This window comes from Devosia sp. 919 (assembly GCF_013185965.1).
GTDB lineage: Bacteria > Pseudomonadota > Alphaproteobacteria > Rhizobiales > Devosiaceae > Devosia.
The window spans coordinates 2,475,072-2,587,458 of the sequence record NZ_JABAOL010000001.1 but is presented as its reverse complement, the minus strand read 5'-3'; the positions used below and the strand labels follow the sequence as shown (position 1 = coordinate 2,587,458).

General features: G+C 62.6%; 104 protein-coding genes, 1 pseudogene and 1 other annotated feature (2 of these 106 only partly in view). Of the genes and pseudogenes, 50 read left to right on the top strand and 55 right to left on the bottom strand.

Translation table 11 applies throughout. The features are described 5' to 3' along the window. From HRQ64_RS12595 to HRQ64_RS12585, 3 genes are all read left to right on the top strand, one after another. Window positions 1–309: the end of a CHAD domain-containing protein gene (locus tag HRQ64_RS12595; RefSeq protein WP_172123544.1), read on the top strand. It extends 564 nt beyond the left edge of the window; only the last 309 of its 873 coding nucleotides appear in the window; its start codon lies off the left edge, out of view; the stop codon is at window positions 307–309. 1 nt (window position 310) lies between these two features. Next, a complete protein-coding gene (locus HRQ64_RS12590; protein ID WP_172123543.1) occupies window positions 311–763 on the top strand; it encodes a CYTH domain-containing protein in 453 nt (150 codons plus the stop codon). 105 nt (window positions 764–868) lie between these two features. Continuing rightward, window positions 869–924, top strand: a sequence feature (sul1 is cis-regulatory element that is thought to sense ions involved in sulfur or methionine metabolism; They are found in Alphaproteobacteria). A 59-nt stretch (window positions 925–983) separates the two neighbouring features. After that, window positions 984–2,468: a SulP family inorganic anion transporter gene (locus HRQ64_RS12585; protein WP_172123542.1), complete on the top strand. Its 1,485-nt coding sequence runs from the start codon at window positions 984–986 to the stop codon at window positions 2,466–2,468. Window positions 2,469–2,519: 51 nt separating this feature from the next. Here the strand turns inward: HRQ64_RS12585 and HRQ64_RS12580 are convergent, their stop codons facing one another. Next, window positions 2,520–3,080: a gluconokinase gene (locus HRQ64_RS12580; protein ID WP_172123541.1), complete on the bottom strand. Its 561-nt coding sequence runs from the start codon at window positions 3,078–3,080 to the stop codon at window positions 2,520–2,522. Further along, a complete protein-coding gene (locus HRQ64_RS12575; protein ID WP_349236701.1) occupies window positions 3,049–3,819 on the bottom strand; it encodes an SDR family oxidoreductase in 771 nt (256 codons plus the stop codon). Before HRQ64_RS12575 ends, HRQ64_RS12580 begins: the two co-directional genes overlap by 32 nt. Window positions 3,820–4,021: 202 nt before the next feature. Between HRQ64_RS12575 and gndA the strand changes: the two genes are divergently transcribed. Next, window positions 4,022–5,467 carry an NADP-dependent phosphogluconate dehydrogenase gene (gene gndA / locus HRQ64_RS12570; RefSeq protein ID WP_172123539.1) on the top strand — a complete coding sequence of 482 codons (1,446 nt, stop codon included), beginning with the start codon at window positions 4,022–4,024 and terminating at the stop codon, window positions 5,465–5,467. A 57-nt stretch (window positions 5,468–5,524) separates the two neighbouring features. Here the strand turns inward: gndA and HRQ64_RS12565 are convergent, their stop codons facing one another. The 4 genes from HRQ64_RS12565 to HRQ64_RS12550 all read right to left on the bottom strand — a co-directional run bounded on the left by HRQ64_RS12565 (window position 5,525) and on the right by HRQ64_RS12550 (window position 8,907). Continuing rightward, window positions 5,525–6,007 carry a GNAT family N-acetyltransferase gene (locus HRQ64_RS12565; protein ID WP_172123538.1) on the bottom strand — a complete coding sequence of 161 codons (483 nt, stop codon included), beginning with the start codon at window positions 6,005–6,007 and terminating at the stop codon, window positions 5,525–5,527. A 3-nt stretch (window positions 6,008–6,010) separates the two neighbouring features. Beyond that, complete coding sequence (locus HRQ64_RS12560) at window positions 6,011–7,321, bottom strand: TCR/Tet family MFS transporter (RefSeq protein ID WP_127753401.1); 1,311 nt, start codon at window positions 7,319–7,321, stop codon at window positions 6,011–6,013. A gap of 125 nt (window positions 7,322–7,446) precedes the next feature. Next, window positions 7,447–8,640 carry an FAD-dependent monooxygenase gene (locus tag HRQ64_RS12555; RefSeq protein ID WP_172123537.1) on the bottom strand — a complete coding sequence of 398 codons (1,194 nt, stop codon included), beginning with the start codon at window positions 8,638–8,640 and terminating at the stop codon, window positions 7,447–7,449. A 21-nt stretch (window positions 8,641–8,661) separates the two neighbouring features. Beyond that, window positions 8,662–8,907, bottom strand: a complete 246-nt coding sequence (locus tag HRQ64_RS12550; RefSeq protein WP_172123536.1) for a zinc-finger domain-containing protein — start codon at window positions 8,905–8,907, stop codon at window positions 8,662–8,664. 143 nt (window positions 8,908–9,050) lie between these two features. Between HRQ64_RS12550 and HRQ64_RS12545 the strand changes: the two genes are divergently transcribed. From HRQ64_RS12545 to HRQ64_RS12535, 3 genes are all read left to right on the top strand, one after another. Continuing rightward, window positions 9,051–9,821, top strand: a complete 771-nt coding sequence (locus HRQ64_RS12545; RefSeq protein ID WP_172123535.1) for an alpha/beta hydrolase — start codon at window positions 9,051–9,053, stop codon at window positions 9,819–9,821. Window positions 9,822–9,900: 79 nt separating this feature from the next. Next, on the top strand, window positions 9,901–10,728 hold the full coding sequence (gene cysE, locus HRQ64_RS12540) for a serine O-acetyltransferase (RefSeq protein ID WP_248305088.1): 828 nt from the start codon (window positions 9,901–9,903) through the stop codon (window positions 10,726–10,728). A 98-nt stretch (window positions 10,729–10,826) separates the two neighbouring features. Further along, window positions 10,827–11,045, top strand: coding sequence for a DUF3126 family protein (locus HRQ64_RS12535; protein WP_127753396.1), 219 nt, complete (start codon window positions 10,827–10,829; stop codon window positions 11,043–11,045). A 5-nt stretch (window positions 11,046–11,050) separates the two neighbouring features. Here the strand turns inward: HRQ64_RS12535 and HRQ64_RS12530 are convergent, their stop codons facing one another. Further along, on the bottom strand, window positions 11,051–11,734 hold the full coding sequence (locus HRQ64_RS12530; RefSeq protein ID WP_172123534.1) for a hypothetical protein: 684 nt from the start codon (window positions 11,732–11,734) through the stop codon (window positions 11,051–11,053). A 114-nt stretch (window positions 11,735–11,848) separates the two neighbouring features. On the opposite strand from HRQ64_RS12530, the gene HRQ64_RS12525 reads away from it, so the two are divergent. Further along, window positions 11,849–12,166, top strand: coding sequence for a hypothetical protein (locus tag HRQ64_RS12525; RefSeq protein ID WP_127753394.1), 318 nt, complete (start codon window positions 11,849–11,851; stop codon window positions 12,164–12,166). 45 nt (window positions 12,167–12,211) lie between these two features. Here the strand turns inward: HRQ64_RS12525 and HRQ64_RS12520 are convergent, their stop codons facing one another. Then, window positions 12,212–12,832, bottom strand: a complete 621-nt coding sequence (locus HRQ64_RS12520) for a transglutaminase-like cysteine peptidase (RefSeq protein ID WP_248307051.1) — start codon at window positions 12,830–12,832, stop codon at window positions 12,212–12,214. A 106-nt stretch (window positions 12,833–12,938) separates the two neighbouring features. Then, window positions 12,939–13,475, bottom strand: coding sequence for a hypothetical protein (locus HRQ64_RS12515; RefSeq protein ID WP_127753393.1), 537 nt, complete (start codon window positions 13,473–13,475; stop codon window positions 12,939–12,941). 130 nt (window positions 13,476–13,605) lie between these two features. Between HRQ64_RS12515 and HRQ64_RS12510 the strand changes: the two genes are divergently transcribed. The 3 genes from HRQ64_RS12510 to HRQ64_RS12500 all read left to right on the top strand — a co-directional run bounded on the left by HRQ64_RS12510 (window position 13,606) and on the right by HRQ64_RS12500 (window position 15,780). Continuing rightward, window positions 13,606–14,346 carry a glycosyltransferase family 2 protein gene (locus tag HRQ64_RS12510; protein ID WP_127753392.1) on the top strand — a complete coding sequence of 247 codons (741 nt, stop codon included), beginning with the start codon at window positions 13,606–13,608 and terminating at the stop codon, window positions 14,344–14,346. A 100-nt stretch (window positions 14,347–14,446) separates the two neighbouring features. After that, the gene (locus tag HRQ64_RS12505) at window positions 14,447–15,112 is read left to right on the top strand and encodes an exopolysaccharide biosynthesis protein (protein ID WP_172125020.1); all 666 of its coding nucleotides are present in this window, start codon (window positions 14,447–14,449) and stop codon (window positions 15,110–15,112) included. Between the two features lie 80 nt (window positions 15,113–15,192). Then, a complete protein-coding gene (locus tag HRQ64_RS12500) occupies window positions 15,193–15,780 on the top strand; it encodes a DUF2076 domain-containing protein (protein ID WP_172123533.1) in 588 nt (195 codons plus the stop codon). Window positions 15,781–15,789: 9 nt separating this feature from the next. On the opposite strand, the pseudogene HRQ64_RS12495 reads toward HRQ64_RS12500, so the two are convergent. Both HRQ64_RS12495 and HRQ64_RS12490 read right to left on the bottom strand, forming a co-directional pair. Next, window positions 15,790–16,143 (bottom strand): annotated as a pseudogene (locus tag HRQ64_RS12495) (cell wall hydrolase); the annotation flags it as partial. 212 nt (window positions 16,144–16,355) lie between these two features. Beyond that, window positions 16,356–16,667 (bottom strand): hypothetical protein, encoded by a 312-nt coding sequence (locus tag HRQ64_RS12490; RefSeq protein ID WP_127753388.1) that lies wholly within the window; start codon window positions 16,665–16,667, stop codon window positions 16,356–16,358. Between the two features lie 162 nt (window positions 16,668–16,829). Between HRQ64_RS12490 and HRQ64_RS12485 the strand changes: the two genes are divergently transcribed. Continuing rightward, complete coding sequence (locus HRQ64_RS12485) at window positions 16,830–17,174, top strand: hypothetical protein (RefSeq protein WP_127753387.1); 345 nt, start codon at window positions 16,830–16,832, stop codon at window positions 17,172–17,174. A gap of 88 nt (window positions 17,175–17,262) precedes the next feature. Continuing rightward, window positions 17,263–17,559 (top strand): hypothetical protein, encoded by a 297-nt coding sequence (locus HRQ64_RS12480; RefSeq protein ID WP_172123532.1) that lies wholly within the window; start codon window positions 17,263–17,265, stop codon window positions 17,557–17,559. A gap of 17 nt (window positions 17,560–17,576) precedes the next feature. Here HRQ64_RS12480 and uvsE read toward each other — a convergent pair whose 3' ends face one another. Then, a complete protein-coding gene (gene uvsE / locus HRQ64_RS12475; protein WP_172123531.1) occupies window positions 17,577–18,614 on the bottom strand; it encodes a UV DNA damage repair endonuclease UvsE in 1,038 nt (345 codons plus the stop codon). 153 nt (window positions 18,615–18,767) lie between these two features. On the opposite strand from uvsE, the gene HRQ64_RS12470 reads away from it, so the two are divergent. The 3 genes from HRQ64_RS12470 to HRQ64_RS12460 all read left to right on the top strand — a co-directional run bounded on the left by HRQ64_RS12470 (window position 18,768) and on the right by HRQ64_RS12460 (window position 21,183). Continuing rightward, a complete protein-coding gene (locus HRQ64_RS12470) occupies window positions 18,768–20,021 on the top strand; it encodes a mechanosensitive ion channel domain-containing protein (protein WP_248307050.1) in 1,254 nt (417 codons plus the stop codon). A 3-nt stretch (window positions 20,022–20,024) separates the two neighbouring features. After that, on the top strand, window positions 20,025–20,534 hold the full coding sequence (locus HRQ64_RS12465; protein ID WP_172123529.1) for a transcriptional regulator: 510 nt from the start codon (window positions 20,025–20,027) through the stop codon (window positions 20,532–20,534). Between the two features lie 85 nt (window positions 20,535–20,619). Beyond that, the gene (locus HRQ64_RS12460; protein ID WP_172123528.1) at window positions 20,620–21,183 is read left to right on the top strand and encodes an NAD(P)H-dependent oxidoreductase; all 564 of its coding nucleotides are present in this window, start codon (window positions 20,620–20,622) and stop codon (window positions 21,181–21,183) included. Between the two features lie 5 nt (window positions 21,184–21,188). Here the strand turns inward: HRQ64_RS12460 and HRQ64_RS12455 are convergent, their stop codons facing one another. Both HRQ64_RS12455 and HRQ64_RS12450 read right to left on the bottom strand, forming a co-directional pair. Then, window positions 21,189–22,406: an MFS transporter gene (locus HRQ64_RS12455; RefSeq protein ID WP_172123527.1), complete on the bottom strand. Its 1,218-nt coding sequence runs from the start codon at window positions 22,404–22,406 to the stop codon at window positions 21,189–21,191. Between the two features lie 484 nt (window positions 22,407–22,890). After that, window positions 22,891–23,196, bottom strand: a complete 306-nt coding sequence (locus HRQ64_RS12450; RefSeq protein WP_172123526.1) for a hypothetical protein — start codon at window positions 23,194–23,196, stop codon at window positions 22,891–22,893. 132 nt (window positions 23,197–23,328) lie between these two features. Here HRQ64_RS12450 and HRQ64_RS12445 point away from each other — a divergent pair, with 132 nt between their 5' ends. After that, window positions 23,329–23,916: an SOS response-associated peptidase gene (locus tag HRQ64_RS12445; protein WP_172123525.1), complete on the top strand. Its 588-nt coding sequence runs from the start codon at window positions 23,329–23,331 to the stop codon at window positions 23,914–23,916. A gap of 8 nt (window positions 23,917–23,924) precedes the next feature. Here HRQ64_RS12445 and HRQ64_RS12440 read toward each other — a convergent pair whose 3' ends face one another. Beyond that, window positions 23,925–24,521, bottom strand: a complete 597-nt coding sequence (locus HRQ64_RS12440; RefSeq protein WP_172123524.1) for an NAD(P)-binding domain-containing protein — start codon at window positions 24,519–24,521, stop codon at window positions 23,925–23,927. A 222-nt stretch (window positions 24,522–24,743) separates the two neighbouring features. On the opposite strand from HRQ64_RS12440, the gene lhgO reads away from it, so the two are divergent. Continuing rightward, window positions 24,744–25,940 (top strand): L-2-hydroxyglutarate oxidase, encoded by a 1,197-nt coding sequence (gene lhgO, locus HRQ64_RS12435; protein WP_172123523.1) that lies wholly within the window; start codon window positions 24,744–24,746, stop codon window positions 25,938–25,940. On the opposite strand, the gene HRQ64_RS20500 is transcribed toward lhgO, so the two are convergent. After that, on the bottom strand, window positions 25,937–26,545 hold the full coding sequence (locus HRQ64_RS20500) for a BTAD domain-containing putative transcriptional regulator (RefSeq protein ID WP_164854832.1): 609 nt from the start codon (window positions 26,543–26,545) through the stop codon (window positions 25,937–25,939). The genes lhgO and HRQ64_RS20500 overlap by 4 nt on opposite strands. A gap of 359 nt (window positions 26,546–26,904) precedes the next feature. After that, window positions 26,905–27,699, bottom strand: coding sequence for a response regulator transcription factor (locus HRQ64_RS12425; protein WP_127753376.1), 795 nt, complete (start codon window positions 27,697–27,699; stop codon window positions 26,905–26,907). Between the two features lie 897 nt (window positions 27,700–28,596). Here HRQ64_RS12425 and HRQ64_RS12420 point away from each other — a divergent pair. Next, window positions 28,597–30,150, top strand: a complete 1,554-nt coding sequence (locus HRQ64_RS12420) for an O-antigen translocase (protein WP_172123522.1) — start codon at window positions 28,597–28,599, stop codon at window positions 30,148–30,150. Here the strand turns inward: HRQ64_RS12420 and HRQ64_RS12415 are convergent. The 8 genes from HRQ64_RS12415 to HRQ64_RS12380 all read right to left on the bottom strand — a co-directional run bounded on the left by HRQ64_RS12415 (window position 30,147) and on the right by HRQ64_RS12380 (window position 38,415). Beyond that, on the bottom strand, window positions 30,147–31,331 hold the full coding sequence (locus HRQ64_RS12415; protein WP_172123521.1) for a DegT/DnrJ/EryC1/StrS family aminotransferase: 1,185 nt from the start codon (window positions 31,329–31,331) through the stop codon (window positions 30,147–30,149). The genes HRQ64_RS12420 and HRQ64_RS12415 overlap by 4 nt on opposite strands. Then, a complete protein-coding gene (locus HRQ64_RS12410) occupies window positions 31,328–32,302 on the bottom strand; it encodes an NAD-dependent epimerase/dehydratase family protein (protein ID WP_172123520.1) in 975 nt (324 codons plus the stop codon). Before HRQ64_RS12410 ends, HRQ64_RS12415 begins: the two co-directional genes overlap by 4 nt. Continuing rightward, complete coding sequence (locus HRQ64_RS12405) at window positions 32,302–33,018, bottom strand: acyltransferase (protein WP_172123519.1); 717 nt, start codon at window positions 33,016–33,018, stop codon at window positions 32,302–32,304. Before HRQ64_RS12405 ends, HRQ64_RS12410 begins: the two co-directional genes overlap by 1 nt. Beyond that, window positions 33,008–34,111: a DegT/DnrJ/EryC1/StrS family aminotransferase gene (locus HRQ64_RS12400; RefSeq protein ID WP_172123518.1), complete on the bottom strand. Its 1,104-nt coding sequence runs from the start codon at window positions 34,109–34,111 to the stop codon at window positions 33,008–33,010. Before HRQ64_RS12400 ends, HRQ64_RS12405 begins: the two co-directional genes overlap by 11 nt. Then, window positions 34,108–35,145, bottom strand: coding sequence for a Gfo/Idh/MocA family oxidoreductase (locus HRQ64_RS12395; RefSeq protein ID WP_127753371.1), 1,038 nt, complete (start codon window positions 35,143–35,145; stop codon window positions 34,108–34,110). The genes HRQ64_RS12400 and HRQ64_RS12395 overlap by 4 nt, the downstream gene beginning before the upstream one ends. Beyond that, window positions 35,142–35,642 carry an acyltransferase gene (locus HRQ64_RS12390; protein WP_172123517.1) on the bottom strand — a complete coding sequence of 167 codons (501 nt, stop codon included), beginning with the start codon at window positions 35,640–35,642 and terminating at the stop codon, window positions 35,142–35,144. The genes HRQ64_RS12395 and HRQ64_RS12390 overlap by 4 nt, the downstream gene beginning before the upstream one ends. Window positions 35,643–36,028: 386 nt before the next feature. After that, window positions 36,029–36,805 (bottom strand): CpsD/CapB family tyrosine-protein kinase, encoded by a 777-nt coding sequence (locus HRQ64_RS12385; protein ID WP_172123516.1) that lies wholly within the window; start codon window positions 36,803–36,805, stop codon window positions 36,029–36,031. Then, on the bottom strand, window positions 36,802–38,415 hold the full coding sequence (locus HRQ64_RS12380; protein ID WP_172123515.1) for a Wzz/FepE/Etk N-terminal domain-containing protein: 1,614 nt from the start codon (window positions 38,413–38,415) through the stop codon (window positions 36,802–36,804). The genes HRQ64_RS12385 and HRQ64_RS12380 overlap by 4 nt, the downstream gene beginning before the upstream one ends. A 130-nt stretch (window positions 38,416–38,545) precedes the next feature. On the opposite strand from HRQ64_RS12380, the gene HRQ64_RS12375 reads away from it, so the two are divergent. Beyond that, window positions 38,546–39,856, top strand: coding sequence for an SLBB domain-containing protein (locus HRQ64_RS12375; protein WP_172123514.1), 1,311 nt, complete (start codon window positions 38,546–38,548; stop codon window positions 39,854–39,856). Between the two features lie 13 nt (window positions 39,857–39,869). On the opposite strand, the gene HRQ64_RS12370 is transcribed toward HRQ64_RS12375, so the two are convergent. Continuing rightward, window positions 39,870–40,556, bottom strand: a complete 687-nt coding sequence (locus HRQ64_RS12370; RefSeq protein ID WP_248308207.1) for a sugar transferase — start codon at window positions 40,554–40,556, stop codon at window positions 39,870–39,872. Window positions 40,557–41,013: 457 nt separating this feature from the next. Between HRQ64_RS12370 and wecB the strand changes: the two genes are divergently transcribed. Next, entirely contained in the window at window positions 41,014–42,192 is a 1,179-nt protein-coding gene (gene wecB, locus HRQ64_RS12365; RefSeq protein ID WP_172123512.1) for a UDP-N-acetylglucosamine 2-epimerase (non-hydrolyzing), read from the top strand. Here wecB and wecC read toward each other — a convergent pair. From wecC to HRQ64_RS12345, 4 genes are all read right to left on the bottom strand, one after another. Further along, window positions 42,165–43,424, bottom strand: a complete 1,260-nt coding sequence (gene wecC / locus HRQ64_RS12360; RefSeq protein ID WP_172123511.1) for a UDP-N-acetyl-D-mannosamine dehydrogenase — start codon at window positions 43,422–43,424, stop codon at window positions 42,165–42,167. The two genes, wecB and wecC, sit on opposite strands and share 28 nt — an antisense overlap. Window positions 43,425–43,450: 26 nt before the next feature. Then, window positions 43,451–44,302, bottom strand: a complete 852-nt coding sequence (locus tag HRQ64_RS12355; RefSeq protein ID WP_172123510.1) for a WecB/TagA/CpsF family glycosyltransferase — start codon at window positions 44,300–44,302, stop codon at window positions 43,451–43,453. A 267-nt stretch (window positions 44,303–44,569) separates the two neighbouring features. Then, on the bottom strand, window positions 44,570–46,399 hold the full coding sequence (locus tag HRQ64_RS20380) for a M10 family metallopeptidase C-terminal domain-containing protein (RefSeq protein ID WP_172123509.1): 1,830 nt from the start codon (window positions 46,397–46,399) through the stop codon (window positions 44,570–44,572). Window positions 46,400–46,759: 360 nt separating this feature from the next. Then, a complete protein-coding gene (locus HRQ64_RS12345) occupies window positions 46,760–47,737 on the bottom strand; it encodes an FkbM family methyltransferase (RefSeq protein ID WP_172123508.1) in 978 nt (325 codons plus the stop codon). A 313-nt stretch (window positions 47,738–48,050) separates the two neighbouring features. Here HRQ64_RS12345 and HRQ64_RS12340 point away from each other — a divergent pair, with 313 nt between their 5' ends. Next, a complete protein-coding gene (locus HRQ64_RS12340; RefSeq protein WP_172123507.1) occupies window positions 48,051–49,394 on the top strand; it encodes an O-antigen ligase family protein in 1,344 nt (447 codons plus the stop codon). Beyond that, the gene (locus tag HRQ64_RS12335; protein WP_172123506.1) at window positions 49,394–50,632 is read left to right on the top strand and encodes a glycosyltransferase family 4 protein; all 1,239 of its coding nucleotides are present in this window, start codon (window positions 49,394–49,396) and stop codon (window positions 50,630–50,632) included. The genes HRQ64_RS12340 and HRQ64_RS12335 overlap by 1 nt, the downstream gene beginning before the upstream one ends. Here the strand turns inward: HRQ64_RS12335 and HRQ64_RS12330 are convergent. After that, a complete protein-coding gene (locus tag HRQ64_RS12330) occupies window positions 50,629–51,519 on the bottom strand; it encodes a glycosyltransferase family 2 protein (RefSeq protein ID WP_172123505.1) in 891 nt (296 codons plus the stop codon). The two genes, HRQ64_RS12335 and HRQ64_RS12330, sit on opposite strands and share 4 nt — an antisense overlap. A 286-nt stretch (window positions 51,520–51,805) precedes the next feature. Between HRQ64_RS12330 and HRQ64_RS12325 the strand changes: the two genes are divergently transcribed. Further along, window positions 51,806–52,738 (top strand): glycosyltransferase family A protein, encoded by a 933-nt coding sequence (locus HRQ64_RS12325; RefSeq protein ID WP_172123504.1) that lies wholly within the window; start codon window positions 51,806–51,808, stop codon window positions 52,736–52,738. Here the strand turns inward: HRQ64_RS12325 and HRQ64_RS12320 are convergent. Continuing rightward, the gene (locus tag HRQ64_RS12320) at window positions 52,695–54,002 is read right to left on the bottom strand and encodes a glycosyltransferase (protein ID WP_172123503.1); all 1,308 of its coding nucleotides are present in this window, start codon (window positions 54,000–54,002) and stop codon (window positions 52,695–52,697) included. The genes HRQ64_RS12325 and HRQ64_RS12320 overlap by 44 nt on opposite strands. Before the next feature lie 618 nt (window positions 54,003–54,620). Between HRQ64_RS12320 and HRQ64_RS12315 the strand changes: the two genes are divergently transcribed. From HRQ64_RS12315 to HRQ64_RS12300, 4 genes are read left to right on the top strand one after another with little or no spacing between them, the layout of a single operon-like run. Further along, on the top strand, window positions 54,621–59,966 hold the full coding sequence (locus tag HRQ64_RS12315) for a DUF4082 domain-containing protein (RefSeq protein WP_172123502.1): 5,346 nt from the start codon (window positions 54,621–54,623) through the stop codon (window positions 59,964–59,966). A 27-nt stretch (window positions 59,967–59,993) separates the two neighbouring features. Continuing rightward, window positions 59,994–60,305, top strand: a complete 312-nt coding sequence (locus HRQ64_RS12310) for a hypothetical protein (protein WP_206524720.1) — start codon at window positions 59,994–59,996, stop codon at window positions 60,303–60,305. A 15-nt stretch (window positions 60,306–60,320) separates the two neighbouring features. After that, on the top strand, window positions 60,321–62,471 hold the full coding sequence (locus HRQ64_RS12305; protein ID WP_172123501.1) for a peptidase domain-containing ABC transporter: 2,151 nt from the start codon (window positions 60,321–60,323) through the stop codon (window positions 62,469–62,471). Next, complete coding sequence (locus HRQ64_RS12300) at window positions 62,468–63,862, top strand: HlyD family type I secretion periplasmic adaptor subunit (protein WP_172123500.1); 1,395 nt, start codon at window positions 62,468–62,470, stop codon at window positions 63,860–63,862. The genes HRQ64_RS12305 and HRQ64_RS12300 overlap by 4 nt, the downstream gene beginning before the upstream one ends. Window positions 63,863–63,879: 17 nt before the next feature. Here the strand turns inward: HRQ64_RS12300 and HRQ64_RS12295 are convergent, their stop codons facing one another. Both HRQ64_RS12295 and HRQ64_RS12290 read right to left on the bottom strand, forming a co-directional pair. Then, the gene (locus HRQ64_RS12295; protein ID WP_172123499.1) at window positions 63,880–65,118 is read right to left on the bottom strand and encodes a hypothetical protein; all 1,239 of its coding nucleotides are present in this window, start codon (window positions 65,116–65,118) and stop codon (window positions 63,880–63,882) included. 126 nt (window positions 65,119–65,244) lie between these two features. Beyond that, on the bottom strand, window positions 65,245–66,153 hold the full coding sequence (locus tag HRQ64_RS12290) for a glycosyltransferase (protein WP_172123498.1): 909 nt from the start codon (window positions 66,151–66,153) through the stop codon (window positions 65,245–65,247). Between the two features lie 218 nt (window positions 66,154–66,371). Here HRQ64_RS12290 and HRQ64_RS12285 point away from each other — a divergent pair, with 218 nt between their 5' ends. Continuing rightward, window positions 66,372–67,958 (top strand): GMC family oxidoreductase, encoded by a 1,587-nt coding sequence (locus HRQ64_RS12285; protein ID WP_172123497.1) that lies wholly within the window; start codon window positions 66,372–66,374, stop codon window positions 67,956–67,958. A gap of 94 nt (window positions 67,959–68,052) precedes the next feature. Here the strand turns inward: HRQ64_RS12285 and HRQ64_RS12280 are convergent, their stop codons facing one another. From HRQ64_RS12280 to HRQ64_RS12240, 9 genes are all read right to left on the bottom strand, one after another. Then, window positions 68,053–68,868, bottom strand: a complete 816-nt coding sequence (locus HRQ64_RS12280) for an inositol monophosphatase family protein (RefSeq protein ID WP_172123496.1) — start codon at window positions 68,866–68,868, stop codon at window positions 68,053–68,055. Then, window positions 68,865–69,701, bottom strand: coding sequence for a glycerophosphodiester phosphodiesterase family protein (locus HRQ64_RS12275; RefSeq protein WP_172123495.1), 837 nt, complete (start codon window positions 69,699–69,701; stop codon window positions 68,865–68,867). Before HRQ64_RS12275 ends, HRQ64_RS12280 begins: the two co-directional genes overlap by 4 nt. A gap of 1 nt (window position 69,702) precedes the next feature. Continuing rightward, the gene (locus HRQ64_RS12270) at window positions 69,703–70,737 is read right to left on the bottom strand and encodes an ABC transporter ATP-binding protein (protein WP_172123494.1); all 1,035 of its coding nucleotides are present in this window, start codon (window positions 70,735–70,737) and stop codon (window positions 69,703–69,705) included. Between the two features lie 9 nt (window positions 70,738–70,746). After that, window positions 70,747–71,565 (bottom strand): ABC transporter permease subunit, encoded by an 819-nt coding sequence (locus HRQ64_RS12265; RefSeq protein ID WP_127753347.1) that lies wholly within the window; start codon window positions 71,563–71,565, stop codon window positions 70,747–70,749. 1 nt (window position 71,566) lies between these two features. Further along, window positions 71,567–72,415 (bottom strand): ABC transporter permease subunit, encoded by an 849-nt coding sequence (locus tag HRQ64_RS12260; RefSeq protein ID WP_172125018.1) that lies wholly within the window; start codon window positions 72,413–72,415, stop codon window positions 71,567–71,569. Between the two features lie 26 nt (window positions 72,416–72,441). Then, window positions 72,442–73,593, bottom strand: a complete 1,152-nt coding sequence (locus HRQ64_RS12255) for an extracellular solute-binding protein (RefSeq protein ID WP_172123493.1) — start codon at window positions 73,591–73,593, stop codon at window positions 72,442–72,444. Window positions 73,594–73,922: 329 nt separating this feature from the next. Next, the gene (locus HRQ64_RS12250; RefSeq protein WP_172123492.1) at window positions 73,923–74,933 is read right to left on the bottom strand and encodes a substrate-binding domain-containing protein; all 1,011 of its coding nucleotides are present in this window, start codon (window positions 74,931–74,933) and stop codon (window positions 73,923–73,925) included. Between the two features lie 102 nt (window positions 74,934–75,035). Further along, entirely contained in the window at window positions 75,036–76,958 is a 1,923-nt protein-coding gene (locus HRQ64_RS12245; protein WP_172123491.1) for a DUF5054 domain-containing protein, read from the bottom strand. 5 nt (window positions 76,959–76,963) lie between these two features. Continuing rightward, window positions 76,964–78,004 (bottom strand): LacI family DNA-binding transcriptional regulator, encoded by a 1,041-nt coding sequence (locus HRQ64_RS12240; protein ID WP_248307049.1) that lies wholly within the window; start codon window positions 78,002–78,004, stop codon window positions 76,964–76,966. Window positions 78,005–78,318: 314 nt separating this feature from the next. Between HRQ64_RS12240 and HRQ64_RS12235 the strand changes: the two genes are divergently transcribed. The 12 genes from HRQ64_RS12235 (at window position 78,319) to iolG (ending at window position 92,223) form a co-directional block, all read left to right on the top strand. Then, window positions 78,319–79,668 carry an extracellular solute-binding protein gene (locus HRQ64_RS12235; RefSeq protein ID WP_172123490.1) on the top strand — a complete coding sequence of 450 codons (1,350 nt, stop codon included), beginning with the start codon at window positions 78,319–78,321 and terminating at the stop codon, window positions 79,666–79,668. Between the two features lie 178 nt (window positions 79,669–79,846). Beyond that, window positions 79,847–80,788, top strand: coding sequence for a sugar ABC transporter permease (locus HRQ64_RS12230; RefSeq protein WP_172123489.1), 942 nt, complete (start codon window positions 79,847–79,849; stop codon window positions 80,786–80,788). 2 nt (window positions 80,789–80,790) lie between these two features. Next, complete coding sequence (locus HRQ64_RS12225; RefSeq protein ID WP_172123488.1) at window positions 80,791–81,621, top strand: carbohydrate ABC transporter permease; 831 nt, start codon at window positions 80,791–80,793, stop codon at window positions 81,619–81,621. A gap of 5 nt (window positions 81,622–81,626) precedes the next feature. Beyond that, entirely contained in the window at window positions 81,627–82,739 is a 1,113-nt protein-coding gene (locus HRQ64_RS12220; RefSeq protein WP_172123487.1) for an ABC transporter ATP-binding protein, read from the top strand. Further along, complete coding sequence (locus HRQ64_RS12215; protein WP_349236700.1) at window positions 82,736–84,142, top strand: CehA/McbA family metallohydrolase; 1,407 nt, start codon at window positions 82,736–82,738, stop codon at window positions 84,140–84,142. Before HRQ64_RS12220 ends, HRQ64_RS12215 begins: the two co-directional genes overlap by 4 nt. 5 nt (window positions 84,143–84,147) lie before the next feature. Continuing rightward, window positions 84,148–85,002 (top strand): sugar phosphate isomerase/epimerase, encoded by an 855-nt coding sequence (locus HRQ64_RS12210; protein WP_172123486.1) that lies wholly within the window; start codon window positions 84,148–84,150, stop codon window positions 85,000–85,002. Further along, window positions 84,999–86,069 carry a Gfo/Idh/MocA family oxidoreductase gene (locus HRQ64_RS12205; protein WP_172123485.1) on the top strand — a complete coding sequence of 357 codons (1,071 nt, stop codon included), beginning with the start codon at window positions 84,999–85,001 and terminating at the stop codon, window positions 86,067–86,069. Before HRQ64_RS12210 ends, HRQ64_RS12205 begins: the two co-directional genes overlap by 4 nt. Window positions 86,070–86,460: 391 nt before the next feature. After that, complete coding sequence (locus tag HRQ64_RS12200; protein WP_127753337.1) at window positions 86,461–87,414, top strand: sugar ABC transporter substrate-binding protein; 954 nt, start codon at window positions 86,461–86,463, stop codon at window positions 87,412–87,414. Between the two features lie 57 nt (window positions 87,415–87,471). Further along, entirely contained in the window at window positions 87,472–88,410 is a 939-nt protein-coding gene (locus HRQ64_RS12195; protein WP_127755237.1) for a sugar ABC transporter substrate-binding protein, read from the top strand. Window positions 88,411–88,461: 51 nt separating this feature from the next. Continuing rightward, window positions 88,462–90,000 carry a sugar ABC transporter ATP-binding protein gene (locus tag HRQ64_RS12190; protein ID WP_248307048.1) on the top strand — a complete coding sequence of 513 codons (1,539 nt, stop codon included), beginning with the start codon at window positions 88,462–88,464 and terminating at the stop codon, window positions 89,998–90,000. A 38-nt stretch (window positions 90,001–90,038) separates the two neighbouring features. Continuing rightward, complete coding sequence (locus HRQ64_RS12185; RefSeq protein WP_172123484.1) at window positions 90,039–91,055, top strand: ABC transporter permease; 1,017 nt, start codon at window positions 90,039–90,041, stop codon at window positions 91,053–91,055. Window positions 91,056–91,218: 163 nt separating this feature from the next. Beyond that, entirely contained in the window at window positions 91,219–92,223 is a 1,005-nt protein-coding gene (iolG, locus tag HRQ64_RS12180) for an inositol 2-dehydrogenase (RefSeq protein ID WP_172123483.1), read from the top strand. Window positions 92,224–92,226: 3 nt separating this feature from the next. Here iolG and iolB read toward each other — a convergent pair whose 3' ends face one another. The 6 genes from iolB to HRQ64_RS12150 form a co-directional block, all read right to left on the bottom strand. After that, window positions 92,227–93,027 carry a 5-deoxy-glucuronate isomerase gene (gene iolB / locus HRQ64_RS12175; RefSeq protein ID WP_172123482.1) on the bottom strand — a complete coding sequence of 267 codons (801 nt, stop codon included), beginning with the start codon at window positions 93,025–93,027 and terminating at the stop codon, window positions 92,227–92,229. After that, window positions 92,972–93,223 (bottom strand): hypothetical protein, encoded by a 252-nt coding sequence (locus HRQ64_RS12170; protein ID WP_172123481.1) that lies wholly within the window; start codon window positions 93,221–93,223, stop codon window positions 92,972–92,974. The genes iolB and HRQ64_RS12170 overlap by 56 nt, the downstream gene beginning before the upstream one ends. A 35-nt stretch (window positions 93,224–93,258) precedes the next feature. Further along, window positions 93,259–94,188, bottom strand: a complete 930-nt coding sequence (iolE, locus tag HRQ64_RS12165; protein WP_172123480.1) for a myo-inosose-2 dehydratase — start codon at window positions 94,186–94,188, stop codon at window positions 93,259–93,261. 128 nt (window positions 94,189–94,316) lie between these two features. Then, entirely contained in the window at window positions 94,317–96,164 is a 1,848-nt protein-coding gene (gene iolD / locus HRQ64_RS12160; RefSeq protein WP_172123479.1) for a 3D-(3,5/4)-trihydroxycyclohexane-1,2-dione acylhydrolase (decyclizing), read from the bottom strand. A 68-nt stretch (window positions 96,165–96,232) separates the two neighbouring features. Continuing rightward, window positions 96,233–98,182 carry a 5-dehydro-2-deoxygluconokinase gene (gene iolC / locus HRQ64_RS12155; protein WP_172123478.1) on the bottom strand — a complete coding sequence of 650 codons (1,950 nt, stop codon included), beginning with the start codon at window positions 98,180–98,182 and terminating at the stop codon, window positions 96,233–96,235. A gap of 150 nt (window positions 98,183–98,332) precedes the next feature. Then, window positions 98,333–99,175, bottom strand: coding sequence for a MurR/RpiR family transcriptional regulator (locus HRQ64_RS12150; protein WP_172123477.1), 843 nt, complete (start codon window positions 99,173–99,175; stop codon window positions 98,333–98,335). Between the two features lie 116 nt (window positions 99,176–99,291). Between HRQ64_RS12150 and HRQ64_RS12145 the strand changes: the two genes are divergently transcribed. Next, window positions 99,292–100,410: a Gfo/Idh/MocA family oxidoreductase gene (locus HRQ64_RS12145; protein ID WP_172123476.1), complete on the top strand. Its 1,119-nt coding sequence runs from the start codon at window positions 99,292–99,294 to the stop codon at window positions 100,408–100,410. Window positions 100,411–100,655: 245 nt separating this feature from the next. Here HRQ64_RS12145 and HRQ64_RS12140 read toward each other — a convergent pair whose 3' ends face one another. Both HRQ64_RS12140 and HRQ64_RS12135 read right to left on the bottom strand, forming a co-directional pair. Next, window positions 100,656–101,018 (bottom strand): hypothetical protein, encoded by a 363-nt coding sequence (locus HRQ64_RS12140; protein ID WP_172123475.1) that lies wholly within the window; start codon window positions 101,016–101,018, stop codon window positions 100,656–100,658. Window positions 101,019–101,149: 131 nt separating this feature from the next. Beyond that, window positions 101,150–102,091, bottom strand: coding sequence for a LysR family transcriptional regulator (locus HRQ64_RS12135; RefSeq protein WP_172123474.1), 942 nt, complete (start codon window positions 102,089–102,091; stop codon window positions 101,150–101,152). Window positions 102,092–102,370: 279 nt separating this feature from the next. Between HRQ64_RS12135 and greA the strand changes: the two genes are divergently transcribed. Further along, window positions 102,371–102,853 carry a transcription elongation factor GreA gene (gene greA, locus HRQ64_RS12130; RefSeq protein ID WP_172123473.1) on the top strand — a complete coding sequence of 161 codons (483 nt, stop codon included), beginning with the start codon at window positions 102,371–102,373 and terminating at the stop codon, window positions 102,851–102,853. Between the two features lie 615 nt (window positions 102,854–103,468). Continuing rightward, a complete protein-coding gene (locus HRQ64_RS12125) occupies window positions 103,469–103,960 on the top strand; it encodes a hypothetical protein (protein ID WP_172123472.1) in 492 nt (163 codons plus the stop codon). Window positions 103,961–103,972: 12 nt separating this feature from the next. On the opposite strand, the gene HRQ64_RS12120 is transcribed toward HRQ64_RS12125, so the two are convergent. Further along, window positions 103,973–104,323: a hypothetical protein gene (locus tag HRQ64_RS12120; RefSeq protein ID WP_172123471.1), complete on the bottom strand. Its 351-nt coding sequence runs from the start codon at window positions 104,321–104,323 to the stop codon at window positions 103,973–103,975. 184 nt (window positions 104,324–104,507) lie between these two features. After that, complete coding sequence (locus HRQ64_RS12115; protein ID WP_172123470.1) at window positions 104,508–104,897, bottom strand: hypothetical protein; 390 nt, start codon at window positions 104,895–104,897, stop codon at window positions 104,508–104,510. A gap of 129 nt (window positions 104,898–105,026) precedes the next feature. Between HRQ64_RS12115 and HRQ64_RS12110 the strand changes: the two genes are divergently transcribed. After that, window positions 105,027–105,821, top strand: coding sequence for a helix-turn-helix transcriptional regulator (locus HRQ64_RS12110; RefSeq protein WP_172123469.1), 795 nt, complete (start codon window positions 105,027–105,029; stop codon window positions 105,819–105,821). Between the two features lie 580 nt (window positions 105,822–106,401). Here the strand turns inward: HRQ64_RS12110 and HRQ64_RS12105 are convergent. Further along, window positions 106,402–107,772, bottom strand: coding sequence for an alpha-glucosidase/alpha-galactosidase (locus tag HRQ64_RS12105; protein ID WP_172123468.1), 1,371 nt, complete (start codon window positions 107,770–107,772; stop codon window positions 106,402–106,404). A gap of 22 nt (window positions 107,773–107,794) precedes the next feature. Here HRQ64_RS12105 and HRQ64_RS12100 point away from each other — a divergent pair, with 22 nt between their 5' ends. Then, window positions 107,795–108,106 carry a helix-turn-helix transcriptional regulator gene (locus tag HRQ64_RS12100; protein ID WP_172123467.1) on the top strand — a complete coding sequence of 104 codons (312 nt, stop codon included), beginning with the start codon at window positions 107,795–107,797 and terminating at the stop codon, window positions 108,104–108,106. A gap of 39 nt (window positions 108,107–108,145) precedes the next feature. On the opposite strand, the gene HRQ64_RS12095 is transcribed toward HRQ64_RS12100, so the two are convergent. Next, a complete protein-coding gene (locus HRQ64_RS12095) occupies window positions 108,146–108,571 on the bottom strand; it encodes a heme-binding protein (protein ID WP_172123466.1) in 426 nt (141 codons plus the stop codon). A 405-nt stretch (window positions 108,572–108,976) separates the two neighbouring features. Here HRQ64_RS12095 and HRQ64_RS12090 point away from each other — a divergent pair, with 405 nt between their 5' ends. The 4 genes from HRQ64_RS12090 to HRQ64_RS12075 form a co-directional block, all read left to right on the top strand. After that, window positions 108,977–110,446 carry an alanine/glycine:cation symporter family protein gene (locus tag HRQ64_RS12090; protein ID WP_172123465.1) on the top strand — a complete coding sequence of 490 codons (1,470 nt, stop codon included), beginning with the start codon at window positions 108,977–108,979 and terminating at the stop codon, window positions 110,444–110,446. Window positions 110,447–110,652: 206 nt separating this feature from the next. Then, a complete protein-coding gene (locus tag HRQ64_RS12085; RefSeq protein ID WP_127753304.1) occupies window positions 110,653–111,171 on the top strand; it encodes a hypothetical protein in 519 nt (172 codons plus the stop codon). Window positions 111,172–111,271: 100 nt separating this feature from the next. Next, a complete protein-coding gene (locus tag HRQ64_RS12080) occupies window positions 111,272–112,003 on the top strand; it encodes an ABC transporter ATP-binding protein (protein ID WP_248307047.1) in 732 nt (243 codons plus the stop codon). Then, window positions 112,000–112,387, top strand: partial view of an FtsX-like permease family protein gene (locus tag HRQ64_RS12075; protein ID WP_172123464.1) — the start only. The gene runs 2,156 nt beyond the window's last position; only the first 388 of its 2,544 coding nucleotides appear in the window; its start codon is at window positions 112,000–112,002; its stop codon lies beyond the right edge, outside the window. The genes HRQ64_RS12080 and HRQ64_RS12075 overlap by 4 nt, the downstream gene beginning before the upstream one ends.

The following is a 112,387-nucleotide window of genomic DNA, read 5'->3' as shown; positions in this document are numbered from 1 at the left end:
GCCAAGTATTTCTGGCATCATCTGAGCTTGCTCAGTGCCTGTGCTCCGGCCATAACCAAGCCCTATCGCGCCGCTGTTGCAGAGCTCGAAACGACCCTGGGCAACCACCACGACCTGACGGTTCTGGATGAGTTTGTCGGCGGTCTGTCCGACCCCAGCGTCCCTTCGATCCAGATCACCATCCGCCAGAAGCGCGATCACCTCGGGCAGCAGGCTATTGGCTTGGGACGGCAGCTGAGTGCGGAAAAGCCCGACGCGCTGGTCGGCCGGTTGGGCCAGTATTGGGCACTGGCCAAGAAGGGGCATTGAGGTGGGACAAGAGATCGAACGCAAGTTCCTCGTGCGATCAGACGAGTGGCGTGGCTCTGCTGACGGTGGCCGGCTGATCCGCCAGGGTTATCTCTCGGCCAATGCCAAGGCGACGGTGCGGGTGCGCAGCTTTGATGATCGGGAGGCCGTGATTACGCTCAAAGGCAAGGTCGCCGGTATTGTTCGCCCGGAATACGAGTACCCTATCCCGATCGAGGACGCGCGTGAGCTGTTGCTGATGGCGCAGCCACAAGTGCTGGAGAAACGGCGCTACCATGTGCCCCATGACGGGTTGACCTGGGAAGTGGATGTGTTCGAGGGCCGGCACCATGGATTGGTGCTGGCCGAGATCGAGCTCGATAGCGACGACCAGCAGGTGGACCTGCCGAGCTGGGTTGGCAAAGAAGTCAGCGATGACGAGCGCTACTATAACGCAACTCTGGCGCGCAGCTAGCGCGCCGCATCCCTTGCTGTTGTTGACCCACGCGGGCTTGATCCTGGACGCGGAGCTCCCGGTGGGTTGATTTTTGCTGTGAGCTTCTGCACAAGCGCAGCATTCGTCGGACCCGGTGCAAATCCGGGTGGCTCTTCTGGCCGCCGATCCGCCAGACAATCCAGCAAGAACTGCTTTGCCTTGTTCGCCTTGCGGCAGGGTCAGCGCAGCCTGGACCACCATGACTTTTACCCAAACTCTGCGCCGTGACTGGCTTTCCAACATCCGTGGCGATGTGCTTGCGGGCATTGTTGTCGCGCTTGCCCTTATTCCCGAGGCGATTGGCTTTTCGATCATCGCGGGGGTAGACCCCAAGGTTGGGCTTTATGCCTCCGTGGTGATCGCCATCGTCATCTCTTTTGCCGGGGGGCGACCGGCAATGATCTCCGCCGCTACGGCTGCAACAGCCGTGCTGATGGGAACGCTGGTCCGCGAGCACGGGCTGGACTATCTGCTGGCAGCCACGCTGCTGGCCGGCGTGCTCCAGATCCTCGCGGGCTACGCCCGGGTCGGGTATCTGATGAAGTTCGTGTCGCGCTCGGTGATGACGGGCTTCGTCAATGCGCTGGCAATCCTGATCTTCATGGCACAGCTACCCGAGCTGTTCGGGGTGTCGTGGCAGACCTATGCGATGATTGCGGCGGGGCTGGCGATCATTTACCTGTTTCCGCGGGTGACCAAAGCCATTCCATCGCCGCTGGTGTGCATCCTCGTGCTGACGGCGGTGTCGCTGGCGCTGGGGGTTGATGTACGCACCGTCGCCAATCTTGGCGAGTTGCCGTCCGCACTGCCCAGCCTGTTGCTGCCCAATGTGCCGCTGACGCTCGAGACCTTGTGGATCATCCTGCCGTACTCGGCCGGGGTAGCTGCTGTGGGGCTGCTGGAAAGCCTGCTGACGGCCTCCATCGTTGATGGGATGACCGACACCACCAGCGACAAGAACCGCGAGTCGGTGGGGCAGGGCCTCGCCAATATTGCTTCGGGCCTATTTGGCGGCATGGCGGGTTGCGCGATGATCGGGCAGTCAGTGATCAATGTCCGCTCGGGTGGACGCGGGCGGCTGTCGACCTTCGTGGCCGGTGCGTTCCTGCTGTTCTTGCTGCTGGTGCTGGGCGATGTGGTGGGGCTCATCCCCATGCCGGCGCTCGTGGCCATCATGATCATGGTTTCGGTCGGCACGTTCAGCTGGGCCTCGCTCAACAATCTGCGCTCCCATCCGCGGCGGTCGAGCATCGTGATGCTGGCGACGGTGATAACGGTGCTCTGGACTCACAACCTAGCCTTCGGGGTGGGGGTGGGCGTGCTGCTGTCGGGGATCTTTTTCGCCTGGAAGGTCGCGCAATTTTTCCGGGTGAGCTCGACCCTGTCGCCTGACGGGCAGGAACGCCGCTATCTCGTTGAGGGGCAGCTCTTCTTTGCGTCAGCTGACGATTTCCTCGCCGCGTTCGACTTCAAGGAGAAGCTCGCGCGGGCGCGAATCGATGTCAGCCGCGCTCATATCTGGGACCTGACCGGAGTTGGGGCGATCGACATGGCGGTGCTGAAGCTGCGCCGGAATGGAGCAGAAGTCGAACTGGTCGGCATGAATGAGGCGAGCGCCACGATCATGGACAAGTTCGCCGAGCATGACCAGCCCGGTGCGATGGAACGCATGCTGGGCCATTGACGGTTCGGTGCCCCGCCTTGCAGCGGGGCATTCCTTTTAGCCGAACGCGGCTTATTGCCAGCGCTTGAAGGTCTTGAGGTGTTCGAGCGTCTTGGTCACCGTGGTGGTGATCTTTTCCACACTGTCGGTAACAGGCACGACGAGCACGTTCTCGGTGGCGGGATCGGGCTCTTCCAGGGTGGCGAACTGGCTGTCGAGCAGGCTGGCCGGCATGTATTCGTGCTGGCGCCGCGCCATGCGTTCGCCGATCACCTGTCGGTCGCCCTGGAGGTAGACGAACAGGATCGGCTCGCCCGCCTGCTCGAGCAGGTAGTCGCGATAGGCCCGCTTGAGCGAGGAGCAGGCGCCGACTGCTGCACCCTTCTTGTCCGCGGCCTCGTGCAGGGCTTGAGCGAGCCGCTGAAGCCAGGGCCAGCGATCCTCATCGACAAGCGGAATGCCGGCGCGCATTTTTTCCACATTGGCGGGCGGATGATAGCCGTCGCCATCGAGGAATGGCGTATGGAGGCGCCGGGCGATGGACTGGCCCGTGGTGGACTTGCCCGAGGAACTGACCCCCATAACGATGATGATGCGGGCGTTAGACCGTGGCTGAGAAGGCGCCGTCGACATAGAGAATGTGTCCATTGATGAAGCTGGCTGCGTCGGAAGCGAGAAATACCGCGGGCGGTCCAAGTTCGGCAACTTCGCCCCAACGGCCCATGGGGGTGCGGGTTTCGACCCAGCGATTGAACTGAGGATCGGCTATCAGCGCCTCATTGAGCTCGGTCTTGAAGTAGCCCGGGGCAATGGCGTTGATGTTGAGACCATGGCGAGCCCAGTCGGCCGCCATGCCGCGGGTCAAATTGGCAATGGCAGCCTTGGCTGCGCCATAAGGGGCAACATTGGGCCGGGCGACATTGGTCAGGATCGAGCAGATATTGATGATCTTGCCTTGGCGGCGGGCAATCATGTTCTTGGCCACGGTCTTGCTGACCGCGAAGGTGGCCGTGACATGGGTCGCCAGCATGGTTTCGAACTTGTCGAGCGGGAAGTCCTCGAGGGGACCCCGAATCTGGATGCCGGCATTGTTGATGAGGATGTCGATGGACCCGAGCTCGGCTTCGCAGTAGGCGACCGCCTCCTCGATGCTATCGATGCTGGTGACGTCGAAGGCCACTGCATTGACGGTGGCGCCGGTGGTGGCGAGTTCGGCCGCTGCCCGGCCCAGCGCGGTGGCATCACGGGCATTGAGGATCACGGCGGCGCCCGCTTGGGCTAGGGCAGTTGCCATGGCGAGCCCAAGGCCGCGACTTGAGCCAGTGACAAGAGCCCGCTTTCCCGCAAGGCTGAACAGAGACGAAGATGGCACGGTGATCCCCTAAACTTGCGCAAACCTACGGGCGCGAACGGCGCGAGGCAATGGCGCCTTCCATACATGAGGCTTTTAGGCGTAAAATATGCCTCGGCAGGGCCTTCCGTCGATGGTCCGTTTGTGGTCAGGTTCGCCGCCGCGCGGGGCAAGCATGTCTCGCGCATGAATGGCGACGCATTTTCTCAGAAGGACTGTTTGCATGTCGACAGCGGATATCGGCCTTATCGGGCTGGCAGTGATGGGCTCGAACCTGGCGCTCAACATCGCCGAAAAAGGCTATACCGTTGCCGTTCACAATCGTACAGCGTCTCGAATCGATGACTTTGTTGCAATGGCAACCGAGCAGGGTCTGGTCGGCAATGTAATCGCGAAGGCTGACCTGGCTGAGTTCATTCAGTCGATCAAGCGTCCCCGCTCGATCATCATCATGGTCAAGGCCGGCGCGCCGGTTGACGAGATGATCGAGCACCTGCTGCCTTATCTGGAAGAAGGCGACGCGATCATCGAGTGCGGCAATTCGCTGTTCACCGATACCCAGCGCCGATTCGATTACCTCAAGCCCAAGAATATCGGCTACCTCGGCGTCGGCGTTTCGGGCGGCGAAGAAGGCGCTCGCCATGGTCCCTCGATCATGGTGGGTGGTTCCGAGCAGCAGTGGCACAATGCCGAGGCGGTGCTGACCGCGATTGCGGCCCAGTTCAATGGTGAAAGCTGCTGCGCTTATCTGGGTGAAGGTGGCGCGGGCCACTTCGTAAAGACCATCCACAACGGCATCGAGTATGGCGACATGCAGATGATCGCCGAAGTTTATGGCGTGATGCGCGACGGGTTGGGCATGAGCCCGGGTGAATGCGCCGATGTGTTCAAGGAATGGAACAAGGGTCCGCTTAATTCCTACCTAATCGAGATCACCGGCCATGTGCTGGCCGCCATCGACGAGCAGACCGGGCAGCCGCTGGTCGAGTTGATTCTCGACAAGGCGGGGCAGAAGGGCACCGGCGTTTGGTCGGCCATTGCCGCCCAGCAGATGGGCGTGCCGGCAACCGCCATCGAGGGCGCCGTAGCAGCCCGCTCGATTTCGGCGCGCAAGGATGAGCGCGTAGCGGCCGAAGCGATCTATGGCAAGCCGAACCGGACCAAGACCGAGGTGACGCTGGCCGAACTGGAACAGGCACTGCTCGCCGGCAAGATCGTGTCCTATGCGCAGGGCTTTGCGGTAATCGCCAAGGCCTCCGAGGAAAATGGCTGGGCCTTGCCGCTGGCAACCATCGCCAAGATCTGGCGCGCTGGCTGCATCATTCGTTCTCGCTTCCTCGACCAGATGTCGGCGGCCTATGCCAAAGGGGGCAACACCAATCTGCTGGTGGTGCCAGACTTTGTCGCTCTGATGAAAGAAGCCCATCCGTCGCTGCGCAAGGTGGTGGCGGCGGGCGCTGTGGGAGAATTCCCGCTGGTCTGCCTTTCGGCGGCGCTGAGCTATTTCGACAGCTATCGCCAGGCTCAGGGCACGGCCAATCTGATCCAGGGGCAGCGTGATTTCTTTGGTGCGCATGGGTTCGAGATCGAGGGACGTGGCTCGAACCTGCATGCCAAGTGGCCGTCAACCCTCGAGATCGCAGCGCTCAAGCCGGTGATCGGCGGCTGAGACTCAAAGACACAGCAAGCACAGGGGCTCCGCTGAGGCGGGGCCCTTTTCCGTTGCCTAGAGCGTCCTGAACATTACGTAGCTGTCCACAAAGCCGTGGACGGGATGGTCGAACGCTTTCGGCAGGGTTCCGACTATGGCGAAGCCGAGCGACTGCCACAGGGCCACAGCGCGCTGGTTGGTGGAGACCACATGATTGAACTGGATGGCCCGAAAGCCGCAGGCGCCGGCCTGCTCAATCGAGTGCGTGCCCATTGCCCTCGCAACGCCGCGCCCTTGGGCGGCAGCGGCGGTCATGTAACCGCAATTGGCGACATGGGCGCCGGGGCCGAGCTGGTTGGGTTTAAGGTAATAGGTACCCAGCACGCCGTTGTCATCTTCAGCCACGAAGACCTGATGGGCGGGGCTAAACCAATATGCCAGCACCTGCTCGTCATCGAGGTCGCGAGGCATGGCGTAGGTTTCGCCGGCCCGGAGGACTGGCGCAACGATGGCGAGGACCGCCGAACGGTCACCCTCAAAGGCCGGGCGAATCTGCATTGGTTATTTCTCGTCCAGAGGCGGGGTGCGCAGCTGGCCGGGCGGCGCCATTTCGGGAACAACGGGGTGGTTAGCCACGCTCGGGCGATGGCTGAGTTCGAAACGCCACGCGGCAACGCCAAAGAGCACCAAGGCTACGAGCACGGCGATGCCGCTGGCGACGAACGGAGCGCCGGGGAAGTAGTGTCCGGATTCCGGTGCGCTCGTGTAGTAGGAAAATATCTGTGTGGCGGCCAGCGGACCGATGATCGTGGCGAGGGAGCTGGCGGCATTGACCGCACCTTGTAGTTCACCCTGGGAGTTATCTGGCACCTGCCGCGACAGCACGCCGTTGATGGCAGGTGGGGCGAGCCCGCTGATCGTTCCGACGGCGATGAACAGATAGAGCTGGTAGACATCCGCTGAAAAGGCGATGCCGGCAAAGGCCGTTGCTGCTGCCAATAGCCCGATAATACCGACCGCAGGTTCACCGATGCGTTTCGACAAAGGCGCTGCCAGGACAGCCTGGCTGATAGCGAAACCGACCCCGAATGCGCCCAGCGTGCGGCCGATAGAGGACGATGTGAAGTTGAACATATCCACAGCGTAATAGGGGAACACATTGGGCAGCGCCTGAGTGGTCAGCTGCAAGAAGAAGAGCACGGCGAGTAGCCAGAGTACGGCCGGGTATTTACGAAGGGCGGCAACCGCGCCGAAGGGGTTGGCGCGGCGGATGTCGAACTTGCGGCGCGATGCCTTAGGCAGGCTTTCGGGGAGGACCAGCAGGCCGAACAGGAAATTGGCAAAGGCCAGGCCGGCTGCAGCATAGAAAGGAACGCGCGGCCCGATTTCACCCAATTCGCCGCCAATCACCGGGCCGATAATAAAGCCGAGGCCGAATGCCGCACCGATCAAGCCGAAGCGCTGGGTGCGTTTATGGGGCGGAGTGATGTCGGCCATATAGGCGGTTGCCGTGGCAAGCGCCGCTCCAGCGATGCCGGCAATGATCCGGCCGATAAACAAATACCAGACGAAGGGCGCGATGCTCATCATCAGGTAATCGAAGGTAAGGCCGAGCAGGGAACACAGCAAGACTGGTCGGCGCCCGTAGCGGTCGGACAGATTGCCGAGCACGGGCGAAAACACGAACTGCATAAACGCATAAGCGAACACAAGATAGCCGCCGATGACCGCCGCCTGCGCGACACCGCCGCCTGTCAGTTCCTCAAGCAGCTCGGGCAGCACGGGCACGATGATGCCGACGCCGATCATATCTAGAAGGATAGTTACGAGGATGCAGGTAAGGGTCAGGCGGGAGCGGATCGCGGTTTGCATGAGCGGGCGCTCCCATTGAAATTACTGTCGAAACGGCTTGCAGTTGACACAGGCAGGCTCCCCAACGCAAGGGCATGAGGGCAGATCAGAAGCGAACATCCCGCCTCTTGATCCGCAATAGAGCGTTATCTGGGGCGAGGCTGTGGCGCATCGGTGTCGAAACCATAAAGCCAGGCCAAGCGCCTGAGGTGGCCGCGGCGACCCTGCAGGGTGATGCCGAGGTTGCGGGCGCTGGAGAATGGCCAGGGCAGGTGAAAGATGCGGCCGTTTTTGCGTGACAGCTTGGCTACCCTTTTTACCCGGGGCTGGCGGAGTGCCGCGTAACGCATGAAAGCTTCGGCCGGATCATTGGTCTCTATGAGCAGAGGCGCCAGCGAGGCAGCGTCTTCAATCGCCATGGCTGCGCCCTGCGCCTGGAACGGCACCATGGCGTGCGCGGCATCACCCAACAGCGCGATTGGCCCCCGGTGCCAAGTGTCGGTCGAGACGGTGTAAAGGGGCCACGCAGTCCATTGATCACCCGCCAAATCCAAGATCGCTCGCAGCCGCGGGCTACGAGATGGCTTGAAGGCCAATGTTGGATGCTGCGCAGTTTTGTCGTCCCTGTGTTCGGTGAAGAGCGCCAGGTTGACGAGGTTTCGATGAGGCAGGGGATAGCACACCAGGTGCAGGTGGGGACCGAACAGCACAGACACCCGATCAAGCGCTATCTGCCCGTGCAGCGCATCGAGCGGGAGCAGCGTGCGCCAAGCAATCCGACCCGAATATGTCGCGGCGGGACCGCCCAGCAATTGGGTGCGGGTGCGGGAGTGTACGCCGTCCGCGCCAATCAGCGCGGCGCCGCGCAAGGTGCGGTTTTGGCCGTCCGCTTCCTCGATCGTGAGGGAGACGCCGGCCTTGGTGGTCTGGGCGTTCCAATTGCCCACGCCAAACATCACGTCGATATTGGCGAAGCGCCGCGAGGCCTCATAGAGCGTTTCGGCGAGATCGGCGCGGTGCATCACCGTATAGGCCGCACCAAATCGCTCGAGCATCAAGGGCGCAAGTTCCATCGTTACGAGCGGGTCGGGACGGCCGAACGGATAAACGTCAATACCGGCCGGCTCGAAGCCGCGAGCGTTGATCAGCTCGCCGACACCGAGCCGGTCGAGCACACGTCGGGCATTGGGGCTGATTTGGAGCCCAGCGCCGAACTCAGACAGCCGAGGGCTCCGCTCCAGTATAACGACGTGAGCGCCGAACTTAGCGAGCGCGAGAGCCAGGGTCAGGCCGCCGATGCCGGCACCGGCGATGAAGAATGTGCGGCCAGAAGCTGGCATGTTCCGTAACGTGCCGATGCCTCAGATCACATCGGCCCGGTAAACAGCAGTGGGAGGGATGGCAGTGCCGGCGGGCAGAGTCGGGCTGAACACATAATGGGTAGAGCAATAGGGGCAGACAACGTCATCGTCCTTGCCCATATCCAGGTAGATGTGGGGGTGGTCAAAGGGAGGCAACGCGCCGATGCACTGGAACTCCTTGGCACCTATCTCAATCTGGGCGAGGCCATCAGTGTTGTGGAAGTGAGGCGTGGTGCCGTGTGCCATGGTCAGACCCGGAGTGATTGGAGTGGCCGGACCATAGTGCAAGGCAAGCAACAAGAAAAGGGCGACGGCGGCCCGCCTTTGGGCTTGCTTTAACGCGCCGATGCCGCAAAACCGGACGGCAATCAGCTCAAGAGGATGCGAACTTGCCACGCTTTGAATCGGATGGCCTGAGCCTTGCCTTTGCCAGCTATGGAGAAGGTCCCCCCATATTGTGCATCCATGGCTTTGCCTCGAGCGGCAAGGTGAACTGGGTGGACACCGGCTGGGTCGAGACCCTGACCGGAGCCGGATACCAGGCCATCACCATCGATAATCGCGGGCATGGCGAGTCGGACCGGCCGCATGATCCGGAGGCTTACTATCCCACCGCGATGGTGCGCGATGCTGTGGCGCTGCTGGACCATCTCGGCATCGGACAGGCGGCGGTGCTGGGCTACTCGATGGGTGCGCGGGTGGCAGCGTTCATGGCGTTTGAGCATGAAGAGCGGGTGGCTGCGCTAGTGCTCGGGGGCATTGGAATGAACCTCATCAATGGGCTGACCGATAGCAGTGACATCATCGCGGGCCTGACAGCGCCGAGCCTTACCGGGCTGACGCATCCGACTGCGCGCCAGTTCCGCATCTTTGCCGACCACACCAAGTCCGATCGCGAGGCATTGGCCGCCTGCATGGAAACCTCGCGGCAACCGATGGCGCGTGCCGATGTGCGACGCATCACTGTTCCCGTGCTGGTTGCGGTTGGTGAGGCGGACGAAATGGCCGGCTCCCCCGAGGATCTGGCGGGGCTGCTGCCGCAAGGGGAAGCTTTCGTGATTCCCCGACGCGACCATATGCGAGCGACGGGTGACACCAAGTTCAAGGCCGTTGCGCTAGAATTTCTGGGGAGGACTTTCCCGGCTCAGCAAGGTTCGTGAACCAAAAGCGCGGCTGGGGCTTTGTCTTGTAGAATGAAATGGCCTATATCGGCACTTCCCGATGAACGGAGCTGCGGCCGTGACCAGCAACGCCAAGAAGTCTGCTGACCTGCAAATCGTCGATCCCGTTTGGGAAGCGGTGCGCGCCGGTGCCCGGCAGATTGCAGCCAATGAACCCTCGCTGGCAAACCTGGCGCTCTCCGCTGTGCTCAACCACGATAGCTTCGAGCAGGCGCTGGCGCATCGGCTGGCGGCGCGGCTCGACCATGATGATGTTTCGGCCGACCTGATCCGGCAGGCCTTTGGCGAAGTTCTGGCTGACCATCCTGAAATAGGACAAGCGGCGCGCGTGGACCTTGCCGCCACGCTCGAGCGCGATCCAGCCTGCCATCGGGCGGTGGAGCCCCTATTGTTCTTCAAGGGCTACCAGGCGATTCAGACCCATCGCTTTGCCCATGCGATGTTCGAATCCGGGCGGCGCGATTTCGCGCTTTATCTGCAGAGCCGGGCGAGCCAGGTGTTCCAGGTGGACATCAACCCAGCCGTGGTGATCGGGCAGGGAATCATGCTCGACCACGGCACGGGGCTGGTGATCGGGGAGACTGCGGTCATCGGCGACAATGTCTCCATGCTGCAGAACGTGACGCTGGGCGGCACGGGCAAGTCGGACCAAGACCGACACCCCAAGATTGGCAATGGTGTGCTGATTGGCGCCGGCGCCAAGGTCTTGGGCAATATCAAGATCGGCGATTGCTCGCGAATCGGCGCCGGATCGGTGGTGCTCAAGGAAGTGCCGCCGCGCGTCACCGTGGCCGGAGTGCCGGCAAAGATCATTGGAGAAGCGGGGTGCGCTCAGCCGGCGCTGGTGATGGATCAGGTGGTGCTGGTCCACGACCTCAACGCCTGAGTGGCGATTGTTACCGCTAAAATGCCACCAGGCGGGGTTGTGCGCGTTTGTCTCCTGACTAGATTGCGGCCAACACCAATCAGCAGGACACCACGCCCGTGAACCATCCCGAGATCATCAAGCTGCAGAAGTTCCTGCAAACCAAGTTCGGCAACAAGAATATCGACGTGCGCCCGCGTCCCAAGCTCAACGACTCCGTTGAGGTGTTTATCGGCGATGAGTCGATCGGGCTGATCCATGCCGACGACGAAGACGGCGACAAATCCTATATCTTCAACATGTCGATCCTCGATATCGACCTGGATGAAGTGAACTAGGTTTTCTAGCCGTTCTGCCAGGCGCCGATCGGCTCAAGCCAGCGCCGCATTTCCGCATCGAACAGGCGCCACGATCCAAGGATCGTGGCGTCAAATGCATAGACGGCAGCGATGCCGGACCCGAGATAAACCGTGCGCAGGCAACGGGGCGGTGTACCCGCTTCGACCGGCTCCGCGCATTTGGCGACAAATGGGTTGGGTGAGAGCGCGTCATACCAGACGCTTTCCCCCATATAGCCCTGACCCATCCCCAGGGGCTTGCCGACAAGACCCGGAACCCCTGCTAGTGTATCATCCCCGAACTGGTGCAGATAGACTGCGTCCAGCAAGGTGCTGCTGGTGCGAGCGCGACTGCGGGGCACCAGAGAAATGTCAACGGGCAAGGCTTTGCCCGCGCCTTGGGGCGCAAACATCACCCGCAGATCGATCTGGTCGGTAAAGCCACCGTGAACTGGCTCCCCGTAACGGAACCATGACGCCGGTATGGTGAGTTCACGTCCTGAAATGGTCTGACGAATCGTATTCCCGTCAGCATGGTTCGGCTGGGCAGGTGCAGAAGCCTTGGTGAAGCCGTCGAGCAGATAGGCCGCGCCTACCGCCAGCAACAAGACCAGAACCGCGATCCCGGCAAGATTATAGGCCACCGAGGGGGCCTGGGACATGGCGGTCGAGGCTGAGCGTGTTTGCATGTGGACAGCATTAACCAGGTGTTAAGGGTCGGGGTGACAGCGCATTGGACGCGCAATATGCTTAATGGAAGGTTAATGGCCGGGGCTTGGCCCGGTCCGGGTGGGACACGAAACATGTCGAGTGAATTGCTGCTGGCAGGATTCATAATTGGGGTGGGGCTGTGCGTGGCGGGCGCCGGTACCCACCTTTATCAATGGCTGGCGCGGGAGCAGGCGCTGCTTCGCGTCGATGGCCCAACATTGCCGGTGTCGCTGGGACATTTGGTGATGAGCTTTGTGTGCGGCCCCTATATCATGTTGCAGATGGGCCTTGAGCGCGACAGCGGCCATATCTCTGTCGGCTCGGCGCTGGTAGGGGCGATGGTTGCCTTTGGTTGGGCGTTCGTGACGGGGTTGTTGTTCATGAGCATCTACGTCGCCGTCCGGTTCTGACGGGACAAGCAGAGTGAATTACCTTTTTGTTGGCTGTTGCCGGGGCTAGTTGACGGCGGCGATGATCATCTCGCGGCTGTCGATCATGTCCACCCACTGACCCGGATTGTCCTGCGCCTGACGCTTGATGAACTGATAGGGCGTTTCGCTCCACAGCCGCACATCGCCGTCCTGATTGTCCAGCACAAGGTCACCGCGATCGGTGCGGACGATGAGAACGGCATGGCCGTTGCCGTTGGCTTCCCGAACCACAGTGATCAGCAGCGTGCTGGCGGGCCAGCCGGCCTTGATCAGGTCGCGGCGCTTGGCGAGGGCGAAGTCTTCGCAGTCACCATAGCCATTGGGGTAGGTCCAGAATTCGCTGACTTGGTAGAGGATCTCGTCGGTGACCGGAACGATCGTGGTGTTGATGTTGGTGTTCACATCGAGCAGCTGCTGCCAGCGCGCCGGGGTCAACGGCATGGCAGCGACCACTTCGGTGTTGGGCCGGCACTCCGCCGGGCGTGAGGCACAGAACTCGGCATGGCCGACCGGGATGCTCGTTGGAGCGGTGGCGGTTTGCACATAAGCGACATTGGTGAGATCGAGCGCCTGGGAGGGCACCGCTCCCAGGCCTAAGGCCAGGGTGAGCAAGGCTGAAACTAAAGCCATCTTGGTGCGGTGCATTGCGTGATCTCCTCGATGGAGACCAAACTAGAAGGCGCCGCTTGCACCGGTCCGAACACTGCCGAGTAGTTTTTATGCGAGTTTTATCGATTGGAGCAGGGGCTGGTTAACCATGAGGGCCTGGTGCTTCGGCCAGGCGGGCCAGCACGGTGGCATAAGCATCGTCGTCCTGCCCCGCCCCGTCGCGGCATTGCTTGGAGCCGATCTGGATGCTGGTGGCCGTCGGCAGACGCGGGCTGGCATAGGTGAAATCGGCTGCGCGGCTTTGTCCACCGTGTATCAGCCAGTTCTGGTGATGCACAGCCAGGTTGTGGCCTTCGGCGTCGACCACCACGGCGGTGACGCAGACATAGTCGGTGTCGCGCCGGTCATTGTCGCTCAGCTGCTGGCGCAGATGCAGGGTTTGGCGGTCCCGATCAAGCGTGATGGTGATATCGACCCATTGGTCGCGTTTCCAATCCCACTTTTCGTGAAAGTGCGGGCAGGCGAGAGTGCCGGTGGGCTGCGGAACGCAGTCGGCCACCTTGATGCTCTGCCACGCATAGCCGTGCCAATCACCCCGGCCATCGGCAAGGGCGCCGGAGATCAGGATCGTGCTGCCGGTAACAAGCAGGAGGGCAATGGCGGGGGCGAAGCGGGTCATGAGGTCAACATAGCCGCTTTTGGTGGGCAAACCAGCAGCGAGCATTGCTGCGGCAGCGGTGCTTGTTGCTCTGGCGCACGGCAGCGGCTAATCCAAGGCCCGGCGCCAGTGCGCAAAAAGGGGCATGTCCATGAAGTTGGCCTTTGTTATTCCGGCCTATAACGAAGAAGCGCTGATCGGAAAGTGCCTGGAATCGGTGGTGGCGGAGATTGCCCGGTCCGGTGCCGATGCCGAAATCATCGTGGTCAATAATGCCTCGACCGACCGCACCGGCGAGATCGCGCGCAGCTTCCCCACGGTGCGCGTGGTGGATGAGCCCAAGAAGGGTCTTGTCAATGCGCGCGATGCTGGCTTCAACGCCACGAACGCCGAACTGATTGCCAATATCGACAGCGATACGATGGTGCCCGAGGGCTGGATCGATACGGTGCTGCGCGAATTCGGCAAAGACCCCAAGCTTGTCTGCCTCAGCGGGCCCTATATCTATTATGACATGAGCTGGTTCAACCGCGCACTCGTGAATGCCTTTTATGGGCTGACCTACCTCATCTACATCGTTAATCGCTTCATCCTGCGCGTCGGATCGGTGGTGCAGGGCGGCAACTTCGTGTTCAAGCGGGCCGCCTGGGCCCAGGTCGGCGGTTATGACCGATCGATCCAGTTCTTTGGCGAGGATACCGACGTGGCGGTGCGCTTGTCCAAGGTCGGTGGCGTGAAATGGACCTTCGCGCTCAAGATGAAGACATCGGGCCGGCGGCTGGAAAAGGAAGGCGTGTTCCGCACCGCGGGCACCTATACGCTGAACTTTTTCTGGGTGACCTTCCGGGGCAAGCCGGTGACCAAGGACTACAACGACATTCGCCGCAATTAACTGCCACCGAAGCAGAAATCGGCCTACGGCTGACAAGCCACTGGCGTTTTGATTTTGGGCGGGACAGTATGGGTTCGGACCCAAGCGAAAGGCGAATGCCATAACCCAGGATCGGACCATCGAAATAGCTGCAGATCCCGCGCCCGACGCGCCGGAACCATTATCTGCAATCCTGCTTGGCATCGCCCAGAATGTGGAACGTGAGCGGATCTCCATCGGGGATCTGCTGCAAGCTCTGCAGCATCGGGCGAGCGGGGCACTGATGTTCCTGTTCGCGGTTCCCAATGCCATCCCGGTGCCTCCCGGTGTCTCCGCGGTGCTCGGGGCTCCGCTGATTTTCCTGGCGTTCCAACTCATGCTCGGGCAGCGGCCATGGCTGCCCAAGGTGATCACCAACCGCTCCTTGTCCCGCACTGAGTTCGAGAAGGTGGCCAATCTGGCGGCGCCGTGGCTCGGCAAGGCGGAACGCCTGATGCGACCACGGCTGCAGATGCTGGCCCGACCACCGGCGGAATATGTGGTTGGTGCTGTGTGCCTATTGTTGTCCATCATCCTCTTCTTGCCCATCCCACTGGGAAATATGCTGCCGGCTTTCACCATTTGTGTGTTGTCGCTGGGCGTGTTGCAACGGGATGGGGTGTGGATCCTTATCGGCATGTTCTGCGCCGTGGCGGCGGTGGTGATTGTTTGGGGCGTTACGCTGGCATTGCTGTGGAGCGCCTTGTTCGTGCTCGGCCATGTGTTCGGGTTCAGCTTCGGCGCCTGAGGCATCGCTTTGTCGCATGGTTGCAACGCTTGCCCGGCGTGACCATTTCCTCCCTGTTGATCCAGAAAGGGAGAGTCAGCATGAACTCCGAAGACCGCTACGCGATTGACGGCTTGTTCGAGCGCATCGAGCAGGTGGCGCGCAACAGCCCGCCACGGGACCGGGAAGCCGAGATGCTGATCCGGCAGCGGCTGACCGAAGCGCCGGCCTCGCCCTACTACATGGCGCAAACCATCATCGTGCAGGAGCGCGCCCTGGAAGGCGCCCAGGAGCGCATCGAGCAACTGGAAGCTGAATTGGCACAGGCGCAGCGCGGTTCGGGCGGCGGCTTTCTCGGCGGCGTGTTTGGCGACGCAAACCGACCTAGTGGGCAGCAAAAGAATCGGCAGGGGCCTTGGGGCCGACGCGACAGTGGTGACTACCAGGAGCGCCGCAGCCCGGGGATGGGCGGGGGCGGCGGCTTTCTGGCCGGCGCCGCGCAATCGGCGCTGGGCATAACCGGTGGCGTATTGCTGGGCAGTGCGATTGCCGGGATGTTTTCGGGAGATGCGCATGCCGGAGAGCTTAACGCCGATGAGCCGGGCGGGGATAACGGCAGCGAGCAAGATGCTGAGCAGGATTTTGGAGGCGGCGACGACTCCGACTTCGATATTGGCGGCGAATTCTAGGAGTCAGTACTTCTCGTAGAACTCGTTGCCGCCCGCTTCGAGCACATAGTGCATGTTGTTGTAGGGGAAGCGCAGCCCGGCGGTGTGGAAGTGCTTGGCGCCCCGCACCCCGGGGTGGCGGGCTCCCCGCATGACCTGGTCGGCCGTTTGGGCGGCCAGGATCGCGCCGGAGTCCGTCATCTTCCGGCTGAGCACGCCCTGGGCGAATTGCTTGGGTTGGCCGACGACGCCACAGACCGACTTGGGATAGCGGGGGTCATTGACCCGGTTCATTACCACGGTACCAACCGCCAGCATGCCTTCAGAGCTCGAGCGGTTGGACTCGAAATACATCGCGCGCATCAGGCATTCTTTTTCGCTGAGCCGGGCAGTGCCGAAGCTCATGCCCAAAAAACTGCAGCCGCCCAGAGTTGAGGCGGCTACGGTTACGGCGACGAGGCGCAGAATGGTTCTGGTGGCAGCGCGCATCGGCGGACTCCGGTGTGTGGCACAAAAGCATGCCAGACCGAAAATGCCGGAACATATTTAAGGAAAGTCTGCCAAACGCGGTTAAGTGCCGGTTAACCGTGCCCTCCTCAGCGGCGACGCCGCGCAAAGAGGGACGACAGCAGCACGAAGGTGCCAAGCGCCACCACCAGTGGTACAGGGTCATTCTTGATCGCTTTGCCGGCGTGGCGGGCCTGGCGGCCAAGCAGATGGGCGGCTGCAGAACCATACTCACCCAGATCCTGCGCCAGTTCGGCCGCCTGATGCTGCGCATCGTGCAAAGCATGCGAGCCCGCCTTGCGGGCAGGGGCGACACGACCGGAAAGCTCCTTGCGCAGATGCGCCAGTTGGCGGGTAAGGTCTTCGATGCGGGACAGGGCATGCTCGGTTACATTGGCCATGGGGTGACGCTCCGCCGTGGTTTTAACTGATTGCACAACACCGGGGAAAGATTGGGGTTCCGCCAGCGCTTTTTGCAGACCCTGAGGAGGGAACCGCAGGGGCTGCCCTTGGATTGCGTGAGCGGCGTCACGATATGGCGTTTACATCAGAGGAACGCCCCAATGTCCGGCAAGAGCAAGGCTCGCCTGTTTCGCCAGTTCGACAAGTTGGAGCGGCGCGTGCCCAATTTTGCCGCAAGGGCTCTGGAATGGCTTCGACGGCCCGGAGCGCGACTGGTGCGGATCCCCCTTGGGGTGTTGTTGATCCTTGGCGGCGTCTTCAGCTTTCTGCCGGTGCTGGGGGCCTGGATGCTGCCGCTGGGCTTGCTGCTGCTGGCGATCGATCTGCCGTTTTTGCGGGGGCCGGTGAACGCCGTGATTGTGACTGGCACGCGTAAATGGACGACTTGGCGGCGCAAGCGGCGCGACCGCAAGGCGGCGCAGAACCACGAGACCCCCCCTCAATAGTTACCGCCCAGCGTTTGCAGATTTGTAACCTTCGCATCGCAATCTACGGGACGGGCAGCACTGGAACGCTGCCAGACTGAAGGTCGTGATGCGCAATTCGGAAGCAGTGTTCGAAGCAGCCTGGACAAGACCTGCGAAGGCCCGGCGGCCGGTGGCAAGCGATGCGGTGTTTGCCGAGGATGTCGAGGCAGAAGCCGAGCGCCGCTTGCGCCTGTTGCGGATCGATGAATGGCGACGGCGGGCATTTGTGACCGGACGGCAGATGCCACCCGAGATCCGGCAGATGGAAGACCAGATCAACCTGGCCACGGCAGCGATCTGCCGGCTGGCGCCGATCCCGGCCGATTATCGGGATGACGTGTATTGGCCCCAGCACTGGCGCTGAAGCCTTCGAGTCCCTTGTTAGGCTGGATCGAGTTCGAGCAGGCTTGACTGCTCGCTGTCGAGTTGCGCCTGGAGGGCTTGGACGAGACCGAAGCGTTCGGCCACATCGGGCGCGTAGCGGATCAAGTCCGGGCGGAGGCGGATCAGCGCTAGGTCCTTGACCTTGGCTTCCAGCATCACGTCAAAGTCGAGCCCGGCCGCCGTGCGCATAAAGGTGGCGAACTCGAACGGGTTGACGAAATCGGCGTGACCCGTCCAGACCGGCGCGGCATTGACCATTGTGGCTTTCCCCGTTTTCTTGTCCTTGCGCGGCAATTGTCGCATCTCGGTGCGGGGGGAGGAGAAGTGCACCTTTGGGCGCACGCCATCTGGCCAGGTGCGCAGAATGGCGGTGAGCGTTTCGCGCAGGCCGGCATGTTCGGGATTGAGGCACCAGAAGTGCTGGTGGTCAAAGATCAGCCGGACGCCGGTGTGCTGGTGGATCCATAAGACGTCGGCCGCCGAGAAACGCAGGTCGTCGTGTTCGAGCACGAGGCGGCGCTGCACCGGCTCGGGCAGGCTCTTCCAGGTTTCCACCCAGCGGGTGCGGGCGGCCTCCTTGTCGTCGTAGACGCCGCCGACATGGATCACCAGCACGGCCTCGGGGCCAAGCTCCATGGCGTCGAGCATTTCGGCCTGGGAGGTCAGGTCCCAGACGCTTTTGCGCACGAGCTCCGGATCGGGGCTGTTGAGGACCACGAACTGACTGGGATGGAAGGACAGGCGCAGCCCCAGCTGGCGGGCCTTGGCGCCGGTGGCGGCAAGCTCTGCACGGCTGTCCGCCACCATGGAATGAAAGAGCGGCATGTCGGGGTGGGTGGCATAGGGGGCCAGGTCCGAACTCATGCGGTACATGTGGATGCCGTGACCCACCAGATAATCGAAGATGGCGTCGAGGTACCCCAGCGAGACTTTGAGATGCGGGGCGTTCTGGGCGCGCCGGGCATCGTTGCTCTTAAGATCGGGCTTGCCCATGATCTTGACGGGTACGCCCAAGCGCATCGGGAAATTGTCCATCCGGTACCTCCGGAGAAGGGAATGCCGCGCCCGGCGGCGCGTTCCCTTGACGGATGACAACCATTCACCGGCTGCCTCGTTAAGCTGGCAGGCGAGGGACCAGGCACGATGCCGCAGCAATGGGCGCAGTGGGGAAACGCAGTTGAGCGCTGGATGCGCGATTTCCTTGGGCTCTACTGGAACGAGTGGACGCTGCTGCAGGCGGTGCTCATCGCCCTGGCTTGGGTGATCGCGAGGTTTGCCGGCAAGGCGCTGGAGCGGCGGCTGGAGCGCTGGGGCCGGAGCATAAAGGGCAACCCCGACCTGCTGCGACTGGTGATTGCCACGATCCGGCGCTCGCGCTGGGTGGTGTTCGTGGTCGTCCTCTTCGTAATGCGGCTCACCATGATCGCGGCCGATGTTCCAGATGCGCTGCTGGCGAGCGTGCTGCTGCTGTCGGCGGCCTGGCTGGTGCTTTCGGTGCTCACGCGGCTGATCCGCAATCGGAGCCTGGCCCAGGTGGTGGCGGCGATCGGCTGGATCTATGTGGCCGTGCTGGTGCTAGGGATCGGCACGCCCGTGGCTCAAGCGCTCGATCATCTGGCGTTCAGCATCGGCGAGGTGCGCATTTCGGCGCTGCTGGTGATCCGCGCGGCACTGGTGGTCACCGGGGTCGTGTGGCTGGCGCTGTTTATCAGCCATGTGATCGAGGGCCGGATTGCGCGCGCCGATGATATGTCGGCTTCGGGCAAGGTGCTGTTGTCCAAGCTGATCCGCATTGTGCTGGTGATCGGGGCGGGCGCATTTGCGCTCACAGCGACCGGGGTGGATCTGACGGCCCTGACGGTGATTTCGGGCGCTGTTGGTGTTGGCATCGGCTTTGGCCTGCAAAAGGTCGTGTCCAACTTCATCTCTGGCATCCTGATCCTCCTTGATCGCTCGGTGAAGCCGGGGGACACGATCGAGGTGGGCGAGACCTTTGGCTGGATCACCGAATTGCGGGCGCGCTTTGTTTCGGTGGTGACGCGGGATGGGCGCAAATATTTGATCCCGAACGAGGATTTCATTACCCAGCAGGTGATCAACTGGAGCTATTCGGACCAGAATGTGCGCATCGATGTGGAGTTCGGCGTCAGTTACGAATCCGATCCCCATCATGTCACGGCCGTCGCCATTGCCGCTGCCCGGGGGGTCGAGCGGGTGAGCGCCTTCAAGGAGCCGGTGTGCTGGATGACCGCGTTCGGAGCATCGTCGCTGGACTTCAAATTGCGGTTCTGGATCAACGATCCGCAAAACGGGCTGACCAATGTGCGCGGGCAAGTGCTGCTGGCGCTGTGGGACGCGTTCAAAGTGGAAGGGATCGAGATCCCGTTCCCGCAGCAGGATGTGCGGTTCAAAACCCCGTTGCGTCTCGAAAAGGAAGTGTAGCTCGTGCTCGTATTTCTCGACTTCGAGGCATCATCGCTGGAAAAACAGAGCTATCCGATCGAAGTGGGCTGGGTGCGGGAAGACGGCAGCGGCGAAAGTCTCCTGATCAAACCGGCACCGAGATGGACCGATTGGGATCCGGGTGCCGAAGCTATTCACCATATCACGCGGGAAGAGCTGGTGGATAAGGGTGTTGAGGCGACGGAAGCCTGCGAGCGGGTGCTGCAGCTTTGGGATGGCAACCGCGTGTTTGCCAGCGCCCCATCCTGGGATGGGCATTGGCTAAGCATGTTGCTGCGAGCGGCAGGGCATCCACGGCATCTGGTGCGGCTGGAAGCAACGGACCTGGCCTTTGCTGAGGCCGCGGCAAGTCGAGGACTGGGGCCCGATGAGGCACAGGCGGTGATCGAAGCGGCGCGGGCGGAAGCGGACAGTCAGCCAGTGGCCCACCGGGCGCAGGAGGATGCCCGGCGCGAATGGCAGATATGGCGCAAGGTGCTGGGCGAGGCCTGAGCGGTTGCGCGAGGGAGTTGGCTGATCAACACTGGCAGCAGACGGCCCGGCAGGATCGGGCAATGCCAAAAATCGGAGGGCCGCCATGCGCATCTATCTTGTTCTCGGACACCCCGATGCGGAGAGTTTCAATGGTGCGCTGGCCGATGCCTACCAGGCGGCGGCAGAGGCCAAGGGGCATGAGGTACGCCGGCACAATCTAGGGGAGCTCAAGTTCGATCCCATTTTGTGGCACGGCTATGAGGTGATCCAGGAGCTCGAGCCTGACCTCAAGGCCGCGCAGGAGAATATCGAATGGTGCGAACGGATCGTGCTGTTTTATCCGGTGTGGTGGGGATCGGTGCCGGCGCTGCTCAAGGGCTTTTTCGACCGGGCGATCCTGCCGGGCCAGGCCTTCAGCTACCACGAGAATGACCCGTTCTGGGACAAGCTCTTGAAGGGGCGCGACGCGCAACTGTTCACCACTTCGGACGGGCCCTCGATCTATCTGCTGCTGGCTTATCGCAACAGCGATGTGGCGACGGTCAAGAATGCGGTGCTGCAGTTTTGCGGGATCAGGCCGGTCAAGGTCACCCGGTTCGGGGGGATCAAGACGTCGAGCGCGGCGCAGCGGGAGAAATATCTCGAGCAGGTGCGCCGCGCCGTTTAGCTCCCTCAGGCCGGCACCGGCTCGAGCCCCCCGGAGGGTTGGCTCGGGCGTGGGAAGGCGAGGGCGACGGCTGCCGCTGCAAGCCCGATCAGGGCGGAGGCGATATAGAGCCAGTGGTAATCGCCGAAGGTGTCGAAGATCCAGCCACCGCCAATGGGGCCGAAGGCCATGCCGATGCTGGAGGTCATGGTGATGCCGCCCAGAACCGTGCCCATGACATGGGCGGGGAAGTAGTCGCGGGCCAGCACGGCATAGAGGGGCATGACCCCGCCATAGGCGAGGCCGAGCACGGCGGCCAGCATGTAAAAGTCGGTGATCTGCGTCACATAGATATAGGTGTAGATGCCGGCTGCCTGGAGCAGGAGCCCGCCGATGATGATGCGCTTGACGCCCAGCCGGTCGGCGAGGAGGCCAAAGATCAGGCGCCCGAAGAGACCGGCCAGGCCCTCGACGCTATAGATGCTGGCGGCAGCGAGGGAGGAGGCGCCGCAGAGCATGGCGTAGGAGACGGTGTGGAAGATGGGGCCGGAATGGGCGGCACAGCAGAGAAAGAAGGTGCCAGCGAGGACGACGAATTGCGGGGTGCGCAGCACGGTGCCGATCGAGCCCTTGGGCGCTGTGCTGGTAGCGTTTTGAGTTGGCTCGGAAGCGGGGGCTTCGGCCGGGGCGCGGCGGATCAGCAGGGCTGTGGGCAGGAGAATGGCCCAGGCAACAATGGCGGTGAGCAGCATGGCCGAGCGCCAGCCATAGGCGGTGATGAGCACGCTGGCGAGCGGGGTGACGACCATGGGCGCCACGCCGCCGCCGATCGACACCAGCGCGACGGCAAGGCCGCGGTTCTGATTAAACCAGCCGATCGTCGTGGCCATGATGGGCGCGAAGAAGGCGCCGATCGAGGCGCCCATGACCCCGCCATAGGCCAGCTGGAAGACCAGGAGATTGGGGGCGCGGCTGGCGACGAGGAGCCCGAAGCCCAGGATGCAGGAGGCGAGCAGCACAACCGGACGGGCCCCGATGCGGTCGGTGACCGTGCCCCAGGCAAAGCCGGCTACACCCATGACGAGAAAGCCCATGGTCATGGCCAGCGAGATGCCGGCGCGGCTCCAGCCGGTGTCATCGGCAATGGGCTGCAGATAAACGGGCAGGGCAAACATCGAGCCCGCCGCCACACAGGTGATCACGGCGCCGGCGCCGACGATCACCCAACCATAACCACGCTCCATCGCCTGCTCCTCCAAGCTTGTGCCTGATCATAGACGATTGGGGCCGCGGGGGCGCGACAATGGCGATCAATTTATTTGCGGGGCGGGAATGCGGACGTGCCAAATCTCCGCTCGGCCAAGGGCCAGCGGCTGCGACATGGGGCAAGGATCGCCTCGGTGCCGGTCGTCCGGCAAAAGGTATAGGTGAAGCGAGCCTTGCCCCATGCTATCCCGGAGACTCTATGGAAAGGACCGTCCTCGGCTTAAGCCCGTGCCGAAAGACAAACCCGGGGGCTCAAATCGGGTCACAGATCATCCTTTAAACCACAGGACATGGAGCGACCCCCATGCCATCCGGCGTCCCCATGCCGACCGTTCGTCGCGACCGCGCAGTTGCGCATGAAGATGGGGCAACAATAACCGAGCTTTTGGCACCGGGGATAAGTTGAGCGGGCGGCCCCGCTTGCCGGGAGCCCACGGGCCTAGCCCAGATCGAGCGAACGGGTCAGCTTGCTTGGAGCAGGCGCTGGGGTTCGGCGTGATCGCGGCGGGCCGGGCGCAGGCGCAGTTCACCCTGGAGGGCGTGGCCGAGCTGGCGGGCATGGTAACGCACCACGGCTGGATTGACCTCGAGCAGTTCGGCCAGATCGGCGGTGGTCATGCCCTGCTTGAGGCCCTCGGCGACAATGGCGCGGCCGGCATTGGTGAGGTGACCACCTTCCGTCTTGAACAGGCGCCGGACCTGCTTGAGCCTGGCTGACAAGGCCAAGGTTTCTTCGGCATGGCGCCGAAACGTGGTTTCGTTAAACATCCTTTTAGCTCCGGTTTTCAGCCACTTATATGGTGATGGAGGGCCCGGTTTTGAAGGGTTTCAGCCCTTGAGGGGCAGCACGGCCTCGCAGAAAAGTTGAACCCGTTGAGGCGGCGTGGTTTGCTCCCGGCTATGTGCAACGACTATGAACAACATGTCAGCCAGGCGGACTATGCGCGGGCGATTGCGGCGCTGGAGGTGGGCGTAGCGGGGGAGCCCGAAGCGGCGCTGATCCGGGCCGATGATATCCGCATCGGCGATGAGGGGCCGGTGCTGCGCGCCGCAGGCAACGGGGTGGAACTGGTGCTGATGCGCTTTGGCTTTCCGCCGCCGCGGCCCAAGGCGGGGCCCGTGTTCAACTTCAAATCCGATGGGCGGCATTTTGCCGATTCCCGGCGCTGCGTCGTGGTGCTGTCCGGGTTCTTTGAATTCACCGGCAGCAAATATCCCAAGACCAAGTACCGCTTTACGCTGCACGACTCGCCTGTGATGGGAATTGCCGGGTTGTGGAGCGAGGCGGAAGACGGGGCCCTGAGCTTTACCATGCTTACCACAGAGCCTGGCCCCGACATAGCACCGATCCATGACCGGCAAATTTGCGTGTTGCGGCCCAAGGACTGGGCAGCCTGGCTGTTCCTGACACGGCCGGAAGCGGAACTGCTGGCGCCGTTGCCCGCAGGCTCGCTCCAGGTAGAGGTGGTGCGAAAAGGGGCGGAGTAGCGCCCCGTTCAGACGGGATCGCGGACTATGGCGATGTTGAAATAAACATGGCCAAGGGTCTCGTAGAGCCGGATCCACATGGACGCGAGGCTTTCCATGGCCCGGCAGGCCGTCAAGTCGCCCAGATTAAGAATGTCGCGCCAGCCGAAATCCTGCAGCAGTTCGATGACTGCGGCGCGGGCTCCTGCGTCATTGGCCGCAATAAACATAGTGTGGGGCGCCGACAGGCGTTCGGGGGCCCCCATCAGTTGGGCGCTGACGAAGTTGAGCGTCTTGACCACACGGGTGTCGGGCAGCGCGTTCTGCAAGCTTTCGCCCAGCGTATGGGTGAGGGGACCCGTGATGACGGATTGGAAGTTGCCGATATCGATCAGGAGCTTGCCGGCAAGGGGCAGGGGCGGCAGGATCGCCATGGCGTCATCGCCGTGAAGGGCATTGACTAGCCATTCGCCATGCTCGGCCGCCTCCGAATGGCTGAGGACGGGGATGCCATCCTGATCAGGGCGGGGATGGCGCGAGCCGAACACGACGTCATGGCCGAGAGATTTGAGCTTGCCGGCAACGGCCGAACCGACCTCACCAGTTCCAAATACGGCGATACGCATGGGCAACCTCCAGGGGGTATGAGCCGGATAGCACCGACAATGGGATCGGCGTGAGCGGTCGGCAAGGGCGATAAACGCGGAGGCGGCGCAATGGGTTCATCGCGGCGCCGGCTCGGGATTAACCGGGCAATCACTATGATTGGCTTGGCGGGCAAGCGAGGATGAGCGTAGTGGTGAGCATCCCTCCCTCGAGCGATCGCGCGCCAAAGCGGACCGAGCAGCATGCATTACGATTTCTGTGTGATCGGGGGCGGCATTGTCGGCCTGGCGACGGCCAAGGCGCTGTTGGCCAAGCGGCCAGGCGCTACGCTGGTGCTGCTGGAAAAGGAAGCCAGCCTCGGACAGCACCAGACAGGTCGCAATTCGGGGGTGATCCATTCGGGCATTTATTATGCGCCGGGGAGCCTCAAGGCCCGGCTGTGCAAGGAGGGAATGGCGCGGACCAAGCAATATTGCCGCGAGCAGGGCATTGCCTTTGAGGAACGCGGAAAGCTGATCGTGGCGACCAATGCACTTGAGGAGGAGCGTCTGGCCAAGCTGCACCAGCGGGCGCAGGAAAACGGGATTGCGGTGGAGTTGCTCGACCGCGCTGGTATTGAGGCGATGGAGCCCAATATCACCGGCCTGAGCGCCCTGCTGGTCAGGAGTTCGGCCATTGTCGACTACAAGCAGATCCTTGCGGCGCTGGCGGCCGAGTTGGCCGAAGCGGGGGCCGAGATCCGGTTATCCACCACGGCGGACTATATTCAGGCGCGCGGCCGCTGGGTGGAGTTGTCAGCGGGAGGCGTGCCGTTCACGGCAGGGCAGTTGGTCGCCTGCGCCGGGCTGCAATCGGACCGGGTGGCGCGCCTCGCCGGCCTTGAGGTAGACTTTGCCATCGTGCCGTTTCGCGGGGAATACTACCGGCTCGCCAGCCAGCGCGACCAGGTGGTCAAGGCCATGATCTATCCAGTGCCCGACCCCGATTTGCCGTTTCTGGGCATTCACCTGACGCCGATGATCGGCGGTGGGGTGAGCGTAGGGCCCAATGCGGTGCTGGGCCTGGCGCGCGAGGGCTACAACAAGGGCGCGGTCTCCCTGCCCGACATCGCGGCAGCGGTGGGGTTTCCGGGGTTCTGGCGCACGATGGGCCGCCATTTTCGGGCGGGCGCCGAGGAAATGGCCAATAGCCTGTTCCGGCGGCGCTATCTGGAGGCGTGCCGCAAGTACTGCCCGTCGCTGACCCTTCAAGACCTGACCCCGATGCCGGCGGGCATCAGGGCGCAGGCGGTGCGGCGCGACGGGACCATGGTGCAGGATTTCCTGCTGCTGCGGGGGGAGCGCATGCTGCATGTGTGCAATGCACCGTCTCCCGCAGCAACATCGGCCCTGCCGATCGGCGAGCACATCGCGCGCGAAGTGCTCGAAGCGGCGAACTAGGCGGTAGGGCTTCTGCTGATCAGTTCGCGGTAAAGCCGTACTGTTTCGTCATCGGGCCCGACACCCAGCTCCTCCCGCAGCCGCTTGCTGCAATCATTGAAGAGTTGCTTGACGAACGAGAACTGGCCCTTGGCAGCCGCGTCATACATCAAGGCGCGGTGGGCGCCCTCATGATATGGGTCGATCTGCAGCAAGCGGGTGGCACAGGCATGGCGCTCCTGAGCCGTTAGATCGGTGTCGAGCTCGATGGCCTGGGAGACCGCACTGATGAATTCGTAACGCAGGGCAGTTCGCTGAAAGGCCAGCCACTCCTCGAACCCTTCGCCCGCCGAGCGCAGGGATTCCAGCAGTTCCCCCCGATAGATCTCGCACATCCGCACGCAGCCCTTGGAGGTGGGATTGGCGGCGATATCCAAGAATTCGGCCAAGTCGATATAGATGTTCTGGTCCAGATTAAGCCAGGCCATCTGTTGATCGGCAGAAAACAACTCGAAGTTGTTGTCGTCCTGGAACTTGCGGATACGCGCCACCGTTTGGCGGATATCGGCATTGGCCTGTTCGGAGCCATTGTCCGACCAGATCAGATCGCCGATACGCCGTCGCACAACCGGTTTTCCGTGTCCTTCAAGCAGGATGTAGACCAAAATTCGCAGCAAGTTGAACGGTGGATTGATCAACCTGCCCGAAGATTGCACATGGCAATTTCCGAAGGTAAAAATCGACACCTGTGCCGTTCGGCCGTCTATCACATACATGATATCCCCCCCGGGTTCCGGCTTACGATCTGTAGTTTAGCAATTATGACACGCCTAACTCGTCGGCCCTCCTTACGACGGTGATCGTAGCGGATGGGTCGCGGCAACAGTCAGTCTATTATTGTAGTGGTTTGCGCGGATTGACTGGTGTTGCTGTCCGTGGCCGCCTGGACTTCAATTTACTCACGCTAGGGGTTTTTAACGCCCCTTCATAGCGTCCGTACGATAGCGGGCATGGTGCCTGCTGGTGGGGTGTCATAGCCCGGTCGTCGATCAAACGAGCGAAACACAGCCGCTGCCTGGGTGCGGTTATGCACCTTTAGCTTACGGATGATGTTGTGCACGTGCACTTTCACCGTGTGCTCGGACAGCTCCATCTTGGCCGCGATGATCTTGTTCTGATAGCCGTCGGACATCAGCTCAAGCACTTCGGCTTCCCGGTTGGACAGTACCCCAACGGTGTCGCTGCCCGTGGCTCCTTCCGGGCCACTCGAGGGACTGCGGCGGGTCAGAAAGCCGCGCGCGGCTGAGCGAGGGGAGGCGACGCTCGGAAAATACTCGCCACCATTAAGCAGGAGCCAGATTGCAGCTAGCCAGACATTGATCTGGAGGTTGAAGGGCACAAGGCCCTGGATCGCGCGTTCGGCCACAACAGCACGCAGCGCCGGATCCTCGCTCCAGCCATTCTCGACCAAAAGCGCGATGGGCGAGTCCGGGTAGCGCTCGCGGCATTGCGAGATCATGCCCGGTATATTGCGAAAGGCGAGAGCGTCCAGCAGGATCAGCCGCGGCTTGTATGGAACCGTGGCGTCCTCAGGCAGCTGACTCGATAGGGTTACCCCGACGCGCAAGAAGCACTGCTGAGCGGCCTTGAGCAGACTCTGGAATGTCACGCCAGTGTTCGCCAGGATGAGAATTCCGTCTCGGCCCTCTGCATCGCGCGACGGGGTCGTGTGCCAGAAGGCATAGATGCCTTCTTCCTTGTGGTTGATGACTTCCAACATGATTGCCCCAACTGATGATTTTTTAGTCCTATTTAACTTAGGACGCTCCCAAGGAACATACCCGTCGTGACACAGCCGTGACAAACTCGCGGCTCAAGCCAGACGAGCGCAAGTATCTTGGCAATTGATTATTTTGGGTGCGGTAAGGCTAGTAGGCCAAAATAGTAGCCGAAAAACGCTCCGGGGGGTTGCTTTGGGTTCCGCCGGGAGTTCTTCGAAGCGGGTCAAACTGGGTGAGATTTTCTTGTGCACGGGGTGGGGCCGAACTGGCGTTCTTGAGAAATCAGTTGCATTTTCAGATAATTAAGCTGGTTTCGTGAACCGGAGTAGTTTGTTCGGGCGGCCGAGTTCCGGCAACTCCCCAGTGGGCCCTTATCTTGGTAAGCGAGGAGCCATAGGGTTTATGGCTTGTTGCAACCTCCTATCGGGCGGGCGCTTTTCGGCCCGTTTCCCCGTCGCGGTCGGCGAGATTGCGCGCAAGATGCGGCTGAATTGCCACAGGAAAGATACTGGCGACAAGAATCATCATATCTCTGTTGTCCTTGTAAGTTGCTTGCTTTCGCTGATTTGTGCGATCAATGAGCAAGTAAATTATGGATTGAACTCTCAATAAAGGTCAGGATAACTGACGGACCGCTGCTTCGCATGTGGCGGGAGTGTCTCAGTTTGGGACGGCATGTGGCGGCCGGCGGCGCGGCCACTGACAATTGATGCGACGCAGTGTTCGCTCGCGGGTGGTGTGGCAGCAGGCCCGCTAGTCCACATGTTTTAGCAGACCGGGGCACGGCCGATCCTCTGGACTAGCGATTGCCGCGACACCACAAGTTCGGGCGATTGCCCATTGGCCTTGGCGGCTGCAATCCTGATGGGACAAGGCAGCATATTTCAGGAACCGTGGTGAGCGATACAAGTGAGGATGATCGGGCGCAAACCCGATATGGAGCGATTCTGAAATCAACCTCCCTCATTGGAGGGTCATCGGTCATCAATATCCTCATGTCCGTAGTGCGTCTCAAAGTGCTTGCTGTGCTTCTGGGCCCTGCAGGCGTGGGGCTGTTCGGGCTGTTCAACGTGATCATTGACCTCGGCTCGAGCATTGCCGGGTTGGGCATCCAGGCCAGCGGGGTGCGGCAGGTGGCACTCGCCAGCGGGACCGGGGACGCACTCAAGGTTGCACGCGTGGCCAAAGTGCTGGCGCGCGCTTCGTTGCTGCTGGGTGTACTGGGGATGGTTTTGCTGATCGGTTTTGCGGTTCCGATCGCCACCTTGTCCTTTGGAACGGCGGCGCATGCGGGCGCGGTGATGCTGGTGAGTGTAGCGGTGCTGCTGCGGATTCTCGCGGGCGCACCGATGGCGATCATCCAAGGCAGTCGCCGCATCGGGGATCTAGCGAGGATGACGGTGGTGGGTGCGGTGCTCAACACGGTGGTGGCGGTTCCCCTGGTATATTGGCTCGGGGAGGCCGGCATTGTGCCGTCGCTGATTGCGGTGGCGGCGACCACCTGGATTGCTGCGCTATGGTATTGCCGCAAAATCACGCTGCCTGAGGTCAGCCTTTCGCTGCCTGAGTTTAGTGCCGAGGCCAAGGGGCTGTTGATGCTGGGCTTTGCCTTCATGGCTAGCGGGTTGCTGATGGCCGGATCGGCCTTTCTTATCCGGATCCTCGTGGTGCAGGAACTGGGCGTGGATGCCGCCGGCAACTACCAGGCGGCCTGGGCGCTGGGGGGCATTTATGTCGGCTTTATCCTCCAGGCGATGGGCACCGACTTTTACCCGCGCCTTTCGGCGGTTGCCGATGACCAGGTCGCCAGCACACGCATGGTCAACGAGCAGGCGCGGGTTAGTCTCCTCCTCGCGGGACCTGGACTGCTGGCCACGCTGGCGCTGGCTCCGCTGGTGATGGCGGTGTTTTACTCAGCAGAGTTTGCAGGCGCGGTGCCGTTGCTACGCTGGTTTTGTCTCGGGATGCTGTTGCGCGTGGTGGCCTGGCCGATGGGGTTCATCATCCTAGCCAAGGGCAAGCAGCAGATCTTCTTCTGGACGGAGCTCGCGGCGGCAACGGTGCAGGTCGGGTTGACCTGGTTGCTGCTCGATCTTGTTGGCCTGGCCGGCGCAGGCATCGCCTTTGTGGGGCTTTATCTCTGGCACGGCATGCTGATCTATGGGCTGGTGCGGAGCCTTGATGGCTTTCGCTGGTCGCGCGAGAACCTGGTGCTGGGATCGGGGTTTGTTACCCTGAGCGCCGCGGTGCTGGCGGCAGTGGAACTGCTGCCATTCTGGCCCGGCTTTGCGGTTGCGGCGATCGCGACGGCCGGAGCGAGCTGGTATGCACTCAGCCAGTTAATTGCGCTGTTGCCGCAGCGCTGGATACCCGCTTGGTTGCCCACGGTGGTACGGGTGGGGCTCGGGATGAAGCCGACGCGGACGGCGTCAGCTGTTGATGGGGTTTAGGACGCGAGTTCGGGAACCTGCTCGAGAATCTGGGCCAGTTCCGCAACAACGAAGCGCACATCGTCTTCACTCATCTGCGCAAAGAGCGGCAGCATGATCCCGGTGCGCTGGGCGTGCTCGGAGTGCTCGAGCGAGCCGGCCTGCCGATGGAGGTTCTTGCGGGCATAGGCGGGCTCGAGATGGGAGTTCATCACGGCGCGCCGGGCAGAGATGCCGCGATCGAGCAGGGCCTGCATAACAGCCAACTGATCGGCATGGGTGGGCAGGGTGACGCAATAGCTCTGCCAGTTGCTGCGCGCCCAGGCTGGCTCAGCCGGTGGTTGCAGACCGGGAATGGCCGAGAGCAAGCTTGTGTAGAGAGCCGCAAGACGCCGGCGATCAGCGATGATGCCGGGGAGACGCTCGAGCTGGACGCGGCCAATGGCGGCCTGCAGGTCCGTCATGCGGTAGTTGTAACCGACCTCGGTATAGCTCTCGAAGATCACCTGGCGGGCGCCGTGGCGGACGGTGTCGGGCACCGACATGGCATGTTGGCGCAAATGGCGGAAGGCCCGGTCGAAGTCAGGGCTGGCTGTAGTCAACATGCCGCCGTCGCCGGTGGTGACGACTTTGCGGGGGTGGAAGGAAAAGCAGGCGACGTCGCCATGCGGGCGGCCGATGCGCTCCCAAGATCCGTTCCAGAGGATTTCGCTGCCGGTGGCGCAGGCGGCGTCTTCCACCACTTTCAGATCATGTTCGCGGGCAATGGCGAGGATCGCAGCGAGATCGCAAGGCATGCCGAGCTGGTGCACGACGAGGATGGCGCGGGTGCGCGGCGTGATGGCGGCGGCGATGCGATCGGAATCGATATTGAAGGTGCCGGGCGCAATGTCGACAAAGACCGGAGTGGCGCCGCAATAGCGCACGGCGTTGGCGGTGGCGATGAAGGAATGGCTGACGGTGATCACCTCGTCGCCGGCGGCGACGCCCACGGCCATCAGCGCCAAGTGCAGCGCCGTGGTGCAGTTGGAGAGGGCACAGGCATGGGGGGCGCCGACATAGGCGGCGAATTCCTGCTCGAACTGGGCGACTTCGGGGCCCTGGGTGACCCAGCCGGAAAGGATGACGCGGCGGGCGGCTTCGACCTCGCGTTCATCGAGCACGGGCTTGGCGACGGGAAGCTGGGGGCGGATGGCGGTCATGCTACATCGCTCCTGACAAGGCCGCGGCTCGCCTGCCACCAGGCGACGAGATCGCGCAGGCCTTCCTTCATCGAGATTTCGGCGGTGAAGCCCAGCTCGCGCGTCGCTTTTTCGGTTGAAGCGAGGCGGCGGGCGACGGGGTTGACCTTGCGGGCCGGCTCGTGGATCGGCGCCAAGGACGAGCCCATGACATCGAGGAGGGTGCGGGCCAGCTCGGCGAGGCTCGTTTCAGTGCCGCTCGCCACATTGTAGACGGTGTCGCTGGCGGGCGCTGCGGCGGCCAGCACATTGGCGCGGGCGATATCGCGCACATGCACGAAATCCATGGTCTGGGTGCCATCGCCCATGATGATGGGGGGCAGGCCATTGGCGATGCGCTCCATCCAGCGGATCAGCACCTCGGTATAGGCACCGTAGACATCCATGCGCGGGCCGTAGACGTTGAAATAGCGCAAGGCGACATAGGGCAGGCCATACATCTCGTTGAAACTGCGCAGCAGCGCTTCGTTGTAGGTCTTGGCGGCGCCATAGATGGTGCGGTTGTTGTAGGGGTGGTGCAGCTCGGTGGTGGGGAACTGATCGGCGGCGCCGAGCACCGAGGCGGAAGAGGCGGCAACGACCTTGCCGACGCCGGCTTTCACCGCGGCTTCGAGCACGTTGAAGGTACCGGTCGCCAGCACATCATGGGCGAGGCGCGGGTCTTCGGCGCACTGAGTGATGCGGATGGCGGCCTGGTGAAAGAGCGTGTCGATCCCCGCCATGCTGGCATGGACCAGGGCGATGTCGCGGACATCACCCTCGATGATCCGGATCGGCGCCTTGGCTTGCGCTGCGGCCAGGTTGTCCATGCGGCCGCGCACGAAATTGTCGAGGATGACGATTTCGGCTGGAGATTGGTCGGCGACCAGATCGGCAATATGGGAGCCGATAAGGCCGGCTCCACCCGTGATCAGAACCCGTTTGCCTTGCATCAGGACGCTCCTTGATTGGGGTTTTGGACGATGTCGTCGTCCTTGCGCCAGCGCAGCACGCGGGCGGGGACACCCGCGGCGACGGCGTAGGCGGGAATATCGGTGGTCACCACGGCACCGGCGCCGATGATGGCGCCTTCCCCGATGGTGACGCCGGGCAGAATGGTGGCATTGGTGCCGATATCGGCGCCGGCGCCGATACGCACGGGGCGGATGTCGAGATCGGTGGCGATGATGGGCTCGGAGACGGGCAGGCCGGTGTGCTGGGAGCCCAGCAACTTGGCGCCGGGGCCCCAGCCGACATAATCGCCGATGACGAGATTGCGGGCGTCGAAATAGGCCTGGGGGCCGATCCAGACCTTGTCGCCGATGATACAGGTGCCATCGAACCGGCCCTGGATGTAGGCGCCAGCGCCGATGAAGACATTGGCGCCGATCTCGAAGGTTTCGATGTGCTTGAAGCCAGCCTGGCTGCCGACCTGCAGCCCCGGCCCGCAGCGCCGGGCGGCGCTGCGCCAGACGAACTGGCGCATCAAGGCGTCGAGGTCGCCATCGCCAACGGCGAAGCGGCCATAAAGGTCGCGTACGGCTGAGGCCGGGTAGTGCTGGCGCAGCCAGCCGACCATGCCGTCTTCAAAGGTGGGACCGGGATCAATCTCGCGGCGGCCATGCACCGAGCGGGCGATGCGCGGGGTATCCACCATTTCAATGGACATAGGCATCCTGACGCACCAGATCGGAGATGATCTCGACTTCCTGGGTGCTGAGTTCGGGGTAGATGGGCAAGGACAGGACGGTGGCGGCGGCCGCCTCGGCCTGGGGGAAGTCGCCGGGCGCGTGGCCCAGATCGACATAGCTGGGCTGCAGATGCACCGGGACGGGGTAGTGGAGCCCGGTCTCGACGCCATCGCGGGCGAGCATTTCGCGCAGGCCATCGCGGTCGCGGGTGCGGATGGCGAAGATGTGCCAGACATGGCGGCGGCCCGGCGCTTCGTAGGGGAGCTCCACCGGGCCGCCGGCCAGCAGCTGCTTGTATTCGCCGGCGCAGGCCCGGCGCGCTTCGGTCCAGTTCTCCAGCTCGCGCAGCTTGACGCGCAGCACCGCGCCCTGGATGGCATCCATGCGGAAGTTGTAGCCTTCGAGCACGTGGTGATAGCGCCGGTCCTGGCCCCAGTCGCGCAGCATGCGGATGAGACGGGCCTGCTGGTCATTGCTGGTGACAACGATGCCGCCTTCGCCGCAGGCGCCCAGGTTCTTGCCGGGATAGAAGCTGAAGCAGCCGGAAAGGCCAAAGCTGCCGGCGCGTTGTCCCTCGGTGGTCGCGCCGTGGGCCTGACAAGCGTCCTCTATGACCGCAAGGCCATGCTTGGCGGCGACCATGCCGATGGCGTCCATATCGGCCATCTGGCCGTAGAGATGGACCGGCATGATCGCGCGGGTGCGGGGCGTAATCGCCCGCTCGATGAGATTGGGATCGATGCAGAAGGTGCGTGGATCGATATCCACAAAGACCGGGCGGGCGCCGATATAGCGGATGGCGGCGGCGGTGGCCACGAAGGTGAACGGCGTGGTGATCACCTCGTCGCCGGCCTTGATGCCGGCGGCCAGCAGCGCCAACTGCAGAGCGCTGGTGCCGGTATTGACCGCGATGGCGTGGCGCGTGCCGCAATAGGCGGCGAACTCTTCCTCGAACGCCTCCACCTCGGCGCCCAGCACATATTGGGTGGAGCGCAGGACGCCAAGAGCGGCGGCTTCGATCTGGGGCTGAATGGCGGCGTATTGTGCGCGCAGGTTGAGAAAGGGGATCATGCCAGCACTCGTTGAGGGGCAAGTTCGATCACAGTCCCGCCTTGCGCCATGGAGCGGGTTGCAGCTTCAAGAATGCGGACGACGCGCAGGCCCGCTACGCCATCGGCAGTAGGGCTGGTGCCGCGCTGTACGCAGGCGATGAATTCGGCGAGTTCGGAGCCCAGCGCCTCGGTGATGTCGAGCTTGGGGGCGAACATGTCGCCCGCGCGGTAGCCGATGCGCATCTGCTGCTTTTGCTCGCCGGCGCGAGGGGCCATGGGGTCGAGCGTGATGCCGCTGTCATAGACCTTGATCTTCTCGCTGGGCTCGAGATCGTCGTAGACCACCATCTTGTTGCTGCCGCCCACCAGGGTTCGGCGCACCTTGACCGGGGCCAGCCAGTTAACGTGGATATGGGCCATCAGCGTCGTGTCGAAATGCAGGTTGAGATAGGCCATGTTTTCGGGTGAGCCGGCGATATGGGCGATGCCAGTGGCCGAAACAGCGCGCGGCTGTACGCCCAGCACGTAATCCATGATCGAGAGATCGTGGACCGCGAGGTCCCAGACCACGCTGACATCGTGCTGGAAGAGCCCAAGATTCACGCGGACGGAGTCGTAGTAGTAGACTTGGCCCAGGTCCTTCTGGATGACCTCGCGAAGCTTCTTGACGGCGCCGGTGTGGATGAAGGTGTGATCGACCGCGACGACGAGGCCGCGCCGGTCGGCTTCCTCGATGAGGCGCTCCGCCTGTTCGGCGGTGGCGGTGATCGGCTTTTCGACAAAGACGCTCTTGCCGGCGCGCAGGGCACGCATGGCCAGATCGAAATGGGTGGAAACGGGGGTGGCGATGGCTACGGCATCCACCTTGGGATCGGAGAGCACATCGTTGAGATCTTCCGTGATGCTGACCGCCGGATAGCGCAGGCGCAGCCGGGCCAGCCGCTCGGTCTGCAGGTCACATACCCAGCGCAGATCGACACTGGGGATATCCGAGAAGTTGCGAACGAGGTTGGGACCCCAATAGCCATAGCCAATAACGCCGACGCCGATCATTGTTGCAGCCTTCCGGTATCCAGTTGGGCGGGTTGGGCGGAGGCGGCGAGGGGGCGCGCGGGCACGCCCGCCACCACCGCTCCGGCGGGCACGTCGCGGGTCACCACGGCGCCGGCGCCGATCATGGCGCCTTCCCCAATGGTGATGCCGGCGAGAATGGTGGCATTGCTGCCGATCGAGGCGTTGCGGCGCACGAAAGTGGGCACCACCGTCCAGTCATCGCCTTCCTGCGGCTCTCCGGTGGCGGTGGTGGCCCGGGGGAAGAGATCATTGGTGAACATCACGCCGTGGCCGATGAACACGCCGTCGTCGATGGTGACGCCTTCGCAGAGGAAGCTGTGGCTCGAGATCTTGCAGTTGCGGCCCACGACCGCGTTTTTCTGAATCTCGACAAAAGCGCCGATGCGGGTGCCGGCACCGATGCAGCAGTCGTAAAGATTGACCAGATCGGGTTGTCGGATAATCACCCCGTCTTCGAGCTGGACGCGCGTCAGCATGTGGTTACCCCTGAGATGGCGAGCGGGTGAAGGCAGTGATTGCTGCGCGCAGTGCTCGACTTCCGGCAAAGCTAGCGATCCCTGGGCGATGGGCAATTTGCTAATCGAGCTAGCGAGTTAGCTGCCTTTCCGGGCAGCGAGCTAAAATCGCTGCCGGGGCTATTGGTCGGCGCGTGCCCCGTAAGCTTAAGGATTTATTGCCGAGGTCCGCACCCGTCCTTTGAGCGGGGCACTCCCGTCGGGATAGTTATGGGTCGCCGTGGAACTCTGCGGTGGACGTGGCAAGCCGCACCTTGTTCGAGATGTGGATGGGAAACGATGGGGAGGTCGCGTCAAACGAGCCGTGGCGGGGCGCGGGGCCGCGGTCCGGCAGGGCCGGGACTGCGCTAAAGCTGGAAGTTCACGTTCTGGTCGAAGGCGTAGCGGCACTTGTTGAGCACGACGCCGAGCATGCGGGTTTGGGCGCGCAACTCCCGCTCGCATACATCAATGTCATCGACGGTACTGTGGTCGGCGCCAACCACCAGCAGTGCGGCTTCCACTTGGGGCAAGAGCCCCAGGCAGTCATCGCTTTCCAGCATGGAAGGCAGGTTAAAGATGAGCATGTCGGCGCCCAGTCCCTGGCGCAAGCGTTCGAGCATTTGGGCTGCACCGGGGCCGTGCAGCAGTTCGGCTGGGTAACCGGTTGAGTCGGAACTGGCGCCAATTGCCAGATTGTCGCCGACGCGGACCAGGAAGTCTTCGGGCAGGCATTCGCCGCGCAGGAATTCCTCGGTGCTGTAGCGGCTCTTATGGGCAAAGATCTGGGCGATGCCTGGCCGGCGCAGGTCGATATCCACAAGGGCGACGCGGACCTGCTCGTGCTTGGTCAGGCTGATCGCCAGGTTGGCCGCAATGGTCGCCTTGCCGCAGCCAGCATCGGGCGAGGTGATGCCCAGCGTTTTCCAGCCCTGCTCGCGGGCGGCCTTGAGCAGTTTGGTGCGCAAGATGTCAAAGGCGAGAGCAGCCTTGTGCCGGCGCTGGAAGGAAACGATCTTCTGCTTGGTGAGCCAGCGCGGGTCCACTGGCAGGTCGGTCAGTTGCGACCAGGCAAGGGAACCGGCGCCCGTGGGCTTTAGCGGGAAAGTCGTCGCGGCGGCGTGGCGTTCGGCTTCGATGGTCATGGCTGAACTCCCGGCAAGGGTGAGGCAGTCGCGGCCTGGGTCTGGCCAATGATGTTCTTGTGCGGAGAAAGATAGATGCCGGCGACCAGCAGCACCACGGGAATGGTGAGAGTCGCCGCGACGCTCATTGCGAGGCGCCGATGATCAAAAATGCGGCGTTCGATATAGGGAACAGTGATATAGGGGACGATCTGCAAGCGAGATGTGAGCTCGGCTGGACGGCGAATGCGACGGTTGAAGAACTCCGGCACGACCACGGCGACAAGACCGGCCAGCACGCCGACAATGAGGCTGGCGAACAGCAGCATGCGGGTGCCAAATCCTTGGAAGTTACGCGGCGGGACCGCGCTTTCGATCAGGGAAAGCCGTTCGCCCTTTAGCAGCAGTTCGATCTGCTTGCCCGTGGATGCTTCGGCGAGGCGCGCTACAGCCAGGTCGTATTGCGCCTGCAGGTTATGATGATCGCGCAGGAGCGAATTGAGCCGGGTTTCATTGCTCGGGGTGCGGGCGATGGACGCGCTGAGATCGGCGATCTTGCGCTGGACCTGCTCGCGCTCCTGAGCGATGGCGGCGAGCCGGTCGGTGATGTCAGCGATCTGGAACTGGCGCGCGTTGGTGGGGCGGTCGGAGCCGGGTTGAGAGCTGGCTCCGGCAAGATCGCCCTCGATAGCGGCGATACGGCCACGCAGTCCCTTGATGGTCGGGCTGTCTTCGGCAAACAGCGCCTGCTGCTGAACCAGCGATTGGCGCAGCGCCTGGAGGTTCTGCTCTACCGGGGAAGTCGGTAGTACGCCAAGTTCCAGCGGGCGGGATTCGAGGTCTGTGCGCTGCTTGCGCAGCATTGATTCTTCCTGCGCCAAAACCAAAAGGCGTCGCTGCTCAACGGTTTGCTGCTCGCGGCGGAAGTCGAGGCTGTCGGGCAGTGCGTCGATGTGCTCGTTCTTGAAGGCAAGAATCCTGCTGTCCGCTTCGCGCAGGGCTTGATCGAGCCGCGCCGCTTCGCCATCGAAAAAGGTGACGGTGTCGGTGGCGCGACCGGTGCGCAGCTGGATGTCCTTGTCGAGGATCTGGGTCACGAGTGTATTGACGAAGTTCGCGGCGCTATCAGGGTCGCCCGCCTTGAAGGCTATCCGGAATACGGTGGCAACAGCTCCGGTGCCGCTTTCAATATGGGTGGGCGCGATTTCGAGGCGCCGGATCAGATCGTCATAGGTTTCGGCGCGCGACATTGGTGGGCGGCCCTGATAGAGCGCCAGTCGGTCGGCGAGCGCGAGCAGATTGTCGCGCGAAAGCACGTGCTGCTGAATGATCTGGAACTGCTCGGCCGCGCCGGTAGGCACGGTGGACTTGGCGAGTTCTGCCGGGATCTGCGGGGATTCAACAAGAATGCGAGCGGTGGCCTGAAAGACGATGGGGCGCAACACGGTGGCGATCACGCCGGCGCTTGTCGCGATCACCAGGACGATCAGGAAAAGCGGCAAGCGCCGCATAAAGAGGGATAGATAAAATCTGAAGTCGATATTGCTCAGTGCATTCACGTCAATCACCCGACCGGTCTGCAGCGGCGCCTCAGCCAAACTGTCTGGCGTTGAACCTAGAGCGCGACTCATCAGCGGCTCCATCGCCAACACGGGTGAGACCGGGGATATGGTACGCCGCTGGAGCTAAGCCGCTGTAGCTGGTTCTTTTGCCCCTGCCTCGCGATACGATCACGCAATGCTGCTGGAGCGGGGCCCAACCATGTTGAACTTGCACGATTTCTCGCTGGCGATACGGCGCCGGATGCGCCTGGCGGTGCTGCTGGCGGGTGTTTCGCTCGCCTCCACCGCGATGGCGGCGCCGGCGCCACTTGCCCCGCTGACCAAGCTCAGGATCAGTGTGGTGCAGTTTGTTCCGGCAACGGGCGACTACAAGCGCTGGGACGCAGTGAGCGGAGAGTTCGTGATCGAGCCCGATGGGTCGCTAGCGGTTCCGACGCTGGGCTCCATGGATGTCTCGGGCCTGAGCGCGGAGGATCTTGGCACGCGCATCGGCGAGTTGCTGCAGACCAAGCTGGGGCTGCTCGATGCGCCCAATGCGTCGGTGCAGGTGCTTGAATATCCGCCGGTTTATGTGGTGGGCAATGTCGAAGCGCCTGGCGCATACAGCTATCGTCCCGGGATGACGGTGATCCAGGCCATGGCGTTGGCAGGGGGCGAGCAGCGGATCGAGGGCGCCTCGGGTTTGTCCGAAACCATCAAGCTGCAGTGGGACCTTGAGGGTTATAGCCGCGATATCCTGCGCACCACGACGAGGTTGGCGCGGCTCAAGGCCGAATTTGCCCGCGAGCCTGAGATCACCTTCGACCCCACGCTCAACTCTGCCGATCCGGTGGTGGCCGAAATTATGGAGCAGGAGCGGCGCATCTTTGACGCTCACACCAACGAGTTGTTGCGCCAGCAGGTGGGGCTGGAGCAGTTGGCCGTACTCTACAAAGCCGAGATCGATGCGCTGGAGCAAAAGTCGGGCGCAATCGATCAGCAGATCGAGCGGGCGCAACAGCAGGTGGATTCGCTCAAGACGCTGCTGGCCGCAGGTGCTTCCACGGTGGCGCGGCTGACCGATGCGGAGCGTATCCTTGATGATCTGCGCTCGGACAAGCTCGACAATGTCATTGCCACGATGTCGGCGCGGGAAAATCTCAACCGATCCGAGCGGGACTTGGCCAAGCTGCAGGACGAGCAGCAATCCTATGCTGCGGCGCAATTGCAAGAACAGCAGGCGACGCTGGAAAAGCTGATGCTCAACCAAACAGCAACGATGCGCATGCTGCGCCAATCGATGGATTTCGACGCCAACGCCACGCTGGCCCAGACGGCGAAAACGGGGATCAGCTATTCCATATTGCGCCAGGAAGGGGAGCAAACAGTGTCGCTGGACGCCAGTGAAGCCAGCGTGTTGGTGCCGGGAGACCTGGTGCGGGTAGCGCTGGAGGTGCAACTACCGGGACGATCACCAGCGCAGACGCCCGGCGGCACGGCGGCCCCGGTGGACCTCGCCATCATTCCCTAGGAAAGGCGGCAGCCTAGCAACCGGTGCCGCGGAACACGACTTCAACCGTGCGCCAAAGGATGCGGAAATCAGTGCCGATTGAGGCTATTTGCCCGTAGCGCGTGTCGTAATCGGCCCGGGCGGCAAAGGAGCAGTCATTGCGCTCGCTGATCTGCCAAAGGCCGGTCAGTCCCGGCAGCATGTCGAAATAAGCGGTGCCGTGGTAAAGTGGGCGTTGGGAGGGCAGCATGGGACGCGGGCCGACAAGGCTCATTTCCCCGATCAGCACATTCCAGAGCTGGGGCAGTTCATCGAGCGAATAGCGGCGGAGGAAGCCGCCAATGGGTGTCAGCCGCGGATCGCGGCGCAGTTTTTGCGTTGCGGCCCATTCGGCGCGTGCTGCTGGATCACCCTCGAGATGCCGGGCCAGCGCGGCATCGGCATCCACCACCATGGTGCGAAGCTTAACCAGCCGAAACACGCGCCCGTAACGCCCCAGGCGCGGCTGGCGATAAAATGAAGGCCCTCCATCAAGGCGCACCAGCAGGGCAAGCATCGCGATGAGCGGCAGGAACAGTGGCCCGAACACCAGTACCAACACCAGATCGCTTAGGCGCTTGGTTGGTTGATAGAAGCGGCGGGCGAGGGCGAGCCGGCGCTTGCTGGGGGCGACACCGGCACCGGGCTTGGCCGGCTTGCCGACGAAACTGTCAAACATCATAGGCCTCGCTTGTTGCATGGCAGGCGCCAGATGCCGATGTTGGCGAGTGGCGGCAGCCGGGGCAGTTGTTGCCGCCAAAGCTCATGCGGATGCAGTTCCTGCGTGCTGGGACGTTAGGACCTCCCACACGGGGGCAAAACTCGCCGAGGGGATTAAGCTGTCGCAGAGAGGAACCCCAACAAGCTCCGAGCGCCTTAGGTGAAGTCGGCTTCGTATCAATAATTGCGAGGGTTTCCGTAGGTTTAAGTACCCTCAAGGAGTTACGGGTGCGGCTCGGCCTAGGCCATTTCCGCCTGCCGCTGGCGCCCGACCTATCTAATTGATTGCCGTGCCATACCGTGGAGGGAGCAAGCGTGCTTGCCGCTCCGCCCACTAGGTTGATGTGATTATGCCGATCGTGGCAGCCGCGCCCTAGCGTCTTTCCGCGCCCGACCGGGGCGTGGACGAGGACAAGATCATGCCCAAGATACTGGTGGCCTATGGAACCCGACCCGAGGCGATAAAGATGGCGCCGCTGGTGGCGGCGCTGGCGGAGTCGGGGCTGGTCGAGCCGGTGGTTGCGGTAACGGGGCAGCATCGGCAGATGCTCGACCAGGTCAATGCCTTGTTCGGCATCGTCCCCAAGCATGATCTCAACATCATCACGGAGCGCCAGTTGCTGACGGGAATCACCTGCCGAGCCCTGGAAGGGGTTTCTGCCATTATTGCCGAGGAGCAACCGGACGCAGTGCTGGTGCAGGGAGATACCACCACCTGCTTTGCCGCTGCGCTTGCGGCATTCTACCAGCGGGTGCCGGTGATCCATCTGGAGGCGGGCCTGCGGACGCACAACAACTATAATCCGTTCCCTGAGGAGGTGAACCGGACCATGGTGTCCCGGATCGCCGAGCTGCATCTGGCACCCACGGCGACATCGCGGCAGAACCTCGTAGCAGAGGCGATTTCGCCAAGCGCGGTTGCCGTGACGGGCAATACGGTGATCGATGCGCTGCTGGAAGTGGCGGCGCTCCAGCTGCCGCCGGCAAATCCGGACCTGCTCAAGCTACAAGGGCGCCGCACCGTGCTGATCACCGCCCATCGGCGCGAGTCCTGGGGGGAACCGATGGCGCAGGCAGCGCGGGCCATGGCGCGCCTCGCGCAGGCGTTCCCCGACATCCAGCTGTTGCTGCCGGTGCATTTGAACCCGGCTGTGCGCGAGATTCTGCTGCCGCACCTGCAGCATCTGGAGAACGTGCTCATCACCGAGCCGCTAGGCTATAGCGACTTCGTGGGCGCGATGCAGGCCTCGGACATTGTGTTGACCGATAGCGGGGGCGTGCAGGAGGAGGCGCCCAGCCTTGGCAAGCCGGTGCTGGTGATGCGGGCAACCACCGAGCGACCGGAAGCTGTGCTGGCAGGAACGGTCAAGCTGGTTGGCACCAATGAGAACCGCATCTTTGACGAGGTGAGCCGGTTGCTCACCGACCGGGCCGCCTATGATGCGATGGCAAAGGCCGTCAACCCTTACGGCGACGGCCATGCCTCAGATCGTTGCGTGAAGGCCATTGCGCATTATTTCGGCCTCGTGGCTGAACGCCCGGTCGATTTCGCTCCCAGTCTCGATCCCGCTCAGGCCCAGGCACCGCGCGTGTCGTAAACCACCTTGCCGTTGTGCCGGTTGTGACGTAGCGCCTTGAAGGCATCGTGCTCGACGAGGAGCACGATGATATCGGCCTCGTCCACCGCCTGCCCGGCGGGCACCAGCCGCAGATTGGCATTGCTGTGCAGTTTGGGTGGGAGATCGCTGACATAGGGATCGGCCACCATGATCTCGACCTCCGGCAGGGCATTGGCGATCAAGCCCACCACATCGATGGCCGGGCTTTCCCTGACGTCATCCACGTTGGCCTTGAAGGTGAGCCCAAGGCAGGCAATGGAGGGCGTGCGGAAGCGCTGGGCCTTGGCGATGACCTGATTGGCGACATGGTGGGGCTTGTGGTCATTCACTTCGCGCGCCGTGCGGATAAGTCTGGCGGTATCCGGTGCAGCCGCGACGATGAACCAGGGATCAACCGGGATGCAGTGGCCGCCAACACCGGGGCCAGGTGACAGGACATTGACCCGGGGATGCTGGTTGGCGAGGCGAATGACTTCCCACACATCGAGCCGCAGGTGCTCGGTGATCAGGGAGAGCTCATTGGCAAAGGCGATGTTGACGTCGCGGTAGGCGTTTTCCACCAGCTTGGCCATTTCAGCACTGGCGGCGTCGGTGAGGAGGATCTCACCTTGGGAAAAGACCCGGTAGATGCTGGCTGCCTTGATGGCACAAGTGGTGGTTAGTCCGCCAACAACGCGATTATTGGTGATCATCTCGATCATGATGCGGCCCGGCAGCACCCGCTCGGGGCAGTGGGCGACGTAAACATCGGCGCTGCCCCCGACAACATGGGGCATCTTGAGATCGGGCCGGACCGCACCGATCCAACGGCTGACCTTTTCGGTGGTGCCGGGCGGGCTGGTGGATTCGAGCACCACAATATTGCCGGGGCGCAGCTTGAGCGCGACCTGCTCGGCCGCCGCCTGGACATAGGAAAGATCGGCGGTGTGATCGGGGTTGAATGGGGTGGGCACGGCGATGATGAAGGCATCCGCCTCAGGGATCTCGCGCGACATGGACAGGCGCCCCATCGCCACCGCACCGCTGACGGCTACCGCCAGGTCGGGCTCGATAAAGGGGGTTTCACCGCGCGAAATCGCTTCCACAATGCGCGGATTGACGTCCACGCCGATGACCTGGATGCCCCGGGTGGCGAGAACGGTAGCGGTGGGCAGGCCGATATAGCCCATCCCGATTACGGCCAGCGTGCCGCTGAAGACTTCGTTCAACATGAGTTCGATCCTGTGAGCCGCAGACATCAAGCCGGGGTGCGCGGCGGCGGCGCAGCTGGCGGTGTGGGGGAAAGGGCGCCGGCCGGGCGCAAAGCTTCGCGCAGGGTCAGGGCGACAAAGGCGGTGTTGGTGACGAGATAGCGCTTCCACATGCGGCCGGGCTCCTGGAGCAGGCGGTAGGCCCATTCGAGGCCGAGCCGCTGCCAGCTGCGCGGAGCGCGCTTGGTGAGGCCGGCCATTACGTCGAAAGAACCGCCGACCCCGTGCAGGATCGGCACGCCTAGCTCGTGCCGGAAGCGCTTGAGGAAGATTTCCTTGCGCGGCGAGGCCATGCCCAAAAACAGCATATCGGCTCCCGAGGCGCTGATCTGGGCTGCTACATCCTCGACCTGCGCCTCGGCGTAATAGCCATGCTGGCTTCCAGCGATCCGCAATCCTGGCCAACGCGTGGCGATCTGGCGCATGAGGGCGGCGAGTACCTCCGGCTTGGCGCCTAGCAGGTAAACGCTGCGGCCTTCACGGTGGGCCATGTCCAGCAATTGTTCAAAGAGATCGATGCCGGCGACGCGCTCGGGCAGGGGCCGGCGCAGCAGCTTGCTGGCCCAGACGACGGACTGGCCATCGGCCAGCACCATGTCGCAATCGAGCACGGCTTCCTGGAGCTGCGGGTCGCGCCGCATGTTGACGATCTTGGCGGCATTGACGACGCCGATCAGCAGGGGCTTGCGGGTGAGCATCGCTTCGCGGCAACGATCCACCGCCTGCTCCATGCACACGGCATCAAGCTGCACGCCAAACAGCAGGCGTCGATCCGGGACGGCTCCCCCCTGTGAGGGGTCATCTGGCCGCCCCTGGGGTGAATGAACTCCCTGGTGCATGGAGGCTCCTCCGGCAGATTTCTTCTGCTGCAGGGAGCCTAGGTGCGTCGCTGACGGGGTCGCAATAAGCCCATTTTGCGGGAGTTTAAGCTAGTGGGCTTAGGCGGGGAGCGGCCGGACTGAGGGCGGAGGTAGCCGAGCTTGTCGATAGTTCGTTCTCGCTAGCTTTTGAGGGCTCGGGCAGACCGCGCAGTGCAGCGATAACCATAGTTGCTAAGCGTGAGGGCCGACGAGGTTGACGCCGGCCCTCACGGGGTGATGCATGGACTAGAACAGGAAGTCGTTTGCGGTCAGCTGGACGGTGCCGCTGAGTTCGATTTCGAAATCATGCCGTCCATCTCCGTTTACATCGCCCTGGACAACGGTGCGGTTCTGCCCCGGCTCGGTGTGCCAGGCGATTTCCCCGCGTGTGCCGGTGAAGCTGGCGCCATTCCGGGCCAGAAAGGAGAAGCTCTGGATGCCATCGACATTGGGGTCAGCGTCCAGGCTGGACAGGTCGATCGTGTCCCGACCGGCCTCGAAGTCGGTGATGACGTCACGCGAGCCGACATAGGAGCCCGTCTCCGCCGCGGTTCGGAAGACGAAGGTGTCATCTCCTCCGCCCCCAGTCATGGTATCCCAGCCCCAGCCACCGATGATGGTGTCGGCACCACCCCGAGCATCTATCGTGTCATTGCCGCCGCGCCCGTCGATAGAATTGGCGCCGTCGTCGCCAACCAGATTATCGCTGCGCGAGGTGCCGGAAATAACAGTGGCGGGTGGCACTTCAGGAGCGGGGGAAGGGGTGGTCCCGCTGGCCAGCCCGGCAATATCGCTGGCGCTAAGCTTGACGATGCCGCTGAGCTGGATTTCGAAGTCATGAATACGGTCGCCATTGGTGTCGCCCTGGATCACCGTTCGGTTCGCGCCCGCCTCTGTGTGCCAGGCCAATTCACCGGCACGACCGGTGAAGCTGGCATTGTCCTGGGCGAGCCAGGTGAAGCCCTGCTTGCCCGCCAATTGATTATTGGCGTCAAGGGCTGACAGATCGATCTTGTCCTGCCCCGGAGTGAAGTCGGTGATGACGTCGCGGCTAAAGGCACTGCGGCCCATCTCGGCGACGTTCTTGAAGACGAAGAGATCATTGCCAGCGCCGCCGGTCAGGGTGTCACGGCCCAGACCACCGATGATGGTGTCGTTGCCACCGGCGCCATTGATGACGTCATTGCCGGCCCTGCCATCCAGCACATTGGCAGCGCCATCCCCCGTGAGGGTGTCGGCGGCATCAGTGCCGGTTCCACCGGGCTGCTGGGGCTGAGGATCAGGATCAGGCTGCGGTTGTGGCTGTGGCTGAGGAGCCGGCTCGTTGGGAGCGCCGCCAGAGTCGGGTAGGGGCCAAAGGTCCCCGATCTCGGTATTGCCGGACACTTGGGGGCGGTTCTCAAAGAAGGCGTAGTAGCCCCATTGACCTTCGCCGAGAACGTTGTTGGTGATCTGCACGCCGCTGATCTGTTCGTCGGTGAACCGGCCATCGGAGTAGATGGTGTAGCCACCGCCGGTCAGGTAGTTGTTGTCGATAAGGATATTGCCGACACCGCCAAAGTAGTTGTCGATCATGATCGCGGAGGTTTGGCCGTGATCATTGATGATCGTGTTGTGGCGGATGATGGTCTGCTCGGCTGAACCGCCGCCACCATTGATCTCGATCCCATCGTAGTGAGCGTCGGGACCGCCCTCCAGATCGTGGATGTAGTTGTGCTCGATCACGCTGGGCGAATAAACGTTGATGCCGTTGTCAACTTGGGAAATGTCGTTGTAGCGGAAGGTCCCCGACCCGGAGATCCCGTTGGTGCCGCCCACAATGTCACAGTGCTCGACGGTTACGTCGTTTCGCTGCGAGATGATGCCGTTGTAGCTGTTGCCGACAATGCGGCAGTCTACGATGGTGACGTTCTTTGCTTCGATGGTCAGAGTGCCGCGAATATCGAGCCCACTGATCACCGCGTTGTCCTCGGTGACGGTGAACCCGCCGACCTGTTTAAGATTCACGCCTGACCGAACGCCGGTGCTGTCCGCGTCAGGGAAGCCTTGCAGCGTCCTTGTGAGATCCAAGGGCATGTACGTCTCCTGAATTACCGCACCCCCGTTTGGATGCGCGGTATTAGGTGACGGCGGAATGGGACCAGTTGGTGTTCCCATCGGGATGATCCGCCATAGTGCTGCCACATGCCAAACGCGCCGGCGTCACGTTTTTCCAGGCAATCCGTTGATCGACATTCCGTTTTCTTGAACTGGCGGTGGTCGAAGAGCTGCCCCATTTGGAGCAATACTCCGCCAGGTTCTTGGCGGGAAAGTATATGGATTCAACCCAGATGATGCAGGTATGCAACATCTTCCGTGAGATTTGATGGTGGAAGGGGCTTGTTGATCCTGATTCGTTCTGTTTCTTGCCGACTACTATCTAAGTACAGGCAAGGATTATGAAAGCTCCAACTCACGTGGTTCGGGAGCTGCCGGGGCAGCATGGAGCTTTCTGACGGCCAAGTCGCCGATCAGGCCACGTGCCAGAGCCGCATTATGGATGGCGATGATGTGGCGAGCTGGCCAGGGACGATGATCGAGAACGGCAGCAGCATCGAACTGGGTGACCTCATAGAGGGCCGCTTCGCGCGGATGGAAGTAGAAGAAGCGGTAACCCCAGCCCGCAAGTTTGGCATATTCTGGCAGCGATGCGAGACCGAGGAGCAGCACCAGAATGTCGGCGCCGCCGCGCCTGAGCAGCGGTTCGGCGCCGGCTAGAACAGCGGTTTCAAAGCCAGCCACGTTGATCTTAAGTAGGGAGAGATGGTCAACGCCGAGGTGCTCGAGCTCTCCCGCGAGGGTGCGCACCTGCACCGTCTCGGTTTGCTCTACGGCCCCCGAATGGCCGGAGCTTTGGGCCAGACGGCTGACCCAGGTGTGGTCAGTGGTTTCGAATACCGCCTCATATTCGGCTTCACCGAGCGCCAGCTGATGGATATGGACGCGGTCGGCAAGGCAATTGCGCTCGATGTTGCGCTGCAGGGTGCGGATATTGGCCCCGCTCGGCTCAAAGGCATGGACGCAAGCAACTGGCAGACAGCCGGCAAATAACGTGAACTGCCCGATAGCGGCGCCGATATCGGCGACGATCCAGTCTGGCCGGGCAATGCGGCGCAGGAATGCGAATTCGGGATCGATCAGGTCACCGAACATGACGAGCGCCGTGGGAACCTGGCTGGGATAAGCGAACTCAATGACAGGGCCGGAGGCGAGCTTGATCTGGGCGTGTTGCGGGCGCTGCAGATGGAGAAGGGCGGAACGCACAGCACCCCGAAGCGTCGCCGTGATCCCTACCGAACGCATGCCCCAGCCAAGCTTGTAGGCGTGCGACCGGGAGCTAGCCAGCATGGATGCAAGACGGTTGTTTACGTTCACTTTGTTCCTCCGCTTGCTCGAGTTTGTTCGGCGCCGGCAGATGCTAGGCGTCCCAGGTGCGAGCATTCAGGAGGACAAGGCGGCCCGCATTAGCCAATCAAGGCTGTCGCGGGAGGAGGGGCTGATCCGAAGGATGTAGTTGAGAGCGTCACGCTGTTCTCTAGTCTGCAGCAAGACGGGGGCTGACCGGGACTTGCTGGTAGGGTTGATGGAACAAGTCGCAATTGCCGGGGCCGGTCGAACCGCAAGTGGGCTTCGGTCCACCGCATCCCAAAATCGGGGCGCGCTCATGAGCGCGAGGGAAGCATCGTCGTTGGCAGATCGCGTCAAGGGTCTGAACCCACTGGTTCCGGTGCTGCTATTCTCCTTGTTCGTGCCCTGGCTGTTCCATGTGGGGGCGCTGGTTATCAGTCCTTACCGGCTCCTGCTGCTGCTGACGGCCATTCCTTGTTTGTGGCTGTGGGCGAGCGGCAGGGCGGGGCCGGTACGTCTCCCCGATTTTGCCGTGCTTGGATATGCGCTTTGGGGCGCGATCAGCCTTGGGGTCAATCATGGTGGTGATGTGGGATTCCAGTCCGGCGGCGTGCAGGGCATGGAAACGGTGGGCAGCTATTTCCTTGCCCGAATCCTGATCCGGACTGCCGAGGAATTTCGCCGCATGTGCGCGGTACTGGTTACCGCCATTCTCCTCCTGCTGCCCTTTGCTTTGATTGAAACGGTGACAGGCCAGAACATCCTGTTGCGGACCTTTTCTTCCGTGATGTCGTCGATCAACGAGTTCAGGATGCCGGGGCGGCTGGGGCTGGAGCGGGTGCAGTCGGTTCTTGATCACCCGATCCTTTTTGGTGTCTGCACCGGAAGCGCGCTGGCCCTCAGCTTTACAGTCTTGGGTTACGAGCGGCCGGTTTGGCGCCGCTGGGGCACCGCCTTCCTTGTGGCGCTCACCTCCTTCACCTCGCTGTCAGCCGGGCCGATGAGTGGGCTCGTTGCGCAAATCTTGTTGCTGTTGTGGGGGTGGGTGTTGCGGCCCTTCAAGGCACGCTGGACGATTTTGCTTGTAATGATCGGCCTTGCGCTCCTCGCCATCGAGCTTTTCGCCAAGCGGCCGCTGCCCAATGTGCTGCTGTCCACCATCGCGCTCGATGGGGAGTCCGCCTATTACCGCGTCCTGATCTGGAATTTCGGCTCGGAATCGGCCCTGAACCATCCCTGGTTCGGCGTCGGCTATGGGATGTGGGACCACCCGTCCTGGATGACGCAGAGCATCGACATGTTCTGGCTCTATCCCGCCATCGTGTTCGGAATCCCCGCCAGCTTGATGATGTTCATGGCTTTCCTGGGCAGCACGATCGGTGTTGGCCGCAAGCGCAATTTGCCGCCCAGGGAGTATTCCTATCGGATGGGATACCTCATCTGCATGGCCGGGTTCTTTGTGGTCGGGTGGACCGTTCACTACTGGAACGCGACCTATGTCTTGTTCATGTTTTTGATGGGCAGCGGGCTGTGGCTGATGGATGTGCCTGAGGGAAGCCGCGTCGAGGCGGTGGCGCCGGCTCGCGAGGGCCGGGCACCGCGTGATCCCCGGCCGGCTCGCCCGTCGATAACAAGAGACGGCCGTCCGGAGCCGCCTCCCCAGCGAGGGGTCGGGAGAGCGTGATGGGTCGTCGCAAATTGTTGCTGGTTGCGCCAACTTGCGATGGCGCGGATGTCGGTGAAGCCTGGGTTGCGTTCCAGTGGGCGTCACGGCTAGCGGAGCGGGCAGAGGTGACGCTGCTGACCTATCACAAGCGCAATGCTCGCCCTGCGGCCGAGCAGTTGCCGGGGCTGCGGGTGATCGAGTGGCCGGAAATGGCGCTGTTCACCCGTGCCGAGCGGCTCAACAGCATGCTCAAGCCGAGTTATGTACCGTTCTATTTTCGCGCGCGCCGCTGGATCAAAACGGCACTGGCACGGGGGGAGCAGTTCGATGTCGCCCATCAGCCAACGCCGGTGGCCATGCGCTATCCGTCGCCAGCGGCGGGGCTGGGCATTCCGCTGGTGATCGGCCCCGTTGGGGGTGCGCTGGCGTCGCCGCCTGGCTTTGCGGAGGAAGAAGGCAGCAATCCCTGGTTCATGCGACTGCGGGGGATGGACCGGTATCGCCTGCAGTTCGATCCGCTGCTGCGCGCCTCTTATGAAAGTGCCGATTGCGTGCTGGGCATTGCACCCTATGTGGGCGAGACGCTGGCGGAGTTGTCGCTGAAACGGCTCGAGTTCATGAGCGAAACGGCCCTTGAGCAGGTGCCCGAACCAATTGTCCGGACGGACAGGGGGCCCACCGTCAAGCTGCTGTTTGTGGGGCGGCTGGTGCGCACCAAAGGCGTGCGCGACATTGTCCGGGCCATGCAGTTGCTGAGTGACGTTGCGGTGACGCTAGACGTGGTGGGCACCGGCCCCGAGCAGTCGATTTGCGAGGCACTGGCGGCGGAGATGGGTGTGTCCAGCCGCATTACCTTTCATGGCTGGAAGGCCAGGGCCGAGCTCGACGCCTTCTACCGCAATGCTGATCTGTTCGTATTTCCAAGCTATCGCGAACCTGGCGGCAATGTGGCGTTGGAAGCCATGTCCTATTCGCTGCCCTTGATCGTGGTGGACCGAGGAGGACCGGGGAACGCGGTCTCGCCCCAATGTGCGATCCGGCTGCAGGCGAGCACGCCCGAGAACCTGGCCCGGGAAGTTGCCGCTGCGATTCGGCAGCTGGCCGGCGATCCCGAGCAGCGCGCGCGGATGGGGCAGGCGTCCTACCACCACGTCAAGGCGACCGGCCTGTGGTCCGCCCGTATGGCGCGGATCGAGGCGATCTATGACGAGATCGAGGCCGGGCAGTTAAGCGTGCGGCTGGCTGGTTCCAGCTAACCAGCCAGGGCGGCACGCAGGGCGGCGCGATGGCCGCGGCCAAGGGGCGTGCGCATGGTGGAGCCCACAATCAGCGCCATCCGGAAGGCCCAAGTGGCCAGCGGACCATGATGGCGGCGGAAGTAGCGGATGCGGTTCGTGGTCATCAGCGCCGAGAGATAGGTGCTCTCATGATAGGCGCCGCCCTTATGGGTGACATGGGCTTGCGCGACATAGGCCGGGGTAAAACCGGCGTCCCGGACGCGGCGGAGATAATCGACCTCTTCGCTGTAAAGAAAGAAGGACTCGTCCCATTCACCGGCGGCGCGGCGCGCCTCCGCCGAGACCAGCAACGCGGCGCCGCTGGCCCATTCGATTTCCCCGCCCTTTTCATAAAGGTCCTTGCTGGCGACGATTTCACCCAAGCCCATGCGGGCGGCAACGGCGGTGCCGACCAAGGCGTCGGACCAGGCCGTGATCACCGAGGGCTCACGCCGCAGCGAAGCGGCGAGGGTGCCGTCGTCGTGGAGCAGCTTGGGCACGGCAACCCCGATCCGCGGATCGACGATACGCTCGAGCAAGAGGCGCATGGTGCCAGGCTGGAGCCTCGTGTCGGGATTGAGGATCAGCAGGTGCGCCTCAGGTCCGGCCAGGGCCGCACCGATATTGATGCCGGCCGCATAGCCGCCATTGCGGCGGGTTGGCACGACAATGGCACCCACAGGATGGGCTTGGGAAATGGCGACGGAGTCATCGTGGGAGTCGTTGTCGATCACAAAGACGTCCAGCCGTGCGACTTCGGTGCGGTGCTGCTGGATCGAGTCGAGCAAGCCGGGCAGGGCATCGGCACTGTTGTAGGCCACTATGATGATGGCCAGCCGCTCGGCCGGTTCAGCGATCGCGTTCAATTCAGTGTCTCCGTAAACGCATGCCCGGTTTCCCACGCCATGGACAGCAAGGGTCGGAACTGGCTGTTATCCTTGTTGATCTCCAACGGTTATTCACCTCAGCAATCAGGGTGAAGCGGCAACATCGATCCGTGCTTCGATGTAGGTGGCGCCGTGGGCTACGCCCAATGGTTTGGGTCAGCTGTCCTTTGGGTAGCCTCCCTTGCGGGGGTGAACTTCTTACTGTCGCCAGCACAGAGCCGCGCGGCCGGTTTGGGTCGTGCCGAAGATCAAGCAGAGCGCATCCATGCCACTCATCTCGGTTATCCTGCCAACCTTCAATCGAGCCCATAGTTTGCCCGGCGCGATGGGTTCGGTGCTGACCCAGTCGTTCCAGGATCTCGAACTCATCGTCGTAGACGACGCCTCTACCCAGGATATCTCGGCGTTGGTGCAGCAGATCGATGACCCACGGGTGCGGCTGGTTCGCCGGCCGGTCAATGGCGGCGCGGCAGCGGCGCGCAATAGCGGGATTGACGAGGCGCGTGGCGCGTTCATCGCCTTTCAGGATAGCGATGATCTGTGGCTGCCCGGCAAACTCGAAGCGCAGCTTGTGCTGTTAGCAGGGCTCGGGGGCGAGTTCGGTGCGGTGACCGGGCCCAAGATCTATTATGGACGGGATGACCGGCTCCGATACGGGCCGGGCCATGTTTCGGTGACGCCCTCGCCCAAGGGCCGATTGCCCGCGGTTGGTGACCAGGTGGGCCGCCTGCTCGATGAGAACCGGCTAAGCGTTCAGTGCGCGCTGTTCCGGGCCGACTGCATGCCGCCAGGCCCTTGGTTCGATGAGCGGGCCCGGGCCAATGAGGATTGGGAATTTGCGGTTCGGCTGGCGCAGCACACCAAGATTTTCGAGCATACCGACGCGGCAGTGCTAGGGTTTGTGTCGGGTGACAGCATCTCGATGAACTCGCGCCGCCAGATGCTGGGAGAGTTGCTGATCGCCAAGAACAACAAGCAACTGCTGCAGCGTTATCCGCGGCAAAAGGCTGCCATCATGCGTAACGCGGCCCGCGTCCTGCTCAAGACCGGCAAGCCCAGAATGGCGCGGCGGCTGTTGCTGGCCAGCATTGCTCATTATCCGCCCAGCACGATGACGGTTCTTGAAAGCTTGAGCCGGAAACTCCGCGGCGGGGTTACGCTGGCGGGCCAGCGCCTTGGCTTGGTGCAGTCGGGTTAGTCGGCAAGTCGAAGGTCGCCGAAGCCTGTCCCCGGAACTGGAGGGAGGTTAGCAGCTGCTGGCGGTGCCGGGACTTGGCCCAGCTGAGCCGTGCCCGCCATTGATAGGGAAGAAGCCGATGCGCGACGAACAGCGCGGTTGTGCGCGTCATGTCGGCCGCAAATTGCCCAAAGCTCGGCTGTGCGACGACGCAATCGGCCATGAGTTGGTGCAGATCGCTCGCGACCTGGGCCAGGCTGAAATTGCGGGTGACAAAGGCTCGGCCGAACGCGCCCAGTTCGGCAAGACGTTCGGGGGCGGCCGCAAGCTCGGCGATATGCCGGGTTAGTTGCGCGCGGCCGGACTGGCCGTCGCCAAGGCCATAGATGCCCATCTGGAGGAAACTGGGTGCCGTTTCGGGCGTGAAAGCGCCGGAGAACCCCTGTTCGCCCACTACGATAACCGGCTTGGCGAAAGCCATGCCCCGCAAAGCGGATCCGCCCATGCCGATGACGATGTCAGCCGCAGCATAGGCGGGACGGGGATCGAGCATCGGGCCGATCACATGCACGGCGGTGCGGCCGAGTTCGCGATTGACCTCTTCGGATAACGCTTCGATCTCGGGGCGGGCGGTGCCGTCACCAACGATCACGAAGTGCAGGGGCAGATCGTGACCTAGAGTGCGGACGGCCTCGATCGTGTCCCGCAAGCTTTCGGCTTTCATCCAGTGCACAAGACGGCTGACGGTGACGAGAACAATGTCGCGCTCCGAGAAGGAGTGGCGATCGCGAAAGTCCTGGCCTTGCGCGGGGTCGGGCTGGTTGAAGTCGGTATCCACCGGCGGCAAGAGCGGGCTTGCCCGGCGGCCGGAGCGCACCGCCTGGGCCACGAGGTCGGGCGTCCCGAAAGTAGTCCGGATGTGCCGGGGGAACTCGTTGTTCACCACCATGGCCATGGAGGTGACCACCATAGGCACCCGCGTCCAAAGGTGGACGGCAAACATCGCTTCCAGGTATTGCGGTGCATCCCAGACATGGATGAGGTCGGGGCGCTCGGCTTGGGCTAGCCGATATAACGCTCGCATCCGGCTAGGGGAATAGCCGGCGCCGGTCGGGGCGGGGATATAACGAAGCCCTTTGTCCTCGACGAGCGCGACCATGGGACCGGGCACGGCGAAAAGCACGACATCGTGGCCATGCGCATCGCGCATCTGGGCGGCTAACTCGATGGCGTTAACCTGGGTGCCGCCGACCTCGAGCTTGTGCGCAAAGACCAGAATCTTCAAGGCGGTGCTCCTGCTAACGGCCCCTCAAGCGGAGCTCGGTCGAACAGCCGATGCTAGGAATAGTGCGCGTGGCGTTGCAATCACCGGAACGGGCTAGGAGTAGTGGCGCCGCTCCGAGCGGACCTGCGGGGTGCAACCTGCGTATCTTTCCGGATCAGGCTGCAATGTGAGCTAGGTGCGAGCAATCCTTCGGTTGATTTCGGCCTACGGCGACGCATGCAATTTTCATGGTCTTCAAGCATTTGGCGGGCTGACATGAAATCCTATCGCAGCAACGGCGGCAGCCAGTCGACGGCCCGTTACCAGGGTGCGTCGGGCGGCAGCGCAATGTTCGGCAGCCCGGTTTCCCGATTCAAGGCAGGCGAACGCGCAAGCACCAGCTACCGGGCGGGCAATGCCGCGAGCTCCGTCGGAACTGCCGCGTCCGGCGCGATGCAGCATCGACCGAACAGACTTCAAAACCTCGGTGCAAATAGCGATAAGGAAATGTATTTTTCCCAAACGGGAAAGCCCATTCTGCTGCGAAGTGCCGAGGTGTCCCCGTCCAACTTAGCTCCGTCCGCCCGGGACAGTTCCGCGAGTAAGCCAACACCTATGTTGCCGCCGGCAGCAGTGGCCATGGCTGCAGCCGGCTCGGTGGAACTGCCGACGAGCAGCGCGCCCGATCTTGCCCAGGCAACTGCAGCCAGTGCCAGCTTGGGCCGGGAAGACAAGTCGAGCGCAGCGACACCTGCAGCCCTCAAGGTCAGCGCCGAAACGGCGACTGTTGCAGCGACTCCCACATTGACGCCGGCGGGAGCGGCCAGCCCCGACTGGCGCGGCAGCTGGCTGAACGCTGCTGCCACGACCCCCTGCGGATCCTGTACCGGACGGGCCTGCACCATGTGTTCGGTGCGCACCGGTGGGCCGACGGCCAGCAGTGGGCTGCCGACCGGCTATTCGCCCAATACGCTGATCCTGCTTGAGCCATCCGATGAGATTGCCGCCCCTACGCCGCCGCGGGGATCGCCCGGAATTGGGTTGGATCCGTCGGCCGCTCCTTCCGATCTCCCTGGCGCGCCCCCGCCCAACGCCATTGTGCTGGAAAACCTGGAAGAGGGTACGCCCGAGAGCGAGTGGATGATTGGCAAGGCCGATGCCTCGATCGAGGGTTTTGCGGCGCAGTTCACCAGCAATCATGGTGAAACCGTCGACTTCAAGATCAACACCGATTCGACTGACTATCGCATCGATATCTACCGGCTGGGCTATTATGGCGGGGCGGGTGCCCGGCTGATGGACAGCATCGACCGGGACTTGGCCGCCCCGGTGATGCAGCCGATCCCCTACAAGGATGAGGAAACCAAGCTGGTTGATGCGGGCAACTGGTCAGTATCAGCCTCGTGGGAAATCCCGGACGACGCCGTTTCAGGCGTGTATTTCGCCAAGCTGACGCGGTTTGACGGCTCAGGCGGGGAAAACATGATCCCCTTCATCGTGCGCGATGATGATGCTCCGAGCGACATAACCTTCCAGACTTCAGACACGACCTGGCAGGCCTACAACTGGTGGGGCGGTTACAACCTTTATGGCGGCATTGAAGCCGGCGGCCGGGCGGGTCGTGCGAGTGCGGTCAGCTATAACCGGCCGATTATTTCACGCGATGGTGGTTTCTCGTCCGGCCCGCAGAACTATGTGTTTGGCGCGGAATATGCCGCGATCCGCTTTCTCGAGCAGAACGGCTATGACGTCGATTACATTACTGGGATCGACACCGCCTCGGACGCAGCCCAACTGCTTAATGGCGAGATCTTCCTCACCGTCGGCCACGACGAATATTGGTCGAGCGAGCAGCGGGCCAATGTCGAGGCGGCACGCGATGCGGGCGTCAATCTGTCGTTCTGGAGCGGCAATGACGTTTATTGGGAGACCCGCTGGGAAAACAGCATCGATGGCACCAATACGCCATACAAGACGCTGGTCTCCTATAAAGAGCGCTGGGACAACGCTAATACGGACGCAGAGGGCACCACGTCCACCTGGCGCGACCCGGTGCTTGGCTCCGGCAAGCCCGAGAACGCGCTAACGGGCACGATCTTCACCGTCGATTCCTATCGGCTGGACGCCATCGACATACCCTATGACATGTCCAACCTGCGCTTTTGGAGCAATACGGAGGTTGCCGATCTGGAGCCGGGCGAGGTTTATACGCTCACCAAGAACCTGCTCGGTTATGAGTGGAATTCCGATCTCGACAACGGTTTCCGGCCAGCGGGCTTGGTGCCGCTGTCATCCACTACTGTGGACGTCGAAAGCCTGCTGCTGGACTATGGCAGTGCTGTTGGCTCGGGAACGGCGTCCCACAGCCTGACCATGTATCGGGCTCCCAGCGGCGCCTTGGTGTTTAGTGCCGGCACGGTTTACTGGTCCTGGGGCCTGGACAGCCACCACGACAACGAAGCGACCCCGACCGACCCCAATGTGCAACAGGCCATGGTCAACCTGTTCGCCGAGATGGGGGTGCAACCGGCCACCCTGATGGAAAGCCTGGTTGCCGCTTCCGAGAGCGAAGATGATCTGGCGCCCACGACAACGATCACGTCGCCAACGGCAACGGGCCAGCTGACTGCTGCCCAAACAGTGACGATCACCGGCACGGCAAGTGATGCCGGCGGGGGGAGTGTGGCCGTGGTCGAGGTTTCGACCAATGGCGGCACCTCGTGGCACCGGGCCAGCGGCACCACAAACTGGACCTATAGCTGGACGCCCATTTCGGGAGGCAACTATACCATCCGTACGCGCGCGGTGGATGACAGCATCAATCTGGAAACGCCAACTGCCGGGGTGACCGTCAATGTCGACCAGGGTGGCACGGGTCACCTGTTCGGGCCCAATGATCTTCCGGCCAACCCGCTCAACCGCGATCCCAACCCGGTCAATGTCGGCGTGCGCTTCAGCGCCGCCACTTCGGGCAGCATAGTGGGGATCCGCTACTACAAGGGCATGGGCAATGCCGGCGAGCATATCGGCACTTTATGGGGTCCCGGGGACGTTCGGCTGGCCAAGGCTACTTTCACAGCGGAGACAGCGAGCGGCTGGCAAACGGTGATCTTCGACTCGCCCGTTTCCATCACCGCGGGGACCACCTATGTGGCGAGCTTGTCCACCCGCGGGGGCTATGCGGCAACCACCAACTATTTTGCCACGCCCAAAACGCGTGGAGGGCTGACATCAACCAGCGGGGTCTTCAGCTACGGCAACTCAGACGTAGCTCCAGTTACGCAGTCCAACACCAATTACTGGGTAGATGTCGTTTATAGCGGTGTTCCCACGCCCAATGATCCGCCCGCGCCACAGAACGACGACGGCTTCCCGGTGCTCCGGGATCGGCCGATTACGTTTCTCGCCTCGACACTGCTGGCGAACGATGCCGACCCCAACAATGATCCACTCACCATTATCGGGGCTGGGGCGGCCTCAGGCGGTTCGGTGGTCTTCGACGCTAACGCGCAGACCCTGACTTTCACCCCCACGCCAGGCTTTGTCGGTGAAGCCTCGTTTGGCTATTCGGTGTCGGATGGGCGCGGTGGCACCGGTTCGGCGCAGGTCAACATGGTGGTGGTGCCGACACTTTCCACCACCTCGCTGTTTGCGCCAGGGGCGGCCCCGGCCGTTGTGAGCGGAACGGACCAGTCGGAGGTCAATCTGGGCGTCAAGTTCGTGGCTTCCGCGGCCGGGGCAATCACCGGGATCAAGTACTACAAGAGCGCTACCGATACCGGCACGCATACCGGCACGCTCTGGAGCAGCACCGGCAAGCAACTGGCCACGGCAACCTTTGTGAACGAAACGGCCAGTGGCTGGCAGACGGTTCTCTTCAGCAATCCGGTTCAGATCACCGCCGGCACGACCTATGTCGCCAGCTTCCAAAGCAATGGAGGCTACGCCACGACGTCAAATTACTTCACCGCCCCCCAGAGCAACGGCCCGCTTACGGCGCCAGCAGCAGGCAACGGCGTTTTCACATACGGCGCCGACAACCTCATGCCGACCAGTAGCTTTAAGGGAACGAACTACTGGGTGGACGTGCTGTTCGAGTCAGCCGTTCAGCTCAACCGGGACCCTGTCCCGGGCGACGATAGCGGCTTCAACACGGTCGTCAATACGGCGCTAACGATCAATGCCGCGACCCTCCTCGCCAATGACACCGATCCCGACGGTGACCCGCTGACCGTTACGGGCATCAGCGGGTCCAACAATGGCACGGCCGTGTTCAACGTCCAGACCAACACGATCGTCTTCACCCCCACCAGCGGCTTTTCCGGCGCGGCCTCCTTTAGCTACACGGTAGCGGATGGGGAGGGCGGGACGGCCAGCGCAAGTGTGGCCGTGACCGTCACGCCACCCGTCAATCGTGCTCCCGTGGCCGCCAATGACACGGGGATGGTCACGGGGCAGGGGCAGGTGCTCCAGATCGCCGCCCCGACCCTCCTTGCCAATGACAATGACCCAGACGGAGACCCGCTGACCATCACGGGCGTCAGTGGCGCGGTGAACGGTGCCGTGGGCTTTAATGCCCAGACCAATATCGTGACCTTCACACCCAATGCTGGGTATGCCGGGCAGGCGAGTTTCAATTATGCAGTCTCTGACGGCCGGGGCGGAACCGCGTCAGCTTCCGTGGGCGTGGCCGTCACCGAGCCAGTGGTAGGCAGCAACGTCTTTGCCGATAACGTTACGCCGGCAACGGTCAGCGTAAATGAGGCGCGATCAGTGGAATTGGGCATGCGGTTCACCGCTGCATCCAGCGGCTTCATTTCGGGGATGCGCTTCTACAAGGGCCCACAGAATACGGGGACCCATACCGGCACTTTATGGTCCAGCACTGGTGCCGTGATGGGCACTGTCGTCTTTGAAAACGAGACGGCATCTGGGTGGCAATCGGCCAATTTCAGCACGCCCATCGCGATCTCCGCCGGCGCCAGCTACATCGTTTCTTATCGCGCACCGAACGGCCATTACTCGGCCAGCCCCGGTTACTTCAACACTGCTACAACAAGTGGGCTGCTCACTGCGCCGCAGAGCAGTCCGGGGAGTCTCAACGGGCTGTTCTCCTATGAGAACACAAATACCCCGCCCGACCGTAGCCTGAACGCGACCAATTACTGGGTGGACGTGTTTTATCAGCAGGGCGCCAACACTGCGCCGCTTGCAGTCAACGATGCTGGCCTAACCACGCAGCTCAATGCTGCGATGCAGATCACGGCCGCGTCCCTGTTAGCCAATGACAGCGATAGTGATGGCGATGCGCTCACGATCACCGGCGTGAGCGGCGCCAGCAATGGCACGGTGGTATTTGATCCACAGACCAAGCTGGTCACCTTTACACCAGCAGCGGATTACGCCGGTCCGGCAGGGTTCTCCTATACGGTGGCTGACGGGCGTGGCGGGACGGCTTTGGCCCAGGTGGCGGTGACGGTAGCTCCGGCGGCGACGGGGATCTCGCTGTTCCCCGAAACGGCGACGCCCGCAACAGTGACCGTCAATGATCCTAGTCCGGTTCAACTGGGAATGAAGTTCACCAGTTCGGTGGCTGGCGTGGTGAGCGGGATCAAGTTCTACAAGGGGCCCCAAAATACGGGGCTGCACACGGGCGCGCTTTGGACTGCCGACGGCCAGTCAAAGGGCAGCGTGACCTTCCAGAACGAGACCGCCAGCGGCTGGCAGACAGCCTCCTTTGCCACCCCGATCGCCATTGAGGCGAACACCACCTATGTCGTTTCCTACCACACCAATGGCAACTACTCGGCGACGCCATTTGGCCTCGCCTCCCCGGTAACCTCCGGGCCGCTGACTGCACCGTCAAGCGCCTCAAGCGGCGGCAATGGTCTGTTCGCCTATGGCGGGACCAGCGCCTTCCCCAACGGCAGCTACAACGCCACAAACTACCATGTCGATGTGATCTTCAACGCACTGGCCTCTTGAGCCAGAACTAAAGTCAGGGAAGCAGTCATGCAAGGCGAACTCTATGCAGATGCCATCGGGGAGATCACCGTCACGGGGACGGTGGTGCGGATCGATCTGGTCAGCCTTTCCGCAACCATGCGCGATACGGGCGGCCAGCCGATACCAGAGCACCGGCAGCGCATCGTCATGTCGCTCGAGGGGTTTGCCAACAGTTTCGAGGTGCTGCAAAACGCCATGAACGGACTGATCGAGGCCGGCGCCATTCGACGCAATGAACCGAGTAATGTCATTCCGGTGAATCCGCCCAGGGCAAACGGCAACAGCCAGCAAAGCGCCTCACCCAATTTCGACTCCTAGCCGGTTCCCATTGCCATGCAGGCGTTTGTTCAAACTGGCCCGGAATGCCTTGCCGCGGCTCTGCGCCACCATGGCCTCGATGGCAACGGTGGGCGGCTGGTGGCCGAGCATGCGATCGGCGCCGAAGGCATAGGCTTTGACCTGATGCTGCGCATGGCGCGGGAGTCAGGGCTGCGGGCGCGCCGCATCAAGGCCAAGCCCGCCACCATCCTGCGCTTGGGGCAGGCTTATCCGGCGCTGGCTCGGCTCGGGAACGGCAATTGGGTGTCGATCCTGGGGGCCCAGCAGGATGAAACCGGCGCCGTGGTGCTGCGCATATTCGACCCCCTAGCGAATACTCCGGGCGGGATGATCGTGGTCAAGCTCGAGCAGTTCGCCACGCGGTGGAATGGCGAGTTGCTGCTGGTCAAGCGCAGCTATGCCATTGCCGATCCTGAGCAACCCTTTGGCTTTGCGTGGTTCGTCCCTGAAATTTTGCATCAGAAACGGTTGTTCATCGATGTCGCGATCGCCGCCTTGTTTCTTTATGCGCTGGGACTGGCCACGCCGGTCTTTTTCCAGCTCGTGATCGACAAGGTGCTGGTGCACCAGAGCTATTCAACGCTGATCGTGCTCGCCATCGGGATTGGTGTGGCGCTGGTGTTTGAGGCGATGTTCGTGTTCCTGCGCCGCTACCTGCTGATCTACGCCACCAACCGGATCGATATTCGGGTGGCAACCCGCACCTTCCGGCACATGCTCGATCTGCCAATCAACTTCTTCGAACGCTCCTCGGCAGGCGTTCTGGTCAAGCACATGCAGCAATCCAGCCGCATTCGGGAATTTCTCACCGGCAGGCTGTTTCTGACCATGCTCGACACGCTGTCGCTGTTGGTCTTCATCCCCGTTCTGCTGATGTATAGCGTGCAACTTTCCCTGATCGTGCTCGGATTCAGTGCCCTGATCGCGCTGGTGGTGGCGCTGCTGGTGGCGCCCTTTCGCAAGCGGCTGGCAGCGCTTTACGCCGCGGAGGGTGAACGCCAGGGCCTCTTGGTGGAGACCATGCACGGCATGCGAACTCTCAAGTCCCTCGCCATGGAGCCGCTGCAGCGGCGGGTTTGGGATGACCGGTCAGCCCAGACCATCAACACCCGTTTTAAAGTCGAGACTATCTCGATCTCGGCGCAGGCCGTCACCGGGCTGCTGGAAAAGCTGATGGCGGTCGCGATCATCAGTGTTGGCGCGCTTCTGGTGTTTGATGGCGCGATGAGCGTGGGCGCGCTGATCGCTTTTAACATGCTGGCTGGCCGCGTTTCAGGACCCTTAGTGCAGATCGTCACCATGGTGCACGAGTACCAGGAGGTGGCGCTGTCGGTGCGCATGCTGGGCGAGGTGATGAACGAGAAGGTGGAGCGCAGCGGCAGCACGGAAGGACTGCGCCCCGAATTAGAGGGCGCGGTGGAATTCCAGGATGTCTCGTTTCGTTATCGTGACGACGGGCCCTTTGCGCTCAACGAAATCAGCTTTGCCGTGCCGGGCAATACGATCATGGGGGTGGTGGGGCGCAGCGGCAGTGGCAAGAGCACCGTCACCCGACTGATCCAGGGCCTCTATCCGGCTCAGCAAGGGGTGATCCGCATCGGCGGCCATGACTTGCGCGAACTGGACCTCAACCATCTCCGCCGCAGCGTCGGTGTGGTGCTGCAGGACAATTTCCTGTTCCGTGGCACGGTGCGCGACAACATCGCGGCAGCCAAGCCGGATGCGACCTTCGAGGAGGTGGTGGATGCAGCCAGACTCGCAGGCGCCGTCGAGTTCATCGAGCAGCTCTCGCGCGGTTACGACACCTTGATCGAGGAGGGGGCAGAGAATCTTTCGGGCGGCCAGCGCCAGCGGCTCTCGATCGCACGAGCCCTCGTCACCAATCCGCGTATCCTGATCCTCGACGAGGCGACCAGCGCGTTGGATCCCGAAAGCGAGGCGATCGTCAAGCAGAGCATCAAGGGCATCGCCGCGGGGCGCACCGTGATCATCGTTTCGCACCGGCTCTCCATGCTCACCGATGCCGATGCAATCCTTGTTATCGACCGCGGGCGGCTGGTGGATGTGGGACCCCATAGCCAATTGGTTTCGCGCTGCACCACCTATCGCCATTTGTGGAACCAGCAGATGAAGCTTGTCGGATGAGTGCCGTTGAAAAGGAACCAGCGCGGCTCAGGCCCACCGGCAGGCCCGAACTCAAACTCGTGGAGCCAGGAACCGCGCCGGCGATCCGGGATTTCCAAACCGACGCGATTGCGCTCGAAGAACGCCGTCCGCCGATCACGGCCCGGCTGACGCTTTACCTCGTCGCCACCGCGATTGGTGCTGGTGTTTTCTGGGCCAGCGTGTCGCGGATCGACCAGATTGTTGTCGCGCCGGGCAAGCTGACCACCAGCCAACCGACCCTGGTAGTGCAGCCCTTTGAAACCTCCATTGTCCAGTCGATCGCGGTCAAGCCTGGCGATGTGGTGCGCAAAGGTCAACTGCTCGCTACCCTTGATCCGACCTTTGCCGATGCCGATGCCAGTCAATTGCAAGCCAAGCTCGCGGGCTTTGTGGCCCAAATCGCCCGCATGGAGGCTGAGCTGTCAGGAGCGGTTTATGCGCCACCGCTCCACGCTTCTCCCGAGGCGCAGATGCAGGCGGAATTGGCCCGGCAGCGGCGGGCCGCCTTCGAAGCCAGGTTGGCCGATTTTGACGCGCAGATTGCCCATGGCGAGGCGCTGATGCAGGCGGCAAAGGCGCAGGAAGTAACGCTGCGCAGGCGCCTAGGCGGTTTGCGCGAAATCCAAGATATGCATTCTACGCTGGCGGATAGCGGGAATGGTTCGCGGCTGGCATTTCTGCAGAGCCGTGATCTCGGGCTGGAGCTCGAAGTAACGCTCACTCAGGTGCAAGGGCAGTATGCCGAAGCTCTGCACGGGCTTCAGCAGGTGCAGGCCGAGCGGCAGAACTTCGTCGAGGATTACCGGCGCCAGACCTTGGAAGCGCTGGTTGAGCTAGAGGAGAAGCAGGCGGGAATCAACGAGGAAGTGCGCAAAGTGACCTTACGCGCTGCCATGTCCCATCTGCTGGCGCCAGCGGATGCCGCGGTGCTGGAGGTGGCGCAACGCTCCCAGGCTTCAGTGGTGCAAGCCGCCGAGCCGCTGGTTACCCTGGTGCCGCTCAATGTTGCGCTTGAGGTTGAAGTGGCTGTGCCCAGTAATGACATCGGGCATCTGGCCCTTGGCGATGCGGCACGGATCAAGTTCGATGCCTTCCCCTTCCAGGAACATGGGACAGTTGCGGGCACAGTGACCTCGATCAGCGAAAACTCTTTTGCCAAGCAGCCCGGCGAGGATCCGGCGGGCGGCACGGCGTTTTATCGGGTGCGCATCGGTCTGAGCCAAGAAAAGCTGCGGCAGACGCCGGCCGATTTCCGCTTGCTCCCGGGCATGACGGTTTCAGCCGAGATCCACGCGGGGGAGCGGAGCGTGATCTCCTATTTCCTTTATCCCCTGATGCGCGGCATCGATGAAAGCCTGCATGAACCCTAAGCGGCGGGCGCGTCAGTTCAGGGGTGCAAGTCCTGCACCACAGCCCGCGAGCGCCAAGCGTAAAGCAACCAGCCAAATTCATATGGCCGGCATTCGTAATCGATCTTGCCGGGCCGCAGCACTGCGTCGAGGCCAGGTAGGTGCCAACCCTTTTTGAGCGCCGTGGTGCCGGCGGCGATCCGACGGGCCAGCTTAGGGGGCTCGGTCCTGGCAACCTTGCGCCAGATCACGCTGTGCTGTTCCGAGATCATCGGCTGGTCCGTTTCGGGATGATCATCCAGCCAGCCCAGGCCCTTGACGATGGCGGCGCGGTGATCCTGTCCGCCGGCATCCAGCAGATCGAGCAGGGCCATTGGGGCCATGGCATGCTGGTGCACACTATACACCGGATAGCCCTCAACTACGCTGCCATCACGCGTATCGTAGTGCCACCACCATTGGCCGGCGCTGCCTTGCAACTCGACAATCCTAGCAGCGCAGGCATCAGCGGCCTTTAGAGCGGCTATGTTGTCGTCGGCATAGCCGAGGCGGGCCATGGCCTGGATGGGATAAACCTGATCGGCGAAAGAGCCCACATGGCCGCGCACCCAGCCACCGGCCGAGACCGGGGTAACATGGGGAAACACTCCGCTGGGCGACTGGGCGTCACGCAACATGATCCAGGCCAGATCCTTGACGCGCCTCGTATCTCCCAAGTGCTGTCCAGCAATTGCGGCGGTGAGCGCCCAGGCACATGGCACCAACTCGACGCTCTCGCTTTCAGCAAGGATCTCGACAAGGATATCGTAGAGGTTCCGGGCAAAGATCCCCGCAGTTTCCGCTGCAGCCCACGCAGCCAGTGCGACGGCTCCGGGCTCGCGCGATTGGGCGGCACGGTCAATGCAGGACTGCGCGAGTTCCCTCGCGCTATGCCCATGTAGCACGCCCCGCTGCACCGTTTCGGGCATCCAGGCCAGACCTTGGGCAACATTGATCGTGTAGCGCAGATTGTCGCCTTCGGGGCGGGGTGCGGCAGCTTTTCTGGCGTCGATGCTGCGCATCGTGTGGGGAAACCGCATGTTTGGCAGCGCCATGTGCCGCAGGCCGTCAACCGCCAGGCTGCACAGCTTGGGCAGGCGTTCGCGCGCTAGGGGATAATCCTCTTCGAGCTGTAAAATGCGATCGAACTCAGGTCCTCGCACTCGCTTGGGACTAGGGTTGGAGCCGAAATCCTGCAACATGTTGATACCCTTGATTTCCATGCGCGCGCTTTGCATGGGGTCCGCCAGAATCTGAATCTTGCATGGGGGGTGGTGGTGCGCACTTCGCTCTTATGGTGCAGTTTGAAGAGGGCAGGATCACCCGGGCGGACTAGCGCCCCGCAGTGCTTAGGGAGCGTCGCCCTAGCGATTCCACATGTTCACCATGCTTGCGGCGTTGTCGTTCCAGACCAGGCGCAGCATCCGGCCGGCGCGATAAAGCCGGACCTGGGTCACGCATCTGAGCGCCAGGACACGTTCGCGCAAACTGCCGGCACGATCGGAGCGCCAGATTCGTACCACCTCCACGGCAGGCGAGGCCGCAATAACGACACTCTTGGCCAGCCATTTGATCCGACCCTGGGTCCCGCTGGCCGCTTTGAATTCATGGGCCACATGGCGGTCCCAACGGCGAGCCAGCTCGCTGAAGCACTTGCAGGAGGGGGTATAGACGCGAGCATCCCCGACAAAGGCGATGCCGTGGCCCATGGCGGTGGCGCGCTGACCCCACTCGGTGTCTTCCATGGTGCCAATGCCCCCAAACAGCCCGACCTTGGGGAATATCTTGGCGCGCACGGCCATATTGCCTGTGGCGGCGAAGCCATGCCGTTCGACATATTCGCGAGCGCGGTAGCTGAAGATATTCTCGTAGGCTTCGATCGCCGTGAGCTGGTCGGGATCGTTCGGCCGGATCCGGATGTCACCCCCCACAATGTCGGTTTCGGGGTGGTGCTGAAACCAGGCTACGATTGCCGCCAGCCAGTTTGGCGCGGCGACGCAGTCCGCATCGATGAAGGCCAGGATCTCACCGGCGGCTTCCGCCACACCCAGATTGCGGGCCGGGCCTGGTCCCGGGATAGGTTGGACCACCAGACGGGCTTGCGGAACGGCAGAGACCGCAGCGCGCGGCAGGTCGCGCGAGCCATTATCGACCACGATGATTTCGAACGAAATGCCCCGGCCTGCCTGCCGGGCCAAGGAATGCAGGCATGCCGGCAGATCGGGTTCGTTGAGATGTGGAATGATGATGCTGACGAGCGGTGGATTAGCCATCTTGATGCCCCTCACCAAGCGGCGGAAGCGTTGTTGCTTCGCCTCGATTGCCCCTAGGCACTCACTGTGGTCCGACCAGATTTGTGCAGCAATAATCCCATCGCGGGCCTGGCTAACTAAGAAGGCTGGCCTGACGCCCCGATGTGTTCAGATCACAGAAGCGCGAGCCACCGATAGGATTTGGGTCAAATGCAATACTGGGCAGGAGGATCAAGGTCATGCCAATTCGGGACCTCGCAAGGGAGCTCAGTGGCCAAAGCCATAGCGCACCGTTTTGCGTGGTCGGAGCCGGCATTGCGGGATTGCTGCTGGCCACACGACTTGCCCGGCACAACAGGAAAGTCATTGTCGTTGAAAGCGGCACCGTGGCGTTTGATCCCGCTATCCACGAGCTCAACGACATTGATGACGCGGGTGGGGGGTATGGCCGTGCCATGACGGGCCGCTATCGCGGCCTTGGAGGCTCGTCGTCACGCTGGGGCGGGCGGATGATCCCCATTGCGGGGTTCGATCAGGGCGCTCGCGAACATGTCGACCAGCCCGAGTGGCCGGTGGCCCCGCACATCCTGAGACGCTACCAGCAAGAGCTGGAAGCGTTGTTTGGTGTCGGCCACGATTCTTTTGATGAGCTTGATACGAGAGCGCCGGGTTCGGCGGGCCTGCTCATCGATACCGGTGAGGATTTCATGACCCGTTGGGCGAAATGCCCCACGTTCAAGCGCTGCAACATCATCTCGATCCTGGGACGGGAGATCCGATCCAATCCCAACATTACGGTCTGGCTAAACGCGACGGTGTGCGGCTTCGATCTGGACACCGAAGCTGGAAAGCTGCGCGCCATCACCGCCAAGAGCCTTTACGGGCACGAGCTTACCGTGCGCGCCGAGGAATTCGCCCTTGCAGCCGGGACCATCGAGTCCACACGACTGCTGCTGCTGCTTGACGCGGCCAGCGGCAATCGCGCCTTCGAGCGAACTGAGGCCTTGGGGCGCTACTTCCAGGATCATTTGAAAGCGGAAGTTGCGTTGGTGGATCGTACCCGTGCCGACCTTACCAATCATCTGCTGAGTTGCCGCTTCGTTCGGGGTATCCGCCGCGACTTGCATCTTGAGCTATCCGGCAGCGCCCAGCGCGAAGACCAGGTTTCAAGCGGGTTCATCTATGTCGCCATGGATATGGGCAATAGCGGTATGGCGGCGATCAAGAGTATCGCCAAGGGCGTGCAACGACAGGAAGTGGAACCACGCCAGATCGGCACGGCAGTTCGGGATGTCGGCCTGATCGCCAAAAGCGGGTTCTGGCGCTTCTGGCACAAGCAGCTTTATGTGCCGCCCGCCGTGGATTTGCGCCTCATGGCGCTGGTCGAGCAACTGCCCGACCCCGGGAACCGCATCTCCCTATCGGAGAAAACCGACCAGATGGGGGTGCGCAAAGCTTTGCTGCACTGGAAGGTGCTACCTAGAGACGAGCGGACCTTCCGCTTGGCCGCGCGCAGGCTCAGGACCTATTGGTCCCGAGCGGGTCTGGATAATCTCTGCCCATTGATCTGGGCTCCTGGCGTCAACAGCCCGGATGGCCAGATCATCGAAACGGTCGAAGCCTGCGCCCACCCGTCTGGCTCGACGCGCATGGGAACCAACCCAGCGTCCTCGGTGGTTGGCCCCGATCTTCGCTGCCACCACGTGCCCAATGTTGCGGTCGCCAGCGCCTCGGTGTTTCCAACCGCAGGCAGCGCCAATCCGACCTTCACGATCATGCAGTTGGCGCTATGGCTTGCCGATTCCTACCTGTTGATCGGCGCTTAGATGTGGACGAGAGACGAGGCAGGCCCGGGTGGTTCGGCTTGTCTAACGGATCAGCAGTACCGCGTGAGAACTTGCTGCGGAGGCTACCCGATCCTCACACAACTGGATCCTTTGTTGGCACGGCGCTGAGGTGCTGGAGCAGGTGGGCGTGGGTTGCAGCGTTCGCAACGATAAGCGCGCCGGTGCGCTCGAATATGTCGGGGCCGCGACCCCACCAGTCGGTGACGACACCACCCGCTTCCTCTACTAGTAGAATACCCGCCGCCGTATCGACAAAACCGGTTTCCTCGAAATAACCGGTGAGGCGCCCGCACGCCACATAGGCGCAGGAATTGGCCGCGCTGCCGACAACGCGTACGGCGCCGATCTCGGCGCGGATGGCATCGAGCCGCTCGTAGGCCCCAGGGTAAAGCTGCAGCCCTGGGGTGGGCAGGCCAGTGCCGACGCACATAAGGCCGATGTCAGTGGAGCGGCTGACATAGAGGCGTTCGCCATTGAGCCAGGCGCCGCCCCCCTTGGTGGCCGTGAACATCTCGTCCGAGACCGGATTATAGACGAGGCCACAGACGGTCTCGTTGCCCCGCCGCAAGGCGATGGTGATGGTGTAGTGCTGGCCGAAAATGAAGTTGGTGGTGCCATCGATGGGGTCAACCAGCCAGCGGTGCTCCCGGTCCGCGCCTTCGACCGGGGCAAACTCTTCTCCCGTCAGGCTCCAATCGGGATTGATGGTAAAAAGGCGCTTGCGGATCAGTTGCTCGGACTCTCGATCCGCATCGGAAACGAAGTCACCCGGACCCTTGATGCCGACCTCAAGGTCGCGAAAATTCTTGAAGTGCTCCAGGGTCAAGGCTCCCGCCTCGCGCGCCGTAGCAACCATTTCGTCGAGTATTTTGCTGTAATCGGTTATCATCTTGCGAGAGCCGCGAGCAGCTCCTCCGGGTCGTCGGTTGTGATCTGGTCAACCTTGAGCTCAAGGAGCGTGTCAACCTGGGCGAGGGTTTCGGGGGTGATCTGGCGAATGGTCCAGGCATCAATCCGGCGCCCCGCGGCGTGGATGGGCGCGATGATGTCAAAGCCCGCGGCTCGCGCGGACAAGACGATTTCATAGGCCAGGTAGATCATCTCGGCTTTCGGAGCGGCCGCGAACGCGTCGGCAATGAAGCTGCAGTAGTCGCCGGTAGCACGCAGTCGTGCCAGCGACTCCCCGTAGCAGGGGTCGTGGCCGGTGCGGAGACCCGGCGCCGCTTGGGCGAGGACTTCGATCGCCGCCGCGTCGCCCCCCGAAAGGATCAATGAACCAGCTACCGGCGCAACGCCTGCAGCAAAGTTTGCGACTGTCCGCCGATCCAGTGCCGCAAGATCTTCCTTGAAGTCCAGCTGCAGCAAAGCGTCAGGATGGGGAGGATTGCGCTGCAACAGCTGGCAGAGGTCCTCCAGCAGCATCACCCGGTCAGGTAATGGTGTGCCCTGATTGTCCCGCAAGTGCAGACCGCGCAACATCGCGGTACCGGTTTCGCGCACCCGTCCGGCGCCAGTTGTTTCCGCTTCGAGAGTTGGGTTGTGGAGGATGGCAAAGCCGTGGTCGGCGTGAACGACTAGGTCAACCTCCACGCTGGCGCCCAGCCGCATGGCTTCGAGAATGCGGGGGCCGGTAAACACCGGGTCGGAAACCCGGCGGCGTGCCCTATGCCATTTTAGCCAAGTGCGGTGGCCGTTCCGCTCGATAAAGAGTGGATCAGTCATTTCAGCTCCGAAAGACCTGCCCATCGTCGCGATAGGCCATTATGGCCCGCGGCCGGAGATGAGCGCCTTGCCCGGTCTTGAACAGGTCGGGGTGGGACACCATCGCTTTGAGGCGAGTGCCGTCAGGCAGCGCAAGGTCCACTAGGCCGTGGGTGCCAAAATCAGTGACGCGGTGCACCTTGGCTGGAGCATCCTCCGAAGCTTCCAAGTCGAGTGCTTCAGGCCGTACGGCGAGGATTGCCGCACCGTCAGAGATAGGCAGCGGCACTGTGAGACCCGCATGGCTGAAACTGCCGTTGCGCACCTCGCCTTCCACCAGATTCATGGTTCCGATGAAACCAGCGACGAAGGGCGTCTGCGGATCACGATACACCACGTCTGGCCGGTCGATCTGTTCGGTGCGACCATCGCGCATTACGACGATGCGGTCGGCCATGGACAGCGCCTCGTCCTGGCCGTGGGTGACGAACAGCGTCGTAATCTTGAGGCGCTGCTGGATGTCGCGCACCTCCTCGCGAAGGCGTTCGCGCAAGTGCTGGTCGAGGCTGGCAAATGGCTCGTCCAGCAGTAGGATCTTGGGTTCAAGCACCAGCGAGCGGGCGAGCGCAACGCGTTGCTGCTGCCCGCCCGAAAGCTTGGCGACATGGCGGGTGCCGTAGCCGGAGAGGCCCACGAGATCGAGCACGGCCTCGACGCGCCGCTTGATCTCATCCGGAGCCACTTTGCGCAGTTTTAGCCCGAAGGCGAGGTTCTTGAACACGTTCATATGGGTCCAAAGCGCGTGGCTCTGGAACACCATGCCGGTAGGGCGTTTTTCGGCGGGCACATGGGTGATGTCTTCGCCATCAATGGTCATGTGGCCGCTGGTGGGGCGCTCGAACCCGCCCACCATGCGCAGCAGGGTGGATTTGCCAGAGCCGGAGGGGCCGAGCAGGCACACAAGTTCGCCATCGGCCACATCAAGCGAGAAGCTGTTCACGGCGCTGACGGCGCCGCCAAAAATTTTGGATACGTCTTTGATCTTGAGAACGGACATCAGTTTTTCCTAGCCGCCGAAGCCGCGGGCGAACGAACCGGAATTGACAACCCGGCGGGCAAACAGCAGGGCAATGAAACTTGGCACCCAAAGCAGCACGGACAGCACCGCGCCAAACTGGATCACCGGCTGATTGTTGATGAAGGAGATCATCAGCACCGGCAGGGTGCGCACCTGCGGCGCGCCAATCAGCCAGGCGCCTTCGGTTTCATAAAAGGTGCCGACAAAGCTGAGGAGGATTGCCGCTGCGATGGTGGGGCCAGCCTGGGGCAGGGTGATGGACCAGAACACCCGGAACGGCCCGGCACCGACATCGCGCGCCGCTTCTTCCATGCGCCGGTCCACGGATTGGAATGCCGCCACCGGAATCCAAATCATGAACAACAAGGTGCCCACGAGTTGGATCAGCACCACGCCCCAAAAGGTGCCGATAAGATTGAGTTGCAGGAAAATGCCGGCAATGGCGACGAGGAGGCCAAATTTGGGGAAGGCGTGGCCGGCGAGAAACGAGAAGAACAGGAGGTCCCGGCCGGGAAACTCCAACCGGGCGAAGGCAAAGGCGGCCGGCAGGCAGATGGCAGCCGAGATCAGCGTGACCGTGGTCGCCAGGGTCAGGCTCATCGTGATGGAGGTCCAGACATCGGCGCGGCCCAAGGTCTGCCCCCAGAAGCGGAGACCGAACTCCTGCGGGATCACCGAAGGATAGCGCCACACATTGGTGAAGGCCCAGGTGCCCACCACGAGCAGCGGGAACACGATAGCTAGCGTTAAAACAACGGCCAGGATGATGCCGGTCCAGTCGACGCGGCGATGCACAAGAGTGGCCATGCTAGGGCGTCCTGTTCTTGGCGACCGAGCGCACATAGAAAAGACCGAACACGATGCAGAACCCGAAGGTCACGACGGCCTGGGTGATGGCACTGGTTGGATCATAAAGGTCGCGGAAGGTGCGCTGCATGAAGGGGCCCATCATTTCGGGCGCCGCTGGGCCCAGGATGTAGGGCAGGGTGAAGGCCGAGAAGATGCCCAGCACGGCAAAGGAGATGGCGACCAGGATGGAATTGGTGATACGCGGCAGAATGATATGCCAGAGAAGCGTGAAGCGGCCGGCGCCGACGTCTCTTGCGGCCTCGATCGATTGGTTGGACACATTACCGAGACCTGAAAGCAGGATCAGAACGGTCAGCGGGATATTGTCCCAGACGAGGCCGATCACGGGTCCCCATGGCGTTAGATAGGGGGAGCGGATCTTGGGCAGGCTAATTGCATTGAGCAGCAAGTCTACGGTGCCATTGGGGCCAAGAACGCGGATCAGGGCGAAGCTCAGGATGATCGAGGGCACGAACATGGGAAAGATGGCGAGGCCCTGCACATAGGCCGCAACCTTGCTGTCGGAGAAGCGCAAGTAGAGCGCGATCGGCAGGCAGATGACGAGCAGCAAAATGGCGCAGACGCCAGTGGTCCACAGTGTGACCGAGAGGTTTGATAGGCTGTAGCCGTCTGAAAAAAAGAAGCGGTAGGTCTCGAGCGAGAACTGGGTCCCCTCGGGTGTCCTCAACCATATGGTGGTGATCACGGCCGAGATGATGGGCCAGATCACGAGCCAGAGAACCAGCAGCACCGGCACGGCGACGAGCAGGAGGCCGACCGGCCTCCTGCGTTCTGGCGAAGCGGGCATAACCGGTCGGCCCGCGTCGATTGCGGTCACGAGGCGGGGTCCACGTTTGGCGCCACCGTGCGATACCAACCATCATTGATAGCAACTTCCCAGGGGCCGCTGGGGAAAACCGGGATGGAGCTGGGGATGATGTCGGCGAAGCGCTCGCGCAGATCAGACGCCACATAGTCCCAAGATACGCCGGGAAAGCCGCCGAGTTCGGTCAGAACTGCCGACTGGATCTCTTCGCTCAGAACGAAATCAGCCAGCTTGATCGCCGCATCCTTGTTGACGCCATTTGAGAGAATGGTGATGCGCGAGAAGCCGCCGGGCAGTCCAAGATCCTGCAACTGCACCAGGCCCGTGGTTTCTGGGAGCACCCCCTGTTCGATGGCCTTGAGCACCTGATCGGACCACGCCGGGATCATGGTTACGGCAGCCTGCCCGAGCAACTGCAGCGATTGGGTATTGCCGGATGTATACGCACCCTGGTCGAACAGCGACGGGGCAATATCCTTTAGGATTTCCCATGCCCCGGGCAGCATAGCCGCGGTGTTTTCGGGCGTGGCATTATCGACCGTAAACTTGCTGAGATCCTGGCCATTGGCTTCGAGCACAGCCCGTCGCACGAAATTGAGACCCGAACCGCCCTTGTTGGGGCGATTATAGATGAACTGGCCTGGATTGGCTTTGATCCAAGCCATCAGGTCCGGCCAGGTCTTGGGCGCATTGGCGGGATCAAGCTTGGTGGTGTCGTATGCCAGCAGCACCTGCGAGCCGCGGTAGGGCAAATTGGTGGGGATGTCGATGCCGAGCGGATTAAGCTTGGAGTAGTTGGACAGCCCCGCCTGCTCGAAGTCGACCCACAGACCTTGTTCCAGGGCGCCGACCGGTTGCCGCGAGTCGAAGCCTTCGAAGAAATCTGCCTGGGGGTCGGCGTTCGAACTCATGGCAGCGAGGCCGCGCTCGGCGATGGATTGGAGGCCCGCATTGTCCCCGCCGTCCACCAGGTTGAGCGTGGTGCCCGGATTGGCCGCTTCGAAAGCGGGCTTCACTACATTGGTCCAGAAGTCGAGAATGTTCTGATCCGAGCTCGTGTACCAGTCGATGGTGCCTTCGGCGGCGAAGGACATGCGGGGTAGGACGGCCATTCCGGCTGCGGCGCCGGCAGCTGAGATCATAAAGGTGCGGCGTTTCATTGTGCTTCTCCCATGAGGCGATCCGGGGCGGATCGCCGCGCTTTCCGTGCCGATCGCGGAGGCGGATGGCGGCTCTTGGCCAAACAACGAACCGGATCGGCGCCGACTCGTTCGCCCCATGGGCTCCTCCCGCGCATGCGCATCGACGAGGCCGACCCAATCTGGTGCTGGGTTTTGCCGGCCGGCGAGACATATGCTGGGGCCAAGACAACACCGAAATACGACTGCACACAAGTGCAGCAGCGAACATTTTTCGTCGGTGTGTCTAGCGCGGTTGCATAACGCTTTAATGACAAACATGCGCGTTGCGCACGTGTGCAAGGATGCGGCTAGGGCGCGCCCGGACGAACCGAGCGGCGCCAGATCGGCATCGGCTCGATCACCCTTCGCGTCGAGTCCGCATTGTCGGGCTGCTGCAGCAGTGCCACGACTTCATCGGCGATCAGCTCTAGCGGCTGGGAGAAGGTGGTCAGGTTGTAGGATGCCCAACCGGCTTGCTCGATATCGTCGAAACCGATGACACACAGGTCTTGCGGAATGCGCAAGGCAAATTCCTGGCGCGCAGCGTCCATAAAGCCTAGCGCAAAGAGGTCGGTGACACAAAAGACGCCGTCCGGAGCCTGGGAGCGGCCAAACAGCCGCCGGGCTGCCAGCTGTCCTTCGGCATAGCTGGAAGGGCCGACCTCGGTGGCGGCTACGGCCATGCCGGCAGCTGTCGCGGCCGCAACAAATGCACGCTGCCGTTCCACCAGACTCGCCGTGCGGGTGTTGGAGGTGACAACCGCAAGGCGCAGGCAGCCCGCGCGCTGTAGCAGGTACTGCGCCTCGGCGCCCGCCATGGCGTTGTCGACGCCCAGATTGGAGCTACCAACCAGCCGCTCGTCGCGGTTGATCAGAATCACCTGCTGGCCGTTGGCAAGGCCAGTCTCGATCAGGCTCGCGGGGGGCGTGCCGGATAGCACCACCGTAGCATCGGCGCGATAGTTGAGCGTTTGGCGCAAGGCTTGCGCCGCGCTTTCCTGATCGGTTTCGGTGTTGATGATCATGATGATCTTGCCCACCGCCTGCAGCCTGCGCGTCAGCACATCGACGAGGCGGGCGCGGATAGGGGTGGTGAGATTGGCGACGACCAAGCAGACGATATTGCTGTTTTCGCGCAGGCCGCGGGCAAGGTGGTTGACGTGGTAGCCAAGGGCGCTCGCTGCATCGAGCACCTTGCGGCGGGTGGCTTCCGATACGCTGGCGCCGTCCGTGAAGGTGCGCGACACCGCCGAACGGGAGACGCCGGCGCGCTCCGCCACCATCTGGGCTGTGACGAAGGTTCTGGGTCTGTCGCTCATGGTGTGCGCCATCCTGCTCGGGCGGCGCGATTAGCCGGGAGAACACAATCGACGTCAAGATGGGAGGGTGTTCGGCAGTGCTGGGATCGGCGGGCAAGCCGCTCAGAGCGTCAGCACGAAGCGGAAGAGCGCATCGCCTTCCCACCACATGGGGAAATTGGTGCCCCATTTGTTGTTATAGAGATTGACCCGCAGTCCGGCAGAAAAATCTGGCACATCAGGCTGGAACGGCAGGAAGGGCGAGCCGGCCGGGGCGACGAGGGCGGCGTCGAGCAGGTCAAGCGTAAGCTCGCCAATTGCACCCTTGGCCCGAACCGCCTCCACTGCTTGAAGCTGACCGCCGCCCTTGCGGACGATGGCCTTCGAGTCGTGCCAGAGTCCCAGCTTGCACAGGTACCAGTTGCTGAGGCCTGCAGGGCTGAACTGGAGGAAGCCAGCTTCGGGCATGCGGTTGGCCGGCTTGTTGCGCAAGATGAGGCGGATCTCAACCTGCCGCTCGCCGAGACCATGTAGCGCAATTTCGCACTGAGCCGGCGCGCCGAGTTCGGCATGAGCTTGGGGGGGCAGAGTGGCCATGGCCGTGCTGACGCCCGCTACCCCAACCAGGCTTGGGACGAAGCTGGCGGTGCGCGCAGTCCTGGCGGTTTGCAGGCCGGGCTTGTCGTGGTCGAGAATGGCCCAGATTTCGCGATGCTGAAGATAGCTGTCGAGGTGCTCCTGCAACGCCGCCCAGTCATAGCTTTCGTGGCTATAGCCGAGCAGGAGCCCGTTTTGCCCCTCAATGCGCGAGCCAGCGGGCGATAGCAGCGCTCGAATTCCGCCGGTGACTGGATCTAGATCCGCGACCCAGCCGGCATCGCTGATCCGGTTGCCAGTTGCATCTGGCACCGGCGCAGTGCCCGGCGAAGTTTCTGCAAGTGCCGCTTCGGCGATCTCCCAATCGATGGGCTGGAGCTCTGCCAGTGCGGCATCGAGATAAGCGCGCTGCTCGGCCCAGGATTGCTCGGTATAACTGAAGCGGTAGTCAGTTGCGCGTGCGCGCTCGAAGTCGACCCGATCCCAGGCCGTTTCGTCGCGCAGATAGGTCTTGATGTCGACGCCCCAGGTATGTTCCGCCACCATGGCGAGGCCGCGGCCAAAGGCGCGGCGCTCGGTCGTCGGTTCGCCAATCCAGCCGTCATGAAGCCGCTGCAGAGCGCGAAAACGCGCCAGCTTATGCGGGTCGCTCGCCGTGCCATGGATCCAGCTATCGCCGATCTCCTCGGTCACTACGGGAAAGCTGTCTCGCCGGTCCCACATCAACTCGCCAAAGGCATCCAGGGTCGAGGCGGCAATGGTTGCACCTGGATTGGCGTGCTGGATATGGCGGAGCGCTTCTACCGTCTGCGGCACGCTTTGGGGCCCGATATTGTCGGCGGTGTGGGCAAAGCTGAGCCCAATATGGTGGCCGGCGGGAAAGTCGGTGGCGCCATAGGAGCCTTGATACATCACGACGATTTCCGCGCCGCCCGGGGCGCGCCAGCGGAAAATCGGCGGCACGTCGGGAACCGGGCTCGCGGTATTAACCCCGAGATGCAGGAAGCGCACCCCGGCGGCGGCGAGCAGCGGGACCATGCCCAGCGTATGTCCCGGTACATCGGTCATCTTGGCCGCGGTGGTGGTGCGGCCGAAGCGGCGGTCGAGTTCCTCGGAATAGGATAGCCCGGCTTGGAACAAGGCTGGCGACATGAGCTCGGTATGGGTGGTGAAAGGCAGGGCGTGCCAGGTGATCAGCCCGCGCCCGATCGCACGCTCCAGACGCTTGACACGCTCGGCGTCCTGGGAATGGAGGTGATCCCAGATCAGCCAGGCGCCCGTGGTCCAAATAAATGCGGGATGGACGGGATTTTCGGCAAAAAAGTGCTCCCCCGTCCGGATCGCCTGGGGAATAAACTGGTCATGATATTGCTCGCGAACTCGCGCGGCCTGGTCGGTGAAGCCGATATCCAGATGGGTCTTGAAGATCAGGTGGATATGTTTGGCCATGGAGCTCAACCAACCGTACCGCGCACGATGAGCCTGGTGTTGAGGGTTTCATGAAGCCCCGCAGCTTCGGGCTCGTTGAGGCGGCGCAGAATGAGACGCACCAGGGCACTGACCCGCTCGTCTAGGTCGAACTTGACCGTGGTCAGGTTGTAGCTTTTCCAATGGGACTGGGCGATGTCGTCAAAGCCTACGACCTTGACGTCTTGAGGCACGCGCAAACCGAGTTCATGGCGCAGGGCATCGATAACCCCGAAGGCGCCGACATCGTTGGCGGCGAAAATCGCATCCGCGCCGTCGCGAACGCGAAAGAAGTTCACCGTGGCCTGGTAGGCGGTGTCATAGCTGTAGTCGCCCTTGATCACGACTGGTGGAGGCAGGCCGCGTCGCGCCATCACCTGTTCGAGGGTGTGCTGCCGCGACGCGTTGGCGCGAGATCCGCGCGCTCCCGAAAGATAGGCGAGGCGCCGCGCACCATAACCCTGCAGCAGGGCAACCGCCTGATCGATCCCATCCCAGTGCAACACGTTGAGCCGGTCATGCATAGGGCCGCTGCTGGGCTGGTCGGCGGCACCGGGCGCGGGATAGTGCACATAAATGGGCACCGCGCGGCCCATGAACCGGGCCAAGGTGCTCGGCTTGACGTTCTCGACGAAGGCAATCACGGAATCTGGGTTGTGGCCCCGCATCGTGGCCAGCAGCTGCTCGTCCATGGAGTAGTCGGTGCGCGTCTTGAACAGGAGGGTGGCAAAACCCTCGTGCTGCAGTGCAGTGGTCAGCGCGTCAATCTCCTGGCTTTCCCAATAGGCATAGACGTCGGGCACGATGATGCCAACTAGGTGGGAGCGCCCGCTGACCAGCGCACGGGCAGCTCGGTCGGGAGTGTAGTCCAACTCCTTGGCGATGCGCAGGATCAGTTCGCGCTTGGCGGGCTTGAGCGACGCATGGGGATTAAAGGCGCGGGACACGGCAACCCGCGAAACATTGGCGCGCGCTGCGACCATTTCCGCAGTCGCCCTGCCGCGAAGGGCCCCACCTAATTCGTTCAAACGCGCCTCCCGTCATCTGCCAAAAAGATGAAAGCGTGTACAAACCTCTGGGCGCAGCGCGTCGGTCTGTCAAGAATGGCCCATTGAGCAGGAGCTGGCATTTCGTCGGTAATCGTCACTGGAACGTCACCAATACATGCCATCTGGGCTGCCGGGCCTCAATGGGGCCGCGAACGGGGCTGCGAATCTCCGCATTGACGTTCTGTGATAACGTGTTCATTCTGGTTGGGCTGGTAGAGCACAGGCACTGTCCGACGCCCCGGCCAATATAGGGCTACCGGAGAATTCGGAGCCACCACATGGGAGGTTTTGCAATGAGCAATCGTTGGCGTGCAGTTGCGCTTGGTGTGGCCGGGGCAGCAGCCATGGTTACTCCGGCTCTTGCCGTTGATCTCGATGTCACCTGCCGTTGCGTGATTGGTGGCGTTAACAGCGGCACGGCCGAGTGGATCGAAAACAGCGTTATCCCGGCTTTTGAAGCGGCGCATCCCGACGTCGATGTCCGGCTCAATCAGTTCGGCGGCGAGGACGCGCAGCTCACCCAGCAGCTGGCGCTGGATTTCTCGACCGGCGCAGGTCCCGATGTCTCTGCCTTCGATGGCTTCCTGATCCCCTCCTTTGTGGAAGGCGGCTTGCTCAAGCCATTGAACGCGGTCGCCGGTGAAGCGGTCGATAGTTGGACGGGCTGGGCGGCGCTTTCGGAGGGATCGCGTGCGCTGATGGCATATCAGGGCGATTATTACGGCATCCCGCTGGGGACCGATGTGCGTATGCTTTACACGCGAAAGGATATCCTGAGCGAAGCGGGGATCGATGCAGAGAACTGGCAGCCCACCTCCTGGGACGATATTCTGGCCGCTGCGCGGGCGATCAAGCAGGCCAAGCCTGACAGCTTCCCGATCCAACTCAATGCAGGCGTGGCGATGGGCGAGGCCACCACGATGCAGGGCTATTGGCTGGCGCTGCTCGGCACTGGCGAGGGTGTTACCGACGAGAGCGGCAAGTTCATTGTTGCCAGCCAGGGCATTCTCGATACGCTCAACCTTTACAAGACCATCTATGTCGATGAGCAATTGGGTGATCAGCGCGCCCAACTCCTGGCCGATGGGCGGAACCGCTCCTTTGCCAATTTCCGCGACGGTGTAACGGCGTTGTTGTTTGAGGGCGATTATTTTTATCGCTCCGTGACCCCCGAGGGCTCCGAGTTCGCAGTGCCTGATCGTGATGCCGTCCTCGGGTGGGCCAAGATCCCGGCCAAGGCGCCCGGCGCTGGCATTCGCGGGCAGGATTTTGTCACCATCTCAGGCGGTACCGGGTTTGTCATCAACCCGGCAACTGATGCACCCGCCGAGGCATGGGCGTTCCTGTCGTTCATGAACGAGCCCGAGCAGCTAGCCGCCTTCCAGGCGATACAGCCGCGGATCACCGCGCGTACCGATGTTGAGATTCCCAACAACCCCTTTCTGACAGAAACCAGCCAGGCGCTGCTGCGACTCACCACCGCGCGGCCCAATGATCCCAACTACAATGCGGTGTCGGCTGAGATCCAGCGCATGACCGAAGCGGTGGTTTCGGGCGAACTCTCGCCCGAGGATGCAATGGCTCAGTACGGGTCGGCGGTCATTGCGATCGTCGGCGAGGAAAACACCGTCAGTCTGCTCTAGCCCTCCCAGGCGCTGGGCGCGCCGGAGCAATCCGGCGCGCCTGCTCTCACACCATGAGGTGCTTTGCCCGGGCAAAGCCTTGAACCAGCCGGTCAGCGCAGCAGCGTTTGTGCCAGCCTCTCATCCTAAGGCCAGTGCGGCCGAACTCTAGTTTGACTTCTGACTACGCGGGGCCAGCATGACCACCGAGACCACCGCAGCTCCGCGCAAGCGCAAGCCCCGCAATTTCGCCCTTTTGTCGAACTGGGCGGGAGCGGCGTTCCTTACGCCGGCGGGGATCCTGGTGTCGGTGTTCGTGATCGTGCCCTTCTTCTGGGTGATCTTTGTTTCATTCACCAACCGAACGCTCCTGGGGCGCACGGCGCTCAACCCGGAGTTTGTTGGTCTCGGCAACTATCTCACCCTGTTTGATCCGGCGACCTTCTTTCAGCGCGGGCAGTTCGGTTTCTCGCTGATCCTGACGACGCAGTTCGTGCTCGCCTCGGCGCTGCTGGGACAGGCGCTGCTGGGTCTGCTCTTGGCTTGGCTGATCCAGACGGTGCCACCCTGGGTCAAGCGCATCACCGAAACCTTTGTCATTGCCGCTTGGATTCTGCCCGAGGTTGTCATCGGCTTTGCCTGGTTCGCGTTTCTCGATCGCGACCAGGGCACGCTGAACATGATCCTTGAAGGCGTTGGCCTGCCGCCGGGCGACTTCCTCCTTCAGCAGCCGTTCTGGGTGATCGTTGCCTTCAATACTTGGCGCGGCGCGGCCTTCTCGATGATGCTGTTCAGCTCGGCCTTTTCATCGATCCCGCCCAGCTACTTCCAGGCGGCTGACGTGGCCGGCGCGTCGAACTGGCAGAAGTTCCGGGATATCGGGCTGCCGCTGATCCGCGGTCATATTGTCACCGATCTCATCCTCATCACCATGTGGACCTTCAATACCTTCACGCCCTTTCTGCTCACCAATGGCGGGCCGAGTTATCGGACGGAGCTGGTGTCCATCTACAACTATCGCGTCGCGTTCCAGGATTTCCAGTTCGGCAAGGGCGCGGCGGTGGGCGTGATCATGATGCTGATCAACCTGGCATTTGCGCTGATCTATCTCAGCCTTGGCCGCAAGAAAAAGGTGCGCTGAGCATGGGCCTGACCATTCCCGCCTTTGTCGGTCGCATCGCCTTCTCGGCACTCGCCGCGTTGATCGGCGTCGTCTTCGCACTGCCCTTGCTGTGGTTCCTGTTCGCCCCATTCAACGCCCGCGCGGAACTGGGGCTGGCGGTGCCCGACCCCTGGACGCTATCCAACTTCTTCACGGTCTTCGGCAATTCCTATGCGGTGCAGGCGCTGTGGAACAGTTTCATCCAGGCCATTGGCGGGGTGATCCTGGTGGGTGCGGCGGCAACGCTTGCCGCTTATGCCCTGAGCCGCTCATCCATCCCGGGCAAGGGCGCTGTCACTTATATCCTGCTGCTGTTCTCCTCGGTGGTGTCCGGGTCGGCGGCAATGGTGCCCATCTTCCTCATCATCTCGGCCGCCGGGCTCATGGACACGCATCTTGCCGTGATCCTGACCTTTGCCGGTGGCTTGCTGCCGACCGCGATGTTCATCCTGCGCGACTTCATCGACTCCATCCCCAAATCCTATGAGGAAAGTGCGATGGTGGCAGGTGCTTCCCCGGTGCAAGCGTTTTTTGATGTAGCGCTGCCGGTGATCCGGCCGGGGATCGTCGTCATCGTCGTGTGGAGCTTCGTCAATATCTGGGGCTCGTTCCTGATCCCCTTCATTCTGCTGCGCAGTGACAGCAACATGCCGGCGTCCGTCGCGATCTATTCCTTCTATTCGGAGGCCGGCATGCCCATCGTGACGCTGCTTGCGGCCTATTCACTGATCTACTCGCTGCCGGTGATCGCGCTTTATCTCTTTGTCAGCTGGAGGTTCGGCTTCCGGTTCTTTGGCGGCATCAAGGCTTAGGTTACATGGCATCAGTCCAGTTCAAGAACATCACCAAGCGCTTCGGCGAGTTCAATGCCGTGAACGATGTCAGCTTGGATATCGGGGATGGCGAGTTCGTTTGCCTGCTCGGGCCGTCCGGCTGCGGCAAAACAACTTCGCTGCGCATGATTGCGGGACTTGAAACCCCGAGCTCCGGCCAGATCCTGATCGGTGGCGAGGAGGTGACGGGCCTCCACCCCAAGGACCGCAACATCGCCATGGTGTTCCAGGACTACGCGCTTTATCCGCATATGAACTTGGCCGACAACATCGCCTATCCACTCAAGGTGCGCGGCCAGTCCGTTGCCAACCGGCACGGGCGCGCCAAGGAAGTGGCCGATGTGCTCAAGATCGGCCATCTGCTCGACCGGCTGCCGAGCCAGATTTCGGGCGGCCAGCAGCAGCGTACGTCGCTCGCGCGGGCGCTGGTGTATCCGGCCAAGGTTTATCTGTTCGACGAGCCGCTTTCCAACCTCGACGCCAAGCTGCGCCTCGAAGCCCGCGGCTTTCTCAATCACCTGCAGCGCGACATGGGCATCACCGCCGTGTACGTGACCCACGACCAGGCCGAGGCCATGGCGCTGGCGACCCGTATCGCGGTGATGGACGCCGGGCGCATCGTGCAATATGCCCCGCCGATCGAGATCTACCGGCGGCCTGCCACCACTTTCGTGGCCAATTTCGTCGGCAATCCGCCGATGAACCTGATCGAGGTCGAGGGCATGAACGGCGGCGGCATGCTGCGCCTCTCGGCCGATGGTCTGACCATCGCCGCCTTGCCGATGAGCGACGCCATTGGCAAGGCGCTGGCGCAGGGGCCAAAGCTCACCTTGGGCATTCGCCCTGAGCATCTCGGCATTGCAACTGCTGGCAGCGCCAACACCATCACGGCGCCCTTGTTCGCCAACGAGAATATGGGTCCGGAAAGCCTCGTCACCGTTGATCGCGGGCAAGGGGTGCGTGCCACAGCCCGCATCTTCACCGACGAGCACCTGGACCTTGATGAAATGGTCACCCTCGGCTTCTCGCTCGAGCATGTGCATCTGTTCGACGGCGCGCAGAACCGTATTCCCGCTCTGGGGGAGGATCGGGCGTGAGCCAGACCATCACTGCCCGGGTCACCCCGGCCGAGCAGGCTCGGAACCCCTATTTCTATCTTCCCTTTGAAATACCCGAGGGAATAACCCGCATCGAAGTGACCCTCGTTTACTCCAAGGCCGAGGACTGCGTGATCGATCTCGGGGCTTTTGATCCACGCGACACCGGCTATCCCACCCAAGAGGGCTTCCGCGGCTGGAGCGGCGGGGCGCGTGAGAGCTTCTTCATCGCCACCGATGATGCGACGCCCGGTTATATCCACGGCGAGATCCAGCCCGGCACCTGGAACATCGTCCTTGGGCTCTACAAGGTTCCGCCCGAAGGTGCGCAGGTCAGCGTCACGATCAACCTCGACGCCGCGCCCCGTAAGCTCGCGCCGCAGCCCGCCCGAACCTTGCCCGTGCGGGAAGGGCCCGGATGGTACAAGGGGGATCTGCATTGCCACACCTTCCATTCCGACGCTCGCGGCGGGCCGGAATTACTCCATGCAGCCGCGCGGCAGGCAGGACTCGATTTCCTGGCGGTCGCCGACCACAACACGATCAGCCAGCGCCGCTATTTCCACCCGCAGTCCTCGCCCGACCTCATCTTTGTGCGCGCCATGGAGGTGACCACCGCTGTGGGGCACGCCAATGTTTTTGGCGTGGATGAATGGATCGATTTCCGCATGACCGCGCCAGCTGACGCGCATGTGCTGGCTGACCTCGTGCACCGGCGTGGCGGGCTGTTGTCGATCAACCACGACAAGCCCACCATTCCTTGGGACTACGAATTTCCCGCCGCCGATTGCCAGGAAGTGTGGCAATCGACCTGGCTGGCCTGGAACTGGATCGCACTGGAGCGCTACCAGCAGCGGCTCGCCTCCGGCCTCAAGCTGTCGGCTATAGGCGGGTCCGACTTCCACCAGCCGGACCGCCTGCTGCCGGAGGGGCCCCTAGTGCTGGCGCGTCCGACCACGGTGCTTTGGCTGCCCCAACTCAGCGAAGACGCTGTTCTGGCCGCGATGAGGTCGGGCCACGGCTATGTCACTGAAAGCCCGAGCGGCCCGCATCTTGAGATCAGCGCCGGGCCAGTCGCGATGGGCGGCACCGCGGCCAGTCTTGCAAGCATCGACGTCCGCGTCAGTGGCGCCGCAGGCGATGAACTGGTGCTGATCGATGCTGCCGGACCTGTCGCCCGCGCCGAGATCACCAGCGACGACTGGCGCACCACTGTCGCACTGTCTGCGCCACAAAAATTCGTTCGGGCGGAAATCATCGCCGGGGCGAGCCGTGCGGCCCTTGTTGACCAGTTCACCGCCGCGCTCGAGGGCCGCGAACTGCCCTGGCAGCTCAAGGGGGCGGATCTGCTCGATCAACCCGTTCGTCGTGCCCTCAGCAATCCCATCTATCTCAGGTCTTGAACACCATGCTTATCGGCAACGCCCCTTGTTCCTGGGGCATCAACTATCCCACCGGCAACCGCTACACCTGGCAGCAATATCTCGATGAAGTGGCAGAGGCTGGCTATGCCGGGACCGAGCTGGGGCCGTTTGGCTTTTTGCCCAAGGACGCCGCCCTGCTCAAGGATGAGTTGGCCAAACGCCAGCTGACGCTGATCGGCGCCACCCATGTGCACACTTTTGGCGATGCCACGACTGCTGCGCAGTTCACCCAGACCCTGCGCGAATTGTCTGACCTGCTTGCCAAGCTTGGCGCGCGGCACCTCGTGATCATGGATGAAAGCAATTGGTATCCTGAAGGGCAGGAGGGTGTGCTTGATGCGCCGGCTTGGCACGGGCTGATTGGCATGGTCCGGGATGCCCAACAGCTGGTCGAGGGTGAGTTCGGCCTCAAGCTCAGCTTTCATCCACATGTCGGCACCGCAGTGGAGCGGGAGGATCAAATCGACCGGCTGCTGCACGACACCGAGATTGACCTTTGCTTCGACACCGGCCATCACGCCTTTTGGGCGCAGGACCCGCTCGCCTATATGGAAAAGGTCTTCCCCCGCATCGCCTATATGCATCTCAAGAACGTCGACCCCGTCGTGCGGGGCTGGATGCTTGCTGGAGAGCTTTCGATCGCGGATTCCTACGGCGCCGGCATCATGTGTCCGCTGCCCGATGGCGTTGTCGATATCGCAGGCGTGATGGCTTTCCTCCAAGCGGGCAATTTCGCCGGACCCGTTGTGGTGGAACAGGATGTTGCCGCTAACGCCGCCGAAACGCCAGTGCAGCTAGCCGCGCGCAATCTTGCGTTTGTGAAAGGGATTGGGGAATGACCACTCCACTCAAGGTCGGGCTGATCGGGTTGGGGGAAGTCGCCCAGCTTATGCACCTGCCGCTCCTCGCCGATGACCAGCGCTTCGCCATCACTGCAATCAGCGATGTTTCGCTGAGCCTTCTGGACTATATTGCCACCCGCTACGGTGTCCCCTCGCGACACAGCACGGCTGACGCGCTGATTGCCGATCCGTCTGTCGATGCCGTCTTTATCCTCACGCCCGATCATCTCCATGCCGAGCTGCTGGAAAAATCCATTCGGTCGGGCAAGCATGTCTTTGTGGAAAAGCCGGCCTGCCTGACGGTGGAACAGTTGGAGCCGATCCTGTCGGTGCCGCGCCGCGACGGGCAGATCGTCTTTGTCGGTTACATGCGCCGGTTCTCGCGTCCGTTTCTCGAACTCAAACGGCGCCGTCCGCCCCTGGCGGCCATCCGGCATGTGCGGGTGCGCGATATCATCCGCGAGGCACCGTTCTTTGTGGGCCAGACCCGCAATGTGTTCCGGCCCAGTGACGTTCCGGCCGAGGTGATCGCGCAAGGTCGGGCTAGCACGCAAGCCATGCTCCGATCGGTTATGGGCGAAGAGTGCCCGCCCGAAACTCTGCGCGCCTATCAGGTGCTGACTGGCCTTTCTTCACACAGCTTTTCCGCCATGCGAGATCTGTTGGGCCCGCCCAAGGGCGTGCGTTATGCCACCCAGCACAAGGGCGAAACGGTGATCGCCCTGTTTGACTATGGCCACTTCACCGCGCTTTATGAGGCCGTGATCGATGATGTCTCGCGCTTTGATGCCGGCATTGAGGTGCTGACACAGACTCAGCACTTCAAGCTCAACTACGACACGCCCTATATCCTCAACTTGCCCACGCGGCTCGAGATCACCACTTCCTCGGACACGGAAACGGCGACGGAGATCATCGGCCCCGTTTATGAGGATCCGTTCCGGATCGAGCTCAATGCGTTTCTTGATAGCGTCCGCACCGGCCAGCCTCCGCGCACCGGACTGGAGGATTCGCTCGAAGATCTCAGGCTGTTCCGGGAAGTCGGGCAGCACTTCCGGCGCTAGACGACGCGGCGGCTTGCCGCCAGCGGCACCCGCGGGCCGCTGGGTAGTTTGGAATGTATGTTCCGCGTTGACAAAGCAGCAGAACCGGGATTTCCTCAACTCAGCCGGATGAATGGGCCACGAAGAGCCCCGGTTGAGGGGGAGTTCCGTTGTGGCGTCCCAGTTCGCAATCAACCACATATTTGTGCCGCGGCCGCGGCTTGCAGGGCTTTGGGCTAGTGCCGTGGAGGCGCGGCTCGATGCCTGCTGTTCCCCGGGCGCCTCGCAGGTTTCCATGATGGAGGGGCGGGCCGGCTCGAGGTCGTGAACGTCGGAGATTTCAATTCCCGCAAAGGGACATCCGGAACAAAGGGGCGAGACCGGACGCCTGCTCTGTGGAGGAGACGAGGACATGAACAAGATCGCGCTGGCCGCACTGGCCACGACCATGCTGTCGACCGGATTTGCCGGTGCTGCCCATGCTGAAACCGTGGGTGTCAGCATGGCTGCTTTCGACGACAATTTCCTGACCGTGCTGCGCAATGGCATGGCTGATTATGCAACGACGCTGGAGGGGGTTGAACTGCAAGTGGAGGACGCCCAGAGCGACGTTTCCAAGCAGATGAGCCAGATCCAGAATTTCATCGCATCAGGCGTCGACGCCATCATCGTCAATGCGGTGGATACGGATGCGACGGCTCCCATGTCCCAGCTCGCAGTCGATGCGGGCATTCCGCTGGTTTATGTGAACCGGCAGCCGGTGAACCTCGATGCGCTGCCCGAGAACCAGGCTTTCGTTGCGTCCAACGAGGTGGATTCCGGGACCCTCGAGACCAAGGAAGTTTGCCGGTTGCTCAAGGAGGCCGGCAAAACGGAGGCCAATGTCGTGGTGATGATGGGCGAGCTGTCCAACCAGGCGGCCCGGCAGCGCACGCAGGATGTGCATGATGTGATTGCCGCGGACGAATGCTCGTTCATGACGGTTGTGGAAGAGCAGACTGCCAACTGGTCACGCCAGCAGGGGGCCGATCTCATGACGAACTGGCTTTCGGCGGGCATCCAGTTCGACGCGGTCATCGCCAATAATGACGAGATGGCAATTGGCGCAATCCAGGCCCTCAAAGCCGCCGGTACCGACATGGACGCCATGATCGTGGGCGGGGTGGACGCGACCCAGGATGGCCTGGCCGCTATGGAGGCCGGGGATCTCGATGTCACCGTGTTCCAGAACGCCGCCGGACAGGGCCAGGGGGCGCTCGATGCGGCCCTCGCTTTGGCCCGGGGCGAAGAGGTTGAGCGGGAGGTCTGGATTCCGTTTGAACTCGTGACGCCTGACAATCTGGCCGAGTACCAGAACAAGAACTGATCCTCCTTGGCGCACCGCTTCGGTGCGCCATTAACATCATTGGTTCGGGACATCATGATGAAACTGAATTCTGTACTTCTGGCTCTGAGCGCGCTGCCCTTGTCTTTGGTGCTACCCGCCCATGCCGAGAATATTGGCGTGTCCATGGCGAGGTTTGATAGCACCTTCTTGACCCTGCTTCGCAACGGCATGGAAGCGCGTGCCGCCGAACTGGGTGACGTCACGCTCCAGGTGGAAGATGCCGTCAATGATCCCAGCACCCAGCTTAACCAGGTTAGCAATTTCATTGCATCGGGGGTTGATGCCATCATCATCGCGGCGGTGGACGCTGAGAGTACGCCGGGTATGAGTGCCCTGGCGGACGCCGCCGGCATCCCCATTGTCTATGCCAACCACCCACCAGCCGACATTGATGCCCTGCCGGAGAAGGGCGCCTTCGTAGGCTCAAATGAGGTGGACTCGGGCACCCTGCAGACCCGCGAAGTGTGCCAACTCTTGGGGGGCAGCGGCAATGTGCTGATCCTTATGGGGCCGCTTAATAACCACTCCGCCCTTCAGCGCACTAAGGACGTGCACGACGTCATCGCAACGGACGACTGCAAGGGGATGAGCGTGCTCGAGGAGCAAACCGCCAATTGGGATCGCCTGGAAGCGGCCAATCTGATGACCAACTGGCTATCCTCCTCCATGGAGTTCGATGCGGTTATCGCCAACAATGACGAGATGGCGATCGGCGCGATCCAGGCGCTGAAGTCAGTAGGTCGTGACATGGATGGAGTTGTAGTTGCGGGCGTGGACGCGACGCCAGATGGATTGGCCGCGATGGCGGCGGGCGATCTTGATGTGACCGTGTTCCAGAACGCCCAGGCGCAAGGGGCCGCCTCCGTGGACGCGGCCATTGCCTTGGCACGCGGTGAGGCGACTGAACAGAAAATTTGGGTGCCGTTTGAACTCGTCACGCCCGAAAACATGGCCGAGTACCAGAACAAAAACTAGGCTTAGCTTCCCGTCGGAGGGGAAGCGACCCTGAGCAAGGGAGGCGGGGCGATGGTTAGTCCGCAGACGATGCGCGCCGTTCGCGAGAGCGGGGCGGTGCCCAATTCGCCGTTCCTTCTGGAGATTGCCCATGCCCGCAAGGAGTTCCCGGGGGTGGTGGCGCTGGACGACGTGTCGTTGCACCTGCGGCGCGGCACGGTGCATGCGCTGATGGGAGAGAATGGGGCGGGCAAGTCGACGCTGATGAAAATCATTGCCGGGATCTACACGCCCGATAGTGGCTCGGTGCGGCTGCGGGGGCAGGAGATCCGCCTCAAGTCTCCGCTCGATGCGCTCGAGAACGGCATTGCCATGATCCATCAGGAACTCAACCTGATGCCCTATATGACGGTGGCCGAAAATATCTGGATCCGGCGCGAGCCGCTCAACCGCTTCGGGCTGGTTGACCATCGCGTACTCAACCGGCGGACGCAGGAGCTGTTTGATCGGCTCCATATCGACATCGACCCAGAAGTGCAGGTTTCGAGTCTCACGGTGGCCAGCCGCCAGATGGTCGAGATCGCCAAGGCAGTCTCCTATGAGAGCGATGTGCTGATCATGGACGAGCCCACTTCGGCCCTGACCGAAAAGGAAGTGGCGCATCTGTTTGCGATCATCCGCGACCTGCGCAGCGACGGGAAGGGCATTGTCTACATCACCCACAAGATGAGCGAGCTTTTCGAGATCGCCGACGAGGTCTCGGTGTTCCGGGACGGACGCTATATCGGCACCCATCCTGCGGCAGAGGTCACGCGCGACGAGATCATCCGCATGATGGTGGGCCGCGAGATCACCCAGCTCTTCCCCAAGGAGGAGGTGCCGATCGGGGAGGTGGTGATTTCGGTCAAGGACCTCGCGCTAGAGGGGGTGTTCGCCGACATTTCGTTCGATGTGCATGCCGGGGAAATCCTGGGCATTGCGGGCCTTGTGGGTTCGGGGCGCTCCAATGTTGCCGAAACGATCTTTGGCATCACGCCGGCCACTGCGGGCACGATCGAGGTGCGGGGAGAGCAACTGGACGTTACCTCGCCCACGGTCGCGATCCATCATGGCATGGCGCTGATCACCGAGGATCGCAAGGAGACGGGCTGCCTGCTGATGCTCGACATTCAGGAGAACATGCAGCTGGCGGTGATCCAAGACAGGTTCACCCGCGCAGGCTTTGTGCAGCAGGGGCCGCTCAGCCGCGCCTGCGAGGAGATGAGTGCCAAGTTGCGGATCAAGGCGCCGAGCCTTGAGGAGCGGGTGGAGAATCTGTCGGGCGGCAACCAGCAGAAAGTGCTGATCGGGCGCTGGCTGCTGACCGGACCCAAGATACTGATCCTCGATGAGCCGACCCGCGGCATCGATGTGGGGGCCAAGGCCGAGATCCACCGGCTCGTGACGCAACTGGCGCGGCAGGGCGTGGCGGTGATCATGATTTCCTCCGAGCTGCCCGAAGTTCTCGGCATGAGCGACCGCATCATGGTGATGCATCAGGGGCGCGTTACGGGGATCCTCGATCGCGCCGAGGCCGATCAGGTCAAGATCATGGACCTGGCTGCACGATGAGTGATTACTGCAACACGGCCGCAGGGAGGACCTGAGCCATGACCATCACATCCGATACCATGGCCCCTCCGCGGGTCCGCCGGCGCCGCTTGCCAACGGAACTCTCGATCCTGCTGGTTCTTCTGGGCATTGCCCTCACCTTTGAAGCCTTGGGCTGGATATTTATCGGCCAATCCTTCCTGCTCAATCAGCAGCGCCTCACCATCATGATCCTGCAGGTTTCGGTGGTGGGGATCATCGCGGTGGGCGTCACCCAGGTGATCATCACCGGCGGCATCGATTTGAGCTCTGGCTCGGTGGTGGGCATGACAGCGATGATTGCCGCGAGCTTTGCCCAGAGCGCCGATTGGGCGCGGCCAGTTTATCCGGGGCTGGTCAGCCTTCCCGTCGTGGTGCCGATCCTGATCGGGCTGGCGATCGGCACGCTGGCCGGGGTGATCAATGGCTCGCTGATCGCCTTCACCAAGATCCCGCCCTTTATTGCCACGCTCGGGATGATGGTTTCGGCGCGGGGCGTCGCCAAATGGTACACCAAGGGGCAGCCGGTTTCGGGGCTTACGCCAGAGTTCACCTCGATCGGCTTCGGGATCTGGCCGGTGCTGATCTTTTTGGGGGTGGCGCTGATCTTCCACATAGCGCTGCGCTATACGCGCTACGGCAAGTTCACCTATGCCATTGGCGCCAACCCGCAGGCGGCGCGCGTATCCGGCATCAATATCGAGCGCCACCTCATCAAGGTCTATGCCATTGCCGGCATGCTGGCGGGGCTCGCCGGCCTTGTCACCGCGGCCCGGGCGCAAACAGCGCAGTCGGGCATGGGGGTGATGTATGAACTCGACGCCATCGCTGCCGCCGTGATCGGGGGCACGTCGCTGGCGGGCGGGCAGGGGCGGATCACCGGCACGGTGATCGGTACGATTATCCTCGGGACGATGACGTCGGGATTCACCTTTTTGCGCATCGACGCCTACTACCAGGAGATCATCAAGGGCATGATCATCGTTGCGGCCGTGGTGGCCGACCAGTATCGCCAGCGCAAGCGCAAGAAAGTCTAGGATTGGCGCAGCGCGCCAGCTCCACGTCCATCACGATGCCGGCTGGTTTCATCCGGTAGCATCCTGAAATCTCGGCATCGACCGCGGCGCATGGCCGGGTTATGCGCCGAGTAGAGTTGAACCAGCCGCGTCAGGAGCCTGGCGCATATTTTGGAGACTACACATGACGGTTCGTTTCGGCCTTCTGGGTGCTGGCCGCATTGGCAAGGTGCATGCCAAGGCGATCACTGCCAATTCCCAGGCGCAACTGGTGGCGGTGGCCGACGCCTTCCCGCAGGCTGCGAGCGATCTGGCGGGGCTTTATGGCGCCGAGATCCGCAGCACCGAGCAGATCCTCAACGCCGCCGATGTCGATGCGGTGGTGATCTGCACGCCCACCGATACCCATGCCGATCTGATCGAGCAGTTTGCGCGTGCGGGCAAGGCGATCTTTTGCGAGAAGCCGATCGATCTCGATGTGGCTCGGGTGCGGGCATGCCTTTCCGTGGTGGATGCGGAAGGCGCGACGCTGATGGTGGGCTTCAACCGCAGGTTCGACCCGCACTTCACCGCGGTCAAGGAGGTGATCGGCCGGCACGAGATCGGGCAGGTGGAGATGGTCACTATCGTGTCGCGCGATCCCGGGGCGCCGCCGGTCGATTACATCAAGCGCTCGGGCGGCATTTTCCGCGACATGACGATCCATGATTTCGACATGGCGCGGTTCCTGCTGGGCGAGGAGATCGAGAGCGTTACGGCGCAGGCCTCCGTGCTGGTCGATCCGGCTATCGGAGAGGCCGGTGATTTCGACAGCGTTTCGGTGATGCTGCAGACCGCTACGGGCAAGCACGCCACGATCTCCAACTCCCGGCGCGCCACCTATGGCTATGACCAGCGCATCGAGGTGCATGGCTCCAAGGGGTCGGTGGCCGCCGAGAACCAGCGTCCGGTGTCGATCGAGGTCGCCAATGCCTCTGGCTATACCCGCCCGCCGCTGCACGACTTCTTCATGACGCGCTATACCGAAGCCTATGCCCGCGAAATCGAGGCGTTTATCGATGCCGTGCAAGCCAAGGCACCGGCGTCGCCGAGCGGGCTTGATGGATTGATAGCGCTGGCGCTGGCGGATGCGGCGCTCCGATCCGTGCGGGAGGGCCGCACGGTCAAGCTCACTGAAATTCTCAGCTAAGCGCTATTTCAGCAGCCACTCATGGTCGGGCGCATTGTGGAATTTCCAGATGCGCTTGGGCCCGGCCATGACGTTGAGATAATAAAGGTCGTAGCCGGCGGTGGTCGCCACAGGATGGTAGCCGCGCGGCACGAGCGTGACGTCGCCATCCTCGATCACCAGCGCTTCATCAAGGCTGCGATCATCGGTGTAAACCCGCTGCATGGCAAAGCCCTGGGGCGGGTTGAGCCGGTGGAAATAGGTCTCCTCCAGCTGGCTTTCATGAGGGAGATTGTCCGTGTCATGCTTGTGGGGCGGGTAGGACGAGGTGTTGCCCTGAGGGGTGATCACTTCGACCACCAGCAGCGCGTTAGCCGCGCCGTCATCCTCGGGCATGATGTTGTAGACATGCCGGACATTGGCGCCCTTGCCGCGGGTGATGCGGGGATGCCGGCCCGGCTCGATCACCTGGGCGGTGTATGCGACGCCGCCGGGGGCCGAGCAGACCGCCAGTTCGAGCGGGGTGGTGGCATCCACCACCCATTCGCTGCCCATCGGCAGGTAAACGGCCCAAGGCGGGCCATCAAAGGGCGACATGCGCTCGCCCAACTCGCCCAGATCGACCCCATCCACCGAAACGCGGGCCTTGCCGCTGACGAAGACGAGGCAGAGTTCGTTGATGCCCGCCTCGCCGCCCGCCACCTGGCCGGCCTCGAGCTTGTGGAGGGCGAACCCGACATGGCTCCAGCCCGCCGAAGCGGGGGTTACATCATGCACCAGGCCCGTCTTGGCCATCGGGCGGACGCGTAGACTGCTCTGGCTCATTGCCGGGCTCCTGCTTGGGGAAGGCGTAGAAGTAATTGTAGAGGAAGTAGGCCAAGGCAGCACCGACCAGCACACCCCAGAACGGCTCCTGGTTCCAAAACCATTCCCAGGCGCACCAGATCACCAGAAAGACCGCGACGGCCACGCGGCGCCAGAGGGGCTGAAACCAGGAAATGTCGTTGGATTTAAGCGCCACGTGCGAGCCTCCTGCGGGGAACTCCCCCCTTTTACTTACGGGAAAGCCTGCCCGTTGGGAAAGCCTTGTGTTTCCACAGTGTAACCCGCGGCGCTCATGACGCGCATAAGTTCGGCATGACCAATTTGCGCCATCCGCAGCGGCGGGTTCTGGCGCGGGTCCTGTTCGGCTTCGACCACGAACCAGCCTTCATAGCCGTAATCGGCAAGGCGCTGCACGATGGCGCCGAAATCGAGCGAGCCATCGCCCGGCACGGTGAAGGCGCCAAGGGCCACGGCATCGAGGAAGGACTGGCGCGAGCGATCGAGGGCCTTGATGACCTCGAGCCGGACATCCTTGACGTGGACATGATTGATGCGGGCGTGGTGGTTGTCGATGGCGCGCAGCACATCCCCACCGGCAAAGGCGAGGTGGCCGGCATCGAGCAGCAGCGGAATGCCGGGGCCGGAATTGCGCATGAAGGCGTCGAGCTCGGCTTCGGTTTCCACTACGGCGGCCATGTGGTGGTGGTAACTCAACGGCATGCCTTGGCCGGCGCACCACTCGCCAAAGCGGGTGACCCGGGCGGCATAGGTCTTCATCTCATCGTCGGACAGGCGCGGTTTGGTGGCGAGCGGCTTTGAGCGGTCGCCTTGGATGGAGCGTCCGACTTCGCCATAAACAATGCAGGGCGCGCCCACGGCCTTGAAGAGCTCGATCATGGGGGCGATGCGGTCCTGGTTGGTAGCCAGCTCCTCATCCACGAGGGTGCCGGAAAACCAGCCGCCGCAGAGCGTGACATCGGCGGCCCGGAGGATGGGCAGCATGGTGGCGGGGTCTTCGGGGAAACGGCGGCCCTTTTCCATGCCGGTAAAGCCCGCCGAGCGCGACTGGCGCAGGCATTCCTCCAGCGACACGTCATCGCTGAGTTCGGCGAGGTCGTCGTTCCACCAGGCGATGGGGGACATGCCAAGCTTGGCTTTCATTTTTCTGCCTTCTTTGCTGCCACGCCCTCGTGGTTCGAGGGCCGCTGCGCTCCCGCCTCACCATGAGGGCTACTGGGGCGCTGAGTTGGTACGAGCTTCCGATGGTCCTCGTTGCGAGGACGTGGCACCTAGCCGACCTGCTGGGCCTTGAGCGCTGCCACATAGGCTTCGCGGGCGGCGTTGACCTGAGGGCGATCGCTAACTTCGGGCACGGCCACGTCCCACCAGTGACCGCCCGCTTCGGTGGCGATCAGGGGATCGGTGTCGATGACGATCACCGTGGTCTGGGTGGAGGTTTCGGTTTCCTGCAGCGCCGCTTCCAACTCGCTGATCGAGGCCACTTTGCGCGAGACGGCACCCATGGCGGCGGCATGGGCGGCAAAGTCGATATTGGGCAGGGTGGTGTGCTGGGTGTCCTTGAGAAGGTTGTTGAAGTTGGCTCCGCCGGTGGCCATCTGCAGCCGGTTGATGCAGCCAAAGCCGGCATTGTCGAGCAGCACGATCGTAAGCTTGGCGCCCAGCATGATGGCGCTGACGATTTCGGAATTGAGCATCATATAGCTGCCATCGCCCAGCATAACGACGACGTCATCCTCCGGGCGGGCGAGCTTGACGCCGAGGCCGCCGGCGATTTCGTAGCCCATGGTCGAAAAGCCGTATTCCATGTGGTAGCTGCCGGGGCCTTCGGCTTCCCAGAGCTTGTGCAATTCGCCGGGCAGACCGCCCGAGGCACAGACCAGGGTGGCGCCGGGGCGGGCCCGCTGTACGGCTCCGATCACCTGGGCGTCGGAGGGCAGCTCGGCATTGGTGGCGGCGGTGACGGCGTCGGCCGCCACGAGCCATTCGTCTTTCTCGGCATGGGCCTTGTCGGTCCATTCGGGGTCAGCCTGCCAACCGGTCAGGGCGGCGTTGAGCGCTTCGAGGCCCGCGCGGGCATCGGCGACGAGGGGCAGGGCGGCGTGCTTTTGCGCATCAAAGGGCTGCACATTGAGCCCGATGATCTTGAGATCTGGGTTCTTGAACAGGGCCCAGGAGCCGGTGGTGAAATCCTGCAGCCGCGTGCCGACGGCCAGCACCACATCGGCCTCTTCGGCGAGCTTGTTGGAAGCGGAACTGCCGGTGACGCCGACCGAGCCCATGTTGAGGGGGTGATCGTGGGGGAGGCTCGATTTGCCGGACTGGGTTTCCATCACCGGCACGCCATAGCGTTCGGCGAAGTTGCGCAGGGTGTCGGTGGCTAGCGAATACAGCGTGCCGCCGCCAGAGATGATCACCGGCTTTTTTGCGTGGAGCAGCGCCGTGGCGGCTTGGGCGAACTCGTCGCCATCGGGCATGATGCGGCGGACCGTCCAGATCTTTTCGGCGAAGAAGCTCTCGGGATAATCGTAGGCTTCGGCCTGCACATCCTGGCAGAGGCTGAGGGTCACCGGGCCGCATTCGGCCGGATCGGTCAGCACCTGCATGGCGCGGCGCAGGGCGGGAATGATCTGCTCGGGGCGGGTGATGCGGTCGAAATAGCGGCTCACCGGGCGGAAGCAGTCATTGGCGGAAGTCGTGCCGTCGCCCCAGTTTTCGACCTGCTGCAGCACCGGATCGGGGAGGCGATTGGCAAAAACATCGCCGGGCAGGAGCAGCAGCGGCAGGCGATTGACATGGGCAAGGGCGGCAGCCGTGACCATGTTGAGCGCGCCCGGGCCGATGGAGCTTGTGACAGCCATGAAGCGGCGGCGAAAGCTTGCCTTGGCAAAGCCAATGGCCGCATGGGCCATGCCCTGCTCGTTCTGGCCGCGATAGGTGGGCAGGGTGTCGCGGACGCCATAGAGCGCCTCGCCGATCCCCGCGACATTGCCATGTCCGAAAATGGCGAACACACCGCCGAAGATGGGCACGGTTTCGCCGTCGACCACCGTCATCTGCTTGGTCAGAAACCGGGCCACGGCCTGGGCCATGGTTAGTCGAACAGTTTGCTGGCTCATGATCTTTGTCTCGGTTCCTGCGTCTGCAATGTGGTGCCCTTCGGGGTCAACTCGGCAGCCTGATGCTTTCAGCCGGCCACCTCAAGCCGCCGGCTTTCGCCCAGCCGCTCCCATACTTCCACCAGCGCGCCGAAGCGCTGGGCCATGTCGGCGACTGCCTCCTCGTCGCTCATGGTGCCGGCGAGCCATTGTCTGGCGGCGTCGGCGAAGATGGTGCGGCCCACTGCAAAGCCTTTGACCCACCGCGAATTGCGAGCGGTCTGGAAGCCAGCTTCGAGCACATCGTGCGGCGCTTCAAGGCCCAGCAGCACCACGCCCCGGCAATAAGGGTCGTTGCTTTCGATCACGGTGTCGATGGCAGACCAGGCCGCGGTGCTCTTCTGGGTTTCGAGCTTCCACCAATCAGGCTTGATGCCGGCGGCATAGATCTCGGTCATGGCGCGGCTGATCGTGTCGTCGGCGATGGGGCCGTGCTTGCCGGCAATGATCTCAACCAGAATGTCGCGTCCGACCTTGCGGGCGGCCTCGTAGGCGGTGCGCAGCTTGTCGATCTGGTCACGCTTGAGATCGGCGGCGTCGTCGGGGTGGAAAAAGCAGAGCACCTTGAGGCAGTGGTCGACTGGCCAATCCACGAGGCGCGAGCCAAGGTCCTGGCTGAACTCGAAGCGCAGGGGCCGGGAGCCGGGCAGCTCGACGGGGCGGCCAATCCAGAAGTCGGGCAGGGCGGCTGCGGCGAACAGGGCATCGCGGCCATATTTGTCGTCGAGCAGCATGCCAAAGCCCGGGCGACCCCCAGCGATTGCGGCAGCGGCCTTGACGGCCAAGGCCTTGAAGGCGGGGATGCGGGCCAGCTTTTGCGGATCGCCGCCGGCAAGATCCTCGAGCTGGCTGCGGTGATCGACGGCCAGCGCCATGAGGCTGGGGATCTGGCGGCGACGGGTCGTGGCCCAATGGATGTGGTTGAGCTCGGCATCCTTGCGCAGGGCGCGTTCGCTGCTGCCCTTGGCGAGGAAGTGGTTGAGCTCGGCCCAGCTGGGATATTCGGGCGAGCAGAGGAGGCGCGACACCGCAAATGCGCCGCAGGCATTGGCCCAGGTGGCGCTGGTGGCATGATCCTCGCCGCGCAGCCAGCCGCGGAGCCAGCCGCTCATGAAGGCATCGCCGGCCCCCAGGACATTGTAGACCTCGATGGGGAAGCCCTTGCCGACAATGCCATCCTCGAGGTTGTCGGGGATGGGGCCGTCATAAACGATGCAGCCCATGGGGCCGCGCTTGAGGACGATCGTGGCATCCGAAAGGGTGCGGATGGTGCGTAGGGCCGCGGGCAGATCGGCCTCGCCCGAGGCGATCAGCACTTCTTCCTCGGTGCCCACGATCAGGTCGCAATCGGGCAAGACGCTCTTGTATTTTTCGCTGACAACATCCGAGGCGACATAGCGCGAGAAGCCCGCTTCATGCCCGGCCAGGCCCCAGAGATTGGGGCGGTAATCGATATCGAAGCCGACGCGGGCGCCATGGGCCTTGGCGAGGCGGATGGCCTTTTTCTGGGCCGCTTCGCTGTGGGGGCGGGAGAAATGGGTTCCGGTGACGATCACGGCGCCAGCCGAAGCGATGAAGCTTTCGTCGATATCGTCCTCGGACAGCGCCATGTCCGCGCAATCGGTGCGGTAAAAGATCATGGGCGAGACGCCCTCGGCTTCCACCGACAGCAGCACCAGAGCGGTGAGGCGCTCGGGATCGGTATGTACGCCGGCGGTTTGCACGCCTTCGCGTTCGAGCTGTTCGCGGATGAAGCGGCCCATCTGCTCGTTGCCGACCCGGGTGATCAGCGCCGATTTGAGCCCGAGGCGCGCGGTGCCCACGGCGATATTGGCGGGGCAGCCGCCGACGGATTTGGCGAAGCTGCCGATGTCTTCGAGGCGAGTGCCGATCTGCTGGCCATAGAGATCGACCGAGGCGCGTCCGATGGTGATGACGTCGAGGGGTTTATCCCCGGTGCTGGGATTTGAACTCCTCACAGCGATCCTCCCATTCGGCTTTGCCGATTTGCAGTCATGCAGCGTGCTGCTTAACCTTTTGAAACATGGGTTCTGCGCTGCGTCAACATGGAACTGCCGTTCCAATCGGGAGGGCTGGAGCCTCCATGCGGATGCCAAAGATCGCGGTGGTCAGGCGCGGCGGCGCTGTTCGGCGATGCTGACGGTCAGGGCCATGGCAAAGGCCATGCTGGCGGAGAGCGAGCGGAACCCGGCATGGTCGGCTTCCACCACCTCGAACCATTCGCGCGAGCATTCCGCGAGGGGCGAAAAGGCGGAGTCGGTGAGGGAAACGACGGGGATATCTCGCGCCGCGAGGGTGCGCGCCTGGGCGGCGCTTTCGGGCGCGTAGGGCGAAAAACTCACCGCAAAAGCGGCGTCGCGCGGGGTGGCCATGGCGAGAAGGTCGTCATCCATGCCATTGGCGGTGCCCACGAGTTGGCAGCGCACGCGCAGCTTGCCGAAGGCATAGGCCATGTAGCTGCTGATGGGGTAGGAGCGGCGCTTGGCGATGAGGTAGATGGTGTCGGCCCTGGCCAGCAGCGTTACCGCCCGCTCAAAGCTGTCCGGATCGACAGCGGCGCCGATGGCATCAATGGAGCGGTGTGCCGCCGCCAAAAAGCCGTTGAAGATATTGGTGCTCTCCGCCCGCGCCGTCCCGTCCAGCTCGAGGGTGCGCAGGCGCTCCTCATAGGATGAAGTGCGTTCGCGCAGGCGGGCGCGAAAGAGCTGTTGCAGGCCGGAAAAGCCGTCAAAGCCGAAATGCTGGGCGAAGCGCACCAGGGTCGAGGGTTGGACATCGGCCGAGAGGGCGATGCTGGCGGCGGTACCGAAGGCGATCTCGTCGGGATTGTCGAGGGCATAGGCGGCCACCTGGGTCAGCCGCTTGGGCAGCTCGTTCTTGCGCTCGAGAATGGTGGCGCGCAGGGCATCGTAGTCGGCAGGGGTGAGGGGCTTGGCAGCGGCGTCAGTCATCGGCGAAATCCCGGTTCCCCTCCCATAATCCTCAAAGCCCCGGACGGCGCAAGGCGCGAGCCCTATTCCCGATCACCCCAAGCTCGATTATCCATTTTAGCACGAGGGAGGACGTGATGGATAATTCGATTGGTGTGGGCCTGATCGGCACCGGCTATATGGGCAAATGCCATGCACTGGCATGGACCGGCGTCAAGGCGGTGTTCGGCGACGGGCCGCGGCCGCGCCTGGTGCATCTGGCAGAGGTAGATGCGGGATTGGCGGCGCGCCGGGCCGAGGAGTTCGGGTTCGGGCGCTCAACCGGGGACTGGCGCGTACTCGTGACCGACCCCGATGTCGAGGTGGTGTCGATCACCACGCCCAATGCGTTTCACGCGGAGATGGCGGTGGCGGCGCTCGAAGCGGGCAAGCATGTGTGGTGCGAAAAGCCGATGGCGGTGACGCTGGCAGATGCCGAGCGGATGACCGCGGCGGCGCGGGCCTCAGGCAAAACAGCGGTGCTGGGCTACAACTATATTCAGAACCCGATGGTCCGGCAGATCGGCGCGATCCTCGCCGAGGGCACGATTGGCACGGTCAATCATGTCCGGCTGGAGATGGACGAGGATTTCATGGCCGATCCCGAGGCACCGTTCTTCTGGAAGAACGAGCTGGCGGCGGGCTATGGCGCGATCGACGACTTCGGGGTGCATCCGCTCAGCCTCTTGCAGGTGCTGTTCGGCCTGCCCAGCCGGGTGTTTGCCAATCTCAGCAAGCCCTATCCTGATCGGCCCAGCCGCGAGGGCGGGCGGCGCAGTGTCGAGAACTGGGATGTCAGCAGTATCCTGTTTGAACTCGGGCCCGAGATCAGCGGCCTCATGGCGCTGAGCCGCACGGCGTGGGGGCGCAAGGGGCGGATCGCGCTGCAGATCTTTGGCAGCAAGGGCAGCATTGCCTATGACCAGGAGCGGCTCAACGAGTTGCAGCTTTATGTGACGAGCGACAAGCCAAGCGAGCAGGGGTTCCGCACCATCCTGTCAGGTCCGCGGCATCCGCCTTATGACCGCTTCGTGCCGGCGGCGGGGCATACATTGGGGTTCAACGATCTCAAGATCATCGAATGCCACGAATTGCTGCGGGCGATTGCCGGCGAGCCGGCGCAGGTGATCGATTTCGAGAGTGGGCTGCAGATCGAACGGGCGGTGCATGCGATGGGTCAGTCGCATCGCGAGCAGCGCTGGGTGGAGGTCGATTAGAGACGGGGCCGGTCAGAAGGCGGAGCACTCGCGTTCCACGATTTCGGCGAGGACGCTGCGGTGGCCGCCAACGCGGCGGAGGAGCCGCAAGGATGGCGCTGGATTCCAGCGGCCGACGATGGGCTGAGGGGGAAGAGGGTCAGCGCTCTGGCCGAAAATCGGTCGGAGCGCAAGGTCGGGATGGTTGAACGCAGTTAGGGCCCAGGGCTTGGTCGCCCCGGGTCGAAGCGTTAGTCAGTCGCCACTTAGTCGTCGGTGTTGAGCGACAGCGATGCGGGAGCGAAAGTCGAAGAGGTGCGGGCCGCTGGTGCGCTGGCGCCTACATCGAGATTGGTCCCAACAGCGTTGGTGCTGCCGAGTGGGCTGAGCGTATAGCGATCAACGAGCACGACATAGTGGCTGCCATCAGGGTTGACGGCCTGCACGCGGATGGCGTCGCCCCACTGCTCGACGCTGGTGGCGTCGATGTCGCGGTGCGCCAGAACCGAGGTGATCTCGTTGATGGTGCGGCCGTTGATTTCGCGGGTCTCAACCAGGCTTTCAGCGGCCATTGTGACGGGTGCTGTAGCGAGGAGAGCGAGGGTGACGAGGCTGATTTTCAGTGACATGGAAGAATCCTTTCGTTTGAATTTCCGTGTGACTGATAGCTAGGTCGACCATGGTCCCCGAATAAGACGTGGAATGTAGAAGCTTTGTTTCTCTACAGAGACAATCAGCTGGTGGGAGCCAGGAGCTCCTGTCAGGCTGCCGCGTTGGCCTGATCGGCCAATCGCTCGCAGGTGGCGAGCCGCTCGGGTACTGCGCCGGCGAGGTAATCCAGCAAGACCCTTACAGCCGGAACAAGACCTTTGCGTGACGAAAAAACGGCATGAACGATGCCGTCCGGCGTGTACCAGCCAGGAAGCAAATGCACCAATTCGCCGCGGGCAAAGGCGGGAGCCGCAGCATATTCAGGCAAGACAGTGACGCCGAGGCCGGCAATGGCGCTGGTGCGCAGAACAACAAAGCTGCTGCACATCAGGCGCGGCCGACTGCGGATCTGGCGGGTTTCGCCATCGGGCCCCGTTAAAAGCCAGTCCACCTCCTCGTGGACGTTGAGAGAGGATAAGGTGGGCAGTTGCGGCAGGGTATCGATAGTGATGGGGTGACGCACCGCTTCTACCAAGGCGGGGCTGGCGACAAGGACGCCCCGGGCCTGCCCAAGACGGCGCACGATCAAGTTGGGGTCAGAATCCAGGCTCGAACGGGCCCGAATGGCGACATCGACGCCGTCCTCGACCAGATCGGCAGCCCGGTCGATGACCTTAACCTGCACGCGAACCCGCGAATAGCGGGCGAGGAATTCGGGGAGGAGATCGTTGATCAGTTCATCGAGCAGGGCCTGGGGACAGCTGAGACGGACGATGCCGTTGGGCTCGGTCTGAGCTTGCGCGGCGACGGCCTGGGCGCCTTCCGCACCGGCCAGCATGGTTTCCGCCTGCTCAAAGACGGCGCGGCCGACTTCGGTGAGCCGTAAGTGGCGCGTGGTGCGCTCCAGCAGGCGTACGCCGAGCTGGGCTTCGAGCTGGGCTACGCGCTTGCTCAACGTTGCCTTGGGCGTGCCCGTAGCTCGGCCGGCAGCGGTGAAGCCGCCATGGGTGGCAACGGAGTGGAAGAAGTAGAGATCGTTCAGATCGAGCATTGTATGCATGTGTCCATCTCGCCGAGACGCTCCGAACCGCCTGCCGGGGGCCCGGCGACCGGGCAGCTCGCGCAGCCAGGTGGAGGCAGGTTTGGCCGCGAGGGCGCAGTCTGTCACGGTTTGGGTGCCACGTGGATTTCTTCTGCGCAACAATTGTTGCCAATATGCTGTTAGCCGCTGTGGCAGCGGCTGGACCCCGGCGGGTTGATTGCCAAGCGCTGGCGATTGGCGTTATGGCCTTAGGGATGCAGCGAGCCACCGCCGCAGGGAGGAATGCGAGTGAGCGTAGCCTTTACCAAGGAAGACAGTGCGCAAACCGCGGCGGAAACCATGCTGCCGGATCGCCCGATCCCGGCGGCACCCAATCTGGTGACCGAATCGGGATTGACGGCGCTGCAGGCGCAGTTGGAGGCGGCGCGCGCCGCCTATGAAGCTGCCATGGCGATCGAGGACACCGATGAAAAGCGGCGCGAAGGGGCGGGCCCCTTGCGCGACCTGCGCTATTTCACCGAACGGGTGCGCACTGCGCAGGTGATGCCCGAGCCGGCAGGCACCGATAGGGTGCTGTTTGGCAGCACGGTGACCTTTCAGCGCGATGATGGGCGGGTGCAGACTTATCGTATCGTGGGGGAAGACGAGGCCGACCCGAAGGCCGGCTCCATCTCCTACGCTTCGCCGATCGCCGCGGCGCTGATGGGCAAGGCCGTAGGCGATGCGGCTAACCTGGGCGCGCAAGAACTCGAGATCGTGGACATCGCATAAGCCGGCAAGCTGCAGCTAAAGCCGCACCGGCCTTGGCCGTGCGGATATGGGGCAGGCGGGCGTCGCAGCAAGGGCTGCGACATGGGGCGAAGTTCGCCTCGGTGCCGGTCGTCCGGCAAAAGGGTAGAAGGTGAAGCAAGCTTCGCCCCATGCACTATCGGAGACTCTTCGGTGAGGACCGTCCGTGGCTAGACCCGTGCCAAACGCCAGAAGCCCTGGGGCTTCATTGGACCGGGGGATGAAATCGGTCCCGGATCATCCTCGTCCCGAAGGAGCTTGGGCGACCCCAAACTCATCCGATATTCCCGCACCGACCGTTCGTCGCGACCGCGCAGCTTGCCCGGGAACAAGGGGATTGTGCCTGAGGTTTTCGGGGCGGGGATAAGATTTTGGGGTGGGGCGGTGATGGCCGCCCTCGTGGTTCGAGGCTGCGCTTCGCTACGCACCTCACCATGAGGGCTCCGGCTCCGTGTTTACTCGGCCGCTTGCGCGCGCTCGGTTTGTCATCCCGTTTCAGGCTTGTGAGCGTGCCCGAGCGCTGCAAGGCGCGGGTGAAAGGGAAAATTAGCCAGTTTCGGGGAGGAGTGGTGGCAATTGTCCCACCAGGAATAACGCATGCGCAAAGCCCTTTTCGCCGTCCTCGGCCTGTTGCTAGTGACCTCCGCTGGTGCTGCCGAATGGAAATATGAAGGGGGCAATGTTCCCATTGCCTGGTTCGACAATGGCGATGCCCAGTTCCAGTTCGCCTGTCGTGGCGGCCAGTTGGCCATGGGCTTTTGGGTGCGCAAGCCCGAGGCGGCAGTTGCCGGCAGCACGGCCCTAAGCCTCGCCATTACTCCAGACCCGGCCGAGGGCAGCAAAGTTACTGGTGGGGCCGGCACCAGCTTTGCCCAGGACATGCCGCTGGTGCATTCCGATGGCTCTTCGGTGATCGTCCGCGGACCCGTAGCGCGCCAGTGGGCCAAGATCGCGCAGGGCGCGCGCGATCTGATCCGGGTCGCCTATGTGCGGCCGGCCGCCAGTGGGCTCGACGTATTCGACACCAATGTCTTTGGCGCCAAGGGTTCCTCGGGCGCCATCGCCAAGGTGCTGGCTAAATGTAGCTAGGGCCGGGCGATCCTAAGCAGGCGGCTCGGTCACGAAGGGCATGATATCGACGCTGTCCCCGGGAAACACGCTGAAATGGGGATGGTTCTCAAAGAGGCGCGCAGCGTCCTCGATGGTTGGTGCTTCCACCGTGAGATAACCGCAGACCGCGTTGGTGGCGGGCGCGGCTCCTGAGCTGGAAACGCGCAGGGTCTTGCCGACCATGCCGCCGCGGTCGGGGATATGAGCGGCGTTGCGGCTCTCCCATTCCGTCCATTGCGCGACGCCTTTGGCATCAATGGCGTCCTGTTCGGCCTTCGGGAGGGCGCGGAAGCGGACGACGTTCTCGGGCTGCATGGTGTAAAGGGCGAGAAAGCGGGGCATCGGGAGGCTCCTGGTTCTGGCGTTACACGGGTTAGCTTAGCCGTTCGGCGCGCGCGTGTCGCTAGCGGCGATGCGGGGCTTGGGTCCGGCCTTTCCTGGCACCCCGAGCAGTGGCCACCCGGACGTGGTTTCATGTTGGTCCGGGCGGCCGGCATTTTCCTCAGTTCGATCGTCCATTCCCCCGTCACGCGGCAATAACCGGGATTTCCGCTGCGGCGCGACGTTCCAGCAGCGCCAGCACAAGAACGATCGCGGCCTGGACGAGGAGAAAGGTCCAGCCCAATGCGCTGGGGGTAAAGAGACCAGCGAAGGGCAGGGCGATGCTGGCGACTACCCAGGCAATGTTGCCCAGGATGATGAAGTTGGTTGCCCAGTTCGCCGGGTACTGGCGGCGGGCGGTGATGGCCATGAAGATGGCGACGGAAAGCAGCAGCATGCCAGCGTAGAACAGGAAGCTGGACGGGATGGCGGTCAGCCTCGATAACGGCCCTGAGCCAGCGAGCAACAGCAAAGCCATTGCGGTGCAAGTTGCCGCATCAATGAACAGCAGACGACGAAGCGATAGATTTGGCATCGGATTGGTCCTCGGTTGAGCCGGCCAGCACGGCCGGTGAGGAAAATCTGCTATTGATGTGTGCTGAGGTCGATTACCTGCCAGGTAATCGGCACAAGATGACCGCACCGATATTCAGGGCGCATGAGTATGACCGATACCCTCAGCATTGGTGAACTTATTGCGGGCTGGCGCCGCCGCCGCAGGATGAGCCAGCTTGAACTGGCCCTGGAAGCGGGGATCTCGCAACGGCATCTCAGCTTTCTCGAATCGGGTCGTTCGCGCCCCAGCCGCGACATGGTGCTGCGGCTTTCCGAGCAGATGAGCGTGCCTATGCGCGAGCGCAATGCCCTCCTCGTGGCGGCAGGCCATGCGCCGAGCTTTCGGGAGCAAAGCATCGACCACATCGAGATGGCGGCGGCCCGCCAGGCGGTGCAATCCATCCTCGATGGCCACCGCCCGCACCCGGCGCTTGCCCTTGACCGGCACTGGAACCTGCTGCTGGCAAACGCGCCGGCATTGCGGCTCATGGACGGCGCCGACGCTAGTCTGGCGCAAGCGCCGGTCAATGTGTTGCGGCTGAGCCTGCATCCGCGGGGTCTAGCAGCGCGGATCATCAATTATCGGCATTGGAAAGCCCATATCGTCCAACGGCTGATCCAGCAGATCGAACTCACCGGCGACCAAGAGCTGGTGGCATTGCTGGACGAGATCCGATCCTTTCCGGTGCCCGCCAAGGCGGAGCCCCATTCGGGGAAGGTCGCAGGCGGTCACCCCATAGCGGTTCCGCTTCGGCTTGCCAGCCCACAGGGCGTGTTGTCGTTCCTTTCGACCACCACGATCTTCGGGTCGGCGCTCGATATCACCCTGTCAGAACTGACGATCGAGACCTTTTTCCCGGCTGACCCGCATACGGCGGAGGTGATGCGGCTCGCCGATCTATAGGTCCTGAGCTGCACTAAGCGCCGACGAAGGTTCTTGGCTGCGCCAATGCGGGACCGGTTCGGCCAGCGTTTGCAGGGTGTTGATCTCGGCGCCCGCAATACGCTGCAGCAGCAGTCGGGTAAGCTCCTCGCCGGCCGAAAACACATCCTCGCATAGCGGATGGTGTCGGCCGACGAGTGCCGGTCAAATTCGGGGATCACGGTCAGATGGTAGCGGGTGCCCTTAATGGCTTGCCCGATCCCCTGGCCGGGCACGCAAACCCAGACGCTCACGATCTTACATGGCCGTGCCGCTAGGCTCGCTGCATGTGTTCGACGAAACCGGGGGGCGCTGCGGAGCTAGGTGGAGCCGCCCGTGCCAGCACGAAATCGGCCGGGGCGATGCCCTGGACGGCACTGAACTGGCGCACGAATTGCTCCGGCTCATTTCGGCCAAGGCAACGGGCAAAAACCGCGATTGGGACCCGCGGCGCGCAAACAGGTGCGCTCGGTAAAAGAGCTGCCTGAAGTGGTGGGGCGCCACCACTGAGAAGCGGGCGAGCAAAAGAAAACGTGGCGCCTCGGAGGTGCTGAGCGCGGCTTTAGGCTACGCGCTGCTTGCGGGTGCCGCGGGCCCATTGGGGCAGCATGTCACCGTGGGCTTCGGTCAGATCATCAACGAGGTTCCAGATCTGGTCGAGGTCGAGCTCGGCCGCGGTGTGGGGGTCCATCATCGCCGCATGATAGATGTGCTCGCGGTTTTCGGTCATCAGCGCTGCGACGGTGAGTTCCTGCACATTGATGTTGGTGCGAATGAGGGCCGTGAGTTGCGGGGGCAGATCGCCGATGTAGGTGGGCTGCAGGCCATTGTCGTCAACGAGGCAGGGCACTTCTACCGCAGCATTGTCGGGCAGGTTGGTGATGACGCCATTGTTGCGCAAATTGCCGTAGATCACCGAAGGCTCGCCGGTCCAGACCGAGTTGACGATGGAGGAGGCATATTCCTTGGAGGGCTTGACCTCGATGCGGTCGGCCTTCTTGTAATCCTCGGACGTCTTCTTCCAGCGCGCGATCTGCTCGATGCAGCGCTTGGGATATTCATCGAGCGGCACGCCGAACTTCTCGATCAGGTCCTCGCGGCCCTCTTTGATGAAATAGGGGGTGTATTCGGCAAAGTGCTCGCTGCTTTCGGTGACGAAATAGCCGAGCCGGGTCAGCATTTCATAGCGCACCTTGTTGTTCTGGCGCGGGTTCCAGCTGCTGGGCTTGGGCGCACGGCCTTCGGCATAGGCTTTGAGCAGCGCGGGATAAAGGTCCTGGTAGGAGCCGTCGGGCAGGCGGTGCTCGAAGTTGAGGAAGAAGGCCATGTGGTTGATGCCGGCCGAGCGGTAGCGGATTTCCTCGTAGGGGATGTCGAGGTCGTGGGCCAGTTCCATGGCGGTGCCTTGTACGGAATGGCACAAGCCGACCTGCTTGATGGCCGGGTATTTCTCGGCGATGGCCCAGGTGTTGATGGCCATGGGGTTGACGTATTGAAGCATCACCGCGTCGGGCGCGACCCGCAGCATGTCCTCGCAGATGCTCCAGAGATGGGGCACGGTACGCAGGCCGCGCATGATGCCGCCGACCCCGAGCGTGTCGGCGATGGTCTGGCGCAGATTGTACTTCTTGGGCACGTCGAAATCGATGACGGTGGAGGGTTCGTAGCCGCCGATTTGGAAGCAGACCACCACGAAATTAGTGCCATCAAGCGCCTGGCGCTGGTTGGAATAGGTCTCGACGGTTGCGGGCACGCCAAGGGTCGCGATCAGCTTGCTGGCGATGATCTCGCTTTCGGTGAGGCGCGTGGGATTGATGTCCATCAGCCGGATGGTGGCGCCGGCAAGGGCGGGGCGCTGGAGAATATCGCCCACGATGTTCTTCATGAACACCGATGAGCCCGCGCCGATAAAGGTGATCTTGGGATTTGCCATAACTGAATGCTCCTAGGGGGCAATGTCGAACGTGCGCAATAGGCGGGCCGTATATTCGGTTTGTGGAAGCGCCGAAGACATTGCCGAGGTGGTAGGGCTGCACCCGAACTATGCGACCAATCTCTTCAGCAAGGTGATGCACATCTCGGTGCAGAAATTTGTCATCCGCATGCGCCTGATCCGCGCCCGCTCGCTGTTGTTCGCGGGCAGTCTATCGGTGGCCAATGTCGCCTTTCAATCCGGCTTCAGCAGCCAAACTCAGTTTTATGAGCATTTCCGCAAGGCCTATGGCATGACACCAAGTCAGTTGCGCCGGCACACTATCGCGGGATAACGAGGAGGGCGGCCGCAAGCAGCCGCCCCGAAGCGTTCATTATTGCAGCGAGGCGGTGAAGTGGTCGATGCCGGCCTGGGCGACTTCGGTGTCCTGCGCCGGGGTGCCGGAGCTGACGCCAATGCCGCCCACCACAGCGCCATCGACGAGGATCGGCAGGCCACCGCCGACCACCATCAGGCGGCCACCGATAGCTGAACCGATGCCATAGGCGGGGGCGCCCGGTTGGCTGGCCGCGCCATATTCGTGCGTCGCCTTCTTGGCCGCCGAGGCGGTGAAGGATTTGTCGATGGCAATGGTGATGCTGGTGATCTTGCCGCCATCCATCCGCTCAAAGGCGATCAGATTGCCGCTTTCATCGGTTACGGCAATGCACATCGGCACGCCAATCGATTCAGCCTTGGCGCGGGCGCCCGCGATGATGGTGTGGGCGTCGGTGATATCGAGGCGGGTGATGGTCAGCATGGCGGTTCCAGTGTGGGGTTCACAAGCGGCTGTGGCCTAGCACGCCGGTGTTGCGCGCGCACCCCTGTAGCGCGAGAGAGCCGGCGGCGTGTCGATGTTTCCCCCAAACTCATCCGATATCCTCTGCCCACCGTTCGTTGCGACGGCGCAGCTTGTGCGGGAGCAGGGGGGATTGTGCCTGAGGTTTTCGGAGCGGGGAGAAGTAAGGGGCCGGCCTGCCGAGCCGGTTGGCACCATTCCCAACAGGTGCACGAATGGAAGCGGAAACCATGGTTGGACAAACTTGCGCCGGTTTCGGCTTCGTTTCCGCCCGCCGCGCGTAAACCTTAGGGTCTCACCCGTTTGCCGAGCTTGGACCTGGGCTGAAGGCGGCACCTCGACCAACCCAGTTAGAGGATAGGAATCGTGGACCTTCTCAATCAGCTGTTCAGTCTTATCGAAGAGTTCACCTGGGGGTGGTCGCTGATCCCCATCCTTATCATCTTTGGCGGCTTCATCACCGTCATGAGCGGGTTTGTGCAGATCGAGTATTTCGGGCGCATGTTCCGGGTGCTGTCGTCCAAGAACCAGAGCGGGGATCCCAATGCGATCAGTGCGCGGGAAGCCCTGCTGGTCTCGGTGGGCGGCCGCGTCGGCGGCGGCAATATTGCCGGGGTGGCGGTGGCGATCACACTGGGCGGCCCGGGGGCGGTATTCTGGATGTGGGCCGTGGGCCTGCTGGGAATGGCGACGAGTCTCGTCGAATCCTCACTGGCGCAGCTCTATAAGCGCGCCAATGGCGATGGCACCTATCGGGGTGGCCCGGCCGCTTACATCATTCATGGGCTGGGGGCGCAGTACCGGTGGTTGGCAGTGGTGTATGCCGTTTGCCTGCTGGCGGCGTTTGGGCTCGGGTTCAATGCATTCCAGGGCAATACCTTTGCCGGCGCGGCCAATGACAGCCTTGGCATCGACCGGATCTGGACCGGCGCCTTCCTCGCCGTGGTGACCGGGCTCATCGTTTATGGCGGCATTCGCCGCATCGCCAAGGTCGCCGATGTGATCATCCCGATCATGGCCGTTGCCTATATCGGGATGGCCCTATTGGTGATCGCCCTCAACATCACGGCGCTGCCGGGGGTGCTGTGGTCGATCTTTGCCAATGCCTTCGGCTTGGAGGAGGTTGTGGGTGGTGGGGTCGGCGCGGCGCTGGCGCAGGGGCTGCGACGGGGCTTGTTTTCCAACGAGGCGGGCCTCGGTTCGGCGCCCAATGTCGCGGCAACCGCAGATGTCAGGCACCCGATCAGCCAGGGGATCACGCAGTCCTTTTCGGTGTTCATCGATACCATCGTCGTTTGTTCCTGCACCGCCTTCATCATTCTGCTGAGTCCGGTTTACGTGCCCGGCGTCGAGGGAGTGGACGGGGTGGTGCTGACGCAGCAGTCGCTCGTCAGCCAGCTAGGTGGATGGTCGCAATATCTGCTGACCTTTGCGATCCTGCTGTTTGCGTTCAGCTCGATCATCTACAATTACTATCTGGGTGAAACCGCGCTCAAGGTGATCACGGGGAACGATGCGGCACTGCACGCTCTGCGTTTTGGCATTGTCCTTGTCGTGTTTCTGGGCGCCTCGGCACCGGCAGCCACGGCCGTGTTCTTTTTCTCGGACCCGTTGATGGGGGTCCTCGCTTTGGTCAATCTCATGGCAATCATGATGCTGTTCCCGGTGGCGCTGCGCATTCTCAACGACTTCCGCGCCCAGCTAAAGCAAGGGGTCGAGCGTCCAGTATTCCGGCCCGAAAATTTCAGCGATCTCGATATCGACCCCACGGCCTGGCCCTATGCCAAAGAGGAATCACAGGGTGGGGCGCAGCCGGCGGCAGCTCGCCTGCCTTAGTGGCCTAGGGGCACACTTGGAATAGTTGCTGGCGGGCGCCGCAGCGGCTTCAAGGGTGGGGGCGCGTTGTCGCGGTGCCGGATTCGTGTACCTGCCGGGGAACCCTTAACGCTGTTTCATTGCTTATCTTATGAATTGATAGGCATAGTGCATCCGAGCGCGAAACCATGCGTTTGCATGCGTTCCTTTGAGAGATGATCTGGACGATGAAAAAATACGTAGTGACCGCAGCCCTGGCCGCTTTGTTGCAAATTGGCTCCATGCTCGCGCCGGCCAGCGCGGCCGAATCCAACATGGCATTGCTTGCATCCTACACGGGTGACTGGCGCGGCAACGGTGCTTTGGTGGGCGGGGACGAGCCCGAGGCGCTGCGCTGCCGGCTGAACATCACCAGAGGCAATGCCGGCAAGATCAACTATTCGGGCCGCTGCAATCTGGCGCGCTCGACGCTGTCGGTGAGCGGCACCATCGCTTATAACGGGCAGGCCGACCGCTACGAAGCGGCGATGAGCTCCAATGCCGGCTTTACCGGCACGGCTGTTGGCCAGCAGCGGGGCAGCGACATCACCTTCAACCTGCGTGAGCAGCAAAAGGATCGCGGCGGCAGCGATGTGCGGATCGGCGCTACGATCATCTTGAAGAATGATCAGGTGCGGGTGGACTTCGAGGTCGAGTTCAACAATTCGGGCGAGGTGCTTACCGCCCAGGTCCCCTTCAACCGCTAGTTCAAGACAGACAGGTGACGCGACGCTGCGGCTCTGTTCCTCGGAACAGATCCGTGGCAGTCTGGCCTGGCCTCGTAATGGCCAGAGTTGGATTGAATCAATGAATGAGATGGGGAGCAATGCCCTGGCCCGACAGGACCAAAACGTCATCGAGGGGCATGACGTTGGTTACACGCTCAATGTCGCGTCCCGGCCGCTCAACATTTTGCACGATGTCAACCTGGTGGTTCGGCCCGCCGAAGTTGTCGCCATTGTCGGCGCGTCAGGCAGCGGCAAGACTTCGCTGCTGATGCTGCTGGCGGGGCTGGACCGGGCAACTTCAGGCAAGATCCTGGTGCGCGGCACCGACCTTGGCACGATGGGCGAGGACGAGCTTGCCCGGTTCCGCAGGGGCTCCCTTGGTATCGTATTCCAGAGCTTCCACCTCATTCCATCGCTGACCGCGGTCGAGAATGTCGGGCTGGCGCTCGAAATCGCCTCGCCTGAACTGGCTTTGGCAGAGGTGCGCCGCCGCGCCGCTGAGGCGCTCGAAGCGGTGGGCCTGGGTGGCCGGGCCGATCACCGGCCATCCGCGCTTTCGGGGGGCGAACAGCAGCGCGTTGGCCTTGCTCGCGCTATGATCGCCAATCCGCCCCTGTTGCTGGCCGATGAGCCCACTGGCAATCTTGACGAGAAGACCGGCGAAGTGGTGATCGAGCTGATGTTCGGCCTTGCCCGGAAGAATCAGACCGCCGTGGTGCTGGTCACCCATGATCCCAAACTCGCGGCGCGCGCCGACCGGGTGCTGACCATGAGCCAAGGACACCTTACCGAAACCACGGCGGCTCGATGAGCTCTTTGTTGGGAGCCATCCGGGTTGGGTTGCTGGATATGCGCGGCGATCTTCGCCGCTTTGTGCTGCTGGTCGCGTGCCTTGCTATCGGTACCGCGCTGATTGGCGGGGTTGGCTCGATCGGCGCCAGCATCACCGAGGCGATGGACCGCAGCGCCGCCGAACTGATGGGCGGTGATCTGGAGTTGTCGCGGGCCGATCGCCCCGCTACCCCCGAGGAACTTGACGCGATGCGCCAGTTCGGCCGGATTGCGCCGATCGTGGACACCAATCTGCGCGCCAAGGGGGCTGAAGCGGACGCCTTTGTCGACCTGGTGGCGGCTGGCGAGGGGTATCCGCTGGTGGGGCATGTGGTCAGCCCGGAATTGGGGAATGCCGCCGCCA

Excerpts from the sequence above, each read along its gene's own strand:
- HRQ64_RS12585 (WP_172123542.1), top strand. The coding sequence starts at position 984 with ATGACTTTTACCCAAACTCTGCGCCGTGACTGGCTTTCCAACATCCGT.
- HRQ64_RS12580 (WP_172123541.1), bottom strand. The coding sequence starts at position 3,080 with ATGTCGACGGCGCCTTCTCAGCCACGGTCTAACGCCCGCATCATCATC.
- gndA (WP_172123539.1), top strand. The coding sequence starts at position 4,022 with ATGTCGACAGCGGATATCGGCCTTATCGGGCTGGCAGTGATGGGCTCG.
- HRQ64_RS12565 (WP_172123538.1), bottom strand. The coding sequence starts at position 6,007 with ATGCAGATTCGCCCGGCCTTTGAGGGTGACCGTTCGGCGGTCCTCGCC.
- HRQ64_RS12560 (WP_127753401.1), bottom strand. The coding sequence starts at position 7,321 with ATGCAAACCGCGATCCGCTCCCGCCTGACCCTTACCTGCATCCTCGTA.
- HRQ64_RS12555 (WP_172123537.1), bottom strand. The coding sequence starts at position 8,640 with ATGCCAGCTTCTGGCCGCACATTCTTCATCGCCGGTGCCGGCATCGGC.
- HRQ64_RS12550 (WP_172123536.1), bottom strand. The coding sequence starts at position 8,907 with ATGGCACACGGCACCACGCCTCACTTCCACAACACTGATGGCCTCGCC.
- HRQ64_RS12530 (WP_172123534.1), bottom strand. The coding sequence starts at position 11,734 with ATGCAAACACGCTCAGCCTCGACCGCCATGTCCCAGGCCCCCTCGGTG.
- HRQ64_RS12525 (WP_127753394.1), top strand. The coding sequence starts at position 11,849 with ATGTCGAGTGAATTGCTGCTGGCAGGATTCATAATTGGGGTGGGGCTG.
- HRQ64_RS12520 (WP_248307051.1), bottom strand. The coding sequence starts at position 12,832 with ATGCACCGCACCAAGATGGCTTTAGTTTCAGCCTTGCTCACCCTGGCC.
- HRQ64_RS12515 (WP_127753393.1), bottom strand. The coding sequence starts at position 13,475 with ATGACCCGCTTCGCCCCCGCCATTGCCCTCCTGCTTGTTACCGGCAGC.
- HRQ64_RS12510 (WP_127753392.1), top strand. The coding sequence starts at position 13,606 with ATGAAGTTGGCCTTTGTTATTCCGGCCTATAACGAAGAAGCGCTGATC.
- HRQ64_RS12500 (WP_172123533.1), top strand. The coding sequence starts at position 15,193 with ATGAACTCCGAAGACCGCTACGCGATTGACGGCTTGTTCGAGCGCATC.
- HRQ64_RS12490 (WP_127753388.1), bottom strand. The coding sequence starts at position 16,667 with ATGGCCAATGTAACCGAGCATGCCCTGTCCCGCATCGAAGACCTTACC.
- HRQ64_RS12485 (WP_127753387.1), top strand. The coding sequence starts at position 16,830 with ATGTCCGGCAAGAGCAAGGCTCGCCTGTTTCGCCAGTTCGACAAGTTG.
- HRQ64_RS12480 (WP_172123532.1), top strand. The coding sequence starts at position 17,263 with ATGCGCAATTCGGAAGCAGTGTTCGAAGCAGCCTGGACAAGACCTGCG.
- uvsE (WP_172123531.1), bottom strand. The coding sequence starts at position 18,614 with ATGGACAATTTCCCGATGCGCTTGGGCGTACCCGTCAAGATCATGGGC.
- HRQ64_RS12470 (WP_248307050.1), top strand. The coding sequence starts at position 18,768 with ATGCGCGATTTCCTTGGGCTCTACTGGAACGAGTGGACGCTGCTGCAG.
- HRQ64_RS12460 (WP_172123528.1), top strand. The coding sequence starts at position 20,620 with ATGCGCATCTATCTTGTTCTCGGACACCCCGATGCGGAGAGTTTCAAT.
- HRQ64_RS12455 (WP_172123527.1), bottom strand. The coding sequence starts at position 22,406 with ATGGAGCGTGGTTATGGTTGGGTGATCGTCGGCGCCGGCGCCGTGATC.
- HRQ64_RS12450 (WP_172123526.1), bottom strand. The coding sequence starts at position 23,196 with ATGTTTAACGAAACCACGTTTCGGCGCCATGCCGAAGAAACCTTGGCC.
- HRQ64_RS12445 (WP_172123525.1), top strand. The coding sequence starts at position 23,329 with ATGTGCAACGACTATGAACAACATGTCAGCCAGGCGGACTATGCGCGG.
- HRQ64_RS12440 (WP_172123524.1), bottom strand. The coding sequence starts at position 24,521 with ATGCGTATCGCCGTATTTGGAACTGGTGAGGTCGGTTCGGCCGTTGCC.
- lhgO (WP_172123523.1), top strand. The coding sequence starts at position 24,744 with ATGCATTACGATTTCTGTGTGATCGGGGGCGGCATTGTCGGCCTGGCG.
- HRQ64_RS12425 (WP_127753376.1), bottom strand. The coding sequence starts at position 27,699 with ATGTTGGAAGTCATCAACCACAAGGAAGAAGGCATCTATGCCTTCTGG.
- HRQ64_RS12415 (WP_172123521.1), bottom strand. The coding sequence starts at position 31,331 with ATGACCGCCATCCGCCCCCAGCTTCCCGTCGCCAAGCCCGTGCTCGAT.
- HRQ64_RS12410 (WP_172123520.1), bottom strand. The coding sequence starts at position 32,302 with ATGCAAGGCAAACGGGTTCTGATCACGGGTGGAGCCGGCCTTATCGGC.
- HRQ64_RS12405 (WP_172123519.1), bottom strand. The coding sequence starts at position 33,018 with ATGTCCATTGAAATGGTGGATACCCCGCGCATCGCCCGCTCGGTGCAT.
- HRQ64_RS12400 (WP_172123518.1), bottom strand. The coding sequence starts at position 34,111 with ATGATCCCCTTTCTCAACCTGCGCGCACAATACGCCGCCATTCAGCCC.
- HRQ64_RS12395 (WP_127753371.1), bottom strand. The coding sequence starts at position 35,145 with ATGATCGGCGTCGGCGTTATTGGCTATGGCTATTGGGGTCCCAACCTC.
- HRQ64_RS12390 (WP_172123517.1), bottom strand. The coding sequence starts at position 35,642 with ATGCTGACGCGCGTCCAGCTCGAAGACGGGGTGATTATCCGACAACCC.
- HRQ64_RS12385 (WP_172123516.1), bottom strand. The coding sequence starts at position 36,805 with ATGACCATCGAAGCCGAACGCCACGCCGCCGCGACGACTTTCCCGCTA.
- HRQ64_RS12380 (WP_172123515.1), bottom strand. The coding sequence starts at position 38,415 with ATGAGTCGCGCTCTAGGTTCAACGCCAGACAGTTTGGCTGAGGCGCCG.
- HRQ64_RS12375 (WP_172123514.1), top strand. The coding sequence starts at position 38,546 with ATGTTGAACTTGCACGATTTCTCGCTGGCGATACGGCGCCGGATGCGC.
- HRQ64_RS12370 (WP_248308207.1), bottom strand. The coding sequence starts at position 40,556 with ATGATGTTTGACAGTTTCGTCGGCAAGCCGGCCAAGCCCGGTGCCGGT.
- wecB (WP_172123512.1), top strand. The coding sequence starts at position 41,014 with ATGCCCAAGATACTGGTGGCCTATGGAACCCGACCCGAGGCGATAAAG.
- wecC (WP_172123511.1), bottom strand. The coding sequence starts at position 43,424 with ATGTTGAACGAAGTCTTCAGCGGCACGCTGGCCGTAATCGGGATGGGC.
- HRQ64_RS12355 (WP_172123510.1), bottom strand. The coding sequence starts at position 44,302 with ATGCACCAGGGAGTTCATTCACCCCAGGGGCGGCCAGATGACCCCTCA.
- HRQ64_RS20380 (WP_172123509.1), bottom strand. The coding sequence starts at position 46,399 with ATGCCCTTGGATCTCACAAGGACGCTGCAAGGCTTCCCTGACGCGGAC.
- HRQ64_RS12335 (WP_172123506.1), top strand. The coding sequence starts at position 49,394 with ATGGGTCGTCGCAAATTGTTGCTGGTTGCGCCAACTTGCGATGGCGCG.
- HRQ64_RS12325 (WP_172123504.1), top strand. The coding sequence starts at position 51,806 with ATGCCACTCATCTCGGTTATCCTGCCAACCTTCAATCGAGCCCATAGT.
- HRQ64_RS12315 (WP_172123502.1), top strand. The coding sequence starts at position 54,621 with ATGGCTGCAGCCGGCTCGGTGGAACTGCCGACGAGCAGCGCGCCCGAT.
- HRQ64_RS12310 (WP_206524720.1), top strand. The coding sequence starts at position 59,994 with ATGCAAGGCGAACTCTATGCAGATGCCATCGGGGAGATCACCGTCACG.
- HRQ64_RS12305 (WP_172123501.1), top strand. The coding sequence starts at position 60,321 with ATGCAGGCGTTTGTTCAAACTGGCCCGGAATGCCTTGCCGCGGCTCTG.
- HRQ64_RS12300 (WP_172123500.1), top strand. The coding sequence starts at position 62,468 with ATGAGTGCCGTTGAAAAGGAACCAGCGCGGCTCAGGCCCACCGGCAGG.
- HRQ64_RS12295 (WP_172123499.1), bottom strand. The coding sequence starts at position 65,118 with ATGCAAAGCGCGCGCATGGAAATCAAGGGTATCAACATGTTGCAGGAT.
- HRQ64_RS12290 (WP_172123498.1), bottom strand. The coding sequence starts at position 66,153 with ATGGCTAATCCACCGCTCGTCAGCATCATCATTCCACATCTCAACGAA.
- HRQ64_RS12285 (WP_172123497.1), top strand. The coding sequence starts at position 66,372 with ATGCCAATTCGGGACCTCGCAAGGGAGCTCAGTGGCCAAAGCCATAGC.
- HRQ64_RS12280 (WP_172123496.1), bottom strand. The coding sequence starts at position 68,868 with ATGATAACCGATTACAGCAAAATACTCGACGAAATGGTTGCTACGGCG.
- HRQ64_RS12275 (WP_172123495.1), bottom strand. The coding sequence starts at position 69,701 with ATGACTGATCCACTCTTTATCGAGCGGAACGGCCACCGCACTTGGCTA.
- HRQ64_RS12270 (WP_172123494.1), bottom strand. The coding sequence starts at position 70,737 with ATGTCCGTTCTCAAGATCAAAGACGTATCCAAAATTTTTGGCGGCGCC.
- HRQ64_RS12265 (WP_127753347.1), bottom strand. The coding sequence starts at position 71,565 with ATGGCCACTCTTGTGCATCGCCGCGTCGACTGGACCGGCATCATCCTG.
- HRQ64_RS12260 (WP_172125018.1), bottom strand. The coding sequence starts at position 72,415 with ATGCCCGCTTCGCCAGAACGCAGGAGGCCGGTCGGCCTCCTGCTCGTC.
- HRQ64_RS12255 (WP_172123493.1), bottom strand. The coding sequence starts at position 73,593 with ATGAAACGCCGCACCTTTATGATCTCAGCTGCCGGCGCCGCAGCCGGA.
- HRQ64_RS12250 (WP_172123492.1), bottom strand. The coding sequence starts at position 74,933 with ATGAGCGACAGACCCAGAACCTTCGTCACAGCCCAGATGGTGGCGGAG.
- HRQ64_RS12245 (WP_172123491.1), bottom strand. The coding sequence starts at position 76,958 with ATGGCCAAACATATCCACCTGATCTTCAAGACCCATCTGGATATCGGC.
- HRQ64_RS12235 (WP_172123490.1), top strand. The coding sequence starts at position 78,319 with ATGAGCAATCGTTGGCGTGCAGTTGCGCTTGGTGTGGCCGGGGCAGCA.
- HRQ64_RS12230 (WP_172123489.1), top strand. The coding sequence starts at position 79,847 with ATGACCACCGAGACCACCGCAGCTCCGCGCAAGCGCAAGCCCCGCAAT.
- HRQ64_RS12225 (WP_172123488.1), top strand. The coding sequence starts at position 80,791 with ATGGGCCTGACCATTCCCGCCTTTGTCGGTCGCATCGCCTTCTCGGCA.
- HRQ64_RS12220 (WP_172123487.1), top strand. The coding sequence starts at position 81,627 with ATGGCATCAGTCCAGTTCAAGAACATCACCAAGCGCTTCGGCGAGTTC.
- HRQ64_RS12210 (WP_172123486.1), top strand. The coding sequence starts at position 84,148 with ATGCTTATCGGCAACGCCCCTTGTTCCTGGGGCATCAACTATCCCACC.
- HRQ64_RS12205 (WP_172123485.1), top strand. The coding sequence starts at position 84,999 with ATGACCACTCCACTCAAGGTCGGGCTGATCGGGTTGGGGGAAGTCGCC.
- HRQ64_RS12200 (WP_127753337.1), top strand. The coding sequence starts at position 86,461 with ATGAACAAGATCGCGCTGGCCGCACTGGCCACGACCATGCTGTCGACC.
- HRQ64_RS12195 (WP_127755237.1), top strand. The coding sequence starts at position 87,472 with ATGAAACTGAATTCTGTACTTCTGGCTCTGAGCGCGCTGCCCTTGTCT.
- HRQ64_RS12190 (WP_248307048.1), top strand. The coding sequence starts at position 88,462 with ATGGTTAGTCCGCAGACGATGCGCGCCGTTCGCGAGAGCGGGGCGGTG.
- HRQ64_RS12185 (WP_172123484.1), top strand. The coding sequence starts at position 90,039 with ATGACCATCACATCCGATACCATGGCCCCTCCGCGGGTCCGCCGGCGC.
- iolG (WP_172123483.1), top strand. The coding sequence starts at position 91,219 with ATGACGGTTCGTTTCGGCCTTCTGGGTGCTGGCCGCATTGGCAAGGTG.
- iolB (WP_172123482.1), bottom strand. The coding sequence starts at position 93,027 with ATGAGCCAGAGCAGTCTACGCGTCCGCCCGATGGCCAAGACGGGCCTG.
- iolE (WP_172123480.1), bottom strand. The coding sequence starts at position 94,188 with ATGAAAGCCAAGCTTGGCATGTCCCCCATCGCCTGGTGGAACGACGAC.
- iolD (WP_172123479.1), bottom strand. The coding sequence starts at position 96,164 with ATGAGCCAGCAAACTGTTCGACTAACCATGGCCCAGGCCGTGGCCCGG.
- HRQ64_RS12150 (WP_172123477.1), bottom strand. The coding sequence starts at position 99,175 with ATGACTGACGCCGCTGCCAAGCCCCTCACCCCTGCCGACTACGATGCC.
- HRQ64_RS12145 (WP_172123476.1), top strand. The coding sequence starts at position 99,292 with ATGGATAATTCGATTGGTGTGGGCCTGATCGGCACCGGCTATATGGGC.
- HRQ64_RS12140 (WP_172123475.1), bottom strand. The coding sequence starts at position 101,018 with ATGTCACTGAAAATCAGCCTCGTCACCCTCGCTCTCCTCGCTACAGCA.
- HRQ64_RS12135 (WP_172123474.1), bottom strand. The coding sequence starts at position 102,091 with ATGCTCGATCTGAACGATCTCTACTTCTTCCACTCCGTTGCCACCCAT.
- HRQ64_RS12125 (WP_172123472.1), top strand. The coding sequence starts at position 103,469 with ATGCGCAAAGCCCTTTTCGCCGTCCTCGGCCTGTTGCTAGTGACCTCC.
- HRQ64_RS12120 (WP_172123471.1), bottom strand. The coding sequence starts at position 104,323 with ATGCCCCGCTTTCTCGCCCTTTACACCATGCAGCCCGAGAACGTCGTC.
- HRQ64_RS12115 (WP_172123470.1), bottom strand. The coding sequence starts at position 104,897 with ATGCCAAATCTATCGCTTCGTCGTCTGCTGTTCATTGATGCGGCAACT.
- HRQ64_RS12110 (WP_172123469.1), top strand. The coding sequence starts at position 105,027 with ATGACCGATACCCTCAGCATTGGTGAACTTATTGCGGGCTGGCGCCGC.
- HRQ64_RS12105 (WP_172123468.1), bottom strand. The coding sequence starts at position 107,772 with ATGGCAAATCCCAAGATCACCTTTATCGGCGCGGGCTCATCGGTGTTC.
- HRQ64_RS12100 (WP_172123467.1), top strand. The coding sequence starts at position 107,795 with ATGTCGAACGTGCGCAATAGGCGGGCCGTATATTCGGTTTGTGGAAGC.
- HRQ64_RS12095 (WP_172123466.1), bottom strand. The coding sequence starts at position 108,571 with ATGCTGACCATCACCCGCCTCGATATCACCGACGCCCACACCATCATC.
- HRQ64_RS12085 (WP_127753304.1), top strand. The coding sequence starts at position 110,653 with ATGAAAAAATACGTAGTGACCGCAGCCCTGGCCGCTTTGTTGCAAATT.
- HRQ64_RS12080 (WP_248307047.1), top strand. The coding sequence starts at position 111,272 with ATGAATGAGATGGGGAGCAATGCCCTGGCCCGACAGGACCAAAACGTC.